General features: G+C 71.6%; 100 protein-coding genes, 1 tRNA gene and 2 pseudogenes (2 of these 103 cut by a window edge). 56 read left to right on the top strand and 47 right to left on the bottom strand.

Annotated elements, in window-relative coordinates; translation table 11 throughout:
* From ACFY04_RS00785 to ACFY04_RS00775, 3 genes are all read left to right on the top strand, one after another.
* A protein-coding gene (locus ACFY04_RS00785; RefSeq protein ID WP_389113576.1) for an SDR family oxidoreductase crosses the window boundary here: on the top strand, window positions 1–529 show its 3' portion. Its footprint begins 236 nt before the window's first position; the window shows 529 of its 765 coding nt (coding positions 237–765); the start codon falls outside the window, past its left edge; it ends in the stop codon at window positions 527–529.
* 1 nt (window position 530) lies between these two features.
* Window positions 531–1,442 carry an SDR family oxidoreductase gene (locus tag ACFY04_RS00780; protein WP_389113575.1) on the top strand — a complete coding sequence of 304 codons (912 nt, stop codon included), beginning with the start codon at window positions 531–533 and terminating at the stop codon, window positions 1,440–1,442.
* Between the two features lie 82 nt (window positions 1,443–1,524).
* Window positions 1,525–1,968, top strand: coding sequence for a VOC family protein (locus ACFY04_RS00775; RefSeq protein WP_389113574.1), 444 nt, complete (start codon window positions 1,525–1,527; stop codon window positions 1,966–1,968).
* Between the two features lie 235 nt (window positions 1,969–2,203).
* Here the strand turns inward: ACFY04_RS00775 and ACFY04_RS00770 are convergent, their stop codons facing one another.
* The 3 genes and pseudogenes from ACFY04_RS00770 to tnpA form a co-directional block, all read right to left on the bottom strand.
* Window positions 2,204–2,497 carry a hypothetical protein gene (locus tag ACFY04_RS00770; protein ID WP_389113573.1) on the bottom strand — a complete coding sequence of 98 codons (294 nt, stop codon included), beginning with the start codon at window positions 2,495–2,497 and terminating at the stop codon, window positions 2,204–2,206.
* Window positions 2,498–2,613: 116 nt separating this feature from the next.
* A complete protein-coding gene (locus ACFY04_RS00765; protein WP_389113572.1) occupies window positions 2,614–3,327 on the bottom strand; it encodes an HAD family acid phosphatase in 714 nt (237 codons plus the stop codon).
* A gap of 217 nt (window positions 3,328–3,544) precedes the next feature.
* Window positions 3,545–3,973, bottom strand: a pseudogene (gene tnpA, locus ACFY04_RS00760) (IS200/IS605 family transposase).
* Window positions 3,974–3,996: 23 nt separating this feature from the next.
* Between tnpA and ACFY04_RS00755 the strand changes: the two are divergent.
* Window positions 3,997–5,277, top strand: a complete 1,281-nt coding sequence (locus ACFY04_RS00755) for an RNA-guided endonuclease InsQ/TnpB family protein (protein WP_389113571.1) — start codon at window positions 3,997–3,999, stop codon at window positions 5,275–5,277.
* A gap of 34 nt (window positions 5,278–5,311) precedes the next feature.
* Here ACFY04_RS00755 and ACFY04_RS00750 read toward each other — a convergent pair whose 3' ends face one another.
* Window positions 5,312–6,208 carry a hypothetical protein gene (locus ACFY04_RS00750; protein ID WP_389113570.1) on the bottom strand — a complete coding sequence of 299 codons (897 nt, stop codon included), beginning with the start codon at window positions 6,206–6,208 and terminating at the stop codon, window positions 5,312–5,314.
* A gap of 176 nt (window positions 6,209–6,384) precedes the next feature.
* On the opposite strand from ACFY04_RS00750, the gene ACFY04_RS00745 reads away from it, so the two are divergent.
* Entirely contained in the window at window positions 6,385–7,137 is a 753-nt protein-coding gene (locus ACFY04_RS00745; protein WP_389113902.1) for a serine protease, read from the top strand.
* Window positions 7,138–7,247: 110 nt separating this feature from the next.
* Here ACFY04_RS00745 and ACFY04_RS00740 read toward each other — a convergent pair whose 3' ends face one another.
* Together ACFY04_RS00740 and ACFY04_RS00735 are read right to left on the bottom strand one after the other, a co-directional pair.
* A complete protein-coding gene (locus ACFY04_RS00740) occupies window positions 7,248–7,586 on the bottom strand; it encodes a winged helix-turn-helix domain-containing protein (protein WP_389113569.1) in 339 nt (112 codons plus the stop codon).
* Window positions 7,583–8,002, bottom strand: coding sequence for a hypothetical protein (locus ACFY04_RS00735; RefSeq protein ID WP_389113567.1), 420 nt, complete (start codon window positions 8,000–8,002; stop codon window positions 7,583–7,585). The genes ACFY04_RS00740 and ACFY04_RS00735 overlap by 4 nt, the downstream gene beginning before the upstream one ends.
* Window positions 8,003–8,147: 145 nt before the next feature.
* Between ACFY04_RS00735 and ACFY04_RS00730 the strand changes: the two genes are divergently transcribed.
* From ACFY04_RS00730 to ACFY04_RS00710, 5 genes are all read left to right on the top strand, one after another.
* Entirely contained in the window at window positions 8,148–8,504 is a 357-nt protein-coding gene (locus ACFY04_RS00730) for a chorismate mutase (protein WP_030011627.1), read from the top strand.
* Between the two features lie 41 nt (window positions 8,505–8,545).
* On the top strand, window positions 8,546–11,074 hold the full coding sequence (gene pepN / locus ACFY04_RS00725; protein WP_389113564.1) for an aminopeptidase N: 2,529 nt from the start codon (window positions 8,546–8,548) through the stop codon (window positions 11,072–11,074).
* 230 nt (window positions 11,075–11,304) lie between these two features.
* The gene (locus ACFY04_RS00720; RefSeq protein WP_389113562.1) at window positions 11,305–12,705 is read left to right on the top strand and encodes a pyridoxal phosphate-dependent decarboxylase family protein; all 1,401 of its coding nucleotides are present in this window, start codon (window positions 11,305–11,307) and stop codon (window positions 12,703–12,705) included.
* Window positions 12,702–14,111, top strand: a complete 1,410-nt coding sequence (locus tag ACFY04_RS00715) for a lysine N(6)-hydroxylase/L-ornithine N(5)-oxygenase family protein (RefSeq protein ID WP_389113560.1) — start codon at window positions 12,702–12,704, stop codon at window positions 14,109–14,111. The genes ACFY04_RS00720 and ACFY04_RS00715 overlap by 4 nt, the downstream gene beginning before the upstream one ends.
* 58 nt (window positions 14,112–14,169) lie before the next feature.
* Window positions 14,170–15,639, top strand: coding sequence for a hypothetical protein (locus ACFY04_RS00710; protein ID WP_389113558.1), 1,470 nt, complete (start codon window positions 14,170–14,172; stop codon window positions 15,637–15,639).
* A 59-nt stretch (window positions 15,640–15,698) separates the two neighbouring features.
* On the opposite strand, the gene ACFY04_RS00705 is transcribed toward ACFY04_RS00710, so the two are convergent.
* Entirely contained in the window at window positions 15,699–17,513 is a 1,815-nt protein-coding gene (locus tag ACFY04_RS00705; RefSeq protein WP_389113556.1) for a bifunctional metallophosphatase/5'-nucleotidase, read from the bottom strand.
* Between the two features lie 127 nt (window positions 17,514–17,640).
* Here ACFY04_RS00705 and ACFY04_RS00700 point away from each other — a divergent pair, with 127 nt between their 5' ends.
* From ACFY04_RS00700 to ACFY04_RS00690, 3 genes are all read left to right on the top strand, one after another.
* The gene (locus tag ACFY04_RS00700; protein ID WP_389113554.1) at window positions 17,641–18,342 is read left to right on the top strand and encodes an SIMPL domain-containing protein; all 702 of its coding nucleotides are present in this window, start codon (window positions 17,641–17,643) and stop codon (window positions 18,340–18,342) included.
* A gap of 145 nt (window positions 18,343–18,487) precedes the next feature.
* Window positions 18,488–19,915 (top strand): pyruvate kinase, encoded by a 1,428-nt coding sequence (gene pyk / locus ACFY04_RS00695; protein ID WP_389113552.1) that lies wholly within the window; start codon window positions 18,488–18,490, stop codon window positions 19,913–19,915.
* A gap of 235 nt (window positions 19,916–20,150) precedes the next feature.
* Window positions 20,151–20,609 (top strand): MarR family transcriptional regulator, encoded by a 459-nt coding sequence (locus tag ACFY04_RS00690; RefSeq protein ID WP_389113550.1) that lies wholly within the window; start codon window positions 20,151–20,153, stop codon window positions 20,607–20,609.
* Here the strand turns inward: ACFY04_RS00690 and ACFY04_RS00685 are convergent.
* Complete coding sequence (locus tag ACFY04_RS00685) at window positions 20,606–20,968, bottom strand: hypothetical protein (RefSeq protein ID WP_389113548.1); 363 nt, start codon at window positions 20,966–20,968, stop codon at window positions 20,606–20,608. The genes ACFY04_RS00690 and ACFY04_RS00685 overlap by 4 nt on opposite strands.
* Window positions 20,969–21,212: 244 nt before the next feature.
* On the opposite strand from ACFY04_RS00685, the gene ACFY04_RS00680 reads away from it, so the two are divergent.
* On the top strand, window positions 21,213–21,758 hold the full coding sequence (locus ACFY04_RS00680) for a hypothetical protein (protein WP_389113546.1): 546 nt from the start codon (window positions 21,213–21,215) through the stop codon (window positions 21,756–21,758).
* 2 nt (window positions 21,759–21,760) lie between these two features.
* On the opposite strand, the gene ACFY04_RS00675 is transcribed toward ACFY04_RS00680, so the two are convergent.
* Window positions 21,761–22,507, bottom strand: a complete 747-nt coding sequence (locus ACFY04_RS00675; RefSeq protein WP_389113544.1) for a transcriptional regulator — start codon at window positions 22,505–22,507, stop codon at window positions 21,761–21,763.
* A 111-nt stretch (window positions 22,508–22,618) separates the two neighbouring features.
* A tRNA-Leu gene (locus ACFY04_RS00670) sits at window positions 22,619–22,693 on the bottom strand.
* 99 nt (window positions 22,694–22,792) lie between these two features.
* On the opposite strand from ACFY04_RS00670, the gene ACFY04_RS00665 reads away from it, so the two are divergent.
* Complete coding sequence (locus tag ACFY04_RS00665) at window positions 22,793–23,446, top strand: ANTAR domain-containing response regulator (RefSeq protein WP_301371781.1); 654 nt, start codon at window positions 22,793–22,795, stop codon at window positions 23,444–23,446.
* 65 nt (window positions 23,447–23,511) lie between these two features.
* Here ACFY04_RS00665 and ACFY04_RS00660 read toward each other — a convergent pair whose 3' ends face one another.
* The 8 genes from ACFY04_RS00660 to ACFY04_RS00625 form a co-directional block, all read right to left on the bottom strand.
* A complete protein-coding gene (locus ACFY04_RS00660) occupies window positions 23,512–24,228 on the bottom strand; it encodes an ABC transporter ATP-binding protein (protein WP_389113542.1) in 717 nt (238 codons plus the stop codon).
* Window positions 24,225–25,277, bottom strand: coding sequence for an ABC transporter ATP-binding protein (locus ACFY04_RS00655; RefSeq protein WP_389113901.1), 1,053 nt, complete (start codon window positions 25,275–25,277; stop codon window positions 24,225–24,227). Before ACFY04_RS00655 ends, ACFY04_RS00660 begins: the two co-directional genes overlap by 4 nt.
* Window positions 25,278–25,282: 5 nt before the next feature.
* On the bottom strand, window positions 25,283–27,007 hold the full coding sequence (locus ACFY04_RS00650; RefSeq protein WP_389113540.1) for a branched-chain amino acid ABC transporter permease: 1,725 nt from the start codon (window positions 27,005–27,007) through the stop codon (window positions 25,283–25,285).
* A gap of 5 nt (window positions 27,008–27,012) precedes the next feature.
* Window positions 27,013–27,945 (bottom strand): branched-chain amino acid ABC transporter permease, encoded by a 933-nt coding sequence (locus ACFY04_RS00645; RefSeq protein ID WP_030008505.1) that lies wholly within the window; start codon window positions 27,943–27,945, stop codon window positions 27,013–27,015.
* Window positions 27,946–28,053: 108 nt separating this feature from the next.
* Entirely contained in the window at window positions 28,054–29,286 is a 1,233-nt protein-coding gene (locus ACFY04_RS00640) for a branched-chain amino acid ABC transporter substrate-binding protein (RefSeq protein ID WP_389113538.1), read from the bottom strand.
* A 542-nt stretch (window positions 29,287–29,828) separates the two neighbouring features.
* On the bottom strand, window positions 29,829–30,239 hold the full coding sequence (locus tag ACFY04_RS00635; protein ID WP_389113536.1) for a hypothetical protein: 411 nt from the start codon (window positions 30,237–30,239) through the stop codon (window positions 29,829–29,831).
* A 208-nt stretch (window positions 30,240–30,447) separates the two neighbouring features.
* Window positions 30,448–30,921: a PaaI family thioesterase gene (locus tag ACFY04_RS00630; RefSeq protein ID WP_389113534.1), complete on the bottom strand. Its 474-nt coding sequence runs from the start codon at window positions 30,919–30,921 to the stop codon at window positions 30,448–30,450.
* Between the two features lie 54 nt (window positions 30,922–30,975).
* Complete coding sequence (locus tag ACFY04_RS00625) at window positions 30,976–33,261, bottom strand: FdhF/YdeP family oxidoreductase (protein WP_389113532.1); 2,286 nt, start codon at window positions 33,259–33,261, stop codon at window positions 30,976–30,978.
* Between the two features lie 264 nt (window positions 33,262–33,525).
* Between ACFY04_RS00625 and polA the strand changes: the two genes are divergently transcribed.
* Window positions 33,526–36,180 carry a DNA polymerase I gene (gene polA, locus ACFY04_RS00620; RefSeq protein ID WP_389113900.1) on the top strand — a complete coding sequence of 885 codons (2,655 nt, stop codon included), beginning with the start codon at window positions 33,526–33,528 and terminating at the stop codon, window positions 36,178–36,180.
* A 36-nt stretch (window positions 36,181–36,216) separates the two neighbouring features.
* Here polA and ACFY04_RS00615 read toward each other — a convergent pair whose 3' ends face one another.
* On the bottom strand, window positions 36,217–37,077 hold the full coding sequence (locus ACFY04_RS00615) for a DUF4184 family protein (protein ID WP_389113530.1): 861 nt from the start codon (window positions 37,075–37,077) through the stop codon (window positions 36,217–36,219).
* A gap of 184 nt (window positions 37,078–37,261) precedes the next feature.
* Here ACFY04_RS00615 and ACFY04_RS00610 point away from each other — a divergent pair, with 184 nt between their 5' ends.
* On the top strand, window positions 37,262–38,521 hold the full coding sequence (locus tag ACFY04_RS00610) for a lytic transglycosylase domain-containing protein (RefSeq protein WP_389113528.1): 1,260 nt from the start codon (window positions 37,262–37,264) through the stop codon (window positions 38,519–38,521).
* A 43-nt stretch (window positions 38,522–38,564) separates the two neighbouring features.
* On the opposite strand, the gene ACFY04_RS00605 is transcribed toward ACFY04_RS00610, so the two are convergent.
* Entirely contained in the window at window positions 38,565–39,569 is a 1,005-nt protein-coding gene (locus tag ACFY04_RS00605; protein ID WP_389113526.1) for a hypothetical protein, read from the bottom strand.
* Between the two features lie 208 nt (window positions 39,570–39,777).
* On the opposite strand from ACFY04_RS00605, the gene ACFY04_RS00600 reads away from it, so the two are divergent.
* Both ACFY04_RS00600 and ACFY04_RS00595 read left to right on the top strand, forming a co-directional pair.
* A complete protein-coding gene (locus ACFY04_RS00600; RefSeq protein ID WP_389113524.1) occupies window positions 39,778–39,918 on the top strand; it encodes an SPW_0924 family protein in 141 nt (46 codons plus the stop codon).
* Between the two features lie 14 nt (window positions 39,919–39,932).
* Complete coding sequence (locus tag ACFY04_RS00595; RefSeq protein WP_389113522.1) at window positions 39,933–40,892, top strand: DUF3068 domain-containing protein; 960 nt, start codon at window positions 39,933–39,935, stop codon at window positions 40,890–40,892.
* Here the strand turns inward: ACFY04_RS00595 and ACFY04_RS00590 are convergent.
* The gene (locus tag ACFY04_RS00590) at window positions 40,882–43,578 is read right to left on the bottom strand and encodes an ATP-dependent RNA helicase (protein WP_389113520.1); all 2,697 of its coding nucleotides are present in this window, start codon (window positions 43,576–43,578) and stop codon (window positions 40,882–40,884) included. The two genes, ACFY04_RS00595 and ACFY04_RS00590, sit on opposite strands and share 11 nt — an antisense overlap.
* Window position 43,579: 1 nt before the next feature.
* On the bottom strand, window positions 43,580–44,428 hold the full coding sequence (locus ACFY04_RS00585) for a class I SAM-dependent methyltransferase (protein ID WP_389113518.1): 849 nt from the start codon (window positions 44,426–44,428) through the stop codon (window positions 43,580–43,582).
* Between the two features lie 353 nt (window positions 44,429–44,781).
* On the opposite strand from ACFY04_RS00585, the gene rpsA reads away from it, so the two are divergent.
* The 4 genes from rpsA to ACFY04_RS00565 all read left to right on the top strand — a co-directional run bounded on the left by rpsA (window position 44,782) and on the right by ACFY04_RS00565 (window position 48,606).
* A complete protein-coding gene (gene rpsA / locus ACFY04_RS00580) occupies window positions 44,782–46,290 on the top strand; it encodes a 30S ribosomal protein S1 (protein ID WP_031148189.1) in 1,509 nt (502 codons plus the stop codon).
* Window positions 46,291–46,499: 209 nt separating this feature from the next.
* Window positions 46,500–47,438 (top strand): PAC2 family protein, encoded by a 939-nt coding sequence (locus tag ACFY04_RS00575; RefSeq protein WP_389113516.1) that lies wholly within the window; start codon window positions 46,500–46,502, stop codon window positions 47,436–47,438.
* 31 nt (window positions 47,439–47,469) lie between these two features.
* Window positions 47,470–48,078, top strand: a complete 609-nt coding sequence (gene coaE / locus ACFY04_RS00570; RefSeq protein ID WP_389113514.1) for a dephospho-CoA kinase — start codon at window positions 47,470–47,472, stop codon at window positions 48,076–48,078.
* A gap of 96 nt (window positions 48,079–48,174) precedes the next feature.
* Window positions 48,175–48,606: a tetratricopeptide repeat protein gene (locus tag ACFY04_RS00565; RefSeq protein ID WP_389113512.1), complete on the top strand. Its 432-nt coding sequence runs from the start codon at window positions 48,175–48,177 to the stop codon at window positions 48,604–48,606.
* Between the two features lies 1 nt (window position 48,607).
* Here the strand turns inward: ACFY04_RS00565 and ACFY04_RS00560 are convergent, their stop codons facing one another.
* Complete coding sequence (locus ACFY04_RS00560) at window positions 48,608–48,868, bottom strand: DUF6343 family protein (RefSeq protein WP_314248979.1); 261 nt, start codon at window positions 48,866–48,868, stop codon at window positions 48,608–48,610.
* A gap of 40 nt (window positions 48,869–48,908) precedes the next feature.
* A complete protein-coding gene (locus ACFY04_RS00555; protein ID WP_389113510.1) occupies window positions 48,909–49,532 on the bottom strand; it encodes a hypothetical protein in 624 nt (207 codons plus the stop codon).
* 207 nt (window positions 49,533–49,739) lie between these two features.
* Between ACFY04_RS00555 and ACFY04_RS00550 the strand changes: the two are divergent.
* From ACFY04_RS00550 to ACFY04_RS00535, 4 genes and pseudogenes are all read left to right on the top strand, one after another.
* Window positions 49,740–49,802: pseudogene (locus ACFY04_RS00550) on the top strand (hypothetical protein); the annotation flags it as partial.
* Between the two features lie 56 nt (window positions 49,803–49,858).
* Entirely contained in the window at window positions 49,859–51,025 is a 1,167-nt protein-coding gene (locus ACFY04_RS00545) for a transcriptional regulator (RefSeq protein ID WP_389113923.1), read from the top strand.
* 97 nt (window positions 51,026–51,122) lie between these two features.
* Window positions 51,123–53,975 (top strand): DEAD/DEAH box helicase, encoded by a 2,853-nt coding sequence (locus ACFY04_RS00540; protein WP_389113508.1) that lies wholly within the window; start codon window positions 51,123–51,125, stop codon window positions 53,973–53,975.
* Window positions 53,972–55,177 carry an SWIM zinc finger family protein gene (locus ACFY04_RS00535; protein ID WP_389113506.1) on the top strand — a complete coding sequence of 402 codons (1,206 nt, stop codon included), beginning with the start codon at window positions 53,972–53,974 and terminating at the stop codon, window positions 55,175–55,177. The genes ACFY04_RS00540 and ACFY04_RS00535 overlap by 4 nt, the downstream gene beginning before the upstream one ends.
* Here ACFY04_RS00535 and ACFY04_RS00530 read toward each other — a convergent pair.
* Window positions 55,158–55,706 carry a hypothetical protein gene (locus ACFY04_RS00530; protein WP_389113504.1) on the bottom strand — a complete coding sequence of 183 codons (549 nt, stop codon included), beginning with the start codon at window positions 55,704–55,706 and terminating at the stop codon, window positions 55,158–55,160. The two genes, ACFY04_RS00535 and ACFY04_RS00530, sit on opposite strands and share 20 nt — an antisense overlap.
* A gap of 127 nt (window positions 55,707–55,833) precedes the next feature.
* Here ACFY04_RS00530 and ACFY04_RS00525 point away from each other — a divergent pair, with 127 nt between their 5' ends.
* Complete coding sequence (locus ACFY04_RS00525) at window positions 55,834–56,541, top strand: chaplin (RefSeq protein WP_389113502.1); 708 nt, start codon at window positions 55,834–55,836, stop codon at window positions 56,539–56,541.
* Between the two features lie 6 nt (window positions 56,542–56,547).
* On the opposite strand, the gene ACFY04_RS00520 is transcribed toward ACFY04_RS00525, so the two are convergent.
* Window positions 56,548–57,240: a DUF2293 domain-containing protein gene (locus ACFY04_RS00520; RefSeq protein WP_373043105.1), complete on the bottom strand. Its 693-nt coding sequence runs from the start codon at window positions 57,238–57,240 to the stop codon at window positions 56,548–56,550.
* 106 nt (window positions 57,241–57,346) lie between these two features.
* Between ACFY04_RS00520 and ACFY04_RS00515 the strand changes: the two genes are divergently transcribed.
* A complete protein-coding gene (locus tag ACFY04_RS00515; RefSeq protein ID WP_389113500.1) occupies window positions 57,347–57,784 on the top strand; it encodes a cupin domain-containing protein in 438 nt (145 codons plus the stop codon).
* Here the strand turns inward: ACFY04_RS00515 and ACFY04_RS00510 are convergent.
* Window positions 57,737–59,182 carry a WGR domain-containing protein gene (locus ACFY04_RS00510; RefSeq protein WP_389113498.1) on the bottom strand — a complete coding sequence of 482 codons (1,446 nt, stop codon included), beginning with the start codon at window positions 59,180–59,182 and terminating at the stop codon, window positions 57,737–57,739. The two genes, ACFY04_RS00515 and ACFY04_RS00510, sit on opposite strands and share 48 nt — an antisense overlap.
* A gap of 93 nt (window positions 59,183–59,275) precedes the next feature.
* Between ACFY04_RS00510 and ACFY04_RS00505 the strand changes: the two genes are divergently transcribed.
* Window positions 59,276–59,923, top strand: a complete 648-nt coding sequence (locus tag ACFY04_RS00505; protein WP_389113496.1) for a uridine kinase — start codon at window positions 59,276–59,278, stop codon at window positions 59,921–59,923.
* Between the two features lie 40 nt (window positions 59,924–59,963).
* Here the strand turns inward: ACFY04_RS00505 and ACFY04_RS00500 are convergent, their stop codons facing one another.
* Both ACFY04_RS00500 and ACFY04_RS00495 read right to left on the bottom strand, forming a co-directional pair.
* Window positions 59,964–60,863 (bottom strand): carbohydrate kinase family protein, encoded by a 900-nt coding sequence (locus ACFY04_RS00500; protein WP_389113494.1) that lies wholly within the window; start codon window positions 60,861–60,863, stop codon window positions 59,964–59,966.
* Window positions 60,860–61,792, bottom strand: coding sequence for a pseudouridine-5'-phosphate glycosidase (locus ACFY04_RS00495; protein WP_389113492.1), 933 nt, complete (start codon window positions 61,790–61,792; stop codon window positions 60,860–60,862). Before ACFY04_RS00495 ends, ACFY04_RS00500 begins: the two co-directional genes overlap by 4 nt.
* Window positions 61,793–61,874: 82 nt before the next feature.
* Here ACFY04_RS00495 and ACFY04_RS00490 point away from each other — a divergent pair, with 82 nt between their 5' ends.
* The gene (locus ACFY04_RS00490; protein ID WP_389113490.1) at window positions 61,875–62,714 is read left to right on the top strand and encodes a methyltransferase domain-containing protein; all 840 of its coding nucleotides are present in this window, start codon (window positions 61,875–61,877) and stop codon (window positions 62,712–62,714) included.
* 11 nt (window positions 62,715–62,725) lie between these two features.
* Entirely contained in the window at window positions 62,726–63,091 is a 366-nt protein-coding gene (locus tag ACFY04_RS00485) for a cupin domain-containing protein (RefSeq protein ID WP_389113488.1), read from the top strand.
* Here ACFY04_RS00485 and ACFY04_RS00480 read toward each other — a convergent pair.
* From ACFY04_RS00480 to ACFY04_RS00470, 3 genes are all read right to left on the bottom strand, one after another.
* A complete protein-coding gene (locus ACFY04_RS00480; RefSeq protein ID WP_389113899.1) occupies window positions 63,081–64,322 on the bottom strand; it encodes an MFS transporter in 1,242 nt (413 codons plus the stop codon). The two genes, ACFY04_RS00485 and ACFY04_RS00480, sit on opposite strands and share 11 nt — an antisense overlap.
* Before the next feature lie 282 nt (window positions 64,323–64,604).
* Window positions 64,605–65,168 carry a methylated-DNA--[protein]-cysteine S-methyltransferase gene (locus ACFY04_RS00475; RefSeq protein ID WP_389113486.1) on the bottom strand — a complete coding sequence of 188 codons (564 nt, stop codon included), beginning with the start codon at window positions 65,166–65,168 and terminating at the stop codon, window positions 64,605–64,607.
* 115 nt (window positions 65,169–65,283) lie between these two features.
* Complete coding sequence (locus tag ACFY04_RS00470; protein WP_389113484.1) at window positions 65,284–66,216, bottom strand: glycerophosphodiester phosphodiesterase; 933 nt, start codon at window positions 66,214–66,216, stop codon at window positions 65,284–65,286.
* A 233-nt stretch (window positions 66,217–66,449) separates the two neighbouring features.
* On the opposite strand from ACFY04_RS00470, the gene uvrB reads away from it, so the two are divergent.
* The 4 genes from uvrB to ACFY04_RS00450 all read left to right on the top strand — a co-directional run bounded on the left by uvrB (window position 66,450) and on the right by ACFY04_RS00450 (window position 72,500).
* Window positions 66,450–68,606 carry an excinuclease ABC subunit UvrB gene (gene uvrB, locus ACFY04_RS00465; RefSeq protein ID WP_389113482.1) on the top strand — a complete coding sequence of 719 codons (2,157 nt, stop codon included), beginning with the start codon at window positions 66,450–66,452 and terminating at the stop codon, window positions 68,604–68,606.
* An 87-nt stretch (window positions 68,607–68,693) separates the two neighbouring features.
* On the top strand, window positions 68,694–69,272 hold the full coding sequence (locus ACFY04_RS00460; RefSeq protein ID WP_389113480.1) for a TerD family protein: 579 nt from the start codon (window positions 68,694–68,696) through the stop codon (window positions 69,270–69,272).
* Between the two features lie 43 nt (window positions 69,273–69,315).
* The gene (locus tag ACFY04_RS00455; RefSeq protein ID WP_389113478.1) at window positions 69,316–71,277 is read left to right on the top strand and encodes a TerD family protein; all 1,962 of its coding nucleotides are present in this window, start codon (window positions 69,316–69,318) and stop codon (window positions 71,275–71,277) included.
* A gap of 239 nt (window positions 71,278–71,516) precedes the next feature.
* Window positions 71,517–72,500 (top strand): TerC family protein, encoded by a 984-nt coding sequence (locus ACFY04_RS00450; RefSeq protein WP_389113476.1) that lies wholly within the window; start codon window positions 71,517–71,519, stop codon window positions 72,498–72,500.
* A gap of 23 nt (window positions 72,501–72,523) precedes the next feature.
* Here ACFY04_RS00450 and ACFY04_RS00445 read toward each other — a convergent pair whose 3' ends face one another.
* The 3 genes from ACFY04_RS00445 to ACFY04_RS00435 all read right to left on the bottom strand — a co-directional run bounded on the left by ACFY04_RS00445 (window position 72,524) and on the right by ACFY04_RS00435 (window position 75,451).
* The gene (locus ACFY04_RS00445) at window positions 72,524–73,840 is read right to left on the bottom strand and encodes an MFS transporter (RefSeq protein WP_389113898.1); all 1,317 of its coding nucleotides are present in this window, start codon (window positions 73,838–73,840) and stop codon (window positions 72,524–72,526) included.
* Between the two features lie 255 nt (window positions 73,841–74,095).
* Entirely contained in the window at window positions 74,096–74,752 is a 657-nt protein-coding gene (locus ACFY04_RS00440) for an MBL fold metallo-hydrolase (protein ID WP_389113474.1), read from the bottom strand.
* Window positions 74,753–74,761: 9 nt separating this feature from the next.
* On the bottom strand, window positions 74,762–75,451 hold the full coding sequence (locus ACFY04_RS00435; protein WP_389113472.1) for a maleylpyruvate isomerase family mycothiol-dependent enzyme: 690 nt from the start codon (window positions 75,449–75,451) through the stop codon (window positions 74,762–74,764).
* Between the two features lie 187 nt (window positions 75,452–75,638).
* On the opposite strand from ACFY04_RS00435, the gene uvrA reads away from it, so the two are divergent.
* A complete protein-coding gene (gene uvrA / locus ACFY04_RS00430; RefSeq protein WP_389113470.1) occupies window positions 75,639–78,620 on the top strand; it encodes an excinuclease ABC subunit UvrA in 2,982 nt (993 codons plus the stop codon).
* 141 nt (window positions 78,621–78,761) lie between these two features.
* Here the strand turns inward: uvrA and ACFY04_RS00425 are convergent, their stop codons facing one another.
* The gene (locus ACFY04_RS00425) at window positions 78,762–79,412 is read right to left on the bottom strand and encodes an NAD(P)-dependent oxidoreductase (RefSeq protein ID WP_389113468.1); all 651 of its coding nucleotides are present in this window, start codon (window positions 79,410–79,412) and stop codon (window positions 78,762–78,764) included.
* A gap of 66 nt (window positions 79,413–79,478) precedes the next feature.
* On the opposite strand from ACFY04_RS00425, the gene ACFY04_RS00420 reads away from it, so the two are divergent.
* On the top strand, window positions 79,479–80,084 hold the full coding sequence (locus tag ACFY04_RS00420; RefSeq protein WP_389113466.1) for a TetR/AcrR family transcriptional regulator: 606 nt from the start codon (window positions 79,479–79,481) through the stop codon (window positions 80,082–80,084).
* Here ACFY04_RS00420 and ACFY04_RS00415 read toward each other — a convergent pair.
* Window positions 80,074–80,955, bottom strand: coding sequence for a carbohydrate kinase (locus tag ACFY04_RS00415; protein WP_389113464.1), 882 nt, complete (start codon window positions 80,953–80,955; stop codon window positions 80,074–80,076). The two genes, ACFY04_RS00420 and ACFY04_RS00415, sit on opposite strands and share 11 nt — an antisense overlap.
* Window positions 80,956–81,076: 121 nt before the next feature.
* On the opposite strand from ACFY04_RS00415, the gene ACFY04_RS00410 reads away from it, so the two are divergent.
* On the top strand, window positions 81,077–81,508 hold the full coding sequence (locus tag ACFY04_RS00410) for a Rieske (2Fe-2S) protein (protein WP_389113462.1): 432 nt from the start codon (window positions 81,077–81,079) through the stop codon (window positions 81,506–81,508).
* Between the two features lie 56 nt (window positions 81,509–81,564).
* On the opposite strand, the gene ACFY04_RS00405 is transcribed toward ACFY04_RS00410, so the two are convergent.
* Window positions 81,565–82,497 carry a hypothetical protein gene (locus ACFY04_RS00405; protein WP_314249030.1) on the bottom strand — a complete coding sequence of 311 codons (933 nt, stop codon included), beginning with the start codon at window positions 82,495–82,497 and terminating at the stop codon, window positions 81,565–81,567.
* Between the two features lie 229 nt (window positions 82,498–82,726).
* Between ACFY04_RS00405 and ACFY04_RS00400 the strand changes: the two genes are divergently transcribed.
* The 13 genes from ACFY04_RS00400 (at window position 82,727) to pgi (ending at window position 98,662) form a co-directional block, all read left to right on the top strand.
* Entirely contained in the window at window positions 82,727–83,335 is a 609-nt protein-coding gene (locus tag ACFY04_RS00400; protein WP_389113459.1) for a papain-like cysteine protease family protein, read from the top strand.
* Window positions 83,336–83,340: 5 nt separating this feature from the next.
* Complete coding sequence (locus ACFY04_RS00395; protein WP_389113897.1) at window positions 83,341–84,126, top strand: hypothetical protein; 786 nt, start codon at window positions 83,341–83,343, stop codon at window positions 84,124–84,126.
* Window positions 84,127–84,459: 333 nt separating this feature from the next.
* Complete coding sequence (gene uvrC, locus ACFY04_RS00390) at window positions 84,460–86,469, top strand: excinuclease ABC subunit UvrC (RefSeq protein WP_373043071.1); 2,010 nt, start codon at window positions 84,460–84,462, stop codon at window positions 86,467–86,469.
* The gene (rapZ, locus tag ACFY04_RS00385; protein ID WP_030009073.1) at window positions 86,466–87,413 is read left to right on the top strand and encodes an RNase adapter RapZ; all 948 of its coding nucleotides are present in this window, start codon (window positions 86,466–86,468) and stop codon (window positions 87,411–87,413) included. Before uvrC ends, rapZ begins: the two co-directional genes overlap by 4 nt.
* Window positions 87,410–88,474 (top strand): uridine diphosphate-N-acetylglucosamine-binding protein YvcK, encoded by a 1,065-nt coding sequence (gene yvcK / locus ACFY04_RS00380; RefSeq protein ID WP_389113457.1) that lies wholly within the window; start codon window positions 87,410–87,412, stop codon window positions 88,472–88,474. Before rapZ ends, yvcK begins: the two co-directional genes overlap by 4 nt.
* Window positions 88,465–89,460, top strand: a complete 996-nt coding sequence (whiA, locus tag ACFY04_RS00375; protein WP_030009075.1) for a DNA-binding protein WhiA — start codon at window positions 88,465–88,467, stop codon at window positions 89,458–89,460. The genes yvcK and whiA overlap by 10 nt, the downstream gene beginning before the upstream one ends.
* Window positions 89,461–89,598: 138 nt before the next feature.
* Window positions 89,599–92,559, top strand: a complete 2,961-nt coding sequence (locus tag ACFY04_RS00370; RefSeq protein ID WP_389113455.1) for a M14 family zinc carboxypeptidase — start codon at window positions 89,599–89,601, stop codon at window positions 92,557–92,559.
* Window positions 92,560–92,791: 232 nt separating this feature from the next.
* Window positions 92,792–93,799, top strand: a complete 1,008-nt coding sequence (gene gap / locus ACFY04_RS00365; protein WP_030009077.1) for a type I glyceraldehyde-3-phosphate dehydrogenase — start codon at window positions 92,792–92,794, stop codon at window positions 93,797–93,799.
* 131 nt (window positions 93,800–93,930) lie between these two features.
* Window positions 93,931–95,145, top strand: a complete 1,215-nt coding sequence (locus ACFY04_RS00360) for a phosphoglycerate kinase (RefSeq protein ID WP_389113453.1) — start codon at window positions 93,931–93,933, stop codon at window positions 95,143–95,145.
* A 6-nt stretch (window positions 95,146–95,151) separates the two neighbouring features.
* Window positions 95,152–95,928: a triose-phosphate isomerase gene (tpiA, locus tag ACFY04_RS00355; RefSeq protein ID WP_389113451.1), complete on the top strand. Its 777-nt coding sequence runs from the start codon at window positions 95,152–95,154 to the stop codon at window positions 95,926–95,928.
* Between the two features lie 130 nt (window positions 95,929–96,058).
* Entirely contained in the window at window positions 96,059–96,289 is a 231-nt protein-coding gene (gene secG, locus ACFY04_RS00350; RefSeq protein ID WP_389113896.1) for a preprotein translocase subunit SecG, read from the top strand.
* Window positions 96,290–96,470: 181 nt separating this feature from the next.
* Window positions 96,471–96,806: an RNA polymerase-binding protein RbpA gene (locus tag ACFY04_RS00345; protein ID WP_010352468.1), complete on the top strand. Its 336-nt coding sequence runs from the start codon at window positions 96,471–96,473 to the stop codon at window positions 96,804–96,806.
* A 149-nt stretch (window positions 96,807–96,955) separates the two neighbouring features.
* The gene (gene pgi, locus ACFY04_RS00340; RefSeq protein WP_389113895.1) at window positions 96,956–98,662 is read left to right on the top strand and encodes a glucose-6-phosphate isomerase; all 1,707 of its coding nucleotides are present in this window, start codon (window positions 96,956–96,958) and stop codon (window positions 98,660–98,662) included.
* A 63-nt stretch (window positions 98,663–98,725) separates the two neighbouring features.
* Here pgi and pgl read toward each other — a convergent pair whose 3' ends face one another.
* The 5 genes from pgl to tkt all read right to left on the bottom strand — a co-directional run bounded on the left by pgl (window position 98,726) and on the right by tkt (window position 105,520).
* Window positions 98,726–99,508, bottom strand: a complete 783-nt coding sequence (gene pgl, locus ACFY04_RS00335) for a 6-phosphogluconolactonase (RefSeq protein WP_373043064.1) — start codon at window positions 99,506–99,508, stop codon at window positions 98,726–98,728.
* Window positions 99,509–99,661: 153 nt separating this feature from the next.
* Entirely contained in the window at window positions 99,662–100,750 is a 1,089-nt protein-coding gene (gene opcA / locus ACFY04_RS00330; protein WP_389113448.1) for a glucose-6-phosphate dehydrogenase assembly protein OpcA, read from the bottom strand.
* Window positions 100,747–102,273 (bottom strand): glucose-6-phosphate dehydrogenase, encoded by a 1,527-nt coding sequence (gene zwf, locus ACFY04_RS00325; RefSeq protein ID WP_189735925.1) that lies wholly within the window; start codon window positions 102,271–102,273, stop codon window positions 100,747–100,749. Before zwf ends, opcA begins: the two co-directional genes overlap by 4 nt.
* A 5-nt stretch (window positions 102,274–102,278) precedes the next feature.
* The gene (gene tal / locus ACFY04_RS00320) at window positions 102,279–103,397 is read right to left on the bottom strand and encodes a transaldolase (protein WP_389113446.1); all 1,119 of its coding nucleotides are present in this window, start codon (window positions 103,395–103,397) and stop codon (window positions 102,279–102,281) included.
* Window positions 103,398–103,432: 35 nt separating this feature from the next.
* Window positions 103,433–105,520, bottom strand: coding sequence for a transketolase (tkt, locus tag ACFY04_RS00315; RefSeq protein ID WP_389113444.1), 2,088 nt, complete (start codon window positions 105,518–105,520; stop codon window positions 103,433–103,435).
* A gap of 327 nt (window positions 105,521–105,847) precedes the next feature.
* Here tkt and ACFY04_RS00310 point away from each other — a divergent pair, with 327 nt between their 5' ends.
* The 3 genes from ACFY04_RS00310 (at window position 105,848) to ACFY04_RS00300 (ending at window position 108,398) form a co-directional block, all read left to right on the top strand.
* Window positions 105,848–106,795 carry a heme o synthase gene (locus ACFY04_RS00310; RefSeq protein WP_389113894.1) on the top strand — a complete coding sequence of 316 codons (948 nt, stop codon included), beginning with the start codon at window positions 105,848–105,850 and terminating at the stop codon, window positions 106,793–106,795.
* Between the two features lie 24 nt (window positions 106,796–106,819).
* Window positions 106,820–107,179: a hypothetical protein gene (locus tag ACFY04_RS00305; RefSeq protein WP_389113442.1), complete on the top strand. Its 360-nt coding sequence runs from the start codon at window positions 106,820–106,822 to the stop codon at window positions 107,177–107,179.
* A gap of 127 nt (window positions 107,180–107,306) precedes the next feature.
* On the top strand, window positions 107,307–108,398 hold the full coding sequence (locus tag ACFY04_RS00300; protein WP_389113440.1) for an amidohydrolase: 1,092 nt from the start codon (window positions 107,307–107,309) through the stop codon (window positions 108,396–108,398).
* Between the two features lie 185 nt (window positions 108,399–108,583).
* Here ACFY04_RS00300 and ACFY04_RS00295 read toward each other — a convergent pair whose 3' ends face one another.
* The 4 genes from ACFY04_RS00295 to ACFY04_RS00280 all read right to left on the bottom strand — a co-directional run bounded on the left by ACFY04_RS00295 (window position 108,584) and on the right by ACFY04_RS00280 (window position 112,484).
* Complete coding sequence (locus ACFY04_RS00295; protein ID WP_389113893.1) at window positions 108,584–109,552, bottom strand: heme A synthase; 969 nt, start codon at window positions 109,550–109,552, stop codon at window positions 108,584–108,586.
* Window positions 109,553–109,577: 25 nt separating this feature from the next.
* On the bottom strand, window positions 109,578–110,711 hold the full coding sequence (locus ACFY04_RS00290; RefSeq protein ID WP_389113438.1) for a hypothetical protein: 1,134 nt from the start codon (window positions 110,709–110,711) through the stop codon (window positions 109,578–109,580).
* Window positions 110,712–110,778: 67 nt separating this feature from the next.
* Entirely contained in the window at window positions 110,779–111,561 is a 783-nt protein-coding gene (locus ACFY04_RS00285; protein WP_389113436.1) for an ABC transporter permease, read from the bottom strand.
* Window positions 111,558–112,484, bottom strand: coding sequence for an ABC transporter ATP-binding protein (locus ACFY04_RS00280; RefSeq protein WP_389113434.1), 927 nt, complete (start codon window positions 112,482–112,484; stop codon window positions 111,558–111,560). Before ACFY04_RS00280 ends, ACFY04_RS00285 begins: the two co-directional genes overlap by 4 nt.
* Before the next feature lie 390 nt (window positions 112,485–112,874).
* Here ACFY04_RS00280 and ACFY04_RS00275 point away from each other — a divergent pair, with 390 nt between their 5' ends.
* Window positions 112,875–113,258, top strand: the 5' portion of a protein-coding gene (locus tag ACFY04_RS00275) for a helix-turn-helix transcriptional regulator (protein ID WP_389113432.1). It continues 378 nt past the right edge of the window; 384 of the gene's 762 nt are visible here — the first part of the coding sequence; its start codon is at window positions 112,875–112,877; the stop codon falls past the right edge of the window.

Genomic DNA, 113,258 nt, shown 5'->3' with positions numbered 1-113,258 from the left:
CTGCCTGGTCAACAACGCGGGCGGCACCCCGTACCGGCTGCTGGGCGAGGGCGAGGCACAGCGCCACGCGCGCGTCGTCGAGCTCAACCTGCTCGCGCCGATGACCGCCTCGATCGCGGCCTACCCCTGGCTGCGCGAAACGCGGGGTTCGGTGGTCATGATCGGCAGCGTCAGCGGGACCCGCCCCTCGCCGGGTACGGCCGCGTACGGCGCCGCCAAGGCCGGGCTGGAGAACCTGGCCCGGTCCATGGCCGTCGAATGGGCCCCCGGCGTACGGGTCAACTCACTGCTCCTCGGCATGGTGCGGACCGAACTGGCCCACCTGCACTACGGCGACGAGACCGGCATCGCATCGGTCGCCGCCACGGTCCCGCTCGGGCGGCTGGCGGAACCCTCCGACGTGGGGGAAGCGGCGGTGTTCCTGGCCTCGGACCGGGCGGCGTACGTGAGCGGGGCGAGCCTGCTGGTGCACGGGGGCGGGGAGCGCCCGGCGTTCTTGGATGCGGCAACTGTCAACAAGGAGAGCTGAGATGGCGGGACTGTGTGAAGGCCGGGTCGTGATCGTGACGGGCGCGGGGCGGGGGCTGGGGCGTGCCCATGCGCTGGCCTTCGCGGCGGAGGGGGCGCGGGTCGTCGTGAACGACCTCGGGGTCGGGCTCGACGGGCTGCCGGGCCCGGACGGCCCGGCGGCCCAGGTGGTCGCCGAGATCCAGGCGCTGGGCGGTGAGGCGCTCGCGCACGGCGGGGACATCGCCACATCGCAGGGCGCGGCCTCACTGGTGACGGCGGCCGTGGACACCTTCGGACGCCTGGACACCCTCGTCAACAACGCGGGCTTCCTGCGGGACCGGATGCTGGTCAACCTGGACGAGGACGACTGGGACGCGGTCATGCGGGTCCACCTGAAGGGCCACTTCCTGCCGCTGCGGTCGGCGGCCGCGTGGTGGCGGGCGGAGGCGAAGGCGGGCCGGCCCGTGGCCGCCCGGGTGGTCAACACCTCTTCCGGGGCCGGCCTGCTGGGCTCGGTCGGCCAGGGCAACTACAGCGCGGCCAAGGCCGGCATCCTCGGCCTGACGATGGTCGCGGCGGAGGAGATGGGCCGCTACGGGGTCCAGGTCAACGCGATCGCCCCGGCCGCGCGGACCCGGATGACGGAGCGGACCTTCGCCGAGACCATGGCCGCCCCCGAGGCGGGCGGCTTCGACGCGATGGCCCCGGAGAACGTCTCCCCGCTGGTGGTGTGGCTGGGGGCGGACGCCTCGGCGGGGGTCACGGGCCGGGTCTTCGAGACGGAGGGCGGCCGGATCACGGTGATGGAGGGCTGGCGGCCGGGCCCCACGGCGGACCGGGGCGCGCGCTGGACCCCGGCGGAGGCGGGGGAGGCCACGTTGAAACTCCTCGCGGCGGCGCAGGCTCCGCTGCCGGTGTACGGCGCGCGGTAGCGGCCCCGGTCCGGTCCCGGCGGCGGGGGCGGAGGCTAAGGTTCCTGGTCCGGGACAAGAGCCGAAGGGACACGAACCGACGATGGCCGTCACACCGACCCCGCAGAAGATCACCACGTTTCTGATGTTCGAGGGACGGGCCGAGGAAGCCATGGGCTTCTACGTCTCGCTGTTCGACGACGCGGAGGTGCTCGCCGTCAGCCGCTACGGCCCCGACGAGACCGGACCCGGGGCCGGGCCCGCGGGAACCGTGCGCCACGCGACCTTCTCCCTGGCCGGACAGCAGTTCATGTGCATCGACAGCCCGGCCCAGCACGCGTTCGGCTTCACGCCCGCGGTGTCGCTGTACGTCCAGTGCGAGGACGACGCCGAGATCGACCGCCTCTACCGCGCGCTCGCCGAGGAGGGCCAGGAGCTGATGCCCCTGGGCTCGTACGGATTCAGCCACCGGTTCGGCTGGGTGAACGACCGCTTCGGCGTCTCCTGGCAGCTGAACGTCGCGGCCCCGCCCAGCGCGGGCGGGTGAGGGGCCGGGCCGCGGTCGCCTCCTGGGGGAGCGCGTCGCGGGCCGGCTCCCGCTGGTCGGCGAGCCGGCCTACGAGGGGGTGTCCTGCCGGCCAGGCCGGGCTCGCGGCTCCCTGATGCGGCCCGGCCGGCGAGACACCCCCACGGCTGAAACGGCGTGCCACGGAAGCGGGCCCGGCCCCCTGGCGAGGGGTCGGGACCGAGTCTTCATCGGTGCGATGTCCTATGACTACCCGCTACATCCACTCGCTGAACCGCAACCAGCCCAACATGTTGTCCATTTCCTGCTCCGAGACCGCCGGCCGCGGGTCCTGAGGCCGCGCGGCCGCCGCCCGGCCGGGCCCCGGCCCGGGCCCGTACAGCTCGCGCCGCACGGCCCGCACGCAGGCCGGTACGGCCGGTCCCAGCATGGCCAGTTCGCGCTCTCCCCGGCAGGAGGACACCAAGACCCTGATGGGGGAGACCTGCCCCGGACCGGGCGCGACGATCGGCCCGGCCATGGCCTTCAGCCGGGCGGCCGTCAACGCCATCGCCGCCGGACTCGGCCGACGGCGCGGGGGCGCCGGGCCGGGCGGGCCGCCCGGCCGGCGGGCCCTGGGGGCGGCGGGCTCGCACGGCTCGCCGCCCCCGGGGCGCAGCCCTCAGGTCAGGAGAGCTTGCCGTTGTAGTCCGGCAGCTTGACGGTGCGCTCCGCGTGACCGCCGACGAGGTCGGTCGGGCTGTTGCCGATATTGGCGATGATCGTGTAGCCGCGCGCCTCGATCTCCGCCCGCTTGCCCGTCTTGTAGGCGCTGACCTCCTCGAACAGATCGGGCAGGTCACGGACGTAGAGCCCCGAGACCGGGTAGCCCACGGCCTTGAGGTTGCGCTCGGTGAGGGAGTGGATGATCCCGGGGCGGGCGGTGACGAAGAAGACCGCGACGCCGCGCGCGTGCGCGTACTGGGTCAGCGCGCGGACCTTGGTGATCGCGGGGGTCGGGAAGGTCCAGAACCAGTGGAAGTCCGTCTCCAGCGAGGTGTTGTCGATGTCGAGGACGAGGGCGGGCTTCTCGCCGGCGGGCGAGGCGGCGATGCGCGCCTCGATGGCGGGCCGGGCCGCGTCGATCACGGCGGCGACGTCCCGCTGCCAGGTGGCGTAGTCGATGCCGAGGATCGCGGCGTTGCCGCCGGGCGCCGAGGCGGCCGCAGGCGCGGACGCGGACGCGGATGCGGCCGCGGATACGGGCGCGGATACGGGCGCCGGCGCCGGGACGGGCGCGGCCTGGGCGGCGGTGGCCGGAACCAGCGTCAGGACGGCGGCGGCTGCGGCCACGCCGGCGGCGGCGGTACGGGGCATACGGGTGCGGCGGGTGCTGCGCATGGGGGGCGCTCCCTGGGTCACGAGTTGGCATGTACGTGCCCAGAGTTGGCGAGAATCGAACCCATGTCTACTGGCCGGTAGGAAACTTTTCGTGGCCGCGTGATGAATGATCTACCTCTGTTCTTGGCCAGTGCTCCGCCCTTCAGGGCGGGGTGAGGGCCATCCCTTGGCCCGGAGGCGCGGAGCGCCGGAGTGCTCTGCGTCTGCGGGGTGACGGTCAGACGGGACGTTGCTGGTTTTCGATGTACTGCCTGACGGCGGTCAGGGGTGCCCCTCCGCACGATCCGGCGAAGTAGGAGCCGGACCAGAAGTGTCCGCCCCACAGGTACCGGCGGACGTGGCTGTCGTACTCCTGGCGCAGCCTGCGGGAGCTGACGCCCTTGAGGGAGTTGACCAGCTTGGAGAGCTGGACTTTCGGCGGGTAGTGCACGAGCAGGTGCACGTGGTCCTGTTATCCGTTGAACTGTTTCAGCTCGGCCTCGAAGTCGGCGCAGACCTCCCGCATGATCTCTTCGGTGCGGGTCGGCATGGCGTCGGTGAACGCCTTCCTCCTGTACTTGGTGACAAAGAGCAAGCGAACGTGCAGGTTATGGACAACATGGCGACCGGTTCTGACATCGGGATGGGGGTTCCAGCGCGGTGACATAAACCAACGCTAGGCTCTCGATCGTGAGTGAAGACACCCTGGTGAAGCGGCAGTTCGGGCACCGCGCCCGTCTTTCGCTGTCACGCTCCGAGGTGTTGAAGACTGATGGTCAGGCGCACGCGGCCCGCACCATGTGGAACCTGCTGCACGCCTGGTGGCGGATGATGCCGAAGGAAGAACGGACTCTCGCGAACGCGGACGCCGCGATCCGCCAGGCCCGCGAGGACATCGACTTTCTCGCTGTCCTTCCCGCACAGGCCGCACAAGCGGTGTTGAAGACGTATTTCCAGGCGTGGAAGAACTGCTGGGACGGCCGCGCCGACACCCCGAACTTCAAGGGCCGGTTCCGCACGGTGATGTCCGTGGACATCCCGCAGGGCCGGGACCTAAACATCACCCGCGTGCACCGCCGCTGGGGGATGGCCAACATTCCCAAGGTGGGCCGTGTCCGGTTCCGGTGGACCAAGGACCTGCCCGTCGGCAGGCATGCCAACGCGGAGAACCGGATCACCGGGGCGCGGCTGACCAAGGACGCGCTCGGCTGGCACATCGCCTTCCGTGTCCAGACCCTTCAGGCCAAGCCGGAGCCCCACCAGGGGCCGGAGGTCGGCATCGACGTGGGCGTCACCGTGCCCATCGCTCTCTCGGACGGTGAGACGTACGAGCACGGCGAGTGGCTGACGGAGAGGGAGCAGGCGAAGCTCCTGCACCTGGAGCAGCGCGCCGCGCAGCGTAAGCGACACCGCAAGCCCGGCGAACCCACCAGCCGCCGACTGCAGCACACCTACGACCAGATCGCAGGACTCCGTGCGAAAGCCAAGCGCAGGGCCCTGGACTGGCAGCACCGGACGACCACCGCCATCGCCCGCAGATACGGCACAGTCGTGGTCGAAGCGCTCACCATCACGAACATGGTCAAGTCCGCCAGGGGAACCAACGAGGAGCCGGGAAGGAACGTCGCCCAGAAATCCGGGCTGAACCGATCGATCAGCGGGGAGGCGTGGGGCCGTGCGGTCACCATGCTGACGTACAAGACCGCCCAGCGTGGCGGCGCCCTGCACAAGGTCCCGGCCCCCAACACTTCCCGGCGATGCTCCGCGTGCGGCTTCATCACGCCCGGGAGCCGGGAGTCCCAGGCCGTGTTCGTGTGCAAGAACCCGGACTGCGGCTGGTCGGGCAACGCCGACTGGAACGCGGCCCGGAACGTGTTGCATCTGTACCGGATGGGCCACGCGCTCATCCCGGCTGCCGGGAGGGCAGTCGTCAGGCGTGCCAAGCGCGTCAAGCCCGCTGCCGCAAGGTAAGCGGGAATCTCCCGGCTTCAGCCGGGAGAGCACTTCAAGTGGTGCAGTCGAGGACGGTGCGGCACAGCCCGCACCGGGCCCGCAGCCGCCCGCACACCGGCACCCGCAGCCGCTGCGCGCACACCGGACACGGGAAGCTCACCCGCAACCCGGCGCCGTCCCCCTGCTGTTCGAAGCGGTACGCCGAGCCGTCGGCGGGACCGGCCCCGGCGCGCCGCGCCTTCGCGTACCGCCGCCGCGCCAGCGGCCCGGCGGCCGTCAGCGGGGCCCGGCGGTGGTCGCGCCCGGCCAGCGCGCGCCCGCGCACGTAGGCCTCGTACGCCTGGGGGCTGGCGAACCAGGGGGCGGGGTCCTCGCCGAACAGGGCGGCGCGCTTGGCGAGGACGTAGCCGAACTCCTCCGGCGTGAGATAGCCGAACCTCTGGTGGGTCAGCGCGTCCTCGCGGTAGGCGTCCAGGAGCAGCCAGCCCGCCCCCAGGTACGCGGCGGCGGTGTCGGTGAGGATCTCGTTCTCCTCGGTGCCGGGGAAGCGCAGGTCCAGGCGGTGCAGCAGGACGTGGGCCACCTCGTGCGCGAGGGCGGCCGCCAGGTCGCGGCGGTGGGTGCGGAAGCGGTCGTTGACCTCGACGAAGTACTCGGGGCCCGCGGTCAGCTCCACGGTGGCGGCCTGCTCCATCGCCCGGAAGGAGACCACCATGCGCGCGTCGGGCAGCCGTAGCGCGCGCACCGTCGCGGCGGCCACCCGCTGCGCGCCCAGGTGGAGGTCGTCGGTGGCGCCGAAGGCGGCGTCGGCGGGGGCGAAGCTCGTGTCGTAGGCGCGGATCCCGTCGGCCGACAGCCGGCGGAAGAGCGCGGTGATCGAGGCGCGCACGGTCGCCAGATGCGGAAATCCGTGCTCGATGGGGCCGACCGGCCCCCTGTTCTCCGTCACCGAGCCCTCCTTACCGCAATCCCTGCCGTTGGGGCGGGGGTTGGCCGAAATTGCCTTCTTGATGTCCACCACACGCCTGTTGTGTCATGGACCCGTCATTCACCCGATGACGCGCACGCACGGCCCAACCCCCCACGAAAGGCAGTGTGTTGACTGTGACCACCCTTGTGCAGTTCATGAAGCGCACCCTCGCCGTCGGCGCGGTAGCCCTCGCCGCCGTCAGCCTCCAGCCCGGCACCGCCACCGCCGGCCCGGCACCCGTCGTCGGCGGCACCCGCGCCGCCCAGGGCGAGTTCCCCTTCATGGTGCGCCTCTCCATGGGCTGCGGCGGCGCCCTCTACACCCAGCAGATCGTCCTCACGGCCGCCCACTGTGTGAGCGGCTCCGGCAACAACACCTCCATCACCGCCACCGCCGGAGTCGTCGACCTCAACAGCTCCAGCGCCATCAAGGTCAAGTCCACCAAGGTCCTCCAGGCCCCCGGCTACAACGGCAAGGGCAAGGACTGGGCCCTCATCAAGCTCGCCAAGCCCATCAACCTGCCCACCCTCAAGATCGCGGACACCAAGGCCTACGACAGCGGCACCTTCACCGTCGCCGGCTGGGGCGCCACCCGCGAGGGCGGCGGCCAGCAGCGCTACCTGATGAAGGCCACCGTCCCCTTCGTCTCCGACGCCACCTGCAAGGCCGCGTACGGCAACGACCTCGTCCCCAGCGAGGAGATCTGTGCCGGCCTGCCCCAGGGCGGCGTCGACACCTGTCAGGGTGACTCCGGCGGCCCCATGTTCCGCCGCGACAACAACAACGCCTGGATCCAGGTCGGCATCGTCAGCTGGGGCGAAGGCTGCGCCCGGCCGAACTACCCCGGCGTCTACACCGAGGTCTCGACCTTCGCCGCCGCGATCAAGAGCGCCGCGGCAGGCATGTAGCTCCTCCCGCCCGTCCCGTTCGTCCCGCCCGCCCTTCCGGCCGGTCACGCACCGGCCGGAAGGGCGAGGGGGTGCCCTGCCGATCAGGCCGGGCTCACGGGCCCAGGCACCTAGCCCAGCGCGATGGCCCGCAGCGCGGCCAGATGCCGCTGATAGACCGCCCGGCCCTCGGCGGTCAGCGAGAGCCAGGTGCGCGGACGCCGCCCGACCCGGCCCTTGCGGACCTCCACCCAGCCCGCCTCCTCCAGCGCCGCTACCTGCTTGGACAGCACCGAGTCCGAGACCTCGACCAGGTCCCGTACGAAACCGAACTCGGCCTTGTCCAGCGGAGCCAGCGCCGCCACCACCGACAGCCGTACGGGCGCGTTGAGCAGCGGCGCGAGGTCGTGCCGCGGATGCCCGCCCCGCTTCGCGTCCGCCCCGGTGTCCACAGCCGGTTCTTCGGTCATACCGCACCCCTCGTCTCGGTCCAGGCGCCGACGGCCAGCGGCAGCGCACACGCCAGCGCGGCCACCGCCGCGAACGGCACGCCGTGGCCGAACGCCGCGGTGCCGAGCGTGATCGACAGGGCGAACACCACCGCCCAGGACCCCACCAGCACCCCGTGCTTCACACCGAACCCCCGTCGCACCACGCGCTGCCGCGCCGCGTACACGCTCAGCCCGGTCACCAGCAGCGCGTTGGTCACCGCGAACACCACCCCCGAGAGTGGCCCGTGCCACAGCACGGCGATCGGTACGAGCACCAGCTGCCCGGCCGCGAACGCCCACAGGTAGCGCGCGTACCAGCCACTGCGCTGCCGCGCCGCCTGCTCCAGACCCGCCGCCCGGCCCAACGCCCCGACCGCCTTCGCCGACTCCTGCATGGTTCCCCCTCGCTCGCACACGGATGACCGTCCCTAGCTGATTTCCACTATGGCGAGTACTTTCCATTCTGGCAAGTGTCGGGTGCCGTCTCACAGGCCGACTGCCAGAGGAACCGACGGCCGCCGCCACGTATTCTCGGGAACCATGAACATCAGCGACCTCGACAACGGCACCGGCACGGGCGCGGCCGACGACGCCGCAGGCATCGACGAGAGCGTCACCGCCGAACTCGCCCGCCTGCGCGACAGCATCGACAACATCGACGCCGCCGTCGTCCACATGCTCGCCGAACGCTTCAAGTGCACCCAGCAGGTCGGCCACCTCAAGGCCAGGCACCAGCTGCCCCCCGCCGACCCGGGCCGCGAAGCCAGCCAGATCGCCCGCCTGCGCCAGCTCGCCGAGAACGCCAAACTCGACCCCGCCTTCGCCGAGAAGCTCCTCAACTTCATCATCGCCGAGGTCATCCGCCACCACGAGACGATCGCTGCGGGCGAAGAGTAGAAGACCGGGGTCCGGCCGCCCACTGGGGCAGCATGGGCCCCATGTCCGCACTGACGCGCAACGAAGCGCAGCTCCGAGCCCAGCTCCTCGACGTCCAGCACTACGCCGTCACCCTCGACCTCACCGGCGACGACGAGACCTTCGACTCCACCACCGTCGTCCGGTTCACCGCCCGCACCGCCGCAGACACCTTCATCGAGCTGAAGCCCGTCGAGCTGCGCTCGGCCACCCTCGACGGCAACCCCCTCGACCCGGCCACCCTCGCCGACGACCGCCTCCCCCTCAACGGCCTCACCGAAGGCCCCCACGAGCTGCACCTCGACACCCGCATGCGCTACTCCCGCACCGGCGAGGGCCTGCACCGCTTCACCGACCCCGCCGACGGCCACACCTACGTCTACAGCCAGATGTTCCTGGACGACGTCCAGCGGGTCTTCCCGGCCTTCGACCAGCCCGACCTCAAGGCCGTCTTCGAATTCACCGTCACCGCCCCCGCCCACTGGACCGTCCTCGCCAACGGCATCACCACCCGCACCGCCGCCGCCCCCGACGGCAGCGGCGCAGCCATCTGGCAGTCCGCCCCCACCCCCCTCATCTCCACCTACCTCGCCGCCGTCGCCGCCGGCCCCTGGCACAGCATCCGCACCGAACACGCCGGACTGCCCTTCGGCATCCACTGCCGCCAGTCCCTCGCACCCCACATGGACGTCGACGCCGAGGAAATCCTCTCCATCACCAAGGCCTGCTTCGACCGGTACCAGGAGAAGTTCACCGAGCCCTACCCCTTCGACTCCTACGACCAGGCCTTCGTACCCGAGTTCAACGCCGGCGCCATGGAGAACCCCGGACTCGTCACCTTCCGCGACGAGTTCATCTTCCGCTCCGCCGTCACCGACACCGAACGCCAGTCCCGCGCCATGGTCATCGCCCACGAGATGGCCCACATGTGGTTCGGCGACCTCGTCACCCTCGCCTGGTTCGACGACATCTGGCTCAACGAATCCTTCGCCGAATACATGGGCTACCAGACCCTCACCGAAGCCACCCGCTTCACCGACACCTGGACCGACTTCGGCGTCACCCGCAAGCCCTGGGGCTACGACGCCGACCAGCGCCCCTCCACCCACCCCGTCGCCCCCGCCCCCGAAGACGTCCCCGACACCGCCTCCGCCCTCCTCAACTTCGACGGCATCTCCTACGCCAAGGGCGCCTCCGCCCTGCGCCAACTCGTCGCCTGGCTCGGCGAGAAGGACTTCCTGGCCGGCATCAACACCCACTTCGCCCGCCACAAGTTCGCCAACGCCTCCCTCGCCGACTTCATCGACTCCCTCGCCGCCCACACCGAACGCGACGTCCGCGCCTGGTCCGACATCTGGCTGCGCACCACCGGCATCGACACCCTCACCCCCCGCATCGAGGAGTCCGAGGGACGCCCCGACACCCCCGCCGGCTGGACCCTCACCGTCGACCGCGGCGGCAGCCGCCCCCACCACATCGCCGTCGGCGTCTACGACCGCGACCCCGTCGACGACCGCTTCCTCGAACTGCGCGAACTCCTCGACCTCGACATCCCCTCCGACGAGATCATCTCGGTGACCGGAGCCCGCCCCGCCCTCCTCGTCCTCAACGACGTCGACCTCACCTACGCCAAGGTCCGGCTCGACGAAACCTCCGTCGAAACGGTCCTGCGCGGCCTCTCCGGCATCCCCGACGCCCTCACCCGCGCCGTCGTCTGGAACGCCCTGCGCGACATGGTCCGCGACGGCGAACTCGACCCCCACGACTACCTGGCCACCGCCGCCGCGCACCTGCCCGAGGAGGACGACCTGGCCATCGTCCAGGGCGTCCTCGCCTTCGCCCGCACCCAGGTCGCCGTACGCTACCTCGCCCACGAAGAGCAGGCCGCCGCGCTCGCCACCCTCACCACCATCGCCCGCGACCTGCTCCGGCGTACCGAGGACGGCTCCGAGCCCGGCATGCGCCTGACCGCCGTACGCACCCTCGTCGACAGCGCCACCCAGCCCGACACCATCGCCGCCTGGCTCACCGACGACACCGTCCCCGGCGGCCCCGCACTCGACCCCGAACTGCGCTGGCGCATCCTCGGCCGCCTCGCCGTCCTCGGCGCCGTCGGGGAGACCGAGATCGACGCCGCCCTCGCCGCCGACACCAGCGCCACCGGCCAGGAAGGCGCCGCCCGCTGCCGCGCCGCCCTCCCCACCGCCGAGGCCAAGGCCGCCGCCTGGGACCGCCTCTTCCACGACGACAGCCTGTCCAACTACCTCTTCAGCGCCACCGCCCAGGGCTTCTGGCAGCCCGAACAGGCCGAACTGCTCACGCCGTACGTCACCCGCTACTACCCGGAGGCCGTCGCCCTCGGCGCCCGCCGCGGCCCGGCCATCGGCGAGGCCGCCGGCCGCTGGGCGTTCCCCGCGTACGCCATCGACGAGTCCCACCTCCAGGCCGGCCACACCTGCCTCACGAACCCGGACATCCTCCCCCTCCTGCGCCGCAAACTGGTCGACCAACTCGACGACCTCGCCCGCGCCCTCCGGGTCCGACAGGCGTAACCCCCTGCGGGGGGCTCGGCGAAACGGGGGCCGGGGCCGGGGCCGACACCCGGCCCCCGCCCCGGCACCCCACTCCGGCACCGCCCCCGGCAAGCCGCACCACCCCCCGGCCAAGCCGCCCGCAGGGCCCCGGTCGGCTCGGACAAACCCCGGCGGTTACCCCATTCGGGTCTGATCGTTGTACAGGCCGGGTGCCTCCCACCGCACCCGGCCAGCCCCGGAGGACCCCGATGACCGCGCCGCCCGGCACACGCACACCGCCCCCACTCGCCGGCGGCCCCCACGGCCCCACCGCCCTGCGCCCCCTCCTCGACACCGTCCTCGACGCACTGCGCACCGGCGCCGAGGACCGCGGCGGCCCCCTTCCCGCCGGCGGCCCCGACGCCGTCACCGCCCGCGTCCGCACCGCCCTCGGCGACGCCGGCGTACTCCCCGCCCACGGCACCGGCGCCCACGAAGCCCTCCGCACCCTCGTACACACCCTCGCCGCCGGCGCCGCCGACCCCGCCGACCCCCTCTGCGCAGCCCACCTGCACTGCCCCCCGCTCGCCGTCGCAGCCGCCGCAGACCTCGCCGCCAGCGCCCTGAACCCCTCCCTCGACTCCTGGGACCAGGCCCCCGCCGCCTCCGCCGTCGAAGCCCTCCTCACCCGCACCCTCGCCGCCGAGTTCTACGACACCCCCCACGCCGACGCCCTCGTCACCACCGGCGGCACCGAAGCCAACCAACTCGCCATCCTCCTCGCCCGCGAACGCCACGGCCCCGCCCTCACCGTCCTCCACGGAGCCAACGCCCACCACTCCGTCCCCCGCGCCGCCTGGCTCCTCGGCCTGCCCCCGGCCACCGAACTCCCCACCCCCGCCGGCACCCTCGACCCCGCCCGCCTCGCCGAAGCCCTCGCCACCACCCCCGGCCCCACCCTCGTCACCGCCACCGCAGGCACCACCGACGCCGGCCTCATCGACCCCCTCCACCGCATCGCCGACCTCTGCGACCGCTACGGCGCCGACCTCCACATCGACGCCGCCTACGGCGGCCTCCTCGCCCTCAGCCCCCGCCACCGCGACAAACTCGCCGGACTCGGCCGCGCCCACTCCCTCACCATCGACCTGCACAAACTCGGCTGGCAGCCCGTCGCCGCAGGCCTCCTCGCCGTCCCCGACACCACCCTCCTGGCCCCCCTCGCCCACCAGGCCGACTACCTCAACGCCACCGACGACACCGAAGCCGGCCTGCCCGACCTCCTCGGCCGCTCCCTGCGCACCACCCGCCGCCCCGACGCCCTCAAGATCGCCACCACCCTCCGCGCCCTCGGCCGCGACGGCCTCGCCGCACTCATCGACCGCACCATCGACACCGCACACCACCTCGCCCGGCTCCTCGACGCCCACCCCGGCTTCGAACTCCACGCACCCCCCACCCTCACCACCGTCCTCTTCCGGCCCACCCACGCCGACGACGACCACCTCGCCACCCTGCGCCGCACCCTCCTGCACCAAGGCCGCGCCGTCCTCGGCCGCACCCACGCCGACGGCCGCCTGTGGCTCAAAGCCACCCTGCTCAACCCGCACACCACAGCGGGGGACCTGGACCAGCTCATCTCCCTCCTGGAAGGCAGCACCCACCGATGACCGCCCAGCTCGACGCCCCCCACGACCTCGTCGGAATCGGGATCGGCCCCTTCAACCTGTCCCTCGCAGCCCTCGCCCACGGCCTGCCCCGACAAGGAGCCGGCGAACTCGCCACCGCCTTCTACGACCAGCGCCGCGACTTCCGCTGGCACCCCGGACTCCTCATCGAAGGAGCCACCCTCCAGGTCCCCTTCCTCGCCGACCTCGTCACCCTCGCCGACCCGGCCAGCCCCTGGAGCTTCCTCAGCTACCTCAAGCACGAGGAACGGCTCTTCCCCTTCTACTTCGCCGAGCAGTTCCACATCCACCGCGCCGAATACGACGCCTACTGCCGCTGGGTCGCCGACCGCGTCCCCGGACTCCACTTCGGCCACCAGGTCGACGCCGTCCGCTGGAACCCCGAACGCGACCTCTTCGAAGTCGACTTCACCCAACTCGACGCCACCGGCGAAGCCGAAGCCCTCGGCCGCACCTACACCCGCAACCTCGCCCTCGGCATCGGCACCGCCCCGTACGTCCCCGAACCCCTGCGCCCCCTCGCCGACGCCCCCACCGTCCCCGTCATCCACTCCGCCGACTACCTCGACAACCGCCCACGCATCCTCGGCGCCGAACACGTCACCGTCATCGGATCGGGCCAGTCCGGCGCCGAAGTCTTCCTCGACCTCCTCCGCGCCCGCCCCGCCGGCCGCGAACGCCTCACCTGGCTCGCCCGCACCCCCTCCTTCGCCCCCATGGAGTACTCCAAGCTCGGCCTCGAACACTTCACCCCCGACTACACCCGCTACTTCCACTCCCTCCCCGAACCCGTACGCGACCAGCTCGTCCCCGCCCAATGGCAACTCCACAAGGGCATCGACGCCGACACCATCGCCGCCATCCACGCCGAGCTCTACCGCCGCACCCTCCACGGAGGCTGGCCCGACACCGTCCTCACCCCCGGAGTCAGCGTCCGCACCGCCGGCCGCGTCGCCACCACCAAGGTCGAACTCCACCTCGAACACATCGAGCAGGGCACCCGCTCCCGCCTCACCACCGACGCCGTCATCCTCGCCACCGGCTACCAGGAGCGACCGCTCGGCAACCTCCTCGCAGGCCTCGACCCGTACCTGCGCAAGGACTCCTCAGGCCGCCCCCGCATCGACGACCGCTACCGGATGATCCTCGACCCCACCGTCACCGGCAGCATCTTCGTCCAGAACGGCGAACGCCACACCCACGGCGTCGGCGCCCCCGACCTCGGCCTCGCCGCCTGGCGCAGCGCCGCCATCCTCAACACCCTCACCGGCAAAGAGCCCTACCCCCAGCCGGCCCGCACCGCCTTCACCACCTTCGGCCTCGACCAGCGCGAACACACCCGCCCCCGCCCCGCCGGCGAACTCCTCCCGCTCGTCGAGCACCTGTAGGAGGCACCCTTACGGGGCACCCGAAACCCGCCCCCACCACCGGCATTAGGGTCGCCGCATGCAGCGAACCAGTGCCGACGGGGTCACCGTCCTGTGGACGTCCGCGCCCACCCCCGGCCCCCTCACCGCCCAGCTCTCCTTCGGGACCGGGGTCCGCGACGAAACCGCCCCCACCATGGGCGTCACCCGCGTCATCGAAGCCCTCGTGATGTCCACGACCGGCAGCCGCCTCCACGAGTTCACCAGCGCGGTCGACACCGAGACGACGTCCTTCCACGCCAAGGGCACCCCCCAGGACATCACCGACTTCCTGCACACCGTCTGCGCGGTCCTCTCCGGCCTCCCGCTGCACCGCACCGAACACACCGCCCGCCTCCTCGGCATCCACGGCGCCCGCATACCGGAGCACCAGGCGGCAGAACCCCTCAGCGCCCGCTACGGCCCCCACGCCACCGGCCTGCTCATGCACCACCACCCCGCCATGTACGACCACATCACCCCCGACACCGTCGCCGCCCACGCCGCCACCCACTTCACCCGCGGCAACGCCGTCCTCGCCCTCGACGGCCCCCCACCCCCCGGACTCACCCTCCCCCTGCCCGACGGACCCCGACCCCGGCGCACCGCACCCCCCGCACGCACCCCCGCCTCCTGGCAGCACCGCCCCGTCGCCACCGCCTCCCTCCTCCTCACCTCCGGCACCGGCGACCCCACCGCCGACGCCGCCCACCTCATCCTGCGCCGCCGCGTCGAACACACCGCCCGCGACCTCAGAGGCGTCAGCGACAACGTCACCGCCCACCGCTTCCTCCGCGACCGCCTCACCTTCGACCGCGTCCTCCTCCTCGACCTCCGCGACGGCAGCGCCGAGACAGCGGCCGAGATCCTCTGGCACGAAACCCTCCGCCTCACCCGCGAAGGACCCGCACAGGACGAACTCGACACGTTCACCACACACACCCGCGCCGCCCTCGACTTCACCCACGGCCACTGGCACTCACTCGAACGGGCCGTCACCGCCGAGCACTTCGGCATCCCCTACCTCGACGACCGCACCCTCCTGGAGCGCTACGCCGCCATCACCCCCCAGGACGTCCGCACCCACCTCGAACGCGCCCTCACCGACGCCGTGCTCGTCGTACCCCACCAGGTCTTCCCCCAGCTCAGAACCCTCCAGCGCACCCCCCTGCCCAACTCCGACTGCTGGCGCCTGGGCGGCGAACACCCCCCGACCCCCGGCACCCACTTCCGCATGCACCGCTTCCGCCGCGCCACGACCCCCCGCCACGAGCACGGCAGCTACGTCCTCACCCCCTGGGGCCTGGTCACCCGCGACGCCAACGGCGACGAACACGACATCCGCTTCGACCAGGTCGCCCTCCTCACCCACGACGGCCCCGGCCGCACCGTCCTCACCGGCTGCGGCTGCGACATGCACGTCCACCCCCACCAGGTCGCCCGCGGCGAACGACTCGTCGCCGCCCTCGACGCCGCCGTCCCCGCCCACCTCGCCCGCACCACCCCCTGAACGCACACGGGGGCCGGGACCCGCCGCCGCGGACCCCGGCCCCCAAGGGCTACCAGTGCCTAGAACACCGGCACGCCCGCCCGCGTCAGACGCCAGTCCACCGAAGCGAACTGCGCCGGATCGACCGTCCCCTTCGCCTTCACCCACTGGATGATCGTGTTACGGATCTCGTCCGAGTTCGCCCACACCTGCTTCGCCTGCGGAACGTGCGGGAAGTTACCGCCACCCGAAGCCCGGTAGTTGTTCACCGCCAGCACGAACTGCCCCGCCGGATCCACCGGCTTCCCCTGGAACGACAACCCCGTGATCCGCGAACCCACCGGCTGCGCGATATCGATGTCGTACACCAGCCCGTACACCGCGTCGTAGTTGTAGTCCGGAACGCTCTCGGCGTTCGTCAGCTTCGCCGGATCCACCGGAGCACCCGGCGCCGTCTGCACGTAGTACCGCGCCGAGTACTCCAGATAGTCCTTCACCTGCGCGCCCGTCAGCAGCCGCGCCTCCATCGTGTTCTCGAACGGATACAGACCCGCCGCATCCCTGATCGTCACCTGACCCGCCGGGATCGCCGCCGTCCGCGAGAAGCACGACGCCTGCGACAGCACCGGCAGCGCCGCCCACTCCGAACCGGCCAGCGCCCCCTTCACCGTCTCCGCCTGCACATGGTTGATCAGATCGATGATCGCGACATCCTTGACCGGCCCCTCCGCCGACGACATCGCCTGCGTCGACGTACCGATCACCTGGTTCACATACGCCACGACCTTGCGGTGCTCGTCCGACAGCAACCCCGTGATCTTCGGGTCCTCCGCCACCGTGTTCGAGTTCAGCACCTTCGCCGCGACCTTCGCCACCGACCAGCGGCCCTTCGCCCACGTCAGCTCGAAGTCGAACAGCGTCAGCCGCTGCCCCCACTTCAGCGGCTCCGACAGCACCACGTCCTTGCCGGTCGCCTTGTTCTTCACCCGGTACTCGGGAATCTCCGTGTGCGCGTGCCCCACCAGGATCGCGTCGATCCCCGGCACCTGCTCCGCCATCAGCGCCGCCGCGTTCTCCACGTGCGGCAACTGGTCCCCGTACGACGACGTACCGCTCGAACCCGAATGCGCCGACACGATCACCACATCGGCACCCATCGACCGCAGCTTCGGCACGTACTTCGCCGCCTGCTCCTCCAGCCCCGGGAACGTCATCTTCCCCTGCACGTTCGCCTTGTCCCACAACGCGATACCCGGGTTCGTCAGCCCCAGCACCGCCACCTTCACATCACGCCCGTGCGGAGTCCGCAGACAGTGCATGCTGTACGGCGCGAACGCCGGCCGCAGGGTCTTCGCATCCAGCGCGTTCGCCCCCAGCAGCGGGAAATCACACTGCTCCTCGAACTTCCGCAGCACCGGTATCCCGTAATTGAACTCGTGGTTCCCCAGCGCCGCCGCGTCATAACCGATCGCGTTCATCGCCTGCGCCATCGGGTGCACCGGACCCCGCCGCGCGGTGATCGGATCCACCTTCGCGTAGTAGTACGACAGCTGCGTGCCCTGGATCGTGTCACCCGCGTCGATCAGCAGCGTGTTACGCCGCCCCTTCTCCGCCCGCACCTGCTCCACCAACGTGGAAATCTTCGCCAGACCGACGTCGTTGTGCGCCTTGTCGTCGAACTCCTTGTCCGTGAAGTAGTCCCAGTTGAAGACATTCCCGTGCAAGTCGGTCGTACCCATCACCGTGAACGAGTACGTCCGCGCCCGGGACCCGGACCCCGCCACCTCCTGCGCAGCCGCAGCCGCAGCGGCCGGGGTACTCGTGGCCCCCGCCAACGCCACAGCCGCACCCGTCGCCGCCGTACTACCCAGGAAAGTCCTACGGTCGAACGCCATACCATCTCCCTTTTGAGGCCTGAACAACGCGCGTAGATTCTGACCCAGCAGTAACAAGCCGCAACACCCCCGCCAGGTTTCGATCCGGTGACCACACCCGAACGAGCGACAGTGCGACAGTGAAACCATGACCCAGGACGCATCGCACCAGCCCTACGGAACCCCCGAAGTACCCCGCGTAGCAGTCCGCGGCGAAGCCCGCATCGAAGTCGACCCCGAGATCGCCCGCATCGGAATCACCGTCAGCGCCCGCGGCACCGACCGCCGCACCGCACTCGAAGACCTCACCCGCCGCAACAACACCGCCCTCGACCTCATCAAGAGCTACGGCGACCCCGTCGAAAAACTCGAAACCGGGGCCTTCTCCATCACCCCCGAACTCACCCGCCACGGCCGCGCCGAACGCATCCGCGCCTACCACGGCCGCGTCCACATCACCGCCGAACTCAGCGACTTCACCACCCTCGGCGAACTCACCACCCGCCTCGCCGACCTCGAACTCACCCAGGTCGACGGCCCCTGGTGGGCCCTGCGCCCCACCTCGCCCGCCCACGGCCAAGCCCGCCGCCAAGCCGTACTCGAAGCCGTCCAGCGCGCCCGCGAATACGCCGAAGCCCTCGGCGCGAACCTCGCCGCCCTCGTCGAACTCGCCGACCTCGGCGCCGAGAACGCCGCCCCCTTCGCCGCCGCCCCCGGCGCCGGCATGCGCACCATGGCCTTCAGCACCGCCGAGGACGCCGGCCCCCCGCCCCTCGACCTCGAACCCCAGCGCCAGACCGTCTACGCACAGGTGAACGCCCGCTTCACCATGACCCCGCCACAACTCTGAAGAACCCACAAAAGACGCCCCGGGGGTGCTCATCAGAGCACCCCCATGCACATTCAACACTTGTCAACAACCTTTTGCCCAACGGTTGTTGATTGGACACCCGGAAGCGATTACCTACCCGCAGGTAGGGGAATACGCTCGCCTCATGCGCCGAGCGAAAATCGTATGTACCCTGGGCCCCGCAACCGACTCATACGACCAGATCAAAGCACTGGTCGAAGCCGGAATGGACATCGCCCGCCTCAACCTCAGCCACGGCACCACAGCCGAACACGAGGAGCGCTACCAGCGCGTACGCAAGGCCTCCGACGAGACCGGCCACAGCGTCGGCATCCTCGCCGACCTTCAAGGCCCGAAGATCCGCCTCGGCCGCTTCCGCGAAGGACCCGTACTCCTTGAACGCGGCGACGAATTCACCATCACCGTCGAAGACCACGAAGGCGACCGCCACACCTGCGGCACCACCTACAAAGGCCTCGCCGCCGACGTCACCACCGGCGAACTCATCCTCGTCGACGACGGCCGCGTCACCCTCGAAGTCACCGCCGTCGACGGCCCCCGCGTCCACACCCGCGTCATCGAAGGCGGCATGGTCTCCGACCACAAAGGCCTCAACCTCCCCGGCGTAGCCGTCTCCGTCCCCGCCCTCTCCGAAAAAGACATCGAAGACCTCCGCTGGGCCCTGCGCACCGGCGCCGACGTCATCGCCCTCTCCTTCGTCCGCAGCGGCCACGACATCGAAGACGTCCACCGCATCATGGACGAAGAAGGCCGACGCCTCCCCGTCATCGCCAAGATCGAAAAGCCCCAAGCCGTCGAAAACATCGACGACATCGTCGCCGCCTTCGACGGCATCATGGTCGCCCGCGGCGACCTCGGCGTCGAAATGCCCCTCGAACAAGTCCCCATCGTCCAAAAGCGCGCCATCAAACTCGCCAAGCGCAACGCCAAACCCGTCATCGTCGCCACCCAAATGCTCGACTCGATGATCGACAACTCCCGCCCCACCCGCGCCGAAGCCAGCGACGTCGCCAACGCCATCATCGACGGCACCGACGCCGTCATGCTCTCCGGCGAAACCAGCGTCGGCAAATACCCCATCGAAACCGTCCGCACCATGTCCCGCATCGTCGAAGCCGCCGAAGAAGACATCCTCGCCAAGGGCCTCCCCCCACTCACCGACCGCAACAAACCCCGCACCCAAGGCGGAGCCGTCGCCCGCGCAGCCGCCGAAATGGGCGACTTCCTCGACGCCAAATTCCTCGTCGCCTTCACCCAGAGCGGCGACACCGTCCGCCGACTCTCCCGCTACCGCTCACCCATCCCCCTCCTCGCCTTCACCCCCGACCCCGCCACCCGCTCCCAGCTCAACCTCACCTGGGGCGTCGAAACCTTCCTCGGCCCCCACGTCGACTCCACCGACGCCATGGTCGCCCAGGTCGAAGAAGAACTCCTGCGCATCGGCCGCTGCGTACCCGGCGACACCGTCGTCATCACCGCCGGCTCACCCCCCGGCGTCACCGGCTCCACCAACCTCGTCCGCATCCACCACATCGGCGACGCGGTCCGCTGACGCACGAGACGCACACAACGCACCGCGTCGGGCGACGCGCCCGACGCGGCCCCCGCCACCCGCACGACCAGCCGAACCGCCGATCCACCACCACCGCGAACCCCTCGAACGCCAGCACCACATCCCCGTTCGCATCAGCCCCGTCGAACAACCCCCGGGCCCTCTCACCCATCACGGATTCCCTCGTCGGCCAATCCCTTGACCTCAACCCGACCTGAGGTCATACGTTCCCGACATGACGACGAACCGGTACTCCCAGCAGCAGCTCGCCGCCCAGCCCATCGGCTACTGGGCCCGCGAAACCGCAAACCTCGTCATCGGCGGCCTCCGCACCGCCCTCGCCGAAGAACACCTCACCCAGCCCCACTGGTGGACCCTCAACCACATAGCCGGCGCCCCCGGCACATGGACCCGCAAGGCCCTCACCGAGAAGCTGACCCCCTTCGACGACCAGAACACCGACTTCGACACCGTCTACGCCGACCTCACCACCCGCGGCTGGCTCACCGAGACCGACGACCGCCTCACCCTCACCGAAGCCGGCGAAGCAGGCCGCCTCCGCGCCCACGCCCGCAACGCGAAGGTCCACACCCGCATGAGGGAAGGCATCGACGACACCGCCTACGCGGCCACCATCGACACCCTCCGCCGCATGGTCGCCAACCTCGGCGGCAACGGCGACCTCCCGTCCTAGAGGCTGCCCCGCCGATCACCCTCCTGGGAGGGAACGAGCATGATCTCGCCCAACTCCCGACACCTGCGCCGCCACCACGGCCATGCCTTCGGGGCCCTGGGATCGGGCAAGGTGCGAGCCAGGAAAACGCTGTCGGCATCCCTGACGATCGACGTGACCTCCCTGGCCGCTCGCCGGCCCAGAGCGCCGATCGCCCGCTCGATCAGCAACCGGTCGTCCCACAGATCAAAGCCCGGCAGATGAGGCCCAGGCAGATACAGCGGCCGACCCGGACAACGCACGAAGCCCCGCCGGCGACGGACGGCCCCCTCAAGCTCTCCGACCGGCAGCGCACGCTCAGCCTCGAAGCGCGCCACCATGCGACGCGCGTGCGGTGAGAGCAGAGACGGCCGACGCCGACCGTCCCCAAGATGCGAACGCCAGACGGCATCCAAACGCAGAGCAGCCGCCGTCCTGCGGGGCATGGCTCTTCTTTCCCAAGCGACGATTCCTCGCCGCGCACTCCACGGCGCGCACGGGACCTCGAATCTCGGAAGACCCGGATACCTCCCGTAACCCATACTGGGCCCCCACCACCGACAGACACCGGGGAAGACCGACAAGATGACCGCGCCAGCTCACCGACGCGACGCCGCACCCGGCCACACGTGCGAAGGCCGCCCGGACACCTGCCGACTGCCCGACCCGTGGATGTGCCATGTGTTCTACGTCGACGGAAGCCTCCGCGACATCACCGTCACGGACACCGACGACACGCACTGGAACCAGGTCCTGCACCACCTCGGCACCGCCGCCGACGAACTCACCTGGTACAGCGGCCACAGCGGCGCCGAGGGGGAGGACACCGACGGGAACGACGCCGGGGACCGGCTCGACGCCCTGGAGGACGGCTACACGGCAACCCTCGGCGTCCGATGCGGCCGCACCTGGTTCTCGGCCCATCTGCCCGTCGACGGGATCGAATTCTCCCTCTGGCCCGACGGCATCGAGGACGGGGCCCACGTCGCCGACGTGCTGCGCTTCCTGACCGAACTGGGCACGGCGTGCGGCCGCCCCGCCGTCCTCACCGCCGAGACCGTTACCGGCCACCACGAGCTGCCGCCCCTGATCACCTACGACCCGGCCACCGGAACCACCACCCACCTCTGAACCTAGTACTTCGGCCCGATGTGGGCGTCCATGAGGGCGACGCAGTCCTTCCGCGCGACGGACACGTTGAACGGATCGCTGCCCCGCGCCAGCACCGTCCACCGGACCCCGACCTTGGTCAGCGTGTCGGTGCAGAGCTTCCGGATGTCGTCGGACTTGTTGGTGAAGAAGTACCGCGGGTACTCGTAGCGCTTCCCGTTGCGGACGGTCCAGTTGGTGATCCGACACCCGTCGGAATGGATCAGCCCCCGCAGGAACTCCCACGGGTGAGCGTCGACGATCTCCTGCTGCCACCCTTCGAGGACGATCCGCCGCTCGTGTTTCTTGCCGGGCCCGTGCTGAGGGAACAGGCATGTCCAGTGCCGCCCGTAGCTGGTGACGTTGACACAGCCTTGGCGCTGCAGGACATAGACCTTGTCGGACGGGCGGATCGCCAGGATCGCTGCACGGCACAGCTCGATGAGGCCCGGCCATGCGTCCGCGCAGGCGACGCGGAGATACTCGCCGCCCCGGGGGTGGGGGCTGATACAGCCGTCGCCGAGGTAGAGGCCGAGGAGATAGGCGTAGGCGGCCTGGTCGGTCGGTGCCGTGCAGGGAGCTGCCTGGTTCAGGCGGGGCAGCGGTTCGACCCGCACCGTCCAGGCGCGGATCGCGGACCGGGATATCCCGGTTTCCTTGCTGACGGAGTTCATGCTGCGCCCGTCGGCGAGCAGGCGAAGCGCGTGCTTGCGGGTGGCGATGCCGTACATGTGGCCGATATTGCTGCGCGTAAATTCGCTCAGGTGGCGCATTTCGGTGCGCTTCGCTGAAACGAGTGAAGGTCACGCAATTGTAGCGTGACCTTGGAAAAGAAGGAAAAGTGCCCCGGGTCGGACTCGAACCGACACTGAATGGGTTTTGAATCCATCGCCTGCTGCCAATTGGGCTACCGGGGCCCAGTGAATCGAAGGTTTCCCCCGACCCGCTGCGTGTCCACCATACCGTAGCTAGGTAGGCTCAGGGCAGCTTGTTATGCCCCGCAACGAGGAGCCTTCGTGACCGCCGAGCACGAGTCGACGCCCACGCCCGACGCCGACCAGTCGCACGTTCCGCCGCTGACGACCCGGGTCGTCATCGCCGAGGACGAGGCGCTCATCCGTCTCGATCTCAAAGAGATGCTCGAAGAAGAGGGCTACTCCGTCGTCGGCGAGGCCGGCGACGGCCAGACGGCCGTCGAGCTCGCCCGTGAGCACCGTCCCGACCTGGTGATCCTCGACGTGAAGATGCCGGTCCTGGACGGGATCTCCGCGGCCGAGAAGATCGCGGAGGAGTCCATCGCGCCCGTCCTGATGCTCACCGCGTTCTCGCAGCGCGACCTCGTCGAGCGGGCCCGGGACGCCGGTGCGATGGCGTACCTCGTGAAGCCGTTCAGCAAGAGCGACGTGGTGCCGGCCATCGAGATGGCCGTCTCCCGCTTCGCGGAGCTGCGGGCGCTGGAGCAGGAGGTCGCCGACCTCTCGCAGCGGCTGGAGACGCGCAAGCTGGTGGACCGGGCGAAGAGCATCCTGCAGACGCAGTACGGGCTGACGGAGCCGGCCGCCTTCCGGTGGATCCAGAAGTCGTCCATGGACCGCCGGATGTCCATGCAGCAGGTCGCCGAGGTGGTCATCGAGGACGCCGAGGCGAAGAAGAAGGAGAGCGGCGCGTAGCAGCCGCCCCCGGACATGCGTGAGGCCCGCCTCCCCCCGAGGGGAGGCGGGCCTCACACGTTGTGTCAGTCCTCGCCGAGGTAGGCCTTGCGGACGTCCTCGTTGTGGAGGAGGTCGCGGCCGGTGCCGGAGAGAACGATCTTGCCGATCTCCATCACGTGCGCGCTGTCGGAGAGCGAGAGCGCCGCCTGGGCGTTCTGCTCGACGAGCAGGATGGTCATGCCGGTGGCCTTGAGCTCCTTGATGGTCGCCATGATCTTCTGCATCATCAGCGGCGACAGGCCCATGGAGGGCTCGTCCAGCATCAGGAGCTTGGGGCGGGACATGAGCGCGCGGCCCATGGCGAGCATCTGCTGCTCACCGCCCGAGAGGGTGCCGGCGGCCTGCTTGCGACGCTCGCCCAGGATGGGGAACATGTCGTAGGCGCGCTGGACGTCCTTCTCGATGCCCTCCTTGTCGGTGCGCAGGAAGGCGCCGAGCTGGAGGTTTTCGGCGATCGTCAGCCGGGGGAAGATGTGGCGTCCCTCGGGGGAGTGGGCGAGGCCCAGGGAGACGATCTTGTGTGCGGGGACGGCGGCGAGGGGCTGGCCGTCGAAGGTGATGCTGCCGCTCTTGGGCTTGATGAGCCCGGAGAGGGTGCGCAGGGTGGTCGTCTTGCCGGCGCCGTTGGTGCCGACGAGGCAGACGATTTCGCCTTCGTTGACTTCGAAGGAGATTCCCTTGACGGCTTCGATCTTGCCGTAGGCGACCTTGAGGTCTTCGACCTTGAGCAGTGCGGTCACTTGGCCTCTCCTTCCGTGCTGGTGGTGCTGTCCGAGTCGGCGTCGGCCGGGGCGTCGGTGTCGCCGTCGGCGTCGGCCTCCGCTTCGGGTTCGGCGTCGGTCTCGGTGGCCTCGGCCGCAGCCTCGACCTCCGTCTCGGCCTCGGCCGGTGCTGCGACGTCGGCTTCGGCCTCGGGCTCGGCTTCGGCCGGTGCTGCGGCTTCGGCGGCGGCTTCCGCCGCCTCGACCGCGGCGTCCCCGGCGGCGCCCGGGTCGCCCTCGAAGGGCTCGCCGAGGTAGGCGGCGATGACGCGCTCGTCGCCCTGGACCTCGGACGCGGTGCCTTCGATGAGCTTTTCGCCCTGGACGAGGCAGGCGACGCGGTCGCAGAGGTTGAAGATGAAGCGCATGTCGTGCTCGATGACGAGGACGGCGATGCCCATGTCGCGGATGGCGAAGATGAGTTCTTCGGCAGCGCGGGTTTCCTGCGGGTTCATGCCGGCGGTGGGCTCGTCCAGAAGGATGAGGCCGGGGTCGCTGGCGAGGGCGCGGGCGATTTCCAGCTTGCGCTGTTCGCCGTAGGGGAGGTTCTTGGCCAGGTGCTGGGCCTTGTTCTCCAGGCCGATGAACTCGAGGAGTTCCATGGCGCGCGCTTCGCTGGCGGCTTCGGCCTTCTTGAAGCCGGGGCCGCGCAGCAGGGCGGACCAGAGGCCTTCCTTGGTGCGGGTGTGGCGTCCGACGAGGACGTTCTCCAGCACGGTCATGTTGTGGAAGAGCCGGATGTTCTGGAAGGTGCGGGCGATGCCTGCTTCGGTGACCTTGTGGGGCTTGGGAGGCAGGACGGTGCCCTTGTAGCTGACGGATCCCTCGGTGGGGACGTACAGCCCGGTGAGGCAGTTGAAGAAGGTCGTCTTGCCGGCGCCGTTGGGGCCGATGAGTCCGACGATCTCGCCCGAGTTGACCTGGAGGTCGACGTTCTTGACGGCGGTGAGGCCGCCGAAGCGCATCGTGACGCCCTTGGCTTCGAGAACCGTGGTCTTGGTGGTGGTGGTGTCCGTGGTGGTCGTCATGGTGTTCACGCCCCCGCCTTGGCGGTGGCCAGGTCCGTGGGGGCCTGGTCAGCGGTGTCGTCGTGGAACTCGAGCTGCGCGCGCTTGTTGGCGATGAGGCCTTCGGGGCGGAAGCGCATGAGCAGGATGAGGGCGATGCCGAAGGCGAGGAGCTGGTAGTCCTGGAGGAAGGCCAGCTTCGCCGGGATCAGGAAGAGCAGTGCGGCGCCGAGGATGGGGCCGCGGATGGTGCCCATGCCGCCGAGGATGACGGCGGCGAGGAGGAACGCGGAGTTCGGCGGGACGGGCCCGGCGAAGACGTAGTTCTCGGGGACGACCGTGCTGTTGACGTGTGCCTGGACGGTGCCGGCGAGGCCGGCGAGGGTGGCGCCGAGGGCGAAGGCGATGAGCTTGACCTTGAAGCCGTTGATGCCCATGGCTTCGGCGGCGGTCTCGTCTTCGCGGATGGCGACCCAGGCGCGGCCGATGCGGCTGCTTCCGGCGCGGGCGAAGACCACGACGACCAGGGCCATGACGAGCAGCATCAGGAAGTAGTAGTTGGCGTAGGCGCCGAGGGTGATGCCGCCGACCACGTGGGATTCCCCGAAGTTCCACCCGAAGAGTTCGAGGTGGGGGATGTTGGGGATGCCGTTGGGGCCGTTGGTGATGTCCGGGCCGGAGGTGCCGTCGAGGTTGCCCATGGCGATGCGGAAGATTTCTCCGAAGCCGAGGGTGACGATGGCGAGGTAGTCGCCGCGCAGGCGCAGGGTCGGGGCTCCGATGACCACGCCGAAGATGAGCGAGGCGAGGGCGCCGACGATGACCGCTGCCCAGAAGGGCAGGTGGATGCCGAAGGCGGATGCGGTGCTTCCGGAGACCAGGGCTGCGGCGTAGGCGCCGACGCCGAGGAAGGCGACGTAGCCGAGGTCGAGGAGGCCGGCGAGGCCGACGACGACGTTGAGGCCGAGGGCGACGGTCGCGAAGATCAGGATGTTGACCGCGATGAGCGTGTAGGTGTCGCCGCTCTGCTGGATGAACGGGAAGGCGATGGCGGCGGCCGCGGTGCCGATCAGGGTGACCTGGCGGTACTTGGCGGTGAGGCCGCCGAGGCGGGCGAAGAGGCCGGACTTGTTCAGCGCGAAGGCCGCGAGGCCGACGGTGATCAGGTAGGCGACGAAGAGCTGCGGTTCCTTGTCATCGGTGTCGATGCCGAAGGTGATGACGAAGAGGCCGATGGCGAAGACGCCGGTGATGATGAGGATCTCGGCCCAGGACGGCAGCTGCTTGGCGGGGGCCGCCTTGCGGGTGTCGTCGGCCAGCTTGTTCACGGCGAGGACGGGGATGAACGAGCCGACGAGGGCGACGTAGGCGCCGGGTTCCAGGTTGACGACTCCGCCGAGGACGACGGTGATGGAGATGACCGTGAACCAGGTGGCGGCGAGGTTGCCGAGGGTGAGGAAGAAGAGGGCCTTGCGGGTGCCGTTGGGGGCGAGCCAGCGGAAGCCCTTGACGCCGAGCGCGGAGAGCGCGAAGGCGAGGGTGAGGGCTGCGCCGGCGAGGGTGACGTACTGGAGGTCGGCGGGGCTGCCGTAGTAGGTCAGGTCGCCGGGGAATTCGGCGGTCCAGGTCCACGCGAGGAAGGCGCTGACGATGGCGAGGAGGCTGCCGGCGATGACCGCGTAGAGGAGGGTGGTGGGCGCGGGGCCCTGCTTCACCGTTTCGGCGGTCTGCGGGGTGGTGTTGGTGGTCATGGTTCTCACGCCCGATCCGCGACGCGCTCACCGAGCAGGCCTTGTGGCCGCACGAGGAGGACGACGATGAGGAGTACGAAGGCCCAGACGTTGGACCAGGCGCCACCGCCGAGCTGCGACATGCCGGGGATGTCTTCGATGTAGGCGATCGAGAGGGCTTCGGCGAGTCCGAGGACGACGCCGCCGACCATGGCTCCGTAGATGTTGCCGATGCCGCCGAGGACGGCTGCGGTGAAGGCCTTGAGGCCGAGGATGAAGCCCATCTCGAAGTTGATCTGGCCCTTGTCGAGGCCGTAGGCGACGGCGGCGACGGCGGCGAACGCGGCACCGATGGCGAAGGCCATGACGATGATGCGGTCGGTGTTGATGCCCATCAGCTTCGCGGTGTCGGGGTCCTGCGCGGTGGCCTGCATGGCGCGGCCGCTGCGGCTCTTCTGGACGAAGACGCCGAGGGCGAGCATGCAGAGCGGGGCGAGGATGAGGACGAAGAGGTCCGCGCGCTGGATCGCCAGGCTGTCGGTGATCTTGAAGGCGGCGCCCTTGAACTCAGGGAAGCTGACGGCCTTCTTGGCGTCCGGGTAGAACTGCCAGACGAGCTGCTGGAGCGCGATCGAGAGGCCGATTGCGGTGATGAGGGGTGCGAGCCGGGGGGCGCTGCGCAGTGGGCGGTAGGCGAAGCGTTCGGCTGCGCAGGCCACGGCGACGGAGGTGGCGGCACCTCCGACGATCATGACGGGTATCGCGATCAGCAGGGAGGTGCCGGTCGGGAGGATGGCGTAGGCGCTGAGCGCGCCGAAGCCGCCGATCATGAAGATCTCGCCGTGGGCGAAGTTGATGAGCTGGACGATGCCGTAGACCATGGTGTACCCGATGGCGATGAGGCCATAGAGAGCACCGAGGGCCAGGCCGTTGGCCAGCTGTTGCGGCAGTTCGTGCACCGCAGGGCCTCCGATGAGCGTGTCGGATAAGACTCCGCGCGAGGGCGCTGTTTGCGCCCTCGCGCGGCGTTGGTTCAGGTGATGCGGGTGGTGCTGGGGACTACGGGCTTACTGGTTGAAGGTGTCGCTCTTGACGTCGACCCACTTGCCGCCCTCGACCTTGTAGACCGTGAGCTGCTTGTTGGTGGTGTCGCCGTACTCGTCGAAGGCGACCTTGCCGGTCACGCCTTCGAAGGAGACCTTGCCGAGCGCCTCGACGACCTTGGCGCGGGCGTCGGTGGGCAGCTTGCCGCTGTTGGCGGCGGCGACGGCCTTGACGGCCTGGATGACGGCCCAGCCGGCGTCGTAGGAGTAGCCACCGTAGGCGGCGTACGGGTCCTTGTAACCCTCGGTCTTGTAGTCCTCGATGAACTTCTTGGCGGTGTCCAGCTTCTCGACCGGGTAGCCGATGGAGGTGGCGAGGTCGCCCTCGTTGGCCTCACCGGAGGCGCTGATGAAGGCCGGGTCCTGGATGCCGTCGCCGCCCATGAGGGGGACGTTGGCGCCGGTCTTCTTGATCTGGTCGGCGAGGAGGCCGCCCTCGGGGTACTGGCCGCCGAAGTAGACGGAGTCGGCGCCGGAGGTCTTGACCTTGTCGGCGGTGGAGGAGAAGTCGGTCTCCTTCACGGTGACGTGGTCGGTGCCGACGACCTCGCCGCCGAGCTTCTTGAACTCGTCGGCGAAGATCGCGGCGAGGCCGGCGCCGTAGGTCTGCTTGTCGTCGACGATGAAGACCTTCTTCTTGCCGGCGTCCTTGAAGAGGTACTGGGCGGCGAACTTGCCCTGGACCACGTCGGTGGCGGCGGTGCGGAAGTAGGTCTTGAAGCCGCGCTTGAACTCGCCCTTGCCCCAGTTGTCGCCCTGGCTGAGCGAGGGGTTGGTGTTGGCGGGGGAGACCTGCGCCAGGTTGGCGGAGCCGAAGACGCCCTGCATCTGCTGGGCTACGCCGGAGTTCAGCGGGCCGACGACGCCGAGGACGTCCTTGTTGCCGACGAGCTTGGTGGCGTTGGCCTGACCGGAGGCGGGGACGGCCTGGTCGTCGAGGGCCTCGACCTTGAACTCGATGCCCGGGACCTCGTTGTTCTTGTTGGCCGTCTTGGCCGCGAGGTCGACGGAGTTCTTGATGCCCTGGCCGAGCGCGGAGAGCGATCCGGTGAGCGGGGCGTCCACACCGATGACGACGACGGTCTTCTTGCCGCCGCCGTTGTCCTTGGAGTCTCCGTCGCGCGATCCGCAAGCGGTGAGGGTCAGTGCTCCCGTGGTGATCACGGTGGTGAGGACGAGCAAAGAACGGTGTCGCACGATTCTTCCTTTCCCTGGCGCGGCTCTCTCGTGGAGAGGTGCCGTTAGGTCGCCGGGCCGCACTGGGAGGTCCACGGCCGTGCTGATTGCGCCCTGCGGCGCGGTGACTGGCCGTGACTCTAGGCCCGAGGTGGCGAGCACGGGGAGCAGGGAAAGGAGGATGTGACGCTCTTGTTATGCCAAGGCCAAGAATGTGCAGCGGGAGTGTGGACAAATCGGACGTTTTCTCACCTTGGGGGGTGTCCGCATCCTGAGAATTACCAGTTCTCCTAAGGGGCTTGAGGCCCTCATGCACCTGTCTTAGATCATTTTCGGCCGAATGTGGCTGCGCGTGTCCAAAGGAATCCTCCGAGTGGGCTTTCTTAAGGGAAAAGGCGGATTCCGGCCCTCATGTACATTACGCAGAGTGATGGTCAAGAGGGCAGTTTCGCATCCGATTGGATCTTGCTCGGGTGGCGGTACGGCCCCCCACCTGCGGTTCCGTCCCACGGTGGTATCTGCCCGGAAGGCGGACACCGTGCTCGGGAATGCGGTGACCTCGGTCACGTCGGCGGGCGCCAGTTCTCCGAACTGCGCGTCGCGCCGCCCTCGGCGGCGCAGCGCTGCGCCACGAACCGGTCGATCAGCTCAAGTGCCTTGTCCTGCCCGGCAGTTCGCTCCTCGGCGCGCCCCGCGGCCACCGCGTCCTCGTGGATCGCGTACTGGTCGTTGGACAGGCCCTTCTGTTCCCAGTCGAGACCGGACCATTTGGTGCCCATGAGGGTCTCCTTCGCCCAGTAGGACACGAGGCTCGTGCACACCTGTACGGGCGAGGGGGGAGTGGAGGCGGAGGCGTCGGAAGGGCTCGCGGAGCCCGCCGCGGGGGGTGGCGCGGAGGATGAGCATCCGGTCAGGGCGAGCGCCGCGAGGAGGGTGTGGGCGGCGTACCGGGCCGTGCGTGGCATGGTCCCCATGGGGGGACGGTAGGCGGTGACCAGTGGTGACACAACACATGTCACGGTGAAGCGTGCGGACTGGCGGATTCCGGGCGGTTGGCGGGTGCGGTGCCGTCCGGGAACGCACGCAGGCCCGGATCCGCCGCCGTGCGGGCGGGGTCCGGGCCTGTCGGGTGGTGCCGTGGTGCAGTGCGGCCGGTGGTGCCGTGTGGCCGGCGGCCGGGGGTCAGGCCCCCGCGGCGGCCTGGTCGGCGTCGCGCAGCAGGCAGGTCAGGCGGGCGGTGCAGATCCGCTTGTCCTGCTCGTCGGTGATGACGATCTCGAAGGTGGTGGTCGAGCGGCCGCGGTGCACCGGGGTGGCGACGCCGGTGACGATGCCGGAGCGGGCGCCCCGGTGGTGGGTGCAGTTCAGGTCCACGCCGACGGCGATCTTGGTGATGCCGCCGTGCATCATGGCGCCGATCGAGCCGAGGGTCTCGGCCAGCACCGCCGAGGCCCCGCCGTGCAGCAGCCCGTACGGCTGGGTGTTGCCCTTGACGGGCATGGTGGCGACGACGCGGTCGGCCGAGGCCTCCAGGATGCGGATGTCCATCCGCTCGCCGAGGTCTCCCGCCGAGAACAGCGCGGGCAGGTCGATGCCCAGGGCCGCGTACTCGTCGAGGACCTCCTGCGGGAACTTCACTGCGTGCTGCTCGCCCATGGTCAGGCTCCGTTCGTCAACGCTCGTTAACCGTCTTGTCCTGAGGTCGTTCTATCAGGCTGGTTCGAAGCGCACGACGACGGACTTGCTGGCGGGGGTGTTGCTGGTGTCCGCGGTCGAGTCCAGCGGGACCAGCACATTGGTCTCCGGGTAGTACGCGGCCGCGCAGCCGCGGGCGGTCGGGTAGTGCACGACGCGGAAGCCGGGCGCGCGCCGCTCCACGCCGTCCTTCCACTCGCTCACCAGGTCCGTGTACGAACCGTCGGCCAGTCCCAGCTCGGCGGCGTCGTCCGGGTTCACCATGACCACGCGGCGGCCGCCGGTGATGCCGCGGTAGCGGTCGTCGAGGCCGTAGATCGTGGTGTTGTACTGGTCGTGGCTGCGCAGGGTCTGCAGGAGCAGCCGTCCCGCCGGGACGCGCGGGTACTCCACGGGCGCGGCGGTGAAATTGGCCTTGCCGGTCTTCGTCGGGAAGCGGCGCTCGTCGCGCGGAGCGTGCGGGAGCTGGAAGCCGGCGGGGCGGGCGACGCGGGCGTTGAAGTCCTCGAAGCCGGGGATCACGCGGGAGATGCGCTCGCGGATCGAGGCGTAGTCGCGCTCGAACTCCTCCCACGGGGTGGCGGAGGCCGCGCCGAGGACCGCGCGGGCCATGCGGGCCACGATCGCGGGCTCGGAGAGCAGGTGCGGGGAGGCGGGGGCGAGGTTGCCGCGGGAGGCGTGGACCATGCCCATGGAGTCCTCGACGGTCACGAACTGCTTGCCGCTCGCCTGTACGTCCTTGTCGGTACGGCCGAGGGTGGGCAGGATCAGGGCCCGCCGGCCGGTGACCGCGTGGGAGCGGTTGAGCTTGGTGGAGACGTGCACGGTCAGGGAGGCCTTGCGGATGGCGGCCTCGGTGACCTCGGTGTCGGGGGTGGCGCCGACGAAGTTGCCGCCCATCGCGAAGAGGACCTTGGCCTTGCCGTCGCGCAGGGCCTGGATGGAGCGGACCACGTCGTAGCCGTGCCCGCGCGGCGAGGTGATCTGAAATTCGCGGTCGAGTGAGTCGAGGAAGGCGGGCGCGGGGCGCTCGAAGATCCCCATGGTGCGGTCGCCCTGCACGTTGGAGTGGCCGCGGACGGGGCAGACGCCGACGCCGGGGCGGCCGATGTTGCCGCGCAGCAGGAGGAGGTTGACGACCTCGCGGATGGTGGCGACGGAGTGCTTGTGCTGGGTGAGGCCCATGGCCCAGCAGACGATGGTGCGCTTCGAGGCCAGGACCATGGCCAGCGCCCGCTCGATCTCGGGGCGGGTCAGGCCCGTCGCGGTGAGGGTCTCGTCCCAGTCGGCTTCCTTCGCGGCGGCCGCGAGCTCCTCGTAGCCGTGGGTGTGCTCGCGGATGAAGGCCTCGTCGGTGGCGCCCTCCGTCTCCATGACGAGCTTGTTGAGGAGGCGGAAGAGGGCCTGGTCGCCGCCGATGCGGATCTGCAGGAAGAGGTCGTTGAGGGCGGTGCCCTTCAGCATGCCGACGGGGGTCTGCGGGTTCTTGAACCGCTCCATGCCGGCCTCGGGCAGCGGATTCACCGAGATGATCTTCGCGCCGGCGGACTTGGCCTTCTCCAGGGCGGAGAGCATGCGCGGGTGGTTGGTGCCCGGGTTCTGGCCGGCGACGATGATCAGGTCGGCCTGGTGGAGGTCTTCGAGGGAGACGCTGCCCTTGCCGATGCCGATGGTCTCGGTCAGTGCGGAGCCCGAGGACTCATGGCACATGTTGGAGCAGTCGGGCAGGTTGTTGGTGCCGAACTCGCGGGCGAAGAGCTGGAAGAGGAACGCGGCCTCGTTGCTGGTGCGGCCCGAGGTGTAGAAGAGGGCCTCGTCGGGGGAGCCGAGGGCGGTCAGCTCCTCGGCGATGATCGCGAAGGCCCGCTCCCAGCTGACCGGCTCGTACCGGTCGCCGCCCTCGGACGCGGCCCCGGTCTCCAGGAGCATGGGCTGCGTGATGCGGCCCTGCTGGCCCAGCCAGTAGCCGGAACGCGTGGCCAGATCGGCCAGCGGGTGCGCGGCGAAGAACTCGGGGGTGACCCGGCGCAGCGTGGCCTCCTCCGCGACGGCCTTGGCACCGTTCTCGCAGAATTCGGCCGTGTGCCGCTTGTCGCCCTCGGGCCAGGCGCAGCCCGGGCAGTCGAAGCCGTCCTTCTGGTTGACCTTGAGCAGGGTGCGGGCAGTGCGGGCCAGGCCCATCTGCTGCTGCGCGATCCTCAGGGTGTGCCCGATCGCGGGCAGACCTGCGGCGGCTTGCTTGGGCGGTGTGACCTGCGGTGTGTCCTGTGCCGGATCACCTGCGGGCGGCTTGGTCGCCATCGCGCTCCCCTTCGAGCGTACGTACGTATGCAGCACGTGTGGCCGCGTCGTTCGATCCTTGCACGGACCACGGAATGAGGGGAGGGCGGTCCGGTGCTCACCTGCCCCGGCCGGGTGCGCCGGGGGCGTCCGGTGGGGAGGATGCGCCGGGGGAGGCGACGGGCCGGAATTGTCGGTGGGGGCGCCTAGGATCGGGGCGTGGCAGATTCATCAGCGAAGAAGACCGACCAGCCGCCCGCAGCGGACCGTCCCCGCCTGATGCTCATGGACGGGCACTCCCTGGCCTACCGGGCGTTCTTCGCGCTGCCCGCGGAGAATTTCACGACCGCGACGGGGCAGCCGACCAACGCCATCTACGGTTTCGCGTCGATGCTGGCGAACACGCTGCGCGACGAGGCCCCCACGCACTTCGCGGTGGCGTTCGACGTCTCCCGCAAGACGTGGCGCTCGACGGAGTTCCCCGAGTACAAGGCGAACCGCTCCAAGACCCCCGACGAGTTCAAGGGGCAGGTCGAGCTGATCGGCGAGCTGCTCGACACGATGCAGGTGCCGCGGTTCGCGGTCGACGGCTTCGAGGCCGACGACGTGATCGCGACGCTGGCGACGCAGGCGGAGGCGGCCGGCTTCGACGTGCTGATCGTCACCGGCGACCGGGACTCCTTCCAGCTCGTCTCCGAGCACACCACCGTGCTCTACCCGACCAAGGGCGTCTCCGAGCTCACCCGGTTCACCCCGGAGAAGGTCGTGGAGAAGTACGGCCTCACCCCGCAGCAGTACCCGGACTTCGCGGCGCTGCGCGGCGACCCGTCCGACAACCTGCCGGGCATCCCGGGCGTCGGCGAGAAGACCGCGGCCAAGTGGATCACCCAGTTCGGGTCGTTCGCGGAGCTCGTGGAGCGCGCCGACGAGGTCAAGGGCAAGGCCGGGCAGAACTTCCGGGACCACCTGGAGGCCGTCAAGCTCAACCGGGTCCTGACCGAGATGGTCAAGGACGTGGAGCTGCCCAAGACCCCGGCCGACCTGGTCCGCGCCCCCTACGACCGGACCGCCATGCTCGGCGTGCTGGACGTGCTGGAGATCCGCAACGCCTCGCTGCGCGAGCGGCTGCTCGCCGTGGACCCGGGCGCGGCCGTCGAAGAGGCCCCGGCTCCGGCCGCCGACGTGGAGCTGGACGCGTCCGTGCTGGGCACGGGCGAGCTGGCGCCGTGGCTGGAGAGCCACGCGGGAGGGCCGCTGGGCCTCGCGACCGTCGACAGCTGGGCGCTGGGCCAGGGCAACGTCACCGAGATCGCGCTGGCCGCGGCCGGCGGCGCCGCCGCCTGGTTCACGCCCGCCGAGCTGGACGAGGCGGACGAGCGGGCCTTCGCGGCCTGGGCCGCCGACGCGGCGAAGCCCAAGGTCGTGCACAACGCCAAGGGTCTGATGCGGGTCTTCCCCGAGCACGGCTGGACCCTCGCCGGGGTCGCCATGGACACCGCGCTCGCCGCCTACCTGGTCAAGCCGGGCCGCCGGTCCTTCGCCCTGGACGCCCTGTCCATGGAGTACCTGCACCGTGAGCTGGCGCCCGCCGCCGCCGACGGGCAGCTGGCCTTCGGCGCCGACGAGACCGCCGAGGCCGAGGCCCTGATGGGACAGGCCCGCGCGGTCCTGGACCTGGGTGACGCCTTCACGGACAAGCTCGCCGAGGTCGGCGCCGCGGAGCTGCTCCACGACATGGAGCTGCCGACCTCCGAACTCCTCGCCCGGATGGAGCGCTCCGGCATCGCCGCCGACCGCGACCACCTGGAGGCCATGGAGCAGCAGTTCGCGGGAGCCGTGCAGCAGGCCGTCAAGGAGGCGCACGCCACCGTCGGCCACGAGTTCAACCTCGGCTCGCCCAAGCAGCTCCAGGAGGTCTTCTTCGGCGAGCTGGACCTGCCGAAGACGAAGAAGACCAAGACCGGTTACACCACGGACGCGGACGCGCTGGCCTGGCTGGCCACGCAGACCGACCACGAACTCCCCGTGATCATGCTGCGGCACCGGGAGCAGGCCAAGCTGCGCGTCACCGTCGAGGGCCTGGTCAAGACCATCGCCGCCGACGGCCGGGTGCACACCAGCTTCAGCCAGACCGTCGCCGCGACCGGCCGGCTGTCCTCCACCGACCCCAACCTGCAGAACGTGCCGGTGCGCACCGACGAGGGCCGCGCCATCCGCCGCGGCTTCGTCGTCGGCGAGGGCTTCGAGTCCCTCATGACGGCCGACTACAGCCAGATCGAGCTGCGCGTCATGGCCCACCTCTCCGAGGACGAGGGCCTGATCGAGGCGTTCGCGACCGGCGAGGACCTGCACACCACCGTCGCCTCCCAGGTGTTCGGCGTGGAGCGGTCCGCGGTCGACGCCGAGATGCGCCGCAAGATCAAGGCCATGTCGTACGGACTCGCCTACGGGCTCTCCGCCTTCGGTCTCGCCCAGCAGCTGAACATCGAGCCCGCCGAGGCGCGCGGCCTGATGGAGACCTTCTTCGAGCGGTTCGGCGGGGTCCGCGACTACCTCGGCCGGGTCGTCGACGAGGCCCGCGCCACCGGATACACGGCGACGATCTTCGGCCGCCGCCGGTACCTGCCCGACCTCAACAGCGACAACCGCCAGCGCCGCGAGGCCGCCGAGCGGATGGCGCTCAACGCCCCCATCCAGGGCACCGCCGCCGACATCGTCAAGGTCGCGATGCTGCGCGTGGACAAGGCGATCGCCGAGGCCGGTCTGCGGTCGCGGATGCTGCTCCAGGTCCACGACGAAATCGTGCTGGAGATCGCCCCCGGCGAGCGCGAGCAGGTCGAGGAGCTGGTGCGGCGCGAGATGGGCGCCGCCGTCGAGCTCCGGGCCGCACTGGACGTGTCGGTGGGCGTCGGCCCGGACTGGGAGTCCGCCGCGCACTGATCGCCGTACGGTCGGCCCGGCGCCCGTCCCCGCTGCTCAGGCGGTGGGGACGGGCGTCCGCGTTTCCTCCTCCGCAGGATGCCCGGTCCGGTCGCGGCGGTGCCGCACCCGCACGAGGACCCCGTAGATCAGCAGCGCCACGGTCAGTCCGGCGCCCGCGCCGAAGCAGACGGTCGGGATGATGTCGAGCGGCGTACGGATCCGGTCGAAGAAGTCGAAGAAGCGGAACACGCGCCGGGTGACCCCGGCCGCCACGCACACCACGAGCAGGGCGAGCGCAGCCCAGAGCTCCGCGCGGGAGAGCACCGGCACGGACGCGGGGGCCGGGAGGGCGGGAAGCCGGCGCAGGGCGGTCACCGTGAACCAGAGCAGGGCGCATGCGGCGACGGCCGAAGTGCCGTACTGGAGGAAGGAGTAGCCCGGCAGGCCGTAGGCGAGCGGCTCGGCGAGATCGGGCAGCGCGTTCGTGCCCCAGCGGTCGTGGTGCGTGAAGCTGTCCCATGCCACGTGGGTGAGGGACCCGAGCGCCGCCGAGACGTAGAACCAGCCGACGAGCGCGGCCGGGCGGGGACGTTCGCGCCATGCCTCGCCCCGCACGAAGGCGTACACCCTGCCCTGCCAGTTGCGTGGCAGGAGCGCGATCAGCGGCTCGCGCAGCAGAAGCCAGAAGCCCACCAGGACGGCCGTCAGCACGGCGTCCAGCGTGAGGACGCCCGGCAGCGAGTGCGTGAAGGCCCCGTACGTCAGGACGCCCTCGACGACCGCGTCCGTGAAGTAGAAGGTGTCCGGCGCGAACGACCCGAGGACGAGCGCCGAGGCGACGAGGGAGCCCCGCGCACGCCCGGTCCGACGGATGGCCGGAAGCACGGCGGCCGCGTGGCTGAGAGTGAACGGCATGGCACCTCTCCTGGGACTTCCTGTGGACGTTCCTTACTTCGGGCCAATGCTCCCGAAGGGTCCAGACAGTATGCGTGACCTGCCTCGGGACGTGGGGATGTGGTGAATTCCCGGCCACCTTGCGTGCTGTGTGCAGGGAGTTGACGTAGGGTCACGCGGACGTCGAGGGGGAGGGGTCCGGCTCATGTCGGCTCGAATAATCGGACGCAGGCTGCGCAGGGGAACGACGGCCGCCCTGGTCTCCGCTCTGGTGGTGGCCGCGGTGACGGCCTCCCAGGGCCCGGCGGGCGGGAGCACCGACCGGCTCTCCGCCGCCGGGGAGTCCGCCGCGCCGTCGCAGCCGGCGCCGGCCGCGGACACGGCCGGCGGCGACTCCGCCTACTTCACCGAACTCCCGCCGCCGGTGAGCCCGCAGCCACCGGACGGGCTGCTGCCGGACGCGGGGCCGCCGCAGGCGCAGGCGCCGACGGTCCCTGAGGCCGCCGCCGCGGTGCCGGCCGCGACCGGGCCCGCGGAAGGCGCGCAGGGGATACCGGCGAGCGTGCTCGCCGCGTACCTGCGCGCGGAGAAGACGGTGGGGCAGAGCGACCCGGGCTGCGGACTGCGCTGGCAACTCCTCGCGGCGATCGGCAAGGTGGAGTCCGGGCAGGCGCGCGGCGGGCAGGTCGACACGGCCGGGACCACACTGCGGCCGATCCTGGGGCCCGCGCTCGACGGCAACGGCTTCGCGAACATCTCGGACACGGACGGCGGGACCTACGACGGGGACTCCCGGTACGACCGGGCGGTCGGGCCGATGCAGTTCATCCCCTCCACGTGGGCGGCATGGGGCCAGGACGCGGACGGCGACGGCCGGCGCAACCCGAACAACGTGCACGACGCGGCCCTCGCGGCCGGGCGGTACCTGTGCGCGGGCAGCCGCGACCTGCGGGTGGACGCGGACCTGGACCGGGCTGTGCTCTCCTACAACCGGTCCACGGAGTACCTGCGCACGGTGCGGTCCTGGTTCACGTACTACCTGAAGGGGACGCACGAGATCCCGGACCGGCCCGGTACGGGCACGCCCACGCCCACGCCGCCGCCCCCGAGCCCCACCCCGAAGCCCAGCCCGACGCCTACTCCGACGACGCCGACACCCACGCCGACACCCACGCCGACACCGACGCCTACGCCGGAGCCCACGCCGACACCCACTCCGACGCCGGACCCGAAGCCGACCCCGACGCCTACGCCGACCCCGACGCCGACCCCGAAGCCCACGCCCACCCCGACGCCCACCCCGACGCCGGACCCGAAGCCCACGCCTACGCCGAAGCCCTCGCCGACCCCGACACCCACGCCGACGTCCAGCCCGACGCCTGGCCCGTCACGCACGCCGAAGCCCGCCGCGTCTCCGTCCTCCACTCCGGCGGTGCCCCGGCCAACCCCGGGGCAACACACCTAGCCGTGTCTTGTGGACGAAGCCCGGCTCGCGGATCGAGCCGGGGTCAGTTCGTGCAGCCGGGAACCACCCCGACGGGCCGGCAGTTGTTGGGCGTGTTCTCGAAGATCCGGCTCCTGACGAGGGTCAGGGCGGTGCCGACGGAGGTTCCTTGAAAGACGCCGCCGCCGTTGAGCGCGATGTTGCGCCGCACCTTGGTGTCCGTCAGCGTGGTGGCGCCGTCATTGGCGATACCGCCACCCGTTTGGCCCGCGCGGTTGTCCGCGATGGTCGTCGAGGAGATGTCCAGCGGAGAGCGGTCGTTGTAGATTCCGCCGCCCTGCTGGAAGGCGCGGTTGCCGTCGATGTGCGAGTTCTTGATGGTCGTGGAGACCCCGGCGGTGAAGAGGCCGCCCCCCAGCTCCGTGGCCTGGTTTCGCACCAGTTTGGTCTTCTGCAGCAGGGTGGTGCTTCCCGGCCCGTTGTAGATGGCACCACCCCGCTGGGCAGCACTGTCCCGCACGACGCTGTCGTACATCTCAAGGGTGCTGCTCTGGTTCACGAAGATGGCGCCCCCCTGGTTCGCCGTGCTGTTGGTCACGGTGCTGTGCTTGAGGATGAGCGTCCCTCCGTCCGTGGGCAGGTAGGTGCCGGCGTAGTCGAGATAGCCGCCGCCGGTCGCGGTGACACCCTCGACGGTCAGGCGCCCGCCGGGGCCGTCGATCTGCGCGATGCGGAAGCCCTCGGTCGCGTCGGGATCCCGTCGGATGGTGGTCTTGTTCCCCAGCAGCGTGACGGTGCCCGTGATCAGGGGCAGGGCGTTGGGGCCGAGACCGCCGGTCGACGCGGGAGTGAGGACGTTGTAGACGCATTTGGGTGCGAGCCGGATGGTGTGCGGTCCGGTGTTGTTGTTCGCGGCGATGATCGCGTTGTTGAGGGCGGTGACGTCGCACGGAATGGCCGCCAGGGAGGTCGCGCCCGCGGTGCTGCCGAGGCTGAGTGCGGCCACGAACGGCAGGGCCAGGGCCACGGTCTTGAACCGACGTCTGTGCATCACTTCTCCGATCGCCATGTGTAATCATTTGATTACTTTCTGTTGGTGATCAGTGTTCCATGGGGTGGGTGTCCCGCCGTGCGCAACGCGGGGGCGGGTGTGCCGGCGGGAGCCGAGGTCCCCCGGGTGGCCCAGTGGTGCTCTGTGGCTCGAACGGTTCTCATCTCGCCCCCGCATTGCTACGGTGCCCCATCTCTGACGCCTCATCAGATTTCGGAGCCCCGGCATGCGCGCATTCGTCGCCGCCGCCATCGGCCTCGCGGCCGCGCTGGCCCTCGTGTCCGCCATCACGGCGTTCGGGGTGCCCGAAGGCGAGACCTCACCCAAGCCCCTGCTCACCACCGCGCCCCCCGCGCCCGGAAAGTAGAGGAGGGCCCGGCCGTGCGACGCAGAGCGAGCCTTGTCCTGCTGGCCCTTGCCGTGTTCTGCGCAGCCCTCGCACCGCTGCTGCGCTGGTACGCGTACCCCCGCCTCGCCAAGATCCCGCCGAACCAGTACCAGGAGATGGTCCTGGAGGCGAAGGACGCGACGCTCCTCGACTACACCGGCGGCATGCAGCCGAAGAAGGTCGACAAGGTCACCATCGTCCAGACCCTCAAGGGCAACGTCGAGGCGTCAAAGGAGATAGAGGCGAGCGTCGGCAAGGACGTCGTCGTCTGGGACACGCTGTCCTACATCATCGGCCCGGACGGCAAGATGGTCTCCCAGATCCCCGAGCGCTACATCTTCGACGCGCACACCCAGGACCCGGTCCACGCCACCGGGGAGATGGTCGACGGGGACCCCGTCAAGCGCGAGGGCATCGAGTTCAAGTGGCCCTTCTTCACCGAACCGCGCGACTACCTGTACTTCGACGCGCAGACCCGCACCTCCTCGCCGATCCACTACGTCGGACCGCGCACGTTCAAGGGCATGGACGTCTACTACTTCGAGCAGACCGTCCCGTGGACCAAGGTCGCCATGCCCAAGAAGATGCCGATCGAGGGCATCGACCCGTCGACGATCGAGGCGGCCACCGGCACCACCCTCTGGTACACGGTCAAGGCGAGGTTCTGGGTCGACCCGGTGACCGGCGCGCCGGTCAACGCCGAGCAGGACATCCAGCAGGAGATGCGCGGCGGCATCGCGGCCGGCGGCCCCGACGGCAAGCTCACCGCCTTCGCCGGACACGTCACCATGCGCGAGGACTACTCGGACTACACCGTCGACCTCGTCAGGTCGAACCGTACGAAGGTCCTCGCGCTGCACACCTACGCGCCGATCGGCCTGGCCGCCGGCGGGCTCGCGCTGCTCGGGCTGGCCCTGTGGCTGGAGGCCCTCGGCCGCCGCGTCAGCGCCTGAGCCGGGCGTTGGTGTGCCGGGTGGGCTCGGCGGTGGCCGGGTCCTCCGGCCAGGGGTGCTTGGGGTAGCGCCCGCGCAGCTCCGCGCGCACGGCCCGGTAGCCGCCCTGCCAGAAGGAGGCGAGGTCGGCGGTGACGGCCGCGGGCCGGCCGGCGGGCGACAGCAGGTGCACCAGCACCGGTACGCCCGCCACCCGCGGGGTCTCGGCCAGCCCGAACAGCTCCTGCAGCTTCACCGCGAGCACCGGCTGGCCGTGCTCGGCGGAGTAGTCCACCCGGATCCGGGATCCGCTGGGCACCTCCAGGCGTTCCGGAGCCAGCTCGTCCAGCCGGGCGGCCTCCCCGGTGGCCCACGGCAGCAGCCGGTTCAGGGCCTGCCCGGCGTCGATCCGCCCGAGGTCGGCGCGGCGCCGGGCCCGGGACAGCTCGGGCTCCAGCCAGTCGTCGGCCCGCTCCAGCAGGGCCCGGTCGTCGGCCACGTCGGGCCAGGCGCCGCCCAGTGTGCGGTGCAGGAAGCCGAGGCGGGCCCGGAGGGTCAGCGCGTCCGGGGACCAGCGCAGCAGGCCGAGCCCCTCGGTGCGCAGCCCGTCGAGGAGGGCGGCCCGGACGAGCGCGGGGTCGGGGGTACGCAGCGGACGTACGGCCAGTTCGATCGCCCCGAGCCGCTCGCCGGCACGGGCGACGAGGTCGCCGTCCTCCCAGCGGACCTCTTCCCCCGCGGTGAGCAGGTGCGCGGCGGCGGCCCGGGCGGTGTCCTCGCCGATGACGGCGCCGAGCCGGACCCGGGCGGACGCGGAATGCGGGGGCCTGTCGGCGACGGCGACCGCGATCCAAGGGGCACGGCGCAGCGCGGAGCCGTCCGGGAGTTCGGCCGCGGTTCCGTTGGCCATGAGGTAGGCCGTCTCCCCCTTGGCCTTCGCCACCCGCTCAGGAAACGCGAGCGCGGCCACCAGCCCGGCGGCGCCGTCGTCGTGTGCGGGCCCGCTGCCGGGGCTCCGCCCCAGACCCCGCTCCTCAAACGCCGGAGGGGCTGGATTTCGGCTGGTGCCGCCCGGCAGGCGCGGCTTGGCGGCCCGCAGGGCATGGTCGGCCCCGCCGGCGTTCGAGGCGCGAGGGTCCGGGGGCGGAGCCCCGGTTTCGGGAAGGGGCGGGGTGGGGGAAAGCCCCGCAGGGTCGCGTACGGCGCGTTCCAGGCGGGCGACCTCCGTGCGCCAGCGCGCTGCATACGCATCCGAACCGCGCCGGGCCGCCCGCCAGGCGCCGGCCAGGTCGTCCCCGTACTCGCGCGGCGGCTCCTCGCTCAGCAGGGCCACCACCTCCGCCGCCCGGCGGGCACCGAGCGCGGCGGAGCCGTCCAGCAGGGCGCGGGCCAGCCGCGGGTGCAGCCCGAGCCGGGCCATCCGCTGCCCGCGCGCGGTGACCGCACCGGCCGGGGACACCGCGCCGACGGCCGTCAGCACCTCGCGCGCCGCGGCCATGGCCCCCGCCGGGGGCGGATCCAGCAGGGCCAGCCCGGCCGCGTCCGGGTCGCCCCAGCAGGCGGCCTGCAGGGCGAACTGCGCCAGGTCGGCGATGCGGATCTCCGGGGAGGGGAACGCGGCCAGGCGGCCGTCCTCCGCCTCGGCCCAGCAGCGGTACACCACGCCCGGTGCCTCGCGCCCGGCCCGGCCCGCCCGCTGGCGCCCGGCCGCGCGGGACGCCCGTACGGTCGCCAGCGCGCCCAGCCCCCGCGCATGGTCGGTCCGCGGCTCGCGGGCCAGACCGGAGTCCACCACCACGCGTACCCCGGGGACGGTCAGGCTCGACTCCGCCACGGCGGTGGACAGGATCACCCTGCGGTGCTCCGCGACGGAGAGCACCGCGTCCTGGACGGCCGCCGGGGCCCGGCCGTGGATCTGGAGCACCTCCGCGTCCACCCCGCCCAGCTGCCCGGCGACCCGGGCGATCTCGCCGACTCCGGGCAGGAAGCACAGGACGTCGCCGTCGCGTTCCGCCAGCGCCCGCCGCACCACCGAGGCCACGTGCGTCAGCTGCGCCGGATCCACCCGCATCCCGTGCGGGGGCCGCACCGGCCGGGCCGGCGGGGCCCAGACTGTCTCCACGGGGTACGAGACCCCCGCGGCCTCCACCACCGGCGCACCGCCGGGACCGCCCCGGCCGAGGACGCGCGCCCAGCCGGCGGAGTCCGTCGTCGCCGAGGCCGCCACCAGCCGCAGCTCCGGGCGCAGGGTCTCCCGTACATCGAGGAGGAAGGCGGCGACCGTGTCGGCGTCCAGGTGCCGCTCGTGGCACTCGTCCAGGACCACCACGTCCACCCCGGCCAGCTCCTGGTCGCGCTGGAGGCGCTGGAGCAGCACTCCGGTGGTCACCACCTCGACCGCGGTGTCCGGACCCGCCACCCGTTCCCCGCGCACGGTGAAGCCGACCGCGCCGCCCACCTGCGCGCCCAGCAGCCAGGCCATCCGGCGCGCCGCGGCCCGGGCGGCGATCCGCCGGGGCTCGGCGACGACCACCCGGCGCCGCGGCCCGCCGCCCACCAGTCCGGCCAGGACCAGCGGCACCAGCGTGGTCTTGCCGGTGCCGGGCGGGGCGCACAGCACCGCCGTGCCGTGGCCGTCCAGCGCCGAGACGAGCGCGGGCACGGCCTCCCGTACGGGCAGGGCGTCGAGGGCGGCGGTACGGATCACGTCAGTCGCGCTCGCAGACGAAGATCGCGGTGCCCGGGATCAGATTGCCGCGCAGCGGGGACCAGCCGCCCCACTCCTGGCTGTTCCACTCCGGCCACTCGGGCTCGACCAGGTCGAGCAGGCGGAAGCCGCCCGCCACCACGTCGCGCACCCGGTCGCCGATCGTGCGGTGGTGCTCCACATATACGGCGCGGCCCTGCTCGTCCTGTTCCACGTACGCGGTGCGGTCGAAGTAGGAGGCGGCGACGGACAGCCCCTCGGGTCCGGGCTCGTCGGGGAAGGCCCAGCGGACGGGGTGGGTCACGGAGAAGACCCAGCGGCCGCCGGGGCGCAGGACGCGGTGCACCTCGCGCATGACGTTGACGGGGTCGGCGACGAAGGGGACGGCGCCGTAGGCGGAGCAGGCCAGGTCGAAGGAGCCGGCGCGGAAGGGCAGCCGTCCGGCGTCGGCCTCGACGAGCGGGAGGTCGTCGCCGATGCGCAGGGCGTGCTGGAGCTGGCGGTGGGAGAGGTCGAGGGCGACCGGGCGGGCACCCCGGGCGGCCAGCCAGCGCGAGCACTGGGCGGCGCCGGCGCCGATCTCCAGGATGTCCTTGCCCCTGAGGGAGGCGACGGGGCCGAGGAGGGCCGCCTCCGCCTCGTCCAGCCCCTCGGGTCCCCACACGAAGCGGTCGTCGCCGAGGAAGGCGCCGTGGTCGCTCTGGTACTCGTCGGCGTTGCGGTCCCACCAGCTGCGGCTCGCCCGGCTGCTCTCCGCTTCCCCCGCGTCACGCCGTGTGGCCTCGGGGTCTTCCGTCGATACCGGATCGGCTTCGGACGCTACTTCGGAGGCGTAGTCCTCTTGGTTCATGGGGCCCGTCGTCGTAGTCTGCGAATGTCTTCTGAATGTGGCAGGAAGCGCCAGGAACGGCTTCCCGTCCATGAATTGTGCCGGTTGTGCGGCGATCCGCCCGAGGTGTGCGCCTTCGCGCATTGACCCTGTCCGGCTGCCCCCGTATGCTACAAGTTGCGCTGCGAGCCTGTGCTCCTCAGACCTAGCAGGCTGCGCTTGCATCTGTTGATGTCCCCTCGGTTTTCGAGGCCCCGCCGCTCTTCTGCGGATCGGGGGCCTCCTTGGCTGTCCGGTCTTCGGTGGATGCCGATAAGGGCTCCCGGCGTAGCAGTACCTACGACTTTCTGTCCGTAACCGGAGCCCTTTCCCACATGACGAGCAGCACCGAGACCACCGCCACCACTCCGCAGGTAGCGGTCAACGACATCGGCGACGCGGACGCGTTCCTCGCGGCGATCGACGAGACGATCAAGTACTTCAACGATGGCGACATCGTCGACGGCGTCATCGTCAAGGTTGACCGGGACGAGGTTCTCCTCGACATCGGTTACAAGACCGAAGGCGTCATCCCGAGCCGCGAGCTCTCGATCAAGCACGACGTCGACCCGAACGAGGTCGTCAAGGTCGGCGACGAGATCGAGGCCCTGGTTCTCCAGAAGGAGGACAAGGAAGGCCGCCTGATCCTCTCGAAGAAGCGCGCTCAGTACGAGCGTGCCTGGGGCACCATCGAGAAGATCAAGGAAGAAGACGGCATCGTCACCGGTACCGTCATCGAGGTCGTCAAGGGTGGTCTCATCCTCGACATCGGCCTCCGCGGCTTCCTGCCGGCCTCTCTCGTCGAGATGCGTCGCGTCCGCGACCTCCAGCCCTACGTGGGCAAGGAGCTCGAGGCGAAGATCATCGAGCTGGACAAGAACCGCAACAACGTGGTCCTGTCCCGTCGCGCCTGGCTGGAGCAGACCCAGTCCGAGGTTCGCCAGACGTTCCTCACCACCCTGCAGAAGGGTCAGGTCCGCTCCGGCGTCGTCTCCTCGATCGTCAACTTCGGTGCCTTCGTGGACCTGGGTGGCGTCGACGGTCTCGTGCACGTCTCCGAGCTCTCCTGGAAGCACATCGACCACCCGTCCGAGGTCGTCGAGGTCGGTCAGGAAGTCACCGTCGAGGTTCTCGACGTCGACATGGACCGCGAGCGTGTCTCCCTGTCGCTGAAGGCGACGCAGGAGGACCCGTGGCAGCAGTTCGCCCGGACCCACCAGATCGGTCAGGTCGTCCCGGGTAAGGTCACCAAGCTGGTTCCGTTCGGTGCGTTCGTCCGCGTGGACGAGGGCATCGAGGGTCTGGTCCACATCTCCGAGCTGGCCGAGCGCCACGTGGAGATCCCGGAGCAGGTCGTCCAGGTCAACGACGAGATCTTCGTCAAGGTCATCGACATCGACCTCGAGCGTCGCCGGATCTCGCTGTCGCTGAAGCAGGCCAACGAGTCCTTCGGTGCCGACCCGGCGTCGGTCGAGTTCGACCCGACCCTGTACGGCATGGCCGCGTCTTACGACGACCAGGGCAACTACATCTACCCCGAGGGCTTCGACCCCGAGACCAACGACTGGCTCGAGGGCTTCGACAAGCAGCGCGAGGCCTGGGAGACCCAGTACGCCGAGGCGCAGCAGCGCTTCGAGCAGCACCAGGCTCAGGTCATCAAGAGCCGCGAGGCCGACGAGGCCGCTGCTGCCGAGGGCGCTGCCGCCCCGGCCGCCAGTGGCAACGCCGGTGCGGGCATCTCGGGTGGTTCGTACTCCTCGGAGTCGGACGAGACCTCCGGCGCCCTGGCGTCGGACGAGGCCCTGGCCGCGCTCCGCGAGAAGCTGGCCGGCGGCCAGAGCTGATCGCAGCGCGCATCACACTCCGGTGTGAGCCGAGCTGAACTGCGTTGAACGGTAAGGCCCGTCCCCTTCGGGGGGCGGGCCTTACCGCGTTTCCCCGTCCGGTCTCCCCCTCGTGATCCGTTGCGTTCCTGTGAATGGGGCCAACTGGGGAATGGCCGGGCCGCCTTGGACGTTCTTGGCTGAGAACGAGGCGAGGAGGAGTGGTGACGGTGCTTGATCCACAGGGTTTGTACGAATGGGATGCCAAGGGCCTGGCGGTGGCCGACCTGGCGGTCGCCCAGGACTCGGCCGGGCTGGTCATGCTGTACCACTTCGAGGGGTACATCGACGCGGGTGAGGCCGGCGAGCAGATCGTCGAGCGGCTCCTGGACACCCTGCCCCACCAGGTGGTCGCGCGCTTCGACGCGGACCGGCTGGTGGACTACCGGGCCCGGCGCCCGCTGCTGACCTTCCAGCGCGACCGCTGGACGGAGTTCGAGGAGCCCCGGCTGGAGGTCCGGCTCGTCCAGGACGCCACCGGAGCGCCCTTCCTGCTGCTGTCCGGCCCGGAGCCGGACGTGGAGTGGGAGCGCTTCTCCGTCGCCGTCCGGCAGATCGTCGAGCGCCTCGGCGTCCGGCTCTCGGTCAACTTCCACGGCATCCCGATGGGCGTCCCGCACACCCGTCCCGTGGGCATCACCCCGCACGGCAATCGCACCGACCTCATGCCGGGCCACCGCAGCCCGTTCGACGAGGCCCAGGTACCGGGCAGCGCGGAGTCCCTGGTGGAGTTCCGCCTGGCCCAGGCCGGGCACGACGTGCTGGGCGTCGCCGCGCACGTACCGCACTACGTCGCGCGCTCCGCGTACCCGGACGCCGCGCTGACGGTGCTGGAGGCGATCACGGCGGCGACCGGGCTGGTGCTCCCGGCCGTGGCGCACGCGCTGCGCAACGAGGCGCACCGCACGCAGACGGAGATCGACCGGCAGATCCGGGAGGGCGACGAGGAGCTGGTCAGCCTGGTGCAGGGGCTGGAGCACCAGTACGACGCGGCCGCCGGGGCCGAGACCCGGGGCAACATGATCGCCGAGCCGGCGGAGCTGCCGTCGGCGGACGAGATCGGCCGCGAGTTCGAGCGGTTCCTGGCGGAGCGCGAGGGCGAGAACTGACGTACGGGCGGGGCACCCTATGCTGCGGGGCATGCTGAAAGTAGGCCTGACGGGCGGAATCGGTGCCGGCAAGAGCGAGGTCTCGCGACTGCTGGCGGGGTACGGGGCGATCGTCGTCGACGCCGATCGGATCGCGCGCGAGGTCGTGGAGCCCGGTACGCCGGGACTCGCGGCCGTCGTGGCGGCCTTCGGGGAGTCGGTGCTGACCGCGGAGGGGACGATGGACCGGCCGAAGCTGGGGTCCATCGTGTTCGCGGACCCGGCGAAGCTCCAGACCCTCAACGCGATCGTGCACCCCCTGGTGGGGGCCCGGTCGGCGGAGCTGGAAGCCGCCGCGGGGGCCGACGCGATCGTGGTGCACGACGTACCGCTGCTTGCCGAGAACGGCCTGGCGCCCCTCTACGACCTGGTCGTCGTGGTGGACGCGGCGCCGGGGACGCAGCTGGCGCGGCTGACCGCGCTGCGCGGGATGGCCGAGGAGGAGGCGCGGGCCCGGATGGCCGCGCAGGCGACCCGGGAGCAGCGGCTCGCGGTGGCGACCCTCGTGATCGACAACGACGGGCCGCTGGAGGCGCTGGAGCCGCAGGTGCGCAAGGTGTGGGGCGAGCTCACGGCGCGGGCGGCGGGCGGGTCCGCCTGACGTGTCCGGCTGACGGGGTCCGCCTGCTGACGTGTGCATGGAATAGCGGGTGGGGCGGGGGCGTTGAACGCGCCCGAAGAGGGAAGGATTTCGAACGTGTCCGAGACCACGCGCCCCACGCCGTCCAGCCCGGAAACCCACGTCATCGACTACCGGGCCGCCGAGCAGCTGCTCGCCGCCCGGGACCCGCGCGGCGCGGTCAAGCTGCTCGACTCGGTCATAGCCGCCCATCCGGAGAACACGGCGGCGCGGCTGCTGCGCGCCCGGGCCTTCTTCGCGGCGGCGCAACTGCGACCGGCCGAGCTGGAGTTCGAGCTGGTGCTGGAGCGGGAGCCGGACAACGCCTTCGCCCACTTCGCGCTGGCCCGTACGTTCGAGCGCTCGGGCCGGCCCGAGCAGGCGCGCAAGCACTTCCGCCTCGCCGCGGCCCTCGACCCGCGGCCCGAGTACCTGGCGGCGGCCCGTTTCGAGGGCCCGGCTGCAGAAGGCCCGGCCGCAGAGGGCCCGGCCGGAGCCGGCCCCGCCTGACTCACCGGCTGCGGGGCGGCTCGTACGGAGGGATGTCCGGACCGGGCTGGTAGTGGGGCCCCTGGTGGATGTGGCGCACGATCATGAACAGGTCCACGGCCACGACCACCGCCAGCGCCCCGCAGGCGGCCGCCCATCCGGGACGGCCCACCAGCGAGAACAAGGCCGTGCCGGCGGCAGCCCAGACCAGCCCCCAGACCCCCAGCCAGAACCGCAGCCGCAGCGGACTGCGCGCGGTCACCGGCTCATTCCCGGAACGCATGGCCACCGCCTCTCATGTCCATGGTCCCACTCCCCTCCGGTCAGGGAATGAGCTTGTTCACGGCCTTGGTGGTCGTCTTCTTGAAGTCGGCGACCGGGGCGTGGGACAGGTTGCCCATCTCGCCCCACTGCACGACGGTCACGGTGGAGCCGTCGCGCCCGATCCCGTACAGGTGCACGCCGGGCTCGGAGTCGGGGATCGAGGTGTGGACCCCGTAGACGTGCGCGCCCTCCTCGACGGGGAGCGTGCCGTAGTCCTGCCAGGAGGCGGTGCCGCCCGGGGTCGTCCGCAGCCAGTCGGCGGCGCAGGCGGCGACCTTGCGCTCCAGGGTGCCGGCGAGCTTGGCCGCCGCGGCGGGCGAGGCGGCCCGTACGGAGACCTGCACGGCTCCGGTGTCGTACTCGGTGCCGAAGACGCGGTGCCAGCTGCCCGCGGCCGGAAGTACGCCCTCCAGGCAGAACGGCGCGGACTCGGGCAGCCCCTTGGTGACCGCGCCGGCGTACCAGGGCGAGGTGGGGTGCGGCGGAAGGTCGGTGCCGGCCAGGAAGCCGGGCGCGGTGGCGGCCGTGGCGGAGGTGGCGGCGGAGGCGGTCAGGACGAGGGCGGCCGCCGCCGCGACGAGTGCGGTGGTGAGCGTGGTGGCGGTGCCGGAACGTCGGAACATGGTCGGTTCTCCCCGTGGGTGCCGTGGTGGTGTGTGCCTGACGAGCCTGTTCCCCGGACGGCGTGGCGGGCCACGGATCGCGGCGAATCCGGGACGCTGGAACGGCCGTACGCGCCGTCACCTGGGGGAACACCTCATGCATGGAACGCAGTCGCGGGACGCGGAACGGGGGAGAGCGTGAGCGAGGCCGAGAATTTCGCACGGCTGATGCGGGAGCTGAAGGAGCGTGCCGGGCTCAGCTACGGCGCTTTGGCGCGCCGGCTGCACACGAGTACGTCGACGCTGCACCGGTACTGCAACGGGAGGCGCTGCCGGCGGAGTTCGCGGTGGTGGACCGCTTCGCCCGGGCCTGCGGGGCGACGCAGGGGGAGGCGGTGGACCTGCACCGGGCCTGGCTGCTGGCGGACGCGCGGCGGCGCGCGGGGGCCGCGGAGGTGCCGGCCCCGGAGCCCGTGCCCGCGCCGGAACCCGTGCCGGAACCCGTGCCGGAGCCGGAGCCGGAGCCTGAGCCGATTGTGGTCGTGGCGCCGGAGCCCGGGCCCGGGCCCGGGCCCGAGCCGGTGGCCCGGGGAGCCTGGTACCGGCGGCGGGCGGCCGTGGTCGCCGCCGCGGGGGTGACGGCCGGGGCGGTGGCCGTGGCGCTGCTGGCGGCGACCGGCCCCGGGCCGGGCGCGCCGCACGCGGGCGGAAGCACGGGGACGGGCACGAGCGCGCCGACGCCTGCGGGATCGGGGTCCTCCTCCGCACCGGCGGTGACGGGCGTACCGGAACCGACGCCGCCGACCGGGTCGGCAGGGTCGGCCGGGTCGGCCGGGGCGACGGACCCGGCGCCCGTCCAGTCCTCCGGGTCCCCGTCGGCGTCGGCCCCGGGCCGGGACCCGGTCGCGCCCCTCAAGGCGGCGGTGCGGTCGCACGTGTGGACCGCGGGCTGCGATCACGCCTACCTGTCCGAGCGCGGTCCGGGATCGGTGCCCCCGCCGCCCGTGGAGGCGGACGCGCCCGCCTGGGCGTCGGCGCAGCGCGCCGTGCACGCCGGGACGCAGATCGTGGAGGTCACCCTGCACGGCACGGGCGCGGGCGCCGTGGTCCTGGAGGACCTGGAAGTACGGGTGGCCGCCCGCCGCAAGCCGCCGGCCTGGAACGTCTACCAGATGTCGCAGGGCTGCGGCGGCGGGCTCACCCCCGCCGCGTTCGCCGTCAATCTGGACGCGCCGCGCCCGCTGGCCCGGCCCGTCGCCGGGAACGACGGCGGCGACACGCTGCCCGCCCCCGCCTTCCCCCTGCGCGTCTCGGCGGCCGAACCGGCCGTCCTGCGGGTGGAGGCGGTCACCACGGGATGCGACTGCGACTGGTCCCTCGACCTCCGGTGGACCGGCCCGTCCGGGTCGGGCATCCTCCGCATCGACGACGGCGGGCGGCCGCTGCGCACGAGCGCCGCCGCCGGCCGGCCCGTGTACGGGTACGCGCCGGAGCAGGGCCGCTGGGCCCGCTGAATCGCAGGTCAGAGGGCGTTGTCGGTGGTCGCGCCTAGACTCGTCGGCAGAGGGGACCGGCAGATGCGCAGGGACACCGACGGGGAGGGGACGCACCATGACACCGCAGCCGCAGCCGCAGCGCCCGGTGCTGCCGCCGGCCGCCGCGCTGCTGCGCCATGCCGTGGTCTTCCTGCCCGCAGCCGTCCCCCGCGAGGGGCGGGTCGTCTTCTGGGCGCCCGACGGGGACGCCCTGCCCGAGGCGGGCGAGCCCACGCCGCTCACCGTCGTACGCCCCCACGGCGACGGGGTCCGCAGCCGCACCGTGCCCGCGGTGGCCTTCTCCGTCGCCGCCGCCCTGCCCCTGCTCGCGCAGGCGCCCCACAGCCCCGCCGCGCATCCCGCCACCCGCGCCTGGGGCACCGCCGCCCGGCAGGCGCTCACCCTCGCCGCCCGTGGCCGGCTCCTCCCCGGGCTCACCCCCGAGGGCGTCGACGCCTGGCGCGCCGGGCCGCTCGACGCCGCCGACATCGATCACCTCCGCGCGGTCGCCGCCGCGCTGCCGTACGAGGGGTACGCGACGCCCCTGGCCGGGCGCCGCCCGCTCCAGCTGCCCGAACCGGAGGCACTGGTCCGCGCGTTCCTCGACGCCGTCGCCGACGGCCTGCCCCGCACCCCGGCCGCGGCCGTGGCCGCCGGGCGGCCGTTCGCCGCACGGGAGCCGCAGCGGGTGCCCGGGATACAGGACTGGGCCGCGCAGGTCGCGGCCGGCTCCGACACCGGCGTCGGGATCTCGCTCCGGCTCGACCTGTCCTCCTTCCGGCTCTTCGACGAGGCCGAGGAAGCCGACACCCGGCGCGCCGGTGCCGCCGTCGTCCAGGTGCACAGCCTCGCCGACCCGACCCTGGTCACCGACGCCGGGCAGCTGTGGGCGGGCACGGCAGCGGCCGGGTTCGGCCCGCGCGCCCGGATCGACGCCGTGCTCGCGCTGCGCCGGGCCGCCCGGGTCTGGCCGCCGCTGCTGCGCCTGCTGGACCAGCCCGTGCCCGACGCCCTGGCCCTGTCCGACCCGGAGCTGGAGGACCTGCTGGGGGTGGCCGCGACCCGGCTGGCCGCCGCCGGGGTCCTGGTCCACTGGCCGCGCGAGCTGGCCCGTACGCTGTCGGCGACCGCCGTCGTACGATCCACCGCGCCCGGTTCGGCGACCGACGGGACCGCCTTCTTCGACGCCGAGCACCTCTTCGCCTTCTCCTGGGAGCTGGCGCTGGGCGGCGACCGGCTCACCCCGGGGGAGATGGACGCGCTGGCCCAGGCGCACCGGCCGGTCGTCCGGCTGCGCGACCGGTGGGTGCGGGTCGATCCGGAGCTGGTGCGCAAGGCGCGCAAGCGGGAGCTGGGCGTACTGGACCCGGTCGACGCGCTGGCCACCGTACTGTCGGGGACGGCCGAGATCGACGGCGCGACGGTCGAGGCCGTGCCGGTGGGGGCACTGGCCGCCCTGCGGGACCGCCTGACGCGCGAGCAGGCCCCGCTGCCGCAGCCCGCCGCCCTCAAGGCCACCCTGCGCGACTACCAGGCGCGCGGCCTGGCCTGGCTGGACCTGATGACCTCGCTCGGGCTCGGCGGCTGCCTCGCCGACGACATGGGCCTCGGCAAGACCGTCACGCTGATTGCGCTGCACCTGCACCGGGACCGTCCGGAGCCCACCCTCGTGGTGTGTCCCGCGTCCCTCCTCGGCAACTGGCAGCGGGAGATCGAGAAGTTCGCCCCCGGCACGCCCGTGCGCCGCTTCCACGGCAACAGCCGCAGCACCGAGGACCTGACGTCCTGCGCGGGCGGGTTCGTCCTCACCACGTACGGGACGATGCGCGCCAGCGCCGCCCTGCTCGCCGAACAGAGCTGGGGCATGGTCGTCGCCGATGAGGCGCAGCACGTCAAGAACCCGCATTCGGCGACCGCGAAGGCGCTGCGCACGGTGCCGGCCCCGGCCCGGGTGGCGCTGACCGGCACTCCGGTGGAGAACAACCTCTCCGAGCTGTGGGCGCTGCTCGACTGGACCACGCCGGGGCTGCTGGGCCCGCTCACCGCCTTCCGGGCCCGCCACGCGCGTCCGGTGGAGCACCAGCAGGAGGAGGACGGCGGCAACGAGGCGGCGGTCGCCCGGCTGTCGGCGCTCGTCCGGCCGTTCCTGCTGCGCCGCAAGAAGTCCGACCCCGGCATCGCGCCCGAGCTGCCGCCGAAGACGGAGACGGACCATCCGGTCTCCCTCACCCGGGAGCAGGCCTCGCTCTACCAGGCGGCGGTGGACGAGGCGATGGCCGTGATCGAGTCGAGCGAGGGCATGGAACGACGCGGCATGATCATGAAGCTGCTGGCCTCGCTCAAGCAGATCTGCAACCACCCCGCGCAGTACCTGAAGGAGGAGCAGCCCCGGATCCCGCACCGCTCGGGCAAACTCGCCCTGCTGGACGAGCTGCTGGACACGATCCTGGCCGAGGGCGGCTCGGTGCTGGTCTTCACCCAGTACGTGACGATGGCCCGCCTGATCGAACGGCACCTGCAGGCCCGCGGGATCAGCTCGCAGCTGCTGCACGGCGGGACGCCGGTGCCGCGCCGTGAGGAGCTCGTCGACCGTTTCCAGGCGGGCGAGGTCCCCGTCTTCCTGCTGTCCCTGAAGGCGGCGGGCACCGGGCTGAACCTCACCCGGGCCGGGCACGTCATCCACTTCGACCGCTGGTGGAACCCGGCCGTCGAGGAACAGGCCACCGACCGCGCCTACCGCATCGGCCAGACCCAGCCCGTACAGGTCCACCGGATCATCGCCGAGGGCACCGTCGAGGACCGGATCGCCGAGATGCTGGAGGCGAAGCGGGCCCTGGCGGACGCCGTCCTGGGCTCCGGCGAGTCGGCGCTGACCGAGATGACCGACCGCGAGCTGGCCGACCTCGTCTCCCTGCGGAGGCCCGGATGATCACCGCACGGGACGACCGCCGCCGCACCTTCGAGACCGTGCCCGCCGGGGCCGAGGCGGTGAGCTGGTGGGGCCGGGCCTGGGTGTCGGCGCTGGAGGAGGTCTCCCGCGACGCGGCCCGCCTGGCCCGGGGGCGTACGTACGCGGACGGGGGACACGTCAGCGCGGTCACCGTCACCCCCGGCCGGATCGTGGCCTACGTCCGGGGCAGCCGCCCCCGCCCGTACCGCACCGAGCTGACCCTGCCCGCCTTCGCGGACCCGGAGTGGGACGAACTGCTGGAGACGGTCGCGGCCGACCCCGCGGCACTCGCCGCCCTGCTGGAACGGGAGGTTCCGCAGTCGCTCGCGGGGGCCGTCCTGCCCGGGGCGGGCGAGCTGGTCCCGCACTGCTCCTGCCCGGACTTCGGGCGTCCGCCGTGCAAGCACGCGGCGGCCCTCTGCTACCGGGCGGCCCGCCTCCTGGACGAGGACCCCTTCGTCCTGCTGCTCCTGCGCGGCCGGGGCGAGCGGGAGCTGCTCGACGAGCTGACCCGCCGCAACGCCGCCCACGCCGCGCGCGAACAGCCGGACACGGCGCCCGGCTTCCCCGGCGTTCCGGCCCGGGCGGCGCTCGCCCGCACCAGCCTGCCGCTGCTGCCCGCGCCGCTCTCCGCGCCCGCCGCCGTGGGCCTTCCGCCCGCCTACCCGGCCGACCCGGCGGCGCCGGACCCGCTGGCCCTCGACCAGCTCGCCTCGGACGCGGCCGCCCGCGCCCTGGCCCTGCTCACCACCGGCGAGGATCCGATCGCCGGGCTCACCGTGTGGCAGGACGCCGTCCGGCTGGCCTCCGCGCACCCCACGGCGGGGCTGACGGGCGCGGCCCGCACCCTGTACCGGGACCTGGCCCGCGCCACCGGCCGTACCACCACCGACCTCGCCCGGGCCGCCGCGGCCTGGCGCCAGGGCGGGCGCCCGGCCCTCGACGCCCTCGAAGAGCCCTGGGACCCGCCCGCGGGCCCCTTCGACCGGGCCCGCCCGGCCCTGCTCGCCGCCGGCCAGGGCTCCTTCCGCCCCGACCGCAACCGCCTGACGATCCGCACCCGCCAGCTCCGCCTCGGCCGCGAGGGCCTCTGGTACGCCTACGAGGACCGCCACGGCGACCAGGACTGGTGGCCGACAGGCCGCCCCTCCCCGGACCCGGTCAGCGCTCTGCTGGGCTGATGCCCTCGGCCCAGCGGGTCAGGGTGGTGAAGTCGCGGTCGCGGAGGCCGTGGCGTGGGTGGATGCGCAGCAGGAGGGCCGGCGCCGGATGGTGCTCGGCGACCCAGGCGCGGTCGCGCGGGGTGATCATGTCGTCGACCCAGGCGAAGGGGCGGCCGGCCGCCCAGTCGCGCAGGTGGCGGGTCTTCCAGGAGAGGCCGTCGGGGTCGTCGGCGAAGAGTTCGGGCCACTCGACGACGGTGAGGTCAACCGGCAGCCCGATGTGCGGGGAGATCATCGTGTTGGCCTGGTGCGTCCAGGCGGTGGCCCAGGTGAGCTCGAAGGGCAGGGCCAGCAGCCGGGCGCCGTGGGAGGGGTGGAGGCGGACCCGGGCGCCGCGCCGGGCCCTGCGGGACTCCGGGTCGCGGTAGGAGAGCCAGACGTCGGGCCACATCCGGTGGCTCCGGTATCCGCGCAAGCCGGCGAGGGGAGAGCGGAACGGGTTGAGGGGGCCGTCCACGTCGAGGAGGAGCAGCGGGCGATCGGTCATGAAATACCCACTACCCAGTACACGATTGAGTGAAATGCCTACCGCCGCTATAACCCGAATGGGGTCAGAGCGTTGTCTCCGGTGCGGGGACATCACCCGCGAACTCCTCCGGAAGGCAGGGAAACTGATGCGTCACAGTCGTCGGAATGGCGTGATCGCGGCGGTGGTTGCGGGAGGCGGACTGGCGGTCGCGGGTGTGGGCGGATTCGCCTACGCCGACGCGGACGCGGGTGGCCGGGCCGAGCGCTCGCCGGGGCTGCTGTCCGGAAACCTCGTACAACTGCCGGTGCACATCCCGGTGAACGCGTGCGGGAACACCGTGAGCGTGGTCGGCGTGCTCAACTCGGCCGCCGGGAACCGCTGTAGCAACGAGGCCCCGGGTGGTGGTGGCGGGCATTCCGGTACGCGCTCCGCGGATCCCGCGAAACCAGGAGGCGGGAACGGTGGAGGCGCCGTCGCAGAGGGACGCGGAAAGGATTCTCCGGGAGTGCTGTCCGGCAACGGGCTCCAGCTTCCGGTCGACCTCCCCCTGAACATCAGCGGCAACGCGGTGAGCGTGGTCGGCGTCGGGAACTCCTCCCACGGCAACACGTCCGTCAACGGCGAGGAGCCCACGGGTGGCAAGCCCGCCCAGCCGCCGGTCGTCGAACAGCCGGTGACCCCGCCTCCGCCCGCGCCCGCGCCCCCGGCCCCGCGCCCGGCGCCGCCCGCCCCGCCGCGGCACAGCGAGGCGCTCGCCCACACCGGCTCGGACGGCGTCGGCTACCTGCTGCCCGGCGGCGGCGTGCTCCTCCTCGGCGGGGTGCTCCTCTACCGCCGTTTCCGCCTCAGCTGAGCGGGGTCAGGCCGACAGGTCCGGAGCGGGCGTGGACGCCTGCGCCGGAGGCGGCGTACGCCACCCGTCCAGGATGGCGTCGATCCGCGGGGCCAGCCGGGCACGGGCCGCGAACCGGGGGACACCCGCCATCAGCAGGGCGTCGTACTCGGTGTCGGTGTGCCGCACCGCCGCCCGCACCGCGACGGAGACCGCCAGTTCGTCGAGGGCCCGGCCGGCCGCGGTACGGCCCACCCGGCCGCTGCCGCGCACCGAGGCATGGGTGGCGATCGCCACCGCCCGGTCGGCCGGACACCCGGGGAACAGCCGCACGATCTCGGCGGCGAAGGCCGCCGTGAACCGGGTGTCCTCGGCCGCACGCCGCCGCCGGTCGCGCTCCCGGCGGCGCGCCCGCGCCTCGGAGTCCGCGAGGCAGGCACGCTCCGCGCGCGCCAGCGCGGCCTCTTCGACGAGGAGGCCCAGGCGCTCGTAGCGGTGCCGGCGCTTGTTGAAGCGCACGACGACGGCGCAGAGCGAACTGGCCTCGCGGGAGCGGCGGGTGAGCGCCGTGTCCCCCCGTGGGAGATAGACGAGATGGCCGAGATCCGTACAGTCCAGGCAGCGGGGTACGCCGGACTCGCGGACGAGGTGCCGGAGCGGGCCCTGCCGGCAGTCGGCGCAGTGGATCTGCTTCAGCGACTCAAAAACCACCAGGCTCATGAACATGTGATACCGCTGTATGACCCTCATATCACCTGGTGAAGAAGGCATGCTGATGTTTCGTCGACTGTTCCTGGATGACCCGCGGCCCTTTTACCGTGGAGCGGTGGACCGCAGGAGGTCCGTCGAGGAGGGGCACATGGGTGGGCTGCGGACGATGACGGCACGGCCGGGCGGAGCATGCGTTGCCACGGCTCCGACTGGCCGGGAGATAGTCATACCGCCGGGCGGTTGCACCGGCTGGCACTTCCACCGGGTCAGACTGGACGCGGTGGTCCTGGCAGGCACCCTGACCCGGGTCCTGCACGACCGCTCCGTCGAGGTGCACACGGCCGGGACCACCTTCGTGGAGCCCGCGGGCATAGGGCACATACACCTGGGCCACAACCTCGGCACCGAGCCGGTCGTGCTCTACGTGACCCCCGCGCTTCCCGCCGGGACCCCCTTCGCGATACCCGCCCCGGCGCCGGCCGGGGCAACGCAGGCGGCCTGCCGCTCACACAAGCCGTCGTATCTCTCCGCGGACCCGGTAGAAGCCCCCTGAGGCGGCGTGCAGCCCCTCGACCACGTACCGGGCGCCGGGCTCCCGTATCCCGCGCGGGAACTGGACGTTCCACGAGGGCTCGAAGCCGTCCGACACCACCTGCACCCGCATCCGGCCGCCCTGCTGGACACACTCCACCACCACACCGCCGGACGGCGCCGCGGCCACCGAGACCGTCGCCACCGCCGAGGCCGACGCGGCCGGTGTGAACACCGGGAGCGCGGCCGCCGACTTCACGTCCATGGGCGCGGGCACCGAGCCCTGCTGGGCCGCCGCGATCGCCTGCTCGGTCGCGTCCACGCAGACCAGCGACCCGTCCGTGGTGACGAGGTACAGCCGCTCGTCCAGGTACTGCATGGACAGGGCCGACCCGCCGCCCGTCCCCAGCTTCCACAGGCGTCGGCCGTCGGCGTCGAAGCAGTAAACCGAGGACGAGGAGTCGCCGGCGAAGACGTGCCGCCCGTCGGGCGAGGTCGCGCACGAGTACACCGCGGCGTCGCACGCGTAGGAGGCCTCCACCGCCCCCGTCGCCTTCGAGAGCCGCTGCACGGTGTTGCGGACCGTGCCCGCGTACACCGCGTGGTCCTCCTGCCAGCCGAACAGCACCCCGCCGGGGGTCTTGGTGTGCCACAACTGCCCGCTGCCGTCGGCCGCGTACGCCGTCACACCGCCGCTGTGCCCGTGGAAGACCGCCCGCTCGTCCGCCCGGACCATCCAGGCGCCCGTCCCGCCGGACTTCCGCGACCACTGGTGCTCGTCCTCGTGGTCGATGACGGTCAGGCCGCCGTTCGCGTCGGAGACGTTCAGCACGCCCTCGTGGATGTCGAGCCAGTAGATGTCCACGTCCGCCGCGATCGCGTAGGCCCCGAACGGCACCTTCGACGACAGGTCGTACACCGTGCCGTCGTCACAGCCCGCGTATATCCAGAACTCGTCCGCCACCAGGCACTTCACCCCGTCCGGCAGCGAATACCGGGCGAGCACCTCGCCGCCGTGGCTCAGCGTGTACACATCGCCCGCCTGGTTGCCCACCCAGCAGCGGTCCTCGTCCACATGGATGCCGAACGCCGACGAACCGGTCCGGAAGCGCCACAGCACCGGCGCCACCGCGCGCGCCGTCGAGGGCGCCGAGGCCACCTGGCGGCGGGTCACCGAGCGGGCGGCGCGCTGCCCCTGCACGGCCGGGGCGTACCCCTTGCGCACCTTCTCCCCGATCTTCTTCGCGGCGGCCGCGCGGGCCTTCTCGGCGCTCGGGAAGGCGGAGGTCTGCAGCTGGCCGTCCGCACCGATGCGCCCGTACCGCACGGACACGGCCGCGCCGTCGACCGTCACCTCGTAGAACTTGTGCGCCGCGCCGTCGTCCTGCGACAGCTCCAGATACGTCGTCTCCCGAGCCATGACAAACCTCTCCCCAAAGGCAGCGCCGCCGGCTCCCTTTCGGCCGGTGATCCCTCGTGAAAAACGCTAAGGCCCACCACTGACAATGGGCCCGTGCAGTGGGAAGCGATCACATGGCAGCGGATGGCCGAGCGGCTCGCCGGTCACCTCGACGACCCCGACCATGCCCCCGGGCGGGGCAGTTGGCAGCGGGTGGGCATCGACGGCGCCCCCGCCGCCGGGACCGGCGTGCTCGCCGGTGAACTCGCCGAGGCGCTGCGGCTGCGCGGCCGCCCGTCCCTGGTGGTGCCGGCCGACGGTTTCCTGCGGCCGGCCTCCCTCCGCTTCGAGTTCGGCCGGCAGGACGTGGACTCCTACCTCGGCGGCTGGTACGACACGGCCGCGCTCTGGAGGGAGGTCTTCGGCCCGACCGACCCCGGCGGCAGCGGGCGGGTGCTGCCGGACCTCTGGGACCCGGTGACCGACCGGGCGACCCGCAGTCCGTACGCCGAACTCCCGCCCGGCGGCGTGCTGCTCGTGCACGGCCCGCTGCTGCTGGGCCACTGGTTCCCCTTCGACCTGAGCGTGCACATCCGGCTCTCCGCCGGTGCGCTCGCCCGCCGCACCGAGGAGTCCGCGCGCTGGACGCTGCCCGCCTTCGCGCGCTACGAGGCCGACACCGACCCGGCGTCGGCCGCCGACGCGGTGGTCCGGGCCGACGACCCCCGCCACCCCGCCTGGACCGGCATCCGCAGCCGCTGACGGGCCGGGCAGGGCCGGCCCCGGTCAAGGAGGACACCCCCTACGGCCGACCGCCCGTCCGGGTCACCGCCAGGGCCGCGGCCCGGCACCCGGCCCGGGCGGCCTCGGCCGGGTCCGCCCCCTCCAGCCGGGCCGCGAGGAAGCCCCCGGTGAAGGCGTCCCCGGCGCCCGTGGAGTCCACCGCCTCGACCGGCTCCGCCTCGACCTCGGCGGTGATCCGGCCGCGTTCGGCGATCAGCGCCCCGGCCGCGCCGCGGGTCACCACCACCAGCGGCACCCGCCGGCTGAGCTCCGCCGCCGCCCGGGCCACCCCCGCCGGCTCCGGCAGCCCGGCCAGCAGCCGGGCCTCGTCCTCGTTCGGCAGCAGGACGTCCGCCCCCGCCACGGCGTCCAGGAAGCGCTGCGGCCCGAGGCCGGCCAGGAATCCGGCCGAGGCGGGGTCCACGCTCACCTGCACCCCCCGGGTCCGGGCCGCCCGCAGCGCGACCACGGCCAGCTCCCGGCTGCCGTCGGCGAAGAACAGATAACCGGACAGGTGGAGATGGGCCGCCCCGTCCAGCAGGGAGGGGGTCCAGTCGGCGGGGCACAGCCGCAGCGAGGCCCCGCTGTCGGTCAGGAACGTCCGCTCCGCGTCCTTGCCGACCAGCGCGACCACCGTCCCGGTCGGCTCCTGGGTGTCGATCACCAGCCGCGGCCGCACCCCCGCGTCCACCAGAGCCCGCTCGTGCCAGCGCGCCGACTCGGCGCCCACCCGCGCCAGGAGCCGTACCTCCGCGGTCCCCGTACGGGCCGCCCAGCAGGCCGCGTTGGCCCCGGCCCCGCCCGGCAGGGTCCGGATGCGGGCCGCCGTGTCGGTGTCCGGAGCCAGTGGTTCCGGATGTATCGCCACCACGTCCGTCACCACGTCCCCGACGACGAGCAGCGCCCCCGGCCCGGTCATGCCCGCGCCGCCCAGGCCCCCGCGATCCGGGCGCCGAGCCGTACGTTGCCGCGTACCGCCGCCAGGTTCGCCTCCAGCGAGGCCCCGTCCGTCGCCCGTGCCAGGAACCCCAGCAGGAACGGCGTCACCGCCTGCCCCGTGATCCCGCGCTCGCGGCACTCGGCGAGCGCCTCCGCCAGCACCCGGTCGTGCAGCTCGGGATCCAGCTGCTCCTCCCGCGCCACCGGATTGGCCACCAGCAGCGCCGAGTCCGCGCCGCCCAGCGCGTCCTGCGCGGCCATCACCGCGGCGACCTCCCCGGGCCCGTGCACGGTCCAGTCCACCGGCTCGCCCGAGTCGGCCAGATAGAACCCGGGGAAACGGTCCGTCCCGTAGCCGAGCACCCCCACCCCCAGCGTCTCCAGCCGCTGCAGCGTGCCCGGTACGTCCAGGATCGACTTCACCCCCGCGCACACCACGGTGATCCGCGTCCGCGCCAGCAGCGACAGGTCCGCCGACTCGTCCTGCGTCTGCGCCCACTCCCGGTGCACGCCGCCCAGCCCGCCCGTGGCGAAGACCCGCAGGCCCGCCCGGGCGGCGAGGAAGGCCGTCGCGGACACCGTCGTCGCGCCGGTCGCGCCCGTCGCCAGCGCGGGCGCCAGATCCCGGTGGCCGAGCTTGCGCACGCCCTCGCCGCCCGCGATCCGCTCCAGCTGCGCCTTGTCCAGGCCCGCGTACGCCACCCCGTCCATGACCGCGATCGTCGCCGGAACCGCGCCCTCCGCACGGACCAGGGCCTCCAGTTCGAGGCCCACCGCCAGGTTGCGGGGGCGGGGCAGACCGTGCGCGATGATCGTCGACTCCAGGGCCACCACGGGCTTTCCCCGGGCGAGTGCCTCGCGTACCTCTGCCGACAGGACCGGGATCTCAGATGCTCTGTGCTGTGACATGTCCCCATCCATGGCACGGGATTGACGCCCCCAAACACCCTCCCGCCACACCCGTCCCAACCTGTCCGAGTAGCGTTCCCCCATGGACACGCGCGGCTTCTACGACGAGCTGGCCGACCGCTACGACCTCATCTACGCGGACTGGGACGCCTCCGTCACCCGGCAGGGCCGGGCCCTCGACGCCCTGCTCACCGCCGCGCTGGGCCCGGGTCCGCACACGGTGCTCGACAACGCCTGCGGCATCGGAACCCAGGCGCTGGGCCTCGCGGCACTGGGCCACCGGGTCACCGGGACCGACCTGAGCCCCGTCTCCGTGGCCCGCGCCGCCCGCGAGGCCGCACAGCGTTCGCTCGCCCTGCCCGTCGCCGTCGCCGACATGCGCGCCCTGCCCTTCGCGGACGCCTCCTTCGACGCCGTGGTCTGCGCCGACAACGCCCTGCCCCACCTGCTGACCGCTGAGGACGTGTGCGCCGCGCTGGCCGAAACCCGGCGGGTGCTGCGCCCCGGCGGACTGCTGCTGCTCTCCACCCGCCCCTACGGCGAACTGCTCCGGACCCGCCCGCAGAGCGAGGCCCCGCGCGTCCGTACCGGCCCCGACGGGCGGACCATCACCTTCCAGCTGTGGCACTGGCACGCCGACGGGGAGCGGTACGACGTGGAGCTCTTCCAGCTGCTGCCGACCGGTGACACCTGGACCACGCGGACGTCGAGAGCCACGTACTGGGCACTGCCGCAGGAGCGGACCGCCGGGTTCGCCCGGGAGGCCGGCCTGCGCGAGACGGTCTGGCACGCACCGGCGGACACCGGCTTCCTCCAGCCGGTCCTCACCGCCCGGCGCCCCGGTCCGACTGGACAGGGTGACTCGCCGGCCGGGCCGTTCCTGGACGCTGTGGTCACCGCGCCGCGGGGCGGGCCGCACTAGGCTGGCGCGCCATGAGCACCAGTGATCACTCCGCCGCCGCCTCCTTCTCCGTCTCCGTCACGGACGTAGAACTGGAGGCGGACGACCTCGACCCCGGGCAGATCGTCTCCGGCGAGCCCGTCGTGACGGGCAAGGTCCTGTGGGAGTCGGCGGACGGCAAGCAGGTCCGCGGGATCTGGCAGATCACCCCCGGTGTCGTCACCGACGTCGAGGCGAACGAGCTCTTCGTGGTGGTCAGCGGCCGCGCCACCGTCGAGGTCGAGGGCGGCGAGACCCTGGAGGTCGGCCCCGGCTCCGCCTGCGTGCTCCGGGAGGGCGACCGGACCACCTGGACCGTGCACGAGACGCTGCGCAAGGCCTACCACATCAGCTACTGACGCCTTTGGCGGAGGCGGACGCGGACGCGGTCGTGGGCACCGGCACGGGCACGGGGTGGCGGCGCGCCGTGAACAGCGCAAGCGCAGCCATCGGCAGCAGCAGCGCGGCGCCGACGGCGTTCAGCCAGCCGTAGCCCGCCCCGGACATGATCAGCCCGGCGGCCGCTCCGCCCAGGCCGGCGGCCGCGTTCATCGTGAGGTCGCTCAGCCCCTGTACGGCGGCCCGCGCGGGCTGCGGCACCGAGTCCGTCAGCAGGGCCGAGCCGGACACCATCCCGGCGGACCAGCCGAGGCCGAGCAGGAAGAGGCCGAGCGCGCTCCGGCCGTGGCTGGGCCCGGCCGTTCCGGCGAGCAGCGCGGCGAGGGACAGGAGCCCGGCGGCCAGTCCGATCACGGAGAGCCGGCCGAGCCGGTCCGCGAGCCAGCCCATCACGGGGGAGAAGGCGAACATGCCCGCGATGTGACCGCTGATCACCAGCCCGATGAGCTCCAGGCCGGCCCCGTGGTGGCCCAGGTCCATCGGGGTCATCACCATGATCGAGACCATGGTGGTGTGCGACACGGCGACGGTGAGCAGCGCGAGCCGGGCCCGCGGCGAGGCCTTCACGGCGGCGAAGCCGGCCCGCAGCGAACGCCCTTCGCGGGTCTGCTCCTCGGGCGCGGCGAGCGCCCGGGCCGTCAGCAGCGGGTCGGGGCGCAGGAATACGCCGATCAGCGTGCCGGTGAGCAGGAAGACGGCGGCGGCCCATACGAACGGGCCCGCCGTCTCGGGTATCGCGGTGCCGGCGAAGCTGCGGCTGGCCGGTGCGGACAGGTTGGGCCCGAGGACCGCGCCGACGGTCGACGCCCAGACCACGACCGAGATGGCCCGGGCACGGCGGTCCGGGGCCGCGAGGTCCGCGGCGGCGAACCGGGCCTGCAGGTTGGCGGAGGAGGCGGCGCCGAAGGCGGCCATGCCGAGCAGCAGCAGCGGGAAGCTCTTGATCGTGGCGGCGAGGACGACCAGGCCCGCTCCGGCGGCGCCGATCCCGTAGGCCAGGACCAGCCCGGGGCGCCGGCCGCGCGCGTTCATCAGCGCGGCGAGCGGCAGCGAGACGAGGGCGGTGCCGATCACCGCGGCGGTGGAGGCGACGCCGGACAGCGCCTCCGTGCCGCTGACCTCGGTGGCGAGTACGGGGGCCAGGGCGATGCTGATCGGCACGCCGAGGCCGCCGAGGACCTGGCCGGCCATCAGGACCCGGGAGGTGCGGCGCTGCAGCCGGGCCAGCTCGGGCGGGCCGAGGGGCCGCACGGGCCGGTCGGTACCGGGCGAGGCGGTCACGGCGTACACCGGCTTCGCGGGTGCGTGACACGGGGCGCGGAGGACGCGGGGAGGCCGGGTGCGGCGGCAGGAGTAGTCACCGCCGCAGTGTGCCAGCCCTTACCGCCGGGCGGAACCGTGCCGGAGCCCGGCCGGTCCGCAGCCAGGTCCGCAGTCCGGTCCGCGGGACAGGTCCGCAGGTCAGGGCCCCGTTCAGAACAGCGGCTGCGGAAGCACGCCCTCCAGCGCGAGCAGCTGCCGCTTGGTCTCCACCCCGCCGCCGAATCCGCCGATGCCCCCGTCGTTCTCCACGACCCGGTGGCAGGCCACCACCAGCGGCAGCGGGTTCGAGCCCATGGCGTTGCCCACCGCCTGGGCCGCGCCGGGCTGTCCGACGCGGGCGGCCAGCTCCCCGTAGCCGACGACCGATCCGTAGGGCACGGAGCGGTCCAGCTCCTGGAGCACCTGCCGGTTGAAGCCGGAGCTCAGGCGCCAGTCCAGCGGCAGGTCGAAGCGGCGCAGCGACCCCCCGAAGTACGCGGTGAGCTGGCGTATCGGCTCGGCCAGCAGTACTTCCTCGCCCGGCGCGGGGCGCCGGGCGTCGGCGCCGAGCCGGGAGACGAGCGGGCCGATCATCCTGTCGACCCGGTCCGGCTCGGCATGGAACTCGACCCGGACCAGGCCTTCCGGGGTCGCGGCCAGGAGCAGAGGGCCGATGTCGCTGGCGACGACGGTCCATTCGAGGTGCGGCCCGCGGGGCCGCTCGGTGCTGTCCACGCGTCCACGGTACGACCACCCGCCGACACAGCGGTCACGGTTGTGGATGTCGGCCGCATCGCCCGCCTGCCCGCCGCCTGCCCGCCTGCCCGGACGGGGGACAGGGAGCCGGGGATCAGAACCCGCCGACCGCGTCCTGGACCACGTCCGGGGCGTTGGTGATGATCCCGTCCACTCCCATGGCCTGCACCTTCCGGGCGGTGGCCGCGTCGTCCACGATCCAGGTGTCCACCTCCATGGCCTTGCCGTGGGCGCCGCGCAGCCCGTGCACGGCCGAGACCCAGTCGGCCGAGATCGTCGTGTGCCACGGGTTGATGCGGTCGGTGAACTCCGCGTAGCGCGGCAGGTCCGCCACGGTGGGGGTGCCCAGGAAGGCCGTCACCAGGTCCGGGCGCAGCGCGTGCACGATGCGCACGGAGTCGGCGCTGAAGCTCTGCACCACCAGGCGCTGCGCGACGTGGCGCGCGTCGAGCCAGCCGGCCTCGTCCAGCACCTTCAGGGTCTGCTCCTCGATCCCGGGGTAGAGCTCCGGCTTCTTGATCTCCAGCAGCAGCCGCTGCCGGTTGCGCTGTACCCGGTCGAGGTATTGCCGCAGGGTCGGCACGGAGGCGCCCGCGTACTCGGCGCCGAACCAGCTGCCCGCGTCCAGCCGGGCGATCTCGGCCGCCGTGAAGTCCTGGACCTTCCAGGGCGCGCGGTCCGGGAACTGCTGCTCGACGTCGGTGGTGCGGGCCAGGGTGTCGTCGTGGATCACCACCAGCACGCCGTCCTTGGTGCGCTGCACGTCGTTCTCGACCCAGTCGAAGCCCATCTGCATCGCCAGGTCGATCGCGTCGAGGGTGTTCTCCGGGGCGTACGCGGAGGCCCCCCGGTGGGCGTACACGACAGGGCCCCCCAGCGCGGCCCGGCCGGTGCCGGTGCCGGTGCCGGTTTCCGTGCCGGTGGCGGATCCGGGACCGGTGGCGGCGTACGAGGCCGTCCCGCCCAGCAGGGTGAGAGTGAAGCCCAGGAATGCGGCGGCGGCCGCGGCGGCGGGTCGGACGTACATGTGCGTTCTCCTCGGGTCGTGAGCCCTGTTCCTGCGTCAGACGGGTGCGGAGCGGCAGACGTTGTGGCGATGCACTTCACCGCGATCATGGGGTTGAAGATCACTGAGCCGCCACCGAACTACGACAAACGGACCAGAACGAATGACAGCGGCCCGGGCGGCCGGGAGCGGCCGGAGCGCGCCGCCGGCCCGCGGGGCGCGTGCGTGTCAGTGGGGGGTCGTACGGTTGACCCATGCGGCCCGTATCGAAGATCGAACGCACGGTGGCGCCTTTCGAGGTCGTCAGCCCCTACCAGCCCAGCGGCGACCAGCCGGCGGCCATCGCCGAGCTGGAGAAGCGCATCCGTGCAGGTGAGAAGGACGTCGTCCTGCTGGGTGCGACCGGCACCGGCAAGTCGGCGACGACCGCCTGGATGATCGAGAAGCTCCAGCGCCCCACCCTGGTCATGGCGCCGAACAAGACGCTCGCCGCCCAGCTGGCGAACGAGTTCCGCGAGCTCCTGCCGAACAACGCCGTCGAGTACTTCGTCTCGTACTACGACTACTACCAGCCCGAGGCCTACGTACCGCAGTCGGACACGTACATCGAGAAGGACTCCTCGATCAACGAGGAGGTGGAGCGGCTGCGCCACTCCGCGACCAACTCGCTGCTGACCCGGCGCGACGTGATCGTCGTCGCCTCCGTGTCCTGCATCTACGGCCTCGGTACCCCACAGGAGTACGTCGACCGGATGGTCTCGCTCAAGGTGGGCGAGGAGACGGACCGGGACCAGCTGCTGCGCCGCTTCGTGGACATCCAGTACACGCGCAACGACGTCGCCTTCACCCGCGGCACCTTCCGGGTGCGCGGGGACACGATCGAGATCTTCCCGGTCTACGAGGAACTGGCCGTCCGCATCGAAATGTTCGGCGACGAGATCGAGGCCCTCTCCACCCTGCACCCGCTGACCGGCGAGGTCATCAGCGAGGACCGCGAGCTGTACGTCTTCCCCGCCAGCCACTACGTCGCCGGCCCCGAGCGCATGGAGAAGGCGGTCCGCGGCATCGAGGCGGAGCTGGCCGAGCGCCTCGCCGAGCTGGAGAAGCAGGGCAAGATGCTGGAGGCGCAGCGGCTGCGCATGCGCACCACGTACGACCTGGAGATGATGCGCCAGATCGGGTCCTGCTCCGGCATCGAGAACTACTCGCTGCACATGGACGACCGCGAGCGCGGCTCCGCGCCCAACACCCTCATCGACTACTTCCCGGAGGACTTCCTCCTGGTCATCGACGAGTCGCACGTCACCGTGCCGCAGATCGGCGCCATGTACGAGGGCGACGCCTCCCGCAAGCGCACCCTGGTCGACCACGGGTTCCGGCTGCCGTCCGCCCTGGACAACCGGCCGCTTAAGTGGGAGGAGTTCCAGGAGCGCATCGGCCAGACCGTCTACCTGTCGGCGACCCCCGGAAAGTACGAGCTCTCGCGCGGCGACGGCTTCGTCGAACAGATCATCCGCCCCACCGGCCTCATCGACCCCGAGGTCGTGGTCAAGCCCACCGAGGGGCAGATCGACGACCTGGTCCACGAGATCCGGCAGCGGGTCGAGAAGGACGAGCGGATCCTCGTTACCACCCTCACCAAGAAGATGGCCGAGGACCTCACGGACTACTTCCTGGAGCTCGGCATCCAGGTGCGGTACCTGCACAGCGACGTGGACACCCTGCGCCGCATCGAGCTGCTGCGCGAGCTGCGGGCCGGCGAGTACGACGTCCTGGTCGGCATCAACCTGCTCCGCGAGGGCCTCGACCTGCCCGAGGTGTCCCTGGTGGCGATCCTCGACGCCGACAAGGAGGGCTTCCTGCGCTCCGGGACCTCCCTGATCCAGACCATCGGCCGCGCCGCGCGCAACGTGTCCGGCCAGGTCCACATGTACGCGGACAAGATGACCCCGGCGATGGAGAAGGCCATCGACGAGACCAACCGGCGCCGCGAGAAGCAGATCGCCTACAACACGGCGAACGGGATCGACCCGCAGCCGCTGCGCAAGAAGATCAACGACATCGTCGCCACCATCGCCCGGGAGGAACTGGACACCGAGGAGCTCCTCGGCACCGGATACCGGCAGGCGAAGGACGGCAAGGGCGCCAAGGCCCCGGTGCCGGCGCTCGGCGGCCGGGCGGCCGCGGGCAAGACCGGCGGAAAGGGTGCGAAGGGCGCGAAGGGGACGGCGGGTGCCGAGGTGCTCACCGACCGGCCCGCAGCCGAACTGGCCGCGCTCATCGAGCAGATGACCGAGCGCATGCGCGGGGCGGCCGCCGAGCTCCAGTTCGAGGTCGCGGCCCGGATCCGGGACGAGGTGGGCGAGCTGAAGAAGGAGTTGCGGCAGATGAAGGAAGCGGGCCTCGCCTGACCGGGAGCCGGTCAGTAGGGTTGGGTCTCAGCCGCAGGTACACGCTGCACGCTCATCATGGGGCGGGCCAGGGAGAGGGGACAGTACGTGACGGTCAACATGACCAAGGGTCAGGCCATCAGTCTGCAGAAGGCGGACGGAGGCACGCTGACCGCGGTCCGTATGGGCCTCGGCTGGCAGGCGGCGAAGCGCCGCGGACTGTTCGGCTCGCGGACCCGGGAGATCGACCTCGACGCCTCGGCGGTGCTCTTCGCCGACAAGCAGCCCGTCGACGTGGTCTTCTTCCGGCACCTGCAGAGCGACGACGGCTCGGTGCGCCACACCGGTGACAACCTCGTCGGCGGCGTCGGCCAGGGCGGGGACGACGAGGCGATCCTCGTCGACCTCCAGCGCGTGCCGGTGCACATCGACCAGATCGTCTTCACGGTGAACTCCTTCACCGGCCAGACGTTCCAGGAAGTGCAGAACGCGTTCTGCCGCATCGTCGACGAGACCAACGGCCAGGAGATGGCCCGCTACACCCTCGACGGCGGCGGTCAGTACACCGCGCAGATCATGGCCAAGGTGTCCCGCTCGGGCGCCGGCTGGCAGATGACGGCCCTCGGGAACCCGGCCAACGGCCGCACCTTCCAGGACCTCATGCCGGCGATCCTGCCGCACCTGTAGCAGTACCGGACAAGAGAAGAAGGCACGGGGGAGGGGCTGCACGATGACGGCCGAACTGGTCCGGGGGCAGAACCACCCCGTGTCCCAGAGCCGGGTGGAGATCAGGGTCTCGGCGGGCACACCCGTGCTCACCCTGGCCTCGCTCGCCGACGAACAGGGCCGGTTCGCCGGCAACGGGATACTCGCCCACCCGGGCGCCAGGTCCCTCCCCGGCGTGGAGGCGCCGGGCGAGCTCGCCGAGCGGCATACCTTCGCCGTCGACCTCGACGAGGTCGCGGCGGACGTCCACCGGCTCGGCGTACTGCTCGTCCTCCCGCCCGGCGGCCCGGTCCGCTTCGGTGCGGTACCGGCCTCCTACGTGGCCGTGGCCGACCCGGGAGGCGCCGAGCTGGCCGGTTACACCCTGACGGGGCTCGACGCCGAGACGGCCGTCGTCGCCCTGGAGCTGTACCGGCGCCAGGGCGCCTGGAAGGTCCGTGCCGTGGGCCAGGGCTACGCCGACGGCCTCGGCGCCCTGCTCGCCGACGGCGGGCTGCCCGCACCGGCCGCCGCGGAGCTGGCCGCCGCCGCGCTCGGCACCACCTCCCGTACCGCGGGGGCCGATGCCACCCTCGCGGCCAGGCCGACCCTCGTCGGCGACCTGCGCGCCCCGCAGACCCCGGCGCAGGCCCCCGCGCCCGCCCCTGAACCGCCGGACCCGGTCCCCGTCTCCGGGCACCCGTACGCCGGTACGCCCGGACCCGCGCCCGGTGGCGACAGCGCGGGCTCCCCGCCCACCATCAGCTACGCCCACCCGCGGCGCCGCCGCACCAGCACCGAGCCGCCCGAGCCCGCGCCGCGGGCCGCCGCGCCGCAGGAACCCGGACAGCACCCGCGGCCCGTCGCCGGGGACGCCAGTGGCTGGTCCATGGAGGAGCGGCTCTACAACCAGGTCTGGGGGATGTTCGAGGACCTGGCCCGCACGGTCGCCGCCTACCGCAGTGCCGTCGAGTTCGCCGACTCCCGCATGGACCGCGAGCTCGACGAGGCCCTGTCCGACCCGCGCCACCGCCTCGGCGGCTCCGGGAACGCCGCACGCGACACCGCGCGGGCCCGCCGCGATGAGCTCGTCGCCCAGGCCCAGGCCGTCCTCGACCGGGACCTGGCCCAGCTGATCGCGGAGTCTGAGGTGGTCGAGCCCGCGCTGCCGGCCGCGTACGCCCGCTGGGACAACCCCGTCTGGCACGGTCACCGCACGCCCGAGGAGAACCCGCTGGCCCTGCGTCTGGGGGATCTGCACCTGCCCGAGCGGCCCGATCTGCGCATCCCCATGCTGACCCGGGTCCCGCTGGAGCGCGGACTCTGGATCGACAACGGCCGCACCGGCTCCGAGGCCGCGATGACCATGGACACCGACCGGCTGCGCCGCGCCGCCATGGACATGGCCGTCGCCCTGGCGGTCCGGCTGCTCGCCGTCCACCCCGCCGACCGGTTCTCCGTGCAAGTCATCGACGCGGCCGGGGCTGGATCCGCCTCCCTGGCGCCGCTCGTACGCGCCGGGGTGCTGGCCGGTCCGCCCGCCGCCGGGGCCACCGGCGTCACCCAGACCCTGGCACGGCTGACCCGGCGGGTGGACCTCGTACAGATGGCGCTGCGGGCCGGCGCCCCCGAGGACCTGCCGCCGGACGTGGACACGGCCGACCAGCTGTTGATCGTGCACGACTTCCCGCACGGCTTCGACGACCGCGCCGTCACCCAGCTGCGCTACCTCGCCGACGAGGGCGCGGCGGTCGGCGTGCACCTGCTGATGGTGGCGGACCGCGACGAGGCCTCGGCCTACGGGCCGCTGCTCGACCCGCTGTGGCGCTCCCTGATGCGGCTCTCGCCGGTGCCCGACAACCACCTCGCCGACCCCTGGGTCCATCACGCCTGGACCTTCGAACCGGACCTGCCCCCGCAGGGCAGCAGGGTCCTCGACCAGGCACTGGACCGGGTGGCGGAGGCCCGGCGCACTACCCGCCCGTGACCATTCTTTGGTGTTCCCTTTACCTTTACCGCCCTCGGCGGGTAAGCTCGTCCGTGCGGAGGGGAGTATTCCTGCTTTCCTGCTACGGCGTACCCGTCAATACGGACCACTGCGGTTCTGATGAACGCAGTCGGTCCCGGGGCGTCGGCCCACGGCCTCCAGGCCGCCCGGGTGGAAGAGACCTCCGGCAGCGATGACGCTGACGAAGTGCTGAGCCATCCGCCGGAGGCGTGTTCACCATGGAAGTTTCCTGGGCCCTGTGGGCTGCGACCATTCTTGGTCTGTCCCTCCTCATCGGTGCCGATTTCTTCATCGGCCGCAAGCCGCACGACGTGTCGATCAAGGAGGCCGGCACCTGGACGGTCGTCTGGATCGTCCTCGCCGGACTCTTCGGCCTCGGCCTGTGGTTCTTCGGCAACCCCCAGGCGTCACAGGAGTTCTTCGCGGGCTTCATCACCGAGAAGTCGCTGAGCGTCGACAACCTCTTCGTCTTCGTCCTGATCATGGCGAAGTTCGCGGTGCCGTCCCACCTCCAGCAGCGCGTGCTGCTCATCGGCGTACTGATCGCCCTGGTCCTGCGTGCGGTCTTCATCGCCGCCGGCGCCGCGATCATCGCCAGCTTCTCCTGGGTCTTCTACATCTTCGGCGCGTTCCTGATCTACACCGCGTGGAAGCTGATCCAGGAGGCCCGCAAGGACGAGGACGACGAGGAGTTCGAGGAGAACCGTCTCCTCAAGTCCGTCGAGAAGAAGTTCGGCGTCGCCGACCAGTACCACGGCACCAAGCTCTTCATCGTCACCAACGGCAAGCGCGTGCTGACCCCGCTGATGGTCGTCATGCTCGCCATCGGCACCACCGACGTGCTGTTCGCCCTGGACTCCATCCCCGCGATCTTCGGCCTCACCCAGGACCCGTACATCGTCTTCACGGCCAACGCCTTCGCGCTGATGGGTCTGCGCCAGCTGTACTTCCTCATCGGCGGTCTGCTGAAGAAGCTGGTCCACCTCAGCTACGGCCTGTCGATCATCCTCGGCTTCATCGGCGTCAAGCTGGTGCTCCACGCCCTGCACGAGAACGGCGTCGGCGTTCCGGTGATCTCGATCCCGGTCTCCCTCGGCGTCATCTGCGGTGTCCTGGTCATCACCACGATCACCAGCCTGATGGCCTCGAAGAAGCAGGCGGCGGCCGAGGCCGCCGCCCGCCCGGAGAGCATCGACGCGTAACCGGATCGCAGGATCCGAAGGACCTACACGGGGGCGGCCGCTTCGGCCGCCCCCGTTTCCGTCGCCCGGCCCGCGGCCGCCCGCCTCGACACGACGGCCGGACCGGTCTCCGGCAGCAGCGCGAAGCAGACCAGGCTGACCAGGGCGATCCCGGTCAGGTACAGCGCGACACCCCACGGCGGACCGGAACCGTCCGCCAGCGCCGTCGCCACGATCGGGGTCAGCGCCCCGCCCAGCACACCGCCCAGGTTGTAGCCGACGGCCGCGCCCGTGCAGCGGATCCGCGGCGCGTACAGCTCGGGCAGGTACGCGGCCACCACCGAGAACATCGTCACCATGCCCAGCAGCGCCCCGGTGAAGCCGACCGTCATCAGCAGCGGATCGGCCGTCCGCAACAGTGCCACCAGCGGGAACATCCACACCGCGCAGATCGCGCACCCGATCAGGCACAGCGGCCGCCGCCCGTAGCGGTCGCCGAGCACCGCGATCAGCGGGGTCACCAGGCCCTTGATCGCGACCGCGGCCATGATGCAGGCCAGCATCGCCGTGCGGCTCACCGGGAGGTGCTCGGCGGCGTAGGCGAGGGACCAGGTGGTGACCGCGTAGAAGACGGCGTACCCGACGGCGAGCGCCCCGCCGGTCAGCAGGAGCAGCCGCCAGTGGCCCCGGAACACCTCGGTCAGCGGGGCCTCGGCCCGCCGGTCCGTCGCGGCCAGCGCCCGGAACTGCGGGGTCTCCTCCACCGAGCGGCGCAGCCACAGCCCGGCCAGCGCCAGCACCCCGGCCGCCCAGAACGGCACCCGCCACCCCCAGGCGGTGAACTGGGCATCGGTCAGCGACGCGGACAGCCCCAGCATCAGGCCGTTGGCGAGCAGGAAGCCCACCGCCGGGCCCATCTGCGGGAAGCTCGACCACAGCCCGCGCCGCCGCTCGGGGGCGTGCTCGGCGGTCAGCAGTACGGCGCCGCCCCACTCCCCGCCCAGCCCGAGGCCCTGCAGGAAGCGCAGCAGGAGCAGGAGTACGGGCGCGGCCATGCCGATCGAGCCGTACGAGGGCACGCAGCCGACGGCCACGGTGGCGAGGCCGGTGAGCAGCAGGGAGGCGAGCAGCACCGGGCGCCTGCCGTAGCGGTCGCCGATGTGGCCGAAGACCGCCGAACCGAGCGGGCGGGCCAGGAAGCCGACGCCGAAGGTGCCGAAGGCGGCGAGGGTTCCGGCGAGCGGGGAGAAGGAAGGGAAGAAGAGCGGGCCGAGCACGAGGGCGGCGGCCGTCCCGTAGACGAAGAAGTCGTAGAACTCGATCGCGGTCCCGGCGAGCGAGGCCGTGGCCAGTCGCAGCATGCCGGGCCCGGCGGAGCCGTCGGCTTCGGCGGGCGGGGTCTCGGGCGGCGTGGCGGGAGAAGGGACGCGGGAAGGGGCGGGGGAAGGAGCGGGGGAAGCGCCGGGGGAGGCCTCGGGGGCGGAGGAGGCCAGGGGCGGGGACGGGTCGTGTGGCATGCCGCACCAGATACCCGCCCCCCGCCCCTCAGGACGTGAGTTCGGCCGTAAGCGACCGGAAGGAGTGCTTCGCGTCTCGAAGTTGACGCGTTGCGGTGCCTACCAGCCGCGCTCGCGCCATGCGGCCAGGTGCGGACGCTCGGCGCCGAGGGTGGTGTCGTTGCCGTGACCCGGGTAGACCCAGGTCTCGTCCGACAGCTGCTCGAACAGCTTGTGCTCGACGTCGTCGAGCAGGCTGGTGAAGGCCTTCGGGTCGTCGTGCGTGTTGCCGACGCCGCCCGGGAAGAGGCAGTCGCCGGTGAACACGTGCGCGTGCCCGTGCGGGTCGTCGTAGACGAGCGCGATCGAGCCGGGGGTGTGGCCGACCAGGTGGCGGGCGGTCAGGCTGACCCGTCCGACCGTGACCGTGTCCCCGTCGGCGACGGGCACGTCGGTCGCCACCGGGATGCCCTCGGCGTCGAGGGCGCCCGCGTAGGTGCGCGCACCGGTCGCCTCGACCACCTCGGCGAGCGCGCCCCAGTGGTCGCCGTGCCGGTGCGTGGTGACCACGGACGTGATGCCGTCGTCGCCGATCAGGCTGAGCAGGGTGCCCGCCTCGGCGGCCGCGTCGATGAGCAGCTGCTCGTCGGTGGCGCGGCAGCGCAGCAGGTAGGCGTTGTTGTTCATCGGGCCCACCGCGACCTTGGAAATCATCAGGTCCGCAAGTTCGTGCACGTCGGCGGGACCGCCGACCTTGACCTCTCCGGTGTACGTCATGCCTTGATCCTAGAGCGGGGGGAGCCCGGGGAGGGGGCCGCCCGAGGTGGTCAGGGAGGCGCCCTTGTCGCCGCGGCCGGCCAGCCAGGCCAGCAGCCCCGCGGCGGTACCGGACACGGTCACGGCGGGATCCCCGGCGGAGCCGGTGCGCCAGTTCCGTCCGTCGGTCGCGGCGAGGGCCGCCGGCGGCACCTCGGGGCGGCCGGACCAGCGGTCGGCGAGGAAGACGATCTCGCGCTCGGTGAACTCGTCCGGGAGGTCGGTGAGCTCGTAGCCGATGTTCAGGTCGACGTGGTGCAGATCGACCTCGACCCAGCGCCGGAAGGGCACGTTGGCGGCGAGGTCGGTGATGCCGTTGCGCAGCTCGACCGTGCGCGTCCAGTCCTGGTCGGGCTCGGAGGTGGCCATGAAGCGGGCCGCGGAATCACGGAGGTCCGTCAGGTGTTCTTCGAGGGACCGGCCGGCGTCGCGCTCGATGTCCGCGTCGCGGGCGGTGGCGCTCTCGTACATCGGGCGTCCCTCGAAGACGTTGACGAGCGCGTCCGCGTTGCGTGCGAGGTGGGCCAGGATGTGGCCGCGGGTCCAGCCCGGGAGGTGTGACTCCTCGGCGAGGGCTGCGTTGTCCAGTTTCGCGACAGCGGTCAGCAGCCGGTCCGTGGCTTCACGTACAGATCGCAGGTCGTGCACATGATCAGTCATGACGGCGAGCCTAGTGGTTCACCGGGCGCGGCCACACGATTGGGTGAAGCGGTCTGCGGAGTGCCGTAAATCGAATGTGCGTGCTATACGCTCGGAAGTCCAAGGACCAAGTCCATCGCAGAGGCGCCCCCCATACCCTGGGACGGGGGCCCGTGCCCCCGCTCTCTCAAGAAAGGTGCGGACCGGCGTGACCGACCATCTCATCGTTCGTGGCGCTCGCGAGCACAACCTGAAGAACGTCTCGCTCGACCTGCCCCGCGACTCACTCATCGTCTTCACCGGACTCTCCGGGTCGGGCAAGTCCTCCCTGGCCTTCGACACGATCTTCGCCGAGGGTCAGCGCCGCTACGTCGAGTCGCTCTCGTCGTACGCCCGCCAGTTCCTCGGGCAGATGGACAAGCCCGACGTCGACTTCATCGAGGGCCTCTCCCCGGCCGTCTCGATCGACCAGAAGTCGACCTCGCGCAACCCGCGCTCGACCGTGGGCACCATCACCGAGGTCTACGACTACCTCCGCCTCCTCTTCGCCCGTATCGGCAAGCCGCACTGCCCCGAGTGCCGCCGTCCCATCTCGCGCCAGTCGCCGCAGGCGATCGTCGACAAGGTGCTCGCGCTCCCCGAGGGCAGCCGCTTCCAGGTGCTCTCGCCGCTGGTGCGCGAGCGCAAGGGCGAGTTCGTCGACCTCTTCTCCGATCTCCAGACCAAGGGCTACAGCCGGGCGCGGGTGGACGGGGAGACCATCCAGCTCTCCGAGCCGCCCACGCTGAAGAAGCAGGAGAAGCACACCATCGAGGTGGTCATCGACCGCCTCACCGTCAAGGAGAGCGCCAAGCGCCGGCTCACCGACTCCGTGGAGACGGCCCTCGGCCTCTCCGGCGGCATGGTGATCCTGGACTTCGTCGACCTCGCCGAGGACGACCCCGAGCGTGAGCGGATGTACTCCGAGCACCTCTACTGCCCCTATGACGACCTGTCCTTCGAGGAGCTGGAGCCGCGCTCCTTCTCCTTCAACTCGCCCTTCGGCGCCTGTCCCGAGTGCACGGGTATCGGTACGCGCATGGAGGTGGACCCGGAGCTGATCATTCCGGACGAGGACAAGTCCCTGGACGAGGGCGCGGTCTCGCCGTGGTCGCTCGGCCACACCAAGGACTACTTCCAGCGGCTGATCGGCGCGCTCGCCCAGGAGCTGGGCTTCCGCACCGACATCGCGTGGGCCGGGCTGCCGGCGCGCGCGAAGAAGGCCCTGCTGTACGGGCACAAGACGCAGATCGAGGTCCGCTACCGCAACCGGTACGGGCGGGAGCGGGCGTACACGACGGCCTTCGAGGGCGCCGTGCCGTTCGTCAAGCGGCGGCACGCGGAGTCGGAGAGCGACGCCAGCCGCGAGCGCTTCGAGGGCTACATGCGCGAGGTGCCCTGCCCGACCTGTGAGGGCACCCGCCTCAAGCCGATCGTGCTCGCCGTGACGGTGATGGAGAAGTCCATCGCCGAGGTCGCCGCCATGTCGATCAGTGAGTGCGCGGACTTCCTGGGGCGGATGCGCCTCGACGCCCGCGACAAGAAGATCGCCGAGCGGGTCCTCAAGGAGGTCAACGAGCGGCTCCGCTTCCTCGTGGACGTCGGTCTCGACTACCTTTCGCTCAACCGGGCCGCCGGCACGCTGTCGGGCGGCGAGGCCCAGCGCATCCGGCTCGCCACCCAGATCGGCTCCGGTCTCGTCGGCGTGCTCTACGTGCTGGACGAGCCGTCCATCGGTCTGCACCAGCGGGACAACCACCGGCTGATCGAGACCCTGGTGCGGCTGCGGGACATGGGCAACACGCTCATCGTGGTCGAGCACGACGAGGACACGATCAAGGTGGCCGACTGGGTCGTGGACATCGGTCCGGGTGCGGGCGAGCACGGCGGCAAGGTGGTGCACAGCGGGTCGCTGAAGGACCTGCTGAAGAACACCGAGTCGATGACCGGGCAGTACCTCTCGGGCAAGAAGTCCATCGAGATCCCGGACATCCGCCGGCCCGTGAACGGGGAGCGCAAGCTGACCGTCCACGGCGCCAAGGAGAACAACCTGCGGGACATCGACGTGTCCTTCCCGCTGGGTGTGCTGACGGCCGTGACCGGTGTGTCGGGTTCGGGCAAGTCGACGCTGGTCAACGACATCCTCTACACGCACCTGGCGCGTGAGCTGAACGGCGCCCGCTCGGTGCCGGGCCGGCACACGCGGGTCGACGGAGACGACCTCGTCGACAAGGTCGTGCACGTCGACCAGTCGCCGATCGGCCGCACCCCGCGCTCCAACCCGGCCACGTACACCGGTGTCTTCGACCATGTCCGCAAGCTGTTCGCGGAGACGATGGAGGCGAAGGTGCGCGGCTATCTGCCGGGCCGCTTCTCCTTCAACGTGAAGGGCGGCCGGTGCGAGAACTGCGCCGGTGACGGCACGATCAAGATCGAGATGAACTTCCTGCCGGACGTCTACGTCCCGTGCGAGGTCTGCCACGGCGACCGGTACAACCGGGAGACGCTGGAGGTCCACTACAAGGGCAAGTCCATCGCGGAAGTCCTGAACATGCCGATCGAGGAGGCGCTGGGCTTCTTCGAGGCGGTGCCGACGATCGCGCGTCACCTCAAGACGCTCAACGAGGTCGGGCTGGGCTACGTCCGCCTCGGCCAGTCCGCGCCGACCCTCTCGGGTGGTGAGGCGCAGCGCGTGAAGCTGGCCTCCGAGCTCCAGAAGCGGTCGACGGGCCGGACGGTCTACGTGCTGGACGAGCCGACCACGGGTCTGCACTTCGAGGACATCTCGAAGCTGATCAAGGTGCTGTCGGGGCTGGTGGACAAGGGGAACTCGGTGATCGTCATCGAGCACAACCTGGACGTCATCAAGACCGCGGACTGGGTCATCGACATGGGCCCGGAGGGCGGCTACGGCGGCGGTCTGGTGGTGGCCGAAGGCACGCCGGAGGCGGTGGCCTCGGTGGGCGCCAGCCACACGGGCAAGTTCCTGCGGGACATCCTGGGCGCTGACCGGGTGTCGGACGCGGCGGCGTCTCCGGTACGGGCCACGGCGAAGAAGGCCCCGGCGAAGAAGACGGCGGCCACCAAGGCCGTCGCCGCGAAGAAGGCGGCTCCGGCCAAGAAGGCGACGGCCCGGGCGCGCAAGGCGTAGCCGCCGAGCCGCGTACGGGTTCGCGTACGGGTTCGCGTACGGGTTCGCGTACGGGTTCGCGTACGGGTTCGAGTTCGCGTACGGGTTCGGTACGACGGGAGGGTCCGGCCCCATGGCCGGGCCCTCCCGCGTTCGCTCCGCTCAGGAGGCGACGCCCACCGCGCGGCCGGCGCAGGCCGGGTCCGTCAGGGTGGCCAGGAGGGCGTCCGCGACGTCCGCGCGCGGGATGACCCGGCCGCCGCGCACGTTGGCGCCGATCGCGCGGCGGTAGGTGCCGGTGTGCGGCTTGTTCTGCAGCATCGGCGGCCGGACGACCGTCCACCGGGTGCCGCTCGCGGCCATCGCCGCCTCCATGTCCGCGAGGTCCGCGTAGAGGTCCCGCAGCAGTCGGCGCAGCAGCGGGTAGACCACGGCGCGGGTGAACAGCCCCTCGCCCTCCGGCAGCGGGCCGACGGGCGCGGCGCTCACGGCCGACAGCGGCCGCACCCCCGCACGGTCCATGGCCGAGGTGATCGCGCTCAGGGCCGGGCCCGCGATGGGATGCGCCCTGGCCTGCTTGTTGTTCGCCGCGCCCAGTGCGGAGACCACCGCATCCTGTCCGCCGACCACGGCCAGCACCGCTTCCGGGTCGGTCACGTCGGCCACCGTGGCCACCCGCAGCCGCTCGTGCGCGGGAACCGGCAGCCGCGCCGGGTCCCGGACCACCGCGGTCACCTCGTGCCCCGCGCCGAGTGCCTGCCGGACGACCTCGCGGCCGACGCCGCCCGTGGCTCCGAACACCGTGATCTTCATTGTCGTACCTCCGCGACGAGAGGTGGGTGAGTATTCACTCACCCCTGCTTTCGCTAGGGTGAGTGAATGCTCACCTCGAAGTCAAGCCGTCCCACCCCCGAGCGGCTGCTCGACGCCGCCGAGAAGCTGATGCGCACCAGCGGCCTGGCCAACGCCACCACCAAGGCCATCGCCCGCGAGGCCGGCTGTTCGGAGGCCGCGCTCTACAAGTACTTCGCGAACAAGGAGGAGCTCTTCGTCCGCGTCCTGCTGGAGCGCACCCCCAACGCGGGCCCGCTCATGGCCGCCCTGCGGGCCGATCCGGGGGAGCGGGGCGTCGAGGAGGCGCTCGCCGAGATCGCCCGGCACGCCTCGCTCTTCTACGCCGACGCCATGCCCATGGCCGCCTCGCTCTTCGCCGAGCCCGCCCTGCTCACCCGCCACCGCGAGGGCGTCCAGGAGATCGGGGCCGGACCGCACCTGGTCCTGGACGCACTGGCCGGCCGGCTGCGGCGCGAGCTCGACGCCGCCCGGCTGCGGCCCGACGCCGATCCGCGGGCCGCCGCGGCCCTGCTGCTCGGCGCCTGCTTCCAGCGGGCCTTCTTCCTGCACTTCTCCGGGGCCCACGTGGTCCAGCCCGTCGAGGAGTTCGCCCCGGCCGTGGCCCGCACCGTCTGGGCCGCTATTCGCTGAGCTCCGCCGCGTACGGCGGCTCCGCGCCCGCCCGCGTGCAGGTCAGGGCCGCCGCGTGGGCGGCGTGGGCCAGGACCTGCGGCCAGTCCACCGGGCCGCCCGGCGCGAGGGCGAGCCGGTGCAGCAGGGCGGCGTTGACGGTGTCGCCCGCGCCGATCGTGTCCACCACCGCCACCGGACGGGCCGCCGCCGTGTACTCCCCGCCCTCCCGGGTCCAGGCCGTCAGGCCCGCCGCGCCCCGGGTCAGCACCACCGCCGACGGTCCGGCCGCCAGCCAGTCCCCGACCCGGCCGCCCAGCCAGGCCGCGTCCTCCTCCGACAGCTTGAGGACGCCCGTGTGCGGCAGCAGCCGTTCCAGGAAGCGTGCGCGGTACGCCGCCGGGTCCGCGATCAGCGCCGGCCGGATGTTGGGGTCCAGCAGGGTCAGCACCCCGCGCCGGGACTCCCGGCGCAGCAAGGCCTCGTAAGCGCTCGCGCCCGGTTCCAGGACCAGCGAGCAGGTGCCGAGCGCGAGGGCCCGTACCCCGTCCGGGAGGGCGGGCGGCAGCGTGAACAGCCGGTCCGCCGTGCCCTCGACGTAGAAGCCGTACGAGGCCGAGCCGTCCGGGGCCAGCGAGGGCACGGCGAGCGTGGTCGGCTCCGGTCCGCGCTGGACCAGCGACAGGTCCACCCCGGCGGCCCGCAGCCCGGCCAGCAGGCTCTCGCCGAAGCCGTCCGAGGAGACCCGGGAACAGAAGGCCACCTCGGCGCCGAGCCGCCCGAGCGCCAGCGCGGTGTTGTACGGTCCGCCGCCCGGCCGGGGCAGCAGCGCCCCGGGCGGCCGCGCCACGGGCACCAGGTCGATGAGGGCTTCTCCGCCGACGACGATCACGCGGGGGAAGCTACCTCATGGGACGGAGGTATCGTCGGGTGGGCCGGTGCCCCGGCCGGGTTCCGGCCCGAGCCCCGCCCCCGCACCCCTTCCCCACGTGCCCGCACCTCAGGAGAACCGCATGCCCGCGCCGCAGTCGCCCGCCCGCCGTACCGTCCTCAAGGGCGCCGCCGCGCTCGCCGGGGCCGCGGGCGCCGGAGCGACCCTCGCGGCCTGCTCCACCGAGACCAACAGCGGAGGCAACACCCCCGCCACCCCCACCGCGCCGGTGGACCTGGGCGCCGCGGCCGATGTCCCGGTGGGCGGCGCGAAGCTGTACCGGGAGAACAAGCTGATCGTCAGCTGCCCGGCGGAGGGGCAGTACAAGGCCTTCAGCGCCCAGTGCACGCACGCCGGCTGCGTCCTGGACAAGATCGTCGAGGGCGAGGGGAACTGCCCCTGCCACGGCAGCCGCTTCGACGTGAAGACCGGCAAGGTCCTGCGCGGTCCGGCCTCCGCCCCGCTGCCCGCCGTCCCGGTCCGGGCCGAGAACGGCAAGCTCGTCGCGGGCTGACCCGCGCCCTCGCCCGAGACCGCACCCGGACCCGGACCCGGACCCGGACCTGGACCTCAGTCCCAGTCCCAGGCGATCCCGAGGATCCCGCGCCGCACCGACTGCTCCACCAGGTGGACCGCCCGGTGCCGGCCGCTGGGCGTCAGGTCCACGAGTCCGGTGCGCGGGGCCTCGGGCCCGCCCCGGGCGAAGCGCCGGCAGCGCACCGGCAGGGCCGCCTCGTCGAAGCTGACCTGGAGCATGTACTGGCCGCCGGCGTAGCTGAACCCGCGTACGTACTCGCCGCTGCGGGCTCCGGTGCCGTCCTCGATCCCGTAGCCGAAGACGTGGGTGTCCCCGCGCCGCAGCCGCGCGTCGAAGAGCAGTTCGGCGACCACCACCCCGGACTCCGGGTGGCACCGCACCCGGCCCGTGCGGCAGTTCTCGTACGCCGTCACGCGCATCCGGGACACGTCGCAGCCGGGGTCGCCGTGGTGGACGGCCAGATAGCGGTCGACGCCGTCGCGGTGCGCCCGGACGATCTGCTGCGACTCGCGGACCCGCAGCTCACCCGCCGGTCCGATGCGGACCCGCTCGTGGTGGCCGACCGAGTGCAGCCCGCCGTCCGGCGGGAGGTCCATCCCGTCCAGCAGCCGCTCCACCGTCCCGCCCAGGCTGAACAGGGCCCGGTACGAGCGGGTGGGCGGGCGCGCGGACCCGGGGCCGGGATCCTCGGCGGCCAGCAGGCGCAGGAGGGCGCCGTCGGGCAGTTCCAGGATCCGCTCCAGGGCGGTGACCGCCCGCAGCGACTCCGGGTGACGCGGCCGCCGGGCGCCCTGCTGCCAGTAGCTGAGGCTGGTGACACCGAGCTTGATGCCCTGCGCCGCGAGCCGGTGCTGCACCCGGTGCAGGGGCAGTCCACGCGCGGCGAGGGCGGCGCGCAGGGCGAGGTGGAAGGGGCCGCCACGCAGCAACTGGCCGAGTTCCGCCGTGTCCTCGGTCGGCCGCATGGCGACTCCTTCGTGAACGTTCACACGGGCCGGCGCGGGGGATCGCGGCGGCGGCTCCGGGAGACCAAGTGACACGGCAGCAACCGTTCACACCGCAGCCCCACCGTTCACACAGCAATGTCACCGCGTATTGAAGCGTGTTGACCTGATCGCGACAACTCCCTGATGCTCCTGAACAGCGTCCGGACGCGCTCCTCCACCCCCCACACCCCACATTGGGAGGAACGCGATGCGCAACCGACACAGGCGGCATTCCCCAGCCGCCTGCCTCACCGCCGTGCTCACCGCTCTGCTGTTCACCCTGCCCCTCGGCACCGGCACCGCCGCCGCTGCCGAGGCCGGCACCGACTCGGCCCTCGCCACCAAGCGCCTGAACATCACCATGCAGGCCCAGACGAAGACCAACTGGTGCTGGGCCGCCGGCGGCAACACCATCGCCACCTGGTTCGGCCGGAACTACAGCCAGAACCAGTTCTGCAACGCCGCCTTCAACCGCCAGCAAGGCAGCGAATGCCCCAACAGCCAGGCCACCCTGGGCAACGTCCAGACCGGACTGCGCTGGGCCGGCATCAACCCCGGCTCGTACGTCAGCGGCTGGCTCCAGTACTCCACCGTCCAGACCGAGATCAACGCCGACCGGCCGGTCGAGACCCGCATCCAGTGGTCGAACGGCGGCGGCCACATGCACGTCGTCTACGGCTACGACACCGCGAGCAACTGGGTCTACTGGGGCGACCCCTGGCCCTCCAGCGACCGCTACAACTGGGCCTCGCACTCCTGGTACGTGAACAACAGCACCTTCTCCTGGACCCACTCCCTCTACCGGATCGGGGCGTGACCGCCATGACCCTGCGCGCCGCCACCGCCGCTGCAGCCGCGGTCCTCGCCACCACCGCCCTCCTCGGCCTCGCCCCGCAGGCCGCCGCGGCTCCCCGGGGTCCGGTGCCGCAGCCCCAGGCCGCCACCGCCGAGAACAAGGCCGCCGCCGCGCGGGCGGCGACCGCCCCCGACACCCTGGCCACCCTCTCCCGCTTCTTCGCCCGGGAGGGCAGGGTCTCCCTCACGGCCGCGCAGCCCCGGATCGAGGGCGAGGCGATACCGGTCAGCCACCTCTCCCCGGAGTTCGTTGCGGGCAGAGCGGGCGCATCCGTCGCCCGCCTGGAATTCCTCGCCAGCAAGGCCGTCTCCTCCGACGGGCAGCAGGCCGCGCTGTGGACCGCGCGGACGGAGGCCGGCTGGGAGGTCGTGAACATCGCCACCGGCGACGACGAGTTCCGCTACGCGCGACTGGGTGCGGAGAAGCTGCCCGGCGGGACGGTGTTCCGGGAGCCGCAGATCGACGCCTGGTACGTGGCCGGGGGCAGCAGGGTGCTGCCGCTGGACGAGGACGCGGTGCGGGCCGTGGGCGCCGGGGGCACGAGCCTGGCCGCCTACCGGGCCCGGGTGGCCGGGGCGTACGGGGACAAGCTGCCGGGCTCCGCGTATGCCGCGCGGGGCATGGCGGGTGGTTACGCCGAAGCCTCGGCCGAGGGCGGCGTGACTTCGGTCGCGGCGGTCGCCGGCGGGGCGCTCGCGCTGGGCGGGGGCGGGCTGCTGCTGCTCCGGCGCCGCCGGGCCGTCGTGGCGTAGCCGCCTTCACCCGCAGGGTCCGGCTCCTGTCAGGGGCCGGGCCCTGCGGGGCATCCCCCACCCCGCCCCTTCCCGAAACCGGGCTCCGCCCGGACCCGCGCCTCAAACGCCGGCGGGGCTGAGCGATCGGGGCTCCGCCCCGGACCCCGCGCCTCGGACTCCCCCGGCCACCGCTGGGAGGTGCCCCCGGCGGGGCTGGATCTTCAGCCCGTCCGGCGTTTGAGGACCGGGTCCGGGCCGGGCCCGGATGGCCTGCGGGGCCACCGCCCGGATCCGCATACCGGGCCGGGGGCCTACGGTCTGTTGTCGGTGCGCGCAAGTAGGGTGGTTGGCATGGCCGACCCTTCCAGTTACCGCCCCGAGCCGGGACAGATCCCGGACTCCCCGGGGGTCTACAAGTTCCGCGACGAGCACCGCCGGGTGATCTACGTCGGGAAGGCCAAGAGCCTGCGCCAGCGCCTGGGCAGCTACTTCCAGGACATCGCCGGCCTGCACCCCCGTACCGCCACCATGGTGACCACGGCCGCCTCCGTCGAGTGGACCGTGGTGTCCACCGAGGTCGAGGCGCTCCAGCTGGAGTACTCGTGGATCAAGGAGTTCGACCCCCGGTTCAACGTCAAGTACCGGGACGACAAGAGCTACCCCTCCCTCGCCGTCACCCTCAATGAGGAGTACCCGAGGGTCCAGGTCATGCGCGGGCCCAAGAAGAAGGGCGTGCGCTACTTCGGTCCGTACGGGCACGCCTGGGCCATCCGCGAGACCGTCGACCTGATGCTCCGGGTGTTCCCGGTCCGGACCTGCTCCGCGGGCGTGTTCAAGCGCTCCGCCCAGATCGGCCGCCCCTGCCTGCTCGGCTACATCGGCAAGTGCTCCGCCCCCTGCGTCGGCAAGGTCACCCCCGAGGAGCACCGCGAACTGGCCGAGGACTTCTGCGACTTCATGGCCGGCCGCACCGGCACCTACCTCTCCCGGCTGGAGAAGGAGATGCACGCGGCGGCCGAGGAGATGGAGTACGAGAAGGCCGCCCGGCTGCGCGACGACATCGGGGCGCTGCGCCGGGCGATGGAGAAGAACGCCGTGGTGCTCGCCGACGCCACCGACGCCGACCTGATCGCCGTGGCCGAGGACGAGCTCGAAGCCGCCGTTCAGATCTTCCACGTCCGCGGCGGCCGGGTCCGCGGCCAGCGCGGCTGGGTCACCGACAAGGTCGAGGCCGTCGACACGGCCGGGCTCGTCGAGCACGCCCTCCAGCAGCTGTACGGCGAGGAGAAGGGCGAGGCCGTGCCCAAGGAGGTACTGGTCCCGGCCCTCCCCGAGGACACGCCGACACTGAACCAGTGGCTCGCCGAGCGCCGGGGGTCCCAGGTCAGCCTGCGGATACCGCAGCGCGGCGACAAGAAGGCCCTGATGGAGACCGTCCACCGCAACGCGCTGCAGTCCCTCGCCCTGCACAAGACCAAGCGCGCCAGCGACCTCACCACCCGCTCCCGGGCCCTGGAGGAGATCGCCGAGGCACTGGACCTCGACAGCGCCCCGCTGCGCATCGAGTGCTTCGACATCTCCCACCTGCAGGGTGACGACGTCGTCGCGTCGATGGTCGTCTTCGAGGACGGGCTGGCCCGCAAGAGCGAGTACCGGCGCTTCCAGATCAAATCGTTCGAGGGGCAGGACGACGTCCGCTCCATGCACGAGGTGGTCTCCCGGCGCTTCCGCCGCTACCTCCAGGAGAAGCTGAAGACCGGCGAGTGGGAAGCGGAGGAGGGCGAGGGCGCGGTGCCCGAGGACGACGGGCGGCCCAAGCGGTTCGCGTACCCGCCCCAGCTCGTCGTGGTCGACGGCGGGCAGCCGCAGGTCGCCGCCGCCAAGCGGGCCCTGGAGGAGCTCGGGATCGACGACGTCGCCGTGTGCGGCCTGGCCAAGCGGCTGGAGGAGGTCTGGCTGCCCGGCGAGGACGACCCGGTCGTGCTGCCGCGCACCAGCGAGGGCCTCTACCTGCTCCAGCGGGTCCGTGACGAAGCCCACCGGTTCGCCATCCAGTACCAGCGCAACAAGCGCGGCAAGCGCCTGAAATCAGGCCCTCTGGACGAGGTGCCCGGCCTCGGCGAGAGCCGCAAACAGGCCCTGGTCAAGCACTTCGGTTCGGTGAAGAAGCTGAGACAGGCGACAATCGACCAGATCTGCGAGGTCCCGGGCATAGGCCGTAAGACGGCCGAGACCGTGGCCGCGGCCCTCGCCCAGGCGGTTCCCGCTGGTCCTGCCGTCAACACGGCGACAGGAGAGATCATTGAGGATGAGCCCCCCGCGCCAGCGGGAGCATCGTCCGAACGGGGGACCGAGCAATGACCGAGCACGAGACCGCGCACGACCGAGACGGAGCACAGGTGAGTACGGGCACGACAGTGGAGCCCGGCGAGACCGCCGAGGCGGCCATCCCCGAGCTGGTGATCATCTCCGGTATGTCCGGGGCCGGCCGCAGTACGGCGGCGAAGTGTCTGGAGGACCTCGGCTGGTTCGTCGTCGACAACCTCCCGCCGGCCCTGATCCCGACCATGGTCGAGCTCGGCGCCCGCTCCCAGGGCAACGTGGCGCGCATCGCCGTCGTCGTCGACGTCCGCGGCCGCCAGTTCTTCGACGCCCTGCGCGAGTCCCTCGCCGACCTCGACAGCAAGGGCGTCACCCGCCGCATCGTCTTCCTGGAGTCCTCCGACGACGCGCTGGTCCGCCGCTTCGAGTCGGTCCGCCGCCCGCACCCGCTCCAGGGCGACGGGCGCATCACCGACGGCATCGCCGCCGAGCGCGACCTGCTGCGCGAGCTGCGCGGCGACGCCGACCTGGTGATCGACACCTCCAGCCTGAACGTGCACGAGCTGCGCGCGAAGATGGACGCCCAGTTCGCCGGGGACGAGGAGCCCGAGCTGCGGGCCACCGTCATGTCCTTCGGCTACAAGTACGGCCTCCCCGTCGACGCCGACCTCGTCGTCGACTGCCGCTTCATCCCCAACCCGCACTGGGTCCCGGAGCTGCGCCCCTTCACCGGGCTCAACGAGGAGGTGTCGGGGTACGTCTTCAGCCAGCCCGGCGCCAAGGAGTTCCTCGACCGCTACACCGAGCTGCTCCAGCTCATCGCCACCGGCTACCGCCGCGAGGGCAAGCGGTACGTGACCATCGCGGTCGGCTGCACGGGCGGCAAGCACCGCAGTGTGGCCATGTCCGAGAAGCTCGCCGCCCGCCTCGCCTCCGAGGGAGTCGAGACCGTCGTAGTCCACCGGGACATGGGGCGCGAGTGACCGCACGGACCCCGCGGCTGAGTCGCCTGCGCCGCCTCACCCCGGGCCGGGGCGAGGACGGCGCGGGCCGCTCCGGCCGCTCCGGCCGCCGGCGCGGCGCCACGCCCAAGGTGGTGGCGCTCGGCGGCGGCCAGGGCCTGTCGGCCTCCCTCGCCGCCCTGCGCCGGATCACCGGTGACCTCACCGCCGTGGTCACCGTCGCCGACGACGGCGGTTCCAGCGGCCGGCTCCGGGAGGAGCTCGGCGTGCTCCCGCCCGGCGACCTGCGCAAGGCGCTGGCCGCGCTGTGCGGTGACGACGACTGGGGCCAGACCTGGGCCCGGGTCATCCAGCACCGCTTCCAGTCCGAGGGCGATCTGCACGGGCACGCGGTCGGCAACCTGCTGATCGTCGCCCTGTGGGAACAGCTCGGCGACCCCGTCCAGGCCCTCGACCTGGTCGGGAGGCTGCTCGGGGCGCAGGGCCGGGTGCTGCCGATGTCGGCGGTGCCGCTGGAGCTCCAGGCCCTGGTCAGGGGGCACGATCCGGCCCGCCCCGAGGACGTGGACACCGTCCGCGGGCAGGCCACGGTGGCGCTGACCCCGGGCGAGGTGCTCTCCGTGCAGGTGGTGCCGAGCGACCCGCCGGCCGTGCCGGAGGCCGTCGCGGCCGTCCTGGACGCCGACTGGGTGGTGCTCGGTCCGGGGTCCTGGTTCTCCTCGGTCATTCCGCACCTGCTGGTGCCGGAACTGCTGGACGCGCTGATGGAGACGAAGGCCCGGCGGGTCCTCTCGCTGAACCTCGCGCCGCAGCCCGGCGAAACAGAGGGCTTCTCTCCGCAGCGTCATTTGGAGGTTTTGGCCCGACACGCCCCTAAACTCGCCCTGGACGTGGTGCTGGCCGACGAGGCCGCCGTGCCCGACCGCGAGTCCCTCGCCGATGCCGCGAAACGGTTCGGTGCCGCGGTCGAGCTGGCGCCCGTGGCCAGGCAGGACGGCTCTCCGAAGCACGACCCGGAGCTGCTGGCCGCCGCGTACGACCGTATTTTTCGGATGCATGGAAGGATCGGCCCATGGCGATGACGCCTGCGGTGAAGGATGAGATCTCCCGCCTGCCCGTCACCCGGACCTGTTGCAGGAAGGCGGAGGTCTCGGCGATCCTTCGGTTCGCGGGCGGGCTGCACCTGGTGAGCGGCCGCATCGTCATCGAGGCGGAACTGGACACCGGGATCGCCGCCAGACGCCTGCGCAAGGACATCCTGGAGATCTTCGGCCATTCCTCGGACCTGGTGGTGATGGCCCCCGGCGGACTGCGCCGCGGCAGCCGCTACGTGGTCCGCGTCGTGGCCGGTGGTGACCAGCTGGCGCGCCAGACGGGCCTCGTGGACGGCCGCGGCCGCCCCATCCGGGGTCTTCCCCCGCAGGTGGTCTCCGGGGCCACCTGCGACGCGGAGGCGGCCTGGCGCGGCGCCTTCCTGGCCCACGGCTCGCTCACCGAGCCGGGCCGGTCCTCCTCCCTGGAGGTCACCTGCCCCGGCCCGGAAGCCGCCCTGGCCCTGGTGGGCGCCGCCCGCAGGCTGTCCATCGCCGCCAAGGCGCGCGAGGTGCGCGGAGTGGACCGGGTCGTGGTCCGCGACGGCGACGCGATCGGCGCGCTGCTGACCCGGCTCGGCGCGCACGAGTCGGTGCTGGCCTGGGAGGAGCGGCGGATGCGGCGCGAGGTCCGCGCCACCGCCAACCGCCTGGCCAACTTCGACGACGCCAACCTCCGCCGATCGGCGCGGGCCGCGGTGGCCGCCGGAGCCCGCGTGCAGCGCGCGCTGGAGATCCTCGGCGAGGAGGTCCCCGAGCACCTGGCCGCGGCCGGCCGGCTGCGCATGGAGCACAAGCAGGCCTCCCTGGAGGAGCTGGGCGCGCTCGCCGACCCGCCGCTGACCAAGGACGCCGTCGCCGGCCGGATCCGCCGCCTGCTGGCGATGGCCGACAAGCGGGCCCAGGACCTCGGCATCCCGGGGACCGAGTCGAACCTGGACCTCAGCGAGGAGATGGCCGACAACATGGCCGGTTAGTCCGTCCCGTACGGCTGAAGGGGCTCGCGCGATCACTCGTGCGGGCCCCTTTGCCGCACGCCCCATTGACATGAGCATGGGCCGGTCTTGAGTCTGGCGTCCGAACGCTTTCGTGGCAGACGACGCCCAGGGGGGCACATGAGTCACCGCGCGAGATCGATCCTCGCCGCAAGCGCACTCGTCTTCGGAACCACACTCGCCGTGCTGCCCGCCGCGGCACAGGCCCAGCCGGGACCCGGCGCCGCATCCGGCGCCGACGAGGTACGGGTCTACGACGCCGACATCACCCGGGAACAGGTCCCGCTCGTCCTCGCCGCGGGGCAGGACGCGCACGAGCTCACCGAGCGGGCCCCGGAGACCGGAACCGCCCGGGTCGAGCTCTTCCTCAGCGGCGGCCAGGCCGGGGAACTCGCGGCCCAGGGCGTCAAGCTGGCCGAGCGCAAGGTTCCCGCCCAGGGTCTCGCCCGTGCCAAGGCCGCCGGGGACGGGGTGTTCCGCCCGTACAGCGGCAAGGGCGGCTTCCAGGAGGAGATCCTGCGGACCGCGCAGGAGCACCCGGGGCTCACCAAGGTCGTCTCCATCGGCAAGACCGTCCAGGGCAAGGACATCCTCGCCCTGAAGGTCAGCAAGAACGCCAAGAAGACCAAGGACGGCGACAAACCGTCGGTCCTCTACATGTCCAACCAGCACGCCCGTGAGTGGATCACCCCCGAGATGACCCGGCGGCTGATGCACCACACCCTCGACAACTACGGCAAGGACCCCAGGATCACCAGGCTGGTGGACTCCAGCGAACTGTGGTTCCTGCTCTCCGCCAACCCGGACGGGTACGACTACACGCACGCGGCCGACGGCCAGCGGCTGTGGCGCAAGAACCTGCGCGACAACAACGGCGACGGGAAGACCGGCCCCGGCGACGGGGTCGACCTCAACCGGAACTTCGCCTTCAAGTGGGGCTACGACAACGAGGGCTCCTCGCCGACCCAGTCGAACGAGACCTACCGCGGCCCGAGCGCCTCCTCCGAGCCCGAGACCACCGCCCTCGACCGCTTCCAGAAGCGCATCGGCTTCGAGTACGCCGTCAACTACCACTCCGCCGCCGAGCTGATCCTCTACGGCGTGGGCTGGCAGGTCGCCACCCCCACCCCCGACGACGTCGCCTACAAGGCGCTCGCCGGCACCCCGGAGAACCCCGCCGTCCCGGGCTACTACCCGCAGGTCTCCTCCGAGCTCTACACGACCAACGGCGAGGCCGACGGCCACGCCTCCAACGTCAACGGCATCATGATGTTCACGCCGGAGATGACCACCTGCCAGACCGCCTCGGCGAGCGATCCCCAGGACCAGTGGAAGCCCGAGGACTGCGCCTCCGGCTTCAACTTCCCGGACGACGAGAAGCTCATCCAGGCGGAGTTCGCCAAGAACATCCCCTTCGCCCTCTCCGTCGGCGAGAGCGCCGCGCACCCGGACCGCCCGTCCTCCCCGGTCGGCCTGAGCGCCGCGGACTTCACGGTCGACGCCTTCGCCACCTCCTACGCCGCCCGCGGCGAGGACCAGACGGTCTCCGTCACGGCCCGCAAGGCGCTGAAGGACAAGGAACTCAACTTCCGGATCAACGGCGGCCGCACGCACGACGAGGACCTCAGGGCCTGGAAGGGCGGCGAGGTCTACGGCGGCGACGACAACAACTGGTTCGACGAGTACCGCGCCGAGGTCGACGGCGCGAAGCCCGGCGACAAGGTCGAGGTCTGGTTCACCGGCCGCGACCGCTCCGGCAAGCAGGTCTCCAGCGAGCACTTCACGTACACGGTGGCCGAGCGCCCGCGCGCGGACGTCCTGGTGATCGCGGAAGAGGGGGCCAAGGCCCAGCACGCCCAGACCTACGTCGACGCCCTGCGCGCCAACGGCACATCCGCGGCGGTCTGGGACGTCGCCGTCCAGGGCACCCCGCACCACCTCGGCGTCCTCTCCCACTTCGGTACGGCCGTCCACTACACGGGGGCCAAGACCCCCGGCGGCGAAACCCAGCTGGCGGTGCGCGACTTCCTGAACGAGGGCGGCAAGCTGATCGAGGCCGGTGAGCTGGCGGGCGGCAACGCCCAGGTCGGCCGCGCCGTGACCAACGACTTCAGCCAGTACTGGCTCGGCGCGTACAGCCGGACGAGCACCGCCGGAGCCACCGGCTTCGCCGGCGCCGGCGCCCTGAACGGCGCGCGGGGCAACGTCGGGGACGCCGCGGGCAACCCGCTGAACGCCCCCGGCGGCTACACCGTGACCTCCGAGACCCTGGCGCCCGCGCAGTTCCCGCAGTTCAAGAGCGCCCAGGCGGGAGCCTTCACCGGGGTCGTGAACCCGTACGCCCCCTACGCCGGCACCGGCATGGCCGCGGCCCTGCACGCCGACGACGACTGGAAGCGCCTCGTCCGTACGATCGACCTCACCGGGGTCACCGCCGCCGACCAGCCGCAGCTGAAGCTGGCGCTCAACTGGAACGTCGAGGAGGGCTACGACCACGCCGCGCTGGAGGCCCGGACCGCCGGCGGCGACGACTGGACCACCCTGCCGGACACGGGCGGCCTGAGCAGCTCCACCGTCCCGGAGGAGTGCGCGGCCGGGTTCTTCGTCAACGGACACCCGTTCCTGCGCCGCTACCTCACGCTCGACGCCGGCGGCTGCACCCCGCAGGGCACCAGCGGACAGTGGAACAGCTTCACCGGCTCCTCCGGCGGCTGGAAGCAGGTCTCCTTCGACCTGAGTGCCTACGCCGGCAAGACCGTTGAGCTCTCGCTCTCCTACATCACCGACCCCGGCTCGGGCGGCCGCGGCGTCTTCGCGGACGAGGCGCGCCTCTCCGTCAAGGGCGCGGACCAGCCCGCAGAGGGATTCGAGACGTCCCTCGGGGCCTGGACGGCGCAGGCCGCACCGGCCGGAAGTCCCGAAGTTCCCGGCGACTGGGCCCGGTCCGGGGAACTGTTCAAGTCCTACGCTGCGGTCACCACGCGTGACACGGTGTTGCTGGGTTTCGGCCTGGAGCACATGCCCACCGCGGCGGACCGTGCCCTACTCGTCGGTAAGGCGCTGCGCACACTGCACCGCTGATCGAAGGCCCGCCCGTCACTCACCCTGAGTGACGGAGGCCGAAGTCCGGGGGTCCCGTTCCGGAGTGTCCGGAACGGGACCCCCGCGGGAGTACCCCCGGGAAGTAGGGGGAGTGTCAGGCCCCGACCGATGTCACCCAAAAGCTCACGGAGAGGTAGGGTCGTAAGCGGTCGGGGACATCCCATACAGCTCGCCGGCGCTCTTACCGGCGCACCAACGAGGAGATCGGTTCGTGACGATCCGCGTAGGCATCAACGGTTTTGGCCGAATTGGCCGTAACTATTTCCGGGCGCTCCTGGAGCAGGGAGCGGACATCGAGATCGTCGGTGTCAACGACCTGACTGACAACGCGACCCTGGTGCATCTGCTCAAGTACGACACCATCCTGGGCCGCCTCAAGGCCGAGGTCTCCCACACCGACGACAGCATCACCGTCGGTGGCCAGACCTTCAAGACCTTCGCCGAGCGTGACCCCGCCAACCTCCCCTGGGGCGAGCTGGGCGCCGACATCGTCATCGAGTCGACCGGCATCTTCACGAAGAAGGCCGATGCCGCCAAGCACATCGCCGCGGGCGCGAAGAAGGTCCTCATCTCGGCTCCGGCCAAGGACGAGGACATCACCATCGTGATGGGCGTCAACCACGACAAGTACGACGCGGCCAACCACCACGTCATCTCCAACGCCTCCTGCACCACCAACTGTGTGGCGCCGATGGCCAAGGTCCTCGACGAGAACTTCGGCATCGTCAAGGGCATGATGACGACGGTCCACGCGTACACGAACGACCAGCGCATCCTGGACTTCCCGCACTCGGACCTGCGTCGCGCCCGCGCCGCCGCCGAGAACATCATCCCGACCTCCACCGGTGCCGCCAAGGCCACCGCGCTGGTCCTCCCGCAGCTCAAGGGCAAGCTGGACGGCATCGCCATGCGCGTCCCGGTCCCGACCGGCTCGGTGACCGACCTGGTGCTGGAGCTCTCCCGCGAGACCACGGTGGAAGAGATCAACGCGGCCTTCCAGAAGGCTTCGGAGGGGCAGCTCAAGGGCATCCTCGACTACACCGAGGACGCGATCGTCTCTTCCGACATCGTGAACTGGCCCGCGTCCTGCACCTTCGACTCGTCCCTGACCATGGTTCAGGACGGTACGCAGGTCAAGGTCGTCGGCTGGTACGACAACGAGTGGGGCTACTCCAACCGTCTCGTCGACCTCACCGTCTTCGTCGGCGGTCAGCTCTAAAAACGTAGGGCAAGGCACCACGATGTGAAGCACAGGGTCCGAGCAGCGCGACGAAGCGCCGCACGGGCCCTGTTGCTTGCCTCGTTATCCTTCCTCGCCCTTCGAGTGAAGGCTCAAAGGAGTAGAAATACATGAAGACGATCGATGAACTGCTCGCCGAAGGCGTCAAGGGCAAGCGGGTCTTCGTCCGCGCGGACCTGAACGTCCCGCTGGCCGAGGGCACCATCACCGACGACGGCCGCATCCGCGCCGTCCAGCCCACGATCGCGAAGCTCGCCGAAGCCGGCGCCCGCGTCATCGTGGCCTCGCACCTGGGCCGTCCCAAGGGCGCCGGCGTCGAGCCGGCGTTCTCGCTCGCCCCGGCCGCCGCGCGCCTGGGCGAACTGCTCGGTGCGGACGTGGCGTTCGCCGCCGACACCGTCGGCGCCTCCGCCAAGGAGACCGTCGCGGCCCTGAGCGACGGCCAGGTCGCCGTCATCGAGAACCTGCGCTTCAACGCCGGTGAGACCTCGAAGGACGACGCCGAGCGCGGCGCCTTCGCGGACCAGCTCGCGGAGCTCGCCGACCTCTACGTCGGCGACGGCTTCGGCGCCGTGCACCGTAAGCACGCCTCGGTCTTCGACCTCCCGGCCCGCCTCCCGCACGGGGCCGGCTACCTCATCGCCACCGAGGTCGGCGTCCTGAAGAAGCTGACCGCCGAGGTCGAGCGCCCGTACGTGGTGGTCCTCGGCGGCGCCAAGGTCTCCGACAAGCTCGCCGTCATCGACGAGCTCCTCGGCAAGGCCGACCGCATCCTCATCGGCGGCGGCATGGCCTACACCTTCCTCTACGCCAAGGGCTACGAGGTCGGCATCTCCCTGCTCCAGAAGGATCAGGTGGAGAAGGTCAAGGAGTACATGCAGCGCGCCGAGGACACCGGGGTCGAGCTGGTCCTCCCGGTCGACGTGCTGGTCTCCGCGGAGTTCCCGGACCTCAAGAAGAAGACCCCGACGAACCCCGAGACCGTCGACGCGGACAAGATCCCCGCCGACCAGGAGGGCCTGGACATCGGCCCCAGGACGCGCGAGCTGTACGCGTCGAAGATCGCCGATGCCAAGACCGTCTTCTGGAACGGACCGGTGGGCGTCTTCGAGCACCCCGACTACGCCGGGGGCACCTCGGCCATCGCCCGGGCCCTGCTCGACAGCAGCGCCTTCACCGTCGTCGGCGGTGGCGACAGTGCCGCCGCGGTCCGCATCCTGGGCTTCGACGAGAATGCATTCGGCCACATCTCGACCGGTGGCGGCGCCTCCCTCGAATACCTCGAGGGCAAGACGCTCCCCGGCCTCGCCGCCCTGGAGGGCTGAACCCGTATGACCACGCGCACCCCGCTCATGGCGGGCAACTGGAAGATGAACCTCAACCACCTCGAGGCCATCGCCCACGTCCAGAAGCTCGCCTTCGCCCTCGCCGACAAGGACTACGACGCCGTCGAGGTCGCGGTCCTGCCGCCCTTCGTCGACCTGCGCTCGGTCCAGACCCTGGTCGACGGCGACAAGCTGAAGATCAAGTACGGCGCCCAGGACATCTCCGCGCACGACTCCGGTGCCTACACCGGTGAGATCTCCGGCCCGATGCTGTCGAAGCTGAAGTGCACGTACGTGGCCGTCGGCCACAGCGAGCGCCGCCAGTACCACGGCGAGAGCGACGAGATCTGCAACGCCAAGGTCAAGGCCGCCTACCGGCACGGGGTCACCCCGATCCTGTGCGTCGGAGAGGGCCTGGACATCCGCAAGGCCGGCCAGCAGGTCCCCTACACGCTGAGCCAGCTCGACGGCGGCCTGGAAGGCGTCCCGGCCGACCAGGTCGAGTCCATCGTGATCGCCTACGAGCCCGTCTGGGCCATCGGGACCGGCGAGGTCGCCACCCCCGACGACGCCCAGGAGGTCTGCGGGGCGATCCGCGGCCGCCTCGCCGAGCTGTACTCGCAGGAGCTGGCAGACAAGGTCCGCATCCAGTACGGCGGCTCCGTGAAGTCCGGGAACATCGCGGCGATCATGGCCCAGCCCGACGTCGACGGCGCCCTGATCGGCGGCGCGGCACTGGACGCGGACGAGTTCGTCAAGATCGTCCGCTTCCGCGACCAGTGAGTATGCGGTAGGGCGGATCCGTCGTACCCTTGCGGGGGCCAGAGGCTGATGCATCAGCCCCTGGCCCCCGTGCACATCTCGCAAAGCCGGAAAGCCCGAAAAAGCCAGAAAGTAGGAATCAGCCGTGATTATGGGGTTCTCGATCGCCCTGATCGTCTTCAGCGCCCTGCTGATGCTGCTCGTGCTGATGCACAAGGGCAAGGGCGGCGGCCTCTCCGACATGTTCGGCGGCGGTATGCAGTCGTCGGTCGGCGGTTCCTCCGTCGCGGAGCGCAACCTGGACCGCATCACCGTGGTCGTCGGTCTGCTGTGGTTCGCGTGCATCGTCGCGCTCGGCCTGCTGACGAAGGCCGGCAGCTGACCGTTCTGGCCATTCCGGCAGTCCGGTCGGCACCGCCCGGCCTATCATGAGGGCCGGCGTTCATCGCGTGGAATCAGTAACTCCGCTCACTGGACGTGCGTTGGGCCTTACGTAGACTTGGGCGCTCCGCGGCGGAATTCCACTCACCTTCCGCGGCACCATCACGCAGGGAGTTACGACCGTGGCAAGTGGCAACGCGATCCGTGGTAGCCGGGTCGGAGCGGGGCCGATGGGTGAGGCGGAGCGCGGCGAGTCCGCGCCCCGTCTGCGCATCTCCTTCTGGTGCTCGAACGGGCACGAGACGCAGCCGAGCTTCGCCAGCGACGCGCAGGTGCCGGACACCTGGGACTGCCCGCGCTGCGGGTTCCCGGCCGGCCAGGACCGGGACAACCCGCCCGCGCCGCCGCGCACCGAGCCGTACAAGACGCACCTGGCGTACGTACGGGAACGGCGCTCGGACGCCGACGGCGAGGCGATCCTCGCCGAGGCGCTCGCCAAGCTCCGCGGCGAGATCTGAGACGGCTCGAAGAGTGTGACGTGAGGCCCGGTCCCACAGGAACTTCTCCTGTGGGACCGGGCCTCTTTGTGTGCGTTCTGCCGCTTGTGATCCCTTAAGTTGGAGACGGCGGGGCACGACAGGACGGAAGAAGTGGGTTGATGTCCGAGATGAATGCAAATCAGGCCGCCGCGCGGAGCGCGTCAAGCGAGGGTGCTGGTGGGCGACGGGAGGGACGTACGAGGCTGAACCGGACGCCGGAGTGGCTGGCACTCGGCAAGCACCGGGAGGAGCTCGGGCAGACGCATCTGCGCGAGCTGTTCGAGGAGAATCCCGGCCGCGGCTCCGGCTACACCCTGCAGGTCGGAGACCTGCACATCGACTACTCGAAGCACCTCGTCACCGACGAGACGCTCGCACTGCTCCGCGAGCTGGCCGAGGCCACGGGCGTGGCCGGGCTGCGCGAGGCGATGTTCCGCGGCGAGAAGATCAACACGACCGAGGACCGGGCGGTGCTGCACACCGCCCTGCGCGCACCGGCGGACACGGCCGTCGAGGTGGACGGCGAGAACGTCGTCCCGGGCGTGCACGCCGTCCTCGACAAGATGGCGGACTTCTCCGACCGGATCAGGTCGGGAGCGTGGACCGGCTTCACGGGCAAGCGCATCAAGAACGTCGTCAACATCGGCATCGGCGGCTCCGACCTCGGCCCGGCCATGGCGTACGAGGCCCTGCGCGCCTTCACCGACCGCGACCTGACGGTGCGTTTCGTCTCCAACGTCGACGGCGCGGACCTGCACGAGGCCGTACGGGACCTGGACCCGGCCGAGACGCTGTTCGTCATCGCCTCCAAGACCTTCACCACCATCGAGACCATCACCAACGCCACCTCGGCGCGCGGCTGGCTGCTCGCCGGACTGGGCGGGGACCAGGCCGCCGTGGCCCGGCACTTCGTGGCGCTGTCGACCAACGCCGAGAAGGTCACCGACTTCGGCATCGATCCGGCCAATATGTTCGAGTTCTGGGACTGGGTCGGCGGACGCTACTCCTTCGACTCCGCCATCGGCCTCTCGCTGATGACCGCGATCGGCCCGGCTGCCTTCCGGGAGATGCTCGGCGGCTTCCACGCCATGGACGAGCACTTCCGCACGGCGCCCGCGCACGAGAACGCCCCGCTGCTGTTGGGCCTGTTGGGGATCTGGTACAGCGCCTTCTTCGACGCCCAGTCGCACGCGGTGCTCCCGTACAGCCACTACCTCTCGCGCTTCACGGCGTACTTGCAGCAGCTCGACATGGAGTCCAACGGCAAGTCCGTGGACCGCGACGGCAATCCGGTGGAGTGGCAGACGGGCCCGGTGGTCTGGGGCACGCCCGGCACCAACGGGCAGCACGCCTACTACCAGCTGATCCACCAGGGCACCCGGATGATCCCCGCGGACTTCATCGGCTTCGCCCGTCCGGTGGCGGAGCTGGAGGCGGCCCCGGCGGCCCAGCACGACCTGCTGATGGCGAACTTCTTCGCGCAGACCCAGGCGCTGGCCTTCGGCAAGACGGCGGACGAGGTGCGTGCCGAGGGCGCCCCCGAGTCGCTGGTCCCGCACAAGACCTTCCACGGGAACCACCCGACGACCACCATCCTGGCGGGAGAGCTCTCCCCGGCGGTGCTGGGCCAGCTGATCGCGCTCTACGAGCACAAGGTGTTCGTCCAGGGCGCGGTGTGGAACATCGACTCCTTCGACCAGTGGGGCGTCGAACTCGGCAAGGTGCTCGCCAAGCGGGTCGAGCCCGCGCTGAGCGAGGGCGCCGACGTGCCGGGGCTGGACGCCTCCACCAAGGCGCTGGTGGCCACGTACCGGAAGCTGCGCGGCCGTAGCTGACCCAGGTGCGAGAAGGGCCCGCCTCCCGGTACCGGGAGGCGGGCCCTTCTGCGTCGGCCGTGGTCAGGAAGAGGCCGGGGGGTACATGCCGGCCGGGAGCTTGGCCGCCGCCGCGCGGTCCAGGAGCCACAGGGTGCGGGAGCGGCCGTACGCCGCGGCGGCCGGGGCCTGGACCTCGCCCGCGCCGCCGAGGGCCAGGGAGACCGCCCCGGCCTTGTCCTCGCCCGCGGCCAGCAGCCAGACCTCACGGGCCGCCCGGATCGCCGGGAGGGTGAGCGAGATCCGGGTGGGCGGGGGCTTCGGGGCGCCGTGCACGCCGACCACCGTGCGCTCGGTCTCGCGGGCCGCCGGGTGCTCCGGGAACAGCGAGGCCACGTGCGTGTCCGGGCCCACGCCCAGCATCAGCACGTCGAACCGGGGGACCGGACCGTGGTCCTCCGGACCGGCCGCCTTCGCCAGCTCGGCCGCGTAGGAGGCCGCCGCGGCGTCCACGTCGCCCCCGTACGGGCCGTCCGAGGCGGGCATCACGTGCACGCGGGCGGGGTCCACCGGGACAGCGTCCAGGAGGGCCTCGCGGGCCTGGGTGTGATTGCGCTCGGGGTCGTCGGCGGGGACGTACCGCTCGTCGCCCCACCACAGGTCCAGCCGGGACCAGTCGATCGCGTCCCGCGCCGGGGCGGCGGCCAGTGCCGCGAGCAGGCCGTTGCCGTTGCGTCCGCCGGTGAGGACGACGGACGCGGTGCCGCGGGCCGTCTGCGCGTCCACGATCTTCGTGATGAGCCGGGCCGCGGTGGCCTGGGCCATCAGTTCCTTGTCCCGGTGGACGACGACCTGGGGAGTCGTCATACCCATGTGCTGCCGCCTTGTCGGTAGATCGGGGGTGCGGGTGCCGCTGCGCGGGCCCGGTCCTCAAACGCCGGACGGGCTGAAAGATCAGCCTCGCCGGCGTTTGAGGCGCGGGGTCCGGGGCGGAGCCCCAGCAGCGGACCCGCGGTGGTGTTACTTGGCCGCGGCCTTCTTCGTCGGCTTGGCGGCCGGCTTCGGGGCCTCGGCCTTGGCCGGAGCAGCGGCCTCGGCCTTGGCGGGAGCAGCGGCCTCGGCCTTGGCGGGAGCAGCGGCCTCGGCCTTGGCGGGAGCCTCCGGCTCCGCCGGCTCCGACGCCGACGCCTCCAGCCTCGCCACGCCGAACTTCAGCGAGGCCTCGTACGTGTTGTCCGGATCCAGCCTGCGCAGCTCCTCCGCAAGGAGCTCGGCCGTGTCGCGGCGCTTGAGCGCCACCGCACGGTCGGGCTGCCCCGGCATGCACAGCGTGGCCAGCGCGCCGTCCGCCCGGTCCAGGACGATGTCGCCGTCCTTGGTGGACAGACGTACGGCCGTCAGGCCCGGGCCCGACGACAGCGTGCGCCTGACGGGGACCTGGAGCCGGTCCGCCAGCCACATGGCCAGCAGTTCACAGCTCGGGTTCTCGTCCTCGCCCTCGACGGTCGCCGAGACGACCGACAGGGCCTGCTGGTCCAGCGCGGCCGCCAGCATGGAGCGCCACGGGGTGATCCGGGTCCACGACAGATCCGTGTCCCCGGGGGCGTACGCACCCGCACGGCCGCTCAGCGCCCTGAGCGGGTCCTCGCAGGAGTACGTGTCCGTGATCCGGCGCTGTCCCAGCGCACCCAGCGGATCGCCCGCCAGGTCCGCGGGGGCACCGTCCGGCCACCAGACGACCACGGGGGCGTCCGGCAGGAGCAGCGGGAGAACCACCGACTGGGCGTGGTCGACCAGTTCGCCGTGAAGGCGGAGCACAACCGTTTCACCGCTGCCGGAGTCCGCCCCGACGCGGACTTCCGCGTCGAGCCGGGCGTCGCGGCGGCTGCGTGGCGAGCGGCTGGCCCGCTTGATGACGACGACGATCCGCGAGGGGTGTTCGTGGGACGCGTCGTTCGCCGACTTGAGCGCGTCGTACGCGTTCTCCTCGTCGGTCACGATCACCAGCGTGAGGACCATGCCGATGGCCGGCGTGCCGATGTCCCGGCGTGCCTGCACCATCGCGGCATTGATCTTGCTGGAGTTGGTCTCCGTGAGGTCGATCTTCATGGCCGGCGCCAGCTCCGTCCGTCTCGTGCGAGCATCTCGTCCGCCTCGACCGGCCCCCAGGTGCCCGACGGGTACTGCGCGGGCTTGCCGTGCTTGTCCCAGTACTCCTCGATCGGGTCGAGGATGTTCCAGGACAGTTCGACTTCCTGGTGACGCGGGAAGAGGTTCGCGTCGCCGAGGAGCACGTCGAGGATGAGCCGCTCGTACGCCTCGGGGCTGGACTCCGTGAAGGACTCGCCGTAGGCGAAGTCCATCGTGACGTCCCGGACCTCCATGGAGGTGCCCGGGACCTTGGAGCCGAAGCGGACCGTCACGCCCTCGTCCGGCTGGACCCGGATGACCAGGGCGTTCTGCCCCAGTTCCTCGGTCGCGCCCGACTCGAACGGCAGGTACGGGGCCCGCTTGAAGACGACCGCGATCTCGGTCACCCGGCGGCCCAGGCGCTTGCCCGTCCGCAGGTAGAACGGGACGCCCGCCCAGCGGCGGTTGTTGATCTCCAGGCGGATGGCCGCGTAGGTGTCGGTCTTCGACTTGGGGTCGATGCCGTCCTCTTCGAGGTACCCGACGACCTTCTCGCCGCCCTGCCAGGCGGCCGCGTACTGGCCGCGCACGGTGTGCTTGCCCAGGTCCTCCGGCAGCTGCACCGCCGTGAGAACCTTGAGCTTCTCGGCCACCAGCGCCTTGGGGTGGAAGGAGCCGGGCTCCTCCATCGCGGTCAGCGCGAGCAGCTGGAGCAGGTGGTTCTGGATGACGTCACGGGCGGCGCCGATACCGTCGTAGTACCCGGCCCGGCCGCCGATGCCGATGTCCTCGGCCATGGTGATCTGCACGTGGTCGACGTACGACCGGTTCCAGATCGGCTCGAACATCGTGTTGGCGAAGCGGAGCGCCAGGATGTTCTGGACGGTCTCCTTGCCGAGGTAGTGGTCGATCCGGAAGACCTCGTCGCGCGGGAAGACCTCGTGGACGACCTTGTTGAGTTCCTCGGCGCTCTTCAGGTCGTGTCCGAAGGGCTTCTCGATGACGGCACGCCGCCAGGAACCCTCCTTCTGCGCCAGCCCGTGGTCCTTGAGCTGCTGGACCACCTTGGGGAAGAACTTCGGCGGGACGGACAGGTAGAAGGCGAAGTTGCCGCCCGTGCCCTGTGCCTTGTCCAGCTCCTCTATGGTCGCCTTCAGCGTCTCGAAGGCGGCGTCGTCGTCGAAGTCGCCCGAGACGAAACGGCAGCCCTGCACGAGCTGCTGCCACACTTCCTCGCGGAAGGGCGTCCGGGAGTGCTCCTTGACCGCGTCGTGGACCTCCTGCGCGAAGTCCTCGTCCTGCCACTCGCGGCGGGCGAACCCGATCAGCGAGAAGCCCGGCGGAAGCAGGCCTCTGTTGGCCAGGTCGTAGACGGCAGGCATCAGCTTCTTGCGCGACAGGTCACCCGTAACGCCGAAAATGACCAGGCCGGACGGCCCCGCGATGCGCGGGAGCCGCCGGTCCTGTGCGTCACGAAGCGGGTTCGCTCCGTTTACAGACAAGGTGTTCAGGCCTCCGTGGGGGCGAGGCGCTCAAGCTCCGCCTCGGTCGACTTCAGCAGGTCGTTCCAGGACGCCGCGAACTTCTCGACGCCCTCGTCCTCGAGCAGCTGCACCACATCGTCGTACGAGATGCCAAGCTTCGCGACCGCGTCGAGCTCGGCGCGCGCCTGCTCGTAGGTGCCGCGCACGGTGTCGCCCGTGATCTGCCCGTGGTCGGCGGTGGCCTCCAGGGTGGCCTCCGGCATGGTGTTCACCGTGTTCGGGGCGACCAGGTCGTCCACGTACAGGGTGTCCTTGTACGCCGGGTCCTTGACGCCCGTCGAGGCCCACAGCGCACGCTGCTTGTTGGCGCCGACCCGCTCCAGGGCGATCCAGCGCTCCGAGGCGAAGACCTCCTCGTACGCCTCGTAGGCCAGACGGGCGTTGGCGAGAGCCGCCTTGCCCTTGAGGGCCTTCGCCTCGTCGGTGCCGACCGCGTCCAGGCGCTTGTCGATCTCCGAGTCCACGCGGGACACGAAGAAGGAGGCGACCGAGTGGATCAGGGAGAGGTCCAGGCCCGCGGCCTTGGCCTTCTCCAGACCCGCCAGGTACGCGTCCATGACCTCGCGGTAGCGCTCCAGCGAGAAGATCAGCGTGACGTTGACGCTGATGCCCTTGCCGATGACCTCGGTGATCGCCGGCAGGCCGGCCTTGGTCGCCGGGATCTTGATGAGCGTGTTCGGGCGGTCCACCAGCCAGGCGAGCTGCTTGGCCTCGGCGATGGTCGCCGGGGTGTTGTGCGCCAGGCGCGGGTCGACCTCGATCGACACGCGGCCGTCCTGGCCGTCGGTGCGGTCGTAGACCGGGCGCAGGATGTCGGCGGCGTCCCTGACGTCCGCCGTCGTGATCATGCGCAGGGCCTCTTCCACGGTGACCTTGCGGGTCGCGAGGTCGGTGAGCTGCCGCTCGTAGCCCTCGCCGCCGCTGATGGCCTTCTGGAAGATCGCCGGGTTGGTGGTGACACCGACCACGTGCGACTGGTCGATGAGCTCGGCCAGGTTGCCGGACGTGATGCGCTTGCGGGACAGGTCGTCCAGCCAGATCGCGACGCCTTCGTCGGAGAGGCGCTTGAGTGCGTCTGTCATGGGATTACATCTCCTACTTGGGTTGCGTACCGGCGTCAGCGCGCGGCGGCGGCGAGGGATTCGTGGGCGGCGGCCGCCACGTTCTCGGCCGTGAAGCCGAACTCGCGGAAGAGCACCTTCGCGTCGGCCGAGGCACCGAAGTGCTCCAGCGAGACGATCCGGCCGGCGTCACCGACGTAGCGGTGCCAGGTCAGGCCGATGCCCGCCTCGACCGCGACGCGGGCCTTCACCGACGGCGGCAGGACGCTGTCCTTGTACTCCTGGTCCTGCTCCTCGAACCACTCGACGGACGGCATCGAGACGACCCGCGTGGGGACGCCCTGGGCCTGGAGCTGCTCGCGGGCCTCGACGGCCAGGTGCACCTCGGAGCCGGTACCGATGAGGAGGACCTGCGCCGGGCCGCCCTCGGCCTCGAACAGGACGTACCCGCCCTTGGCGGCGGCCTCGTTGCGCTCGTAGGTCGGCACACCCTGGCGGGTCAGCGCGAGGCCGTGCGGGGCACCCTTGCCGAAGACCTTGGTGTGGCGGCGCAGGATCTCGCGCCAGGCGATGGCCGTCTCGTTGGCGTCGGCCGGGCGGACGATGTTCAGGCCCGGGATGGCGCGCAGCGAGGCGAGGTGCTCGACCGGCTGGTGGGTCGGGCCGTCCTCGCCCAGACCGATGGAGTCGTGCGTCCACACGTACGTCACCGGCAGGTGCATCAGCGCGGACAGGCGGACGGCGTTGCGCATGTAGTCGGAGAACACCAGGAAGGTGCCGCCGTAGATGCGGGTGTGGCCGTGCAGCGCGATGCCGTTCATGGACGCGGCCATGGCGTGCTCGCGGATGCCGAAGTGGATGGTGCGGCCGTACGGGTCGGCCTCCGGCAGCGGGTTCCCCACCGGCAGGAACGAGGAGTCCTTGTCGATGGTGGTGTTGTTGGAGCCGGCCAGGTCGGCCGAGCCGCCCCACAGCTCCGGGATGACCGCGCCGAGCGCGCCGAGCACCTTGCCGGAGGCGGCGCGGGTGGCGACGCCCTTGCCGGCCTCGAAGACGGGGAGCTTGTCCTCCCAGCCCGCGGGCAGCTCGTTGGCGTTGATGCGGTCGAACTCGGCGGCGCGCTCCGGGTTGGCGGTGCGCCAGGCGGAGAACTCCTTCTCCCACTCGGCCTTGGCCTCGCGGCCGCGGTCGAGGGCCTTGCGGGTGTGGGCGATGACCTCGTCGGAGACCTCGAAGGTCTGCTCCGGGTCGAAGCCGAGGACGCGCTTGGTGGCCGCGACCTCGTCGTCGCCGAGCGCCGAGCCGTGGGCGGCCTCGGTGTTCTGGGCGTGCGGGGCGGGCCAGGCGATGATCGAGCGGGCCGCGATGAAGGACGGGCGGCCGGTCTCGGCCTTGGCGGCCTGGAGGGCGGCGAACAGCGCCTTCGGGTCGAGGTCGCCGTTCTCCTGCTGCTCGACGCGCTGGACGTGCCAGCCGTACGCCTCGTAGCGCTTCAGGGTGTCCTCGGAGACGGCCGTCTCCGTGTCACCCTCGATGGAGATGTGGTTGTCGTCCCACAGCAGGACGAGGTTGCCGAGCTTCTGGTGGCCGGCCAGCGCGGACGCCTCGTGGGAGATGCCCTCCTGGAGGCAGCCGTCGCCCGCGACCGCGTAGATCATGTGGTCGAACGGGGAGGCGCCCTGGGCGGCCTCCGGGTCGAACAGACCGCGCTCGTAGCGGGCGGCCATGGCCATGCCCACCGCGTTGGCGATGCCCTGGCCGAGCGGGCCGGTGGTGGTCTCCACGCCGGCCGTGTGGCCGTACTCCGGGTGGCCGGGGGTCTTCGAGCCCCAGGTGCGGAACGCCTTCAGGTCGTCCAGCTCGAGCCCGAACCCACCGAGGTAGAGCTGGGTGTAGAGCGTCAGGGAGGAGTGCCCCGCGGAGAGCACGAAGCGGTCGCGGCCAACCCACTCGGGGTCCGCCGGGTCGTGCCGCATCACCTTCTGGAAGAGGGTGTACGCGGCGGGGGCCAGGCTCATCGCCGTACCGGGGTGGCCGTTTCCGACCTTCTGGACCGCGTCAGCGGCCAGGATGCGGGCGGTGTCGACGGCCCGCTGGTCCAGTTCGGTCCACTCGAGCTCTGTGGTGGTCGGCTTGGTGCTCACCGTGGGTCAGGGCTCCTCTCCACATGTATGAATCCCGGTGACGAACGGTGCACCGGCGCGATTCCGAGCCTACCCCCGCAACGGCGTGCAGCTATTCGGGTGCAGGCAGTCCGTCACCGCGCCGCCGGCCCGCGTTCACCCGCGCACGGGTGTCCGGCGAGGCCCGTCCCCCGTATGTATGCACGGTCCGATCGGCCCAACACGAGGCGACCCCGGCGCAGGGCGACGTAAGCGCAACGTCTACAGTGGCGTGGTACGCGCAAGCCTTAACCGGGCCTTCATGTTGTGAATGGTCCGAGTCGGAGCTTGCTGGATTCTCTCTCAGGGGTGTGCGTGACGGCCGTCGAATCCCGTCCAGCGGGGGTGCTCGGGACGAGCCCCGGTCACCGGCCGCTCGGGACCCGCGTCATGGCTTTCGTGGCATTGACCAAGCCGCGGATCATCGAACTTCTGCTGATCACCACAGTGCCGGTGATGTTCCTTGCGGAGCAGGGCGTTCCGTCGCTGCGGCTGGTCCTCGTGACCTGCCTCGGCGGCTACTTGTCCGCGGGCGGCGCCAACGCGCTGAACATGTACATCGACCGCGACATCGACGCGCTGATGGACCGGACCTCGCAGCGCCCGCTGGTGACCGGCATGGTCAGCCCGCGGGAGTGCCTGGCCTTCGGCCTCACCCTCGCGGTCGTCTCCACCCTCTTCTTCGGCTTCCTCGTCAACTGGCTGTCGGCGGCGCTGTCGCTCGGAGCGCTCCTCTTCTATGTCGTCGTCTACACGATGCTGCTGAAGCGGCGCACCGCCCAGAACATCGTGTGGGGCGGCATCGCGGGCTGTATGCCGGTGCTCATCGGCTGGTCGGCCGTCACGAACGAGGTTTCCTGGGCCGCGGTCATCCTCTTCCTCGTCATCTTCTTCTGGACGCCGCCGCACTACTGGCCGCTGTCGATGAAGGTCAAGGACGACTACGCGCGGGCCGGCGTGCCGATGCTCCCGGTGGTCGCGGGCAACCGGGCCGTGGCGCGCCAGATCGTCCTCTACAGCTGGGTGATGGTGGCGGTCTCGCTGCTGCTGACCCCGCTGGGCTACACCGGCTGGTTCTACACCGCGGTCGCGCTGGTCTCGGGCGGCTGGTGGCTGTGGGAGGCGCACGCGCTCCACGCACGGGCCAAGGCGGGCATCACGGGCGCGAAGCTCAAGGAGATGCGTCTGTTCCACTGGTCCATCACCTACGTGTCGCTGCTGTTCGTGGCGGTGGCCGTGGATCCCTTCCTCCGTTGATTACTCACCGGTAGCATGGCTTCCATGGGAGACACCGCAGACACGGCGGCCGCCGCAGGCGCCGCGGACAAGAAGCAGGACCGTAAGGCCGCGAAGCTGGCCAAGCAGATCGGCGCGTTCGCCAGGCAGCACGGCGGCGCCGAGGGCCAGCTCGCCCACATCGGCCAGGCCGGCACCCGGATCGTGCTCGTGGGTACGGACGGCGGCTGGGGCGACCTGATGGCCCCCACCTTCGAGGTGGCCCAGCTGGCCGCGGAGAAGGCGGCGCTGACCCTCCACGACGAGTTCGACGGAGAGTTCGCTGCGCGCGTGCGCACGGGCCCGTACGAGTGGACGCGGATGGCCGGCATCCAGATCGGCGGACCCGAGAACCCGGCGGCCTGAGCCCGGGAGAACGTCCCGGGGACCCGGGAGTGCCGTCTCGGTCAACAGCCCGAGCAACACCTCACACCCCGCTCACCCGTTAGGACGTGTGGAAGCCCCTTCCTCACGTCCGCAACGGGATGCCCGGATGATCGAAACGCCGCCCCTGGCGGACCAGTACTGCCACGGAGTACTCCGTACGGAGCTGGGCCTGGGCACCTTCGAGGCCCAGCTGATGCGCTCGGCCGGCCCGCCCGCCGCGGGCACCACCTTCTTCGACACACAGGCCGGCTTCGCGGTGCGCCGCTGGTGCCCGCCGCTGCTGGGGCTGGAGCCGCACGCCACCCCCGCCCGCTATCTGGCGCGGCGGCGCGAGCTGGGCGCGGCCGAGACCGCCCGGCGGCTGCTGAGGGGATCCGGCGTCGCCGCCTACCTGGTCGACACCGGGGTGCCCGGGGATCTCACCGGGCCCAAGGAACTGGCGCTCGCCGGGGACGCTGAGGCCTTCGAGTCGGTCCGGCTGGAGTTACTGGCCGAGCAGGTCGCCGACACCTCCGGGACGGTGGGTGCCTTCCTCGCCAATCTCGCCGAGGCCGTCCACCACGCCGCCACCGGGGCCGCGGCCTTCACCTGTGCCACGGCCTTCGCCCGCACGGACATCCCGCCCGTCGAACCCGAGCCGCCCGGTCCCGGCGCGGTGCGCGGGGCGGCCGGGCGGTGGCTGGCCCGGCGGCCGCGGGGCGGAGCCGTACGGGACCCCGTACTCCTGGCCCACCTGCTGTGGAGCGCGGTGGCGTCGGGGCTGCCGCTCCAGCTGCACACGGGCGAGGCCGACCCGGCCGCGCTGACCGGGTTCGTACGGGCCACCGCGGGCCTCGGGACACGGCTGGTACTGCTCGGCGGATATCCGCACCACCGCCGCACCGCGCAGCTCGCGGCGGCCTTCCCGCACGTCTACGCCGATACGGGCGCGGCCCTCGGGCAGACCGGGTCACGGGCCGCGGCGGTCCTGGCGGAGCTGCTGGAGATCGCCCCGTTCGGGAAGGTGCTGTTCTCCAGCGGCGGGCGGCAGCTGCCCGAACTGCACGCGGTGGGCGCCCTGGTCTTCCGCGAGGCGCTGGGCCGGGTGCTGGGCGGCTGGGCCGCCGAGGGTTCCTGGTCCTGGCGGGACGCGGAACGGGTGGCCGCCCTGGTCGCGGCGGGCAACGCCCGCCGCGTCTACCGCCTGGACAGGGGGTAGGGACCGGAGGCTGGGGGCCAGGCCCTGTCCGGGCGATCTTCGCGGGCCGGCGACGCCTGGCACGGCACCTCGCCGCGTAGTCGGAGCGCGCGAGTACGGCCAAGTACGAGCTGCGCTCCTCCGCCTTGCGATGCACCGCACCAGACGCCGCGGCCTGATCCACGAAGATCGCCCGGACAGGGCACCTAGGCGGCGGAGAGCTGCGGGTCGGCCTGGGCGGGGATCTCCGCCTGCTCAGCCGGCCGCTCGCGCAGGCTCAGCGCGATCCGGACCACGGCGATCCACACCAGGCAGGAGCCGAGCATGTGGGCGGCGACCAGGGCCTCGGGGACCTGGGTGGCGTACTGCACGTAGCCGATCGCGCCCTGGGCGAGCAGCACGACCAGCAGGTCGCGGGCGCGGGCCCGGGTGTCGGCGGGAGCGTCCACGACGCGCAGGACCAGCCACATAGCGATACCGAGCGCGCACACCAGCCAGGCGGAGACGGCGTGCACGTGGGCGGTGGTGTCCCAGTCGAAGGGCATGCGCTTGATCTCGCTGCTGTCGCCGGCGTGCGGACCGGAGCCGGTCACGACGGTGCCCGCCGCGATCAGGACGAGGGTGGTCGTGAGCAGCGCCCACGACAGCTTGCGCACCGGGCCGGGCACGCGCGGCCGGGGGGCGCCGTCGCCCTCGCGGGTGCGCTGCCAGGTGACCGTCGTCACGGTGATCAGCGCGGTGGCGAGGAGGAAGTGCCCGGCCACGCTGTACGGGTTGAGCCCGGTGAGGACGGTGATGCCGCCCAGTACGGCGTTGGCCATCACGGTGAAGAACTGCACCCAGCCGAGCTTCGTCAGGGAGTGCCGCCAGGGCTTGGCCGAGCGGGCGGCGATGATCGCCCAGCCGACGGCCGCGCTGAGCACGTAGGTCAGCATGCGGTTGCCGAATTCGATGGCGCCGTGGAAGCCCTGCTCCTGCGTCACGATCAGGCTGTCGTCGGTGCACTTGGGCCAGGTGTCGCAGCCGAGGCCGGATCCGGTCAGCCGTACCGCGCCGCCGGTGACGACGATGACCACGCTCATGACGAGCGCGGCGAGTGCGGCCCGCTGGACGGTCCGGGGTGACGGGGTCCAGCGGCTGGTGATGTGGGCGAGGGGGTTCAACACGCCCCATATCGTAGGCGACCCCTTGTGTAAAGTTTCACGAGGGGGTGGCCAGGGGCGCGTCCGGGCCGATGGCCAGCCGGTACCGCGCTCCCGCGGGGTCGCCCTCCTCCTGCCACCACAGGAGGATGCGCCAATGGGCTCCGTCGCCCGGGTAGTCCGCCGAGTCGGCGAACCCGCGTACTAATTCGCCCGCTAAGTCCTCGGCAGTCCGATTCCTTACTTCTGTAGTGCTGTGCCAGGGATGTTCGAGTACGTTCCATAGGCCGTCAGGTCCGCGCACCTCGAAGCGCCACACCGCGAGCCAGGGGGTGACCTCCAGCATCGTGCGCACCTGCTCGGCGTCGAGACCCAGCCCGGCCGCGATCCGCGGCTCCGCCACCCCCTGGATACGGGCGGCCACCACGGCCCGGGGCAGCAGCCGTTCGGGCAGCATCCCCTGCGCGCGCAGGCTGACCAGCGAGCCGAAGGTCAGGAAGCGCAGCCGCAGTTCCAGCTGGCGGCCGATGTGGTCGAGGGCCTCCTCGGCCTCCCCGGACTCCTCCGCGGCCGGGGCCGCGAGCAGCAGCCGGCGGAAGTCGGACTCGGCGGCCACGGCCCAGGCCACGGCCTCCTCGGCGAACCCCAGCTCGGCGAGGCGGTCCCCGAGGAACACCTTGGCCTGCGCCAGGCCCCGCCGGTTGACCGGATCCCGCTGGTCCAGTCCCGCCCAGACCTCCACCGCGGTCCGGGTCAGATCGCGGGCGCGCTCACCGGCCGCCCGCTCCATGGCGCTCGGCCCCTCGCCGGCGGCCGGGCCCAGCGGGTGCTTCGGCAGCCGGGCCCCGTCGCTGAGCGGCCAGGACAGCCAGACCCCGTGGTTGATCAGCCCGCGGGCGTACCAGCGGGCGAACTCGGGGGAGTGCCCCGCCGCGCGCTCGGAGCTGCGCAGCCCCTCCTCGATCGTGGCGAGGGCGCCGGCACGGTCCCCCGCGGCGAACCGCGCGGCGGCCCGGTCGGCGAGGCGCAGCCCGAGCAGCGCGGTGCACCGCGGGTCGTCCGTGAACGGGCGCAGGGCCCCGATCAGCTCGTCGAGGAGCCGCTCACGCTCCCCGGGCTCCGTGTGCTCCGCCCCCGACCGCACCCGTGCCCATTGATCGTCCAGCCGTAGAACGGCGTCCCGCTGCACCATGTCCGCCCCCCGGCTTCATGTGTGAGGGGCCCATCCTCGCGGCATCGCCGCCGCGAGGGGAGGGATTTCATTCCCAGCGGAAGAGCCGTGCGGCGGCGCCCAGACCGAGTACGGCCCAGCCCGCCAGTACGGCCGCGTCGCCCCAGGGGAGCGAAGCTCCGTGCTGGAGCACCTCGCGCAGCCCGTCGGAGAGGGCGGCGATGGGCAGCAGCCCCAGGACGGACTGCGCGGCCTCCGGGAACTTCTCCAACGGCACGATCACCCCGCCGCCGACCAGCAGCAGGAGGAAGACCAGGTTGGCGGCGGCCAGGGTCATCTCGGCCTTGAGGGTGCCCGCCATCAGCAGCCCGAGGCCGGAGAAGGCGGCGGTGCCCAGCAGGATCAGCGCGGCCACCGACAGCGGGTCGCCCTGCGGGGACCAGCCCAGCGCGAGGGCGATCACCGTCAGCAGGGTGATCTGCAGTACCTCGGTGACCAGCACCGACAGGGTCTTGGCGGCCATCAGGGCCCAGCGCGGCAGCGGGGAGGCCCCGAGCCGCTTGAGGACCCCGTAGCGGCGGTCGAAGCCGGTGGCGATGGCCTGGCCGGTGAAGGCGGTGGACATCACGGCGAGCGCCAGGATCCCGGGCGCGAGGAAGTCCACGGACTTCTCGCTGCCCCCCTCTTCAATGGGCACAGTGACGATGTCCACGGCGGAGAAGAGGGTCAGCAGCAGCGCCGGGATGATCACGGTCAGCAGCAGCTGCTCCCCGTTGCGCAGCAGCATCCGGGTCTCCAGCGCCGTCTGCGCGAGGATCATGCGGGACACGGGCGCGGCCCCCGGGCTGGGGGTGAACGTACCGGCGCTCATGCGCGCAGCTCCTTGCCTGTCAGTTCGAGGAAGACGTCCTCGAGGGTGTGCCGCTCCACCGTGAGGCTGCTCGGCATCACGCCGTGCTGCGCACACCAGGAGGCGACGGTGGCCAGCAGCTGCGGGTGGACCTCGCCGGTGACCCGGTAGACGCCCGGGGTGAGCTCGGCGGCCTCGGTGCCGTCGGGCAGCGCCTTCAGGAGCGAGGCGAGGTCGAGGGAGGGGCGGCCGGTGAAGCGCAGGGTGTTCTCGGCGCCGCCGCGGCACAGCTGCTCGGGGCTGCCGTGGACGATGACCTTGCCCGCGTCCACGATGGCGACCTCGTCGGCGAGCTGCTCGGCCTCGTCCATGTGGTGGGTGGTGAGGACGACGGTGACCCCGTCGGCGCGCAGCTCCCGTACGAGGTCCCAGGTCGCGCGGCGGGCCTGCGGGTCCAGGCCGGCGGTGGGCTCGTCGAGGAAGACCAGCTCGGGGCGGCCCACCACGGCCATGGCCAGGGCCAGGCGCTGCTGCTGGCCGCCGGAGAGCCGGCGGTAGGGGGTGCGGCCGCAGCCGCCGAGTCCGAGGCGCTCCACCAGGGTGCCGACGTCGAGCGGGTCGGCGTGGAGCTTGGCCATGTGGCGGAGCATCTCGACGGCGCGGGCTCCGGAGTAGACGCCGCCGGACTGCAGCATCACGCCGATCCGCGGGCGCAGGGCCCCGGCCTGGGCGACCGGGTCGAGGCCGAGGACGCGGACGGTGCCGGCGTCGGGGCGGCGGTAGCCCTCGCAGGCCTCCACCGTGGTCGTCTTGCCCGCGCCGTTGGGACCGAGGACCGCGGTGACGGAGCCGCTCCGGACGGTGAGGTCCAGGCCGTCCACCGCGGTCTTGGTGCCGTACCGCTTCACCAGTCCGCGGATCTCCACGGCGGGGTCGTTGCTCATGAGGGGTGAGTCTACGGAGCCGGGGGAGGGGCCGTGGGTCCCGGGGTCAGGGCCCCTTCGCCTCCGGTTCCTCTTCGGTTCGGCGCCGGTGATTCGAACGCCGCGTCGCGAATACGGTTCTTTTCAGTCGGTCGGCCCTGGAAGCGTCGGCATGTTTCAGTGATCTTTTCCGGAAGCCGATCTTCCCGGCGCCGGGGAGCCGCTTCAGATGCAGGTGTGCTGGTGGGGGGCGGTTTTCGGGCTCGTCGGAGGCATCCGGAAAGGTAGCGGAATATCACCCTCCGAATAACTCTCCGTCGATAAATAAGGTGACCCTTAGTGATGGAGGCCACCAGGAGTGGCGTCCATCACGGCTTGTCGTCGCTCGGTTAATTACGCAACAATGGCGTTGTGAAATACGGCGAACGGCAGATCGACACCCCTCAGGGGGAGCTCGGCACCGGGGAGCGGTCAACCCGCAACCGCGTGGCGCGCTCGATCCTGGACCACGGTCCGTCCACCGTCGCCGACCTCGCCCAGCGTCTCGGCCTCACCCAGGCCGCCGTCCGCCGCCACCTCGACGCGCTCGTCACCGACGACGTGGTCGAACCCCGTGAGCAGCGTGTGTACGGTGCGCGCACCCGGGGTCGGCCCGCCAAGGTCTTCGCGCTCACCGACTGCGGCCGCGACGCCTTCGACCAGTCCTACGACACGCTCGCCGCGGACGCCCTGCGCTGGATCGCGCAGTCGGCCGGCGGCGGCGAGCAGGGCGAGGTGGCCGTCGCCGCCTTCGCC

Source organism: Streptomyces sp. NPDC001549 (assembly GCF_042894025.1).
In the GTDB taxonomy this organism is placed as follows: domain Bacteria; phylum Actinomycetota; class Actinomycetes; order Streptomycetales; family Streptomycetaceae; genus Streptomyces; species Streptomyces kutzneri.
This window is presented reverse-complemented; position numbering and strand designations above follow the sequence as displayed.

Bases quoted from the DNA above. Each gene is read 5' to 3' on its own strand.
- ACFY04_RS00740 (WP_389113569.1), bottom strand. From the start codon at position 7,586: ATGACCGAAGAACCGGCTGTGGACACCGGGGCGGACGCGAAGCGGGGC.
- ACFY04_RS00300 (WP_389113440.1), top strand. From the start codon at position 107,307: ATGATCGAAACGCCGCCCCTGGCGGACCAGTACTGCCACGGAGTACTC.
- ACFY04_RS00485 (WP_389113488.1), top strand. From the start codon at position 62,726: ATGAGCACCAGTGATCACTCCGCCGCCGCCTCCTTCTCCGTCTCCGTC.
- ACFY04_RS00735 (WP_389113567.1), bottom strand. From the start codon at position 8,002: ATGCAGGAGTCGGCGAAGGCGGTCGGGGCGTTGGGCCGGGCGGCGGGT.
- ACFY04_RS00450 (WP_389113476.1), top strand. From the start codon at position 71,517: ATGGAAGTTTCCTGGGCCCTGTGGGCTGCGACCATTCTTGGTCTGTCC.
- ACFY04_RS00305 (WP_389113442.1), top strand. From the start codon at position 106,820: ATGGGAGACACCGCAGACACGGCGGCCGCCGCAGGCGCCGCGGACAAG.
- ACFY04_RS00775 (WP_389113574.1), top strand. From the start codon at position 1,525: ATGGCCGTCACACCGACCCCGCAGAAGATCACCACGTTTCTGATGTTC.
- ACFY04_RS00520 (WP_373043105.1), bottom strand. From the start codon at position 57,240: ATGAGCCTGGTGGTTTTTGAGTCGCTGAAGCAGATCCACTGCGCCGAC.
- ACFY04_RS00585 (WP_389113518.1), bottom strand. From the start codon at position 44,428: ATGAACCAAGAGGACTACGCCTCCGAAGTAGCGTCCGAAGCCGATCCG.
- ACFY04_RS00495 (WP_389113492.1), bottom strand. From the start codon at position 61,792: ATGTCACAGCACAGAGCATCTGAGATCCCGGTCCTGTCGGCAGAGGTA.
- ACFY04_RS00625 (WP_389113532.1), bottom strand. From the start codon at position 33,261: ATGGCGACCAAGCCGCCCGCAGGTGATCCGGCACAGGACACACCGCAG.
- ACFY04_RS00525 (WP_389113502.1), top strand. From the start codon at position 55,834: ATGCGTCACAGTCGTCGGAATGGCGTGATCGCGGCGGTGGTTGCGGGA.
- coaE (WP_389113514.1), top strand. From the start codon at position 47,470: ATGCTGAAAGTAGGCCTGACGGGCGGAATCGGTGCCGGCAAGAGCGAG.
- ACFY04_RS00675 (WP_389113544.1), bottom strand. From the start codon at position 22,507: ATGTACGGCATCGCCACCCGCAAGCACGCGCTTCGCCTGCTCGCCGAC.
- ACFY04_RS00655 (WP_389113901.1), bottom strand. From the start codon at position 25,277: ATGACGACCACCACGGACACCACCACCACCAAGACCACGGTTCTCGAA.
- uvrB (WP_389113482.1), top strand. From the start codon at position 66,450: ATGCGGCCCGTATCGAAGATCGAACGCACGGTGGCGCCTTTCGAGGTC.
- uvrC (WP_373043071.1), top strand. From the start codon at position 84,460: ATGGCCGACCCTTCCAGTTACCGCCCCGAGCCGGGACAGATCCCGGAC.
- ACFY04_RS00630 (WP_389113534.1), bottom strand. From the start codon at position 30,921: ATGGGCGAGCAGCACGCAGTGAAGTTCCCGCAGGAGGTCCTCGACGAG.
- ACFY04_RS00480 (WP_389113899.1), bottom strand. From the start codon at position 64,322: ATGGCCGGCCAGGTCCTCGGCGGCCTCGGCGTGCCGATCAGCATCGCC.
- ACFY04_RS00700 (WP_389113554.1), top strand. From the start codon at position 17,641: ATGACCCAGGACGCATCGCACCAGCCCTACGGAACCCCCGAAGTACCC.
- rpsA (WP_031148189.1), top strand. From the start codon at position 44,782: ATGACGAGCAGCACCGAGACCACCGCCACCACTCCGCAGGTAGCGGTC.
- ACFY04_RS00705 (WP_389113556.1), bottom strand. From the start codon at position 17,513: ATGGCGTTCGACCGTAGGACTTTCCTGGGTAGTACGGCGGCGACGGGT.
- pyk (WP_389113552.1), top strand. From the start codon at position 18,488: ATGCGCCGAGCGAAAATCGTATGTACCCTGGGCCCCGCAACCGACTCA.
- ACFY04_RS00690 (WP_389113550.1), top strand. From the start codon at position 20,151: ATGACGACGAACCGGTACTCCCAGCAGCAGCTCGCCGCCCAGCCCATC.
- whiA (WP_030009075.1), top strand. From the start codon at position 88,465: ATGGCGATGACGCCTGCGGTGAAGGATGAGATCTCCCGCCTGCCCGTC.
- pgi (WP_389113895.1), top strand. From the start codon at position 96,956: ATGAATGCAAATCAGGCCGCCGCGCGGAGCGCGTCAAGCGAGGGTGCT.
- ACFY04_RS00540 (WP_389113508.1), top strand. From the start codon at position 51,123: ATGACACCGCAGCCGCAGCCGCAGCGCCCGGTGCTGCCGCCGGCCGCC.
- ACFY04_RS00715 (WP_389113560.1), top strand. From the start codon at position 12,702: ATGACCGCCCAGCTCGACGCCCCCCACGACCTCGTCGGAATCGGGATC.
- ACFY04_RS00425 (WP_389113468.1), bottom strand. From the start codon at position 79,412: ATGAAGATCACGGTGTTCGGAGCCACGGGCGGCGTCGGCCGCGAGGTC.
- ACFY04_RS00600 (WP_389113524.1), top strand. From the start codon at position 39,778: ATGCGCGCATTCGTCGCCGCCGCCATCGGCCTCGCGGCCGCGCTGGCC.
- ACFY04_RS00720 (WP_389113562.1), top strand. From the start codon at position 11,305: ATGACCGCGCCGCCCGGCACACGCACACCGCCCCCACTCGCCGGCGGC.
- ACFY04_RS00765 (WP_389113572.1), bottom strand. From the start codon at position 3,327: ATGCGCAGCACCCGCCGCACCCGTATGCCCCGTACCGCCGCCGCCGGC.
- ACFY04_RS00530 (WP_389113504.1), bottom strand. From the start codon at position 55,706: ATGACCGATCGCCCGCTGCTCCTCCTCGACGTGGACGGCCCCCTCAAC.
- ACFY04_RS00490 (WP_389113490.1), top strand. From the start codon at position 61,875: ATGGACACGCGCGGCTTCTACGACGAGCTGGCCGACCGCTACGACCTC.
- tal (WP_389113446.1), bottom strand. From the start codon at position 103,397: ATGACAGACGCACTCAAGCGCCTCTCCGACGAAGGCGTCGCGATCTGG.
- ACFY04_RS00605 (WP_389113526.1), bottom strand. From the start codon at position 39,569: ATGGCGATCGGAGAAGTGATGCACAGACGTCGGTTCAAGACCGTGGCC.
- pepN (WP_389113564.1), top strand. From the start codon at position 8,546: ATGTCCGCACTGACGCGCAACGAAGCGCAGCTCCGAGCCCAGCTCCTC.
- secG (WP_389113896.1), top strand. From the start codon at position 96,059: ATGGGGTTCTCGATCGCCCTGATCGTCTTCAGCGCCCTGCTGATGCTG.
- ACFY04_RS00410 (WP_389113462.1), top strand. From the start codon at position 81,077: ATGCCCGCGCCGCAGTCGCCCGCCCGCCGTACCGTCCTCAAGGGCGCC.
- opcA (WP_389113448.1), bottom strand. From the start codon at position 100,750: ATGAAGATCGACCTCACGGAGACCAACTCCAGCAAGATCAATGCCGCG.
- ACFY04_RS00770 (WP_389113573.1), bottom strand. From the start codon at position 2,497: ATGGCGTTGACGGCCGCCCGGCTGAAGGCCATGGCCGGGCCGATCGTC.
- ACFY04_RS00405 (WP_314249030.1), bottom strand. From the start codon at position 82,497: ATGCGGCCGACCGAGGACACGGCGGAACTCGGCCAGTTGCTGCGTGGC.
- pgl (WP_373043064.1), bottom strand. From the start codon at position 99,508: ATGACGACTCCCCAGGTCGTCGTCCACCGGGACAAGGAACTGATGGCC.
- polA (WP_389113900.1), top strand. From the start codon at position 33,526: ATGGACGGGCACTCCCTGGCCTACCGGGCGTTCTTCGCGCTGCCCGCG.
- ACFY04_RS00435 (WP_389113472.1), bottom strand. From the start codon at position 75,451: ATGACTGATCATGTGCACGACCTGCGATCTGTACGTGAAGCCACGGAC.
- ACFY04_RS00470 (WP_389113484.1), bottom strand. From the start codon at position 66,216: ATGTACGTCCGACCCGCCGCCGCGGCCGCCGCCGCATTCCTGGGCTTC.
- ACFY04_RS00610 (WP_389113528.1), top strand. From the start codon at position 37,262: ATGTCGGCTCGAATAATCGGACGCAGGCTGCGCAGGGGAACGACGGCC.
- ACFY04_RS00280 (WP_389113434.1), bottom strand. From the start codon at position 112,484: ATGAGCAACGACCCCGCCGTGGAGATCCGCGGACTGGTGAAGCGGTAC.
- ACFY04_RS00710 (WP_389113558.1), top strand. From the start codon at position 14,170: ATGCAGCGAACCAGTGCCGACGGGGTCACCGTCCTGTGGACGTCCGCG.
- ACFY04_RS00440 (WP_389113474.1), bottom strand. From the start codon at position 74,752: ATGACGTACACCGGAGAGGTCAAGGTCGGCGGTCCCGCCGACGTGCAC.
- tpiA (WP_389113451.1), top strand. From the start codon at position 95,152: ATGACCACGCGCACCCCGCTCATGGCGGGCAACTGGAAGATGAACCTC.
- rapZ (WP_030009073.1), top strand. From the start codon at position 86,466: ATGACCGAGCACGAGACCGCGCACGACCGAGACGGAGCACAGGTGAGT.
- ACFY04_RS00500 (WP_389113494.1), bottom strand. From the start codon at position 60,863: ATGACCGGGCCGGGGGCGCTGCTCGTCGTCGGGGACGTGGTGACGGAC.
- ACFY04_RS00290 (WP_389113438.1), bottom strand. From the start codon at position 110,711: ATGGTGCAGCGGGACGCCGTTCTACGGCTGGACGATCAATGGGCACGG.
- ACFY04_RS00395 (WP_389113897.1), top strand. From the start codon at position 83,341: ATGACCCTGCGCGCCGCCACCGCCGCTGCAGCCGCGGTCCTCGCCACC.
- ACFY04_RS00730 (WP_030011627.1), top strand. From the start codon at position 8,148: ATGAACATCAGCGACCTCGACAACGGCACCGGCACGGGCGCGGCCGAC.
- ACFY04_RS00680 (WP_389113546.1), top strand. From the start codon at position 21,213: ATGACCGCGCCAGCTCACCGACGCGACGCCGCACCCGGCCACACGTGC.
- ACFY04_RS00780 (WP_389113575.1), top strand. From the start codon at position 531: ATGGCGGGACTGTGTGAAGGCCGGGTCGTGATCGTGACGGGCGCGGGG.
- ACFY04_RS00745 (WP_389113902.1), top strand. From the start codon at position 6,385: ATGAAGCGCACCCTCGCCGTCGGCGCGGTAGCCCTCGCCGCCGTCAGC.
- ACFY04_RS00535 (WP_389113506.1), top strand. From the start codon at position 53,972: ATGATCACCGCACGGGACGACCGCCGCCGCACCTTCGAGACCGTGCCC.
- ACFY04_RS00615 (WP_389113530.1), bottom strand. From the start codon at position 37,077: ATGCCGTTCACTCTCAGCCACGCGGCCGCCGTGCTTCCGGCCATCCGT.
- ACFY04_RS00510 (WP_389113498.1), bottom strand. From the start codon at position 59,182: ATGGCTCGGGAGACGACGTATCTGGAGCTGTCGCAGGACGACGGCGCG.
- ACFY04_RS00650 (WP_389113540.1), bottom strand. From the start codon at position 27,007: ATGACCACCAACACCACCCCGCAGACCGCCGAAACGGTGAAGCAGGGC.
- ACFY04_RS00370 (WP_389113455.1), top strand. From the start codon at position 89,599: ATGAGTCACCGCGCGAGATCGATCCTCGCCGCAAGCGCACTCGTCTTC.
- ACFY04_RS00285 (WP_389113436.1), bottom strand. From the start codon at position 111,561: ATGAGCGCCGGTACGTTCACCCCCAGCCCGGGGGCCGCGCCCGTGTCC.
- ACFY04_RS00635 (WP_389113536.1), bottom strand. From the start codon at position 30,239: ATGGGGACCATGCCACGCACGGCCCGGTACGCCGCCCACACCCTCCTC.
- ACFY04_RS00420 (WP_389113466.1), top strand. From the start codon at position 79,479: ATGCTCACCTCGAAGTCAAGCCGTCCCACCCCCGAGCGGCTGCTCGAC.
- ACFY04_RS00400 (WP_389113459.1), top strand. From the start codon at position 82,727: ATGCGCAACCGACACAGGCGGCATTCCCCAGCCGCCTGCCTCACCGCC.
- ACFY04_RS00445 (WP_389113898.1), bottom strand. From the start codon at position 73,840: ATGCTGCGACTGGCCACGGCCTCGCTCGCCGGGACCGCGATCGAGTTC.
- ACFY04_RS00560 (WP_314248979.1), bottom strand. From the start codon at position 48,868: ATGCGTTCCGGGAATGAGCCGGTGACCGCGCGCAGTCCGCTGCGGCTG.
- ACFY04_RS00555 (WP_389113510.1), bottom strand. From the start codon at position 49,532: ATGTTCCGACGTTCCGGCACCGCCACCACGCTCACCACCGCACTCGTC.
- ACFY04_RS00455 (WP_389113478.1), top strand. From the start codon at position 69,316: ATGACGGCCGAACTGGTCCGGGGGCAGAACCACCCCGTGTCCCAGAGC.
- ACFY04_RS00685 (WP_389113548.1), bottom strand. From the start codon at position 20,968: ATGGTGGCGCGCTTCGAGGCTGAGCGTGCGCTGCCGGTCGGAGAGCTT.
- ACFY04_RS00360 (WP_389113453.1), top strand. From the start codon at position 93,931: ATGAAGACGATCGATGAACTGCTCGCCGAAGGCGTCAAGGGCAAGCGG.